This is a genomic window from Oribacterium sinus (genome assembly GCF_963553175.1).
GTDB classification, from domain to species: Bacteria; Bacillota; Clostridia; order Lachnospirales; family Lachnospiraceae; genus Oribacterium; species Oribacterium sinus_B.
In genome coordinates, this window is record NZ_CAUVME010000002.1 from 1 (window position 1) to 115,343 (window position 115,343).

Here is a 115,343-nt window from a genome sequence, read left to right on the forward strand (position 1 = left end):
CTGCACACCTGATAACCTTCAGGAACTCTGATGTAAATTACTTTTTTCTCGTCTATATCAAAGACTTCAGGAAGCAAATAAAGTGGCGGATACATCTTTTGCGGATTATTGATTGCCGTAGTAAATTCCTTAATCACTTTATCAACTTTGTCTTTACTAACACCAACAATCTCTCTTTTATCATTTACACCAAGTAAAATATGTCCGCCATTTCTATTATTGAATGAACATACTGTATCAAAGACATCTTTGGTTAAAGCATTTTTGGATTCTTTAAATTCGACATCTATCTTCTCTCCATTTTGAATTAGCTGCTTTATCTCTTTAGAATCCATATCCACCCTCCCATATACACTAAAAACCGTCTTTAATTATCTTAAAACACTTCAACGCATCTAAAATAGCTTCTTCCTTTTCAATTGAACACTGTGAAACTTTCATCCATATCCTTTGTCGCTGAATATATTGCTGGCCGTCTTCATACTATTAAAAAACAAAGACAGATCATTTTTAAAAAAAGCTGTTAAACCCCTAAAAGCGCTTCCAACAACGCTCTTTTAGAAATGCTCCAATAAGCTCTAGTGGCTCACCTTCATAATACCGAACTAATAATTTTTTAAACTCCAGCACATCCTTTTCCGGTATAACTAATAACCCCATACCTTGTGCAATCAAATAATGATTTGCAAAAATAACGGATGCTCGCTTATTTCCATCTTTGAACACCTGTGTTTTCATACAATACATACATAATTCAATCGCTGTCTCTATTGGATCTTTGTCCCGGCTTCTAATTTCTTCTATTTGCCCGATAACGACAGATTCAACAGGCAACGGTGGCACATAACTTGTTCCTCCAATCTGTACGGGAATACCACGAATACGGCCTCCATCATAGAAGAAACCTTCATTAACCAGCTTTGCAATATGACAGAGCATGTGATAATTACTTTCACTTTGAATAACATCTCTATCCAGAATAAATTCCCAGGCATGTTTCAAGTTAAGAATTTTTTGCACGTCAGTAGCCGATACTCCACTAACCTTTCCGTTCTCTATAATGTCCTCTGTCTGTGGAAATGTGGTTGCAACACCCTCTAAGACTGCCTGATCATAGATATTGGCTTTCATATTGGCTCTGGCAAAATCCAAGTTCTGTAACACTCTAGTCGAAAGTTCCTTATCTTCATAACCAAGCACCGCCAAATCTTTATTGATTTTACGAAGAGCTTTATTTAAATCTTTTCGTTCTTTAGCATTACGCAAAAGCAACTGATACAGTTCATCTGAATACAGATCCACATAGGTAGATGTCAGTTTTCCTGCCACTCGTTTACGCATGTACAAGTATCTTGCATCATTCGATACCTTAATTTCCGGATTTCCATCATATGGCATTAGATTCATTCTAGCCTGTATATCTGCTCTTTGCTGTAATAATTCTTGAATTTCTGAATAATTTGCCCCCATTGCTGTCACCTCTTTCATTTTAGGGAACTTTTTTTATTTGAATAATACAAAAAAGTTCCCTAATTATCAAGAATGATTTAGAGAACTTTTTAATACAAATTTTTCTAATATTTATTCCATGATTTGTATTCGTTCGCGGAAATTGGTCAAAGCGTCACCTTGGCATTTTGGCCCTTTAGCTTGATCTATAAGCGCACTTTGTAGTGTCGTAAAATGCAGATAAATGTATGTTATCTCAATTCTTATCAATAACTTCCCAATAGCCGTTCTGACTTGTCCCGTGGCGTAGGATCACGGAATTCTTCTTTAGCTTATTCATATAATATTTCACAGTATTAACATCCCAGTTTAATGCATTCGCAATCTTTACTTGTGTATAGTCAGGATGCTTCAGTAAGAAATTAACTAACGTCTTATCTCTTTCGCTCAGTTCAGCTTGCATAGTACCTTGGGTAGCCGCTTGGGTAGTACCCTGGGTAGTCGGTCCGACTGTAACAGTTGCCGCCTCGGAAAGGGGAATCACTGTCGTAAAAACATCGGCCTCTGTAAATATAGGCTCTCCGCCAGAATACATCTTCGTGTATTTATAGCTATTTCTCATACCACTTCCAAGCTCATCAGCAAGTCCAATCTCTCGGAAAACCTTTGCTATCGGCGGATTCTTTGCGAATGGCCTAAATGTTTTCAGATTCAGGTTTCCATGCCCGTGCGCAAGGTTGGCATTTTCTGTTGTGAGCTTGTCCCTCTCAATGACAAGCTTCGGTACATATCCGCTAGAAAAATCACGGTGCATGAGCAAGTTGGAGATAATCTCACGCAGGATTTTATCTCTAGCACTTACCCGTTGGATGCCATCCAATGTAAATACATCATTCAGATGCTTTTTCCCAAATTCCATCAGACGGTCATAGCTTTCAATCAAGTTTGTGATTACCACATCTCTATCATCATAACGATCCACATTAAACACTCTGAAAATAGCATCTGTCTTATGCTGAGGCAACACAGACATGATACGGTTATCTGTACCGAAGAGCAGAATTGCCGCAAGTGTGATACCCTCTTTATTCGTTTCCGGATCTTCAAGTATGAGTCCACAGCTTCTGAGCATCTCCTCATCTGTCATGTCAACCCACGGATGATGCTCGGTATTCATTCTCGTCATTCTCCTTGCTCGATCCATCAGATCATGACGAAGGCTTGAAATCGGAATTGCAGGATAGACCTTATTCACAAAATAGGTGCTTTGCTTACGAGCATAAAGATTGAAAACCATGTCCGCATTATCCGTAATATCGATATCAGACTCATTATTGCGGTCAAATATTCTGCCTGCATTGCGGTAAACAGTTTTTCCAACCGGAACATAGACATATAGAACAGTAAGTCCATCAATCTCATATTCCTCCGGAGTCAGATATAGTGGCGGATACATTTTGTTCTCATTATTGATTGTCGTAACAAAGTTTTTCTTCATCTGCTCAATGCAGTCTTTATCGACGCCATGAATCGCGCCGGTATCTTTTACACCAAAGAAAATATGACCGCCCTCCCGATTAGAAAACGAACAAACGGTATCGTAGACATCCTTCGTGATATCTGTTGTCGATTTTTTGAATTCGACCGTCAGGCCTTCACCCTGACGAATCAAGTTCATTAAATTTTCAGGGAGTATCATAGCAATCACCCCTTTCTTATATATTCTTGCACATCTTGCAATGCTTATCCAGAATATGTCATTAAAACAAATCCAATGGAATAAAAGCATTTTTCAAATCAACGATGTAGGACTTTGAGTAACGAGGATGTAAAAAACGAATCATGCTTCCGGTTGCTGTTTTTGATTGTAAGCTTTTTGAAAAATAATTATTTTGATTTACTTTTCTTCCACGCTTCTGCATTTATTCATTTTTTTATAACCATAACCTGCTTTTTTCCATACACTTCCGAAACAATTTCATTGGATTTACCTGCTGATTTCCATCTTCCGGCAATAACTATAATCTTATCTCTATTATTATATATTTCCGTACGAATCTCTTTATAAAGACTTTCATCCAAAAATGTTAATGTTAATACATATTTTTTACTATTTACAGGCGCCGCCAGATAAACTTCCTTTTTCTTATCATTATAAATTTTTCCATTCACGGTCGCTTCAATTATTTTATTTCCAAAACAACCTTTAGAATATCTATATTCGCTTCTGTCATCTAATATCATTGAGCCTATTTCTTTACCAGCATAGGTTCCTCTAATAGGTAGACTTTTACACAAAGAATATATTTGTCTTAATGTTCTTGGTGGATGAATACTCGGCTTACCAGTACCATGCGCAGAAGAAGCAGTTGTTGGCGATGATGTTTTAGTTGTACAAAGAAGATTATTGATGGCATCATCGTATCTAAATTTTGATTCATCGTATTTCTTGGAATCGAATTCTGTATTACTATTCCCAAATGGACAATTTTTGATATGCTTAAATTCAGCTTTTGTCGCCCTGAAATAGGCACTATTACTTCCATCTACAGCACAAATATATAATTTTGCTTCACAATTTGGATTAGGACAAAAAAACGCTTTATTCCTATCTTCTTCTATTGCTGAATTTGAATAAATTATATCTTTTCTTGCTTTATCTCTATATGCATATTTCGCCATATTTTAACCTCTTCAATTTTTCCCAACTTACTGATGATGGTCTCTTTCCTTCAGGTACCTGGTGTAAGCATTGCCCCATTCCCTGGTACTTATCTATTCAATAGTTTTCAGCGCTTGCTAAGCGTTGAGCATCTTTATAATAATTATCGAATACATAAGAAACATCTTCCAAGACAGCAATTATAATTTTTGCTTTCGAATCTTTATTTGTATTTACTAACACTTTAATGTGTGTTCCACCCTCAATCTTATTCTTATGATATTCGGCACGTGTTGGAACCTCTTCACTTTTCCCTACATATTCACATGTTCTATTGCCATCTAATTCTATGAAAATTCCATATACTCCACGCACACATTTAATAATAGACTCATCAATAATAACACCCATACATATATTTCCTTCTAATTATTCTGCTTCGAATACATAACATGAAGTTTCGAGATATAACTTATTTTTTTTGCTTTAAAATATTATCAATGTCCTGTTTTGCCATTCTAATGTTCACTTTTTCGATTCTGTCGTGTCTTCTGCTAATGTATATTTAATTGAGCCAGAGCTGCGATTAGACGTGAACTCTACATTGAATCCATGCTTTTTATAAAAATGCTCCGAGCGATTAAAGTGTCCCTTATCAACCGATGAAAGTTGACCACATATATACTTTGCATCAGTGGTTTTACAATACTTAATAAAGTAAGGCATCAATATAGAGCCGTTTCCCACATCATTATTGACCACCAATATATCATCGATTTTGATATAAGGATCCTCTTCATAACTTGACACATATGATGCCATAATTCTAGGATGGTTATTAATAGCCTTATAGCGTTCACTGTACAACATAAACCAAATATAATTGTCAAAAACCCATTGTACAACTAAAACCTGTTCTTTCATTCTGTTAATGTCTTCTCCAACAATAACATGATTCTTTTCTTTTAAGATGCTGTGCACAAGCTCTATCGTAGTGGTTTTCTTATCCGCATTTATTTCAATATCCTCTACTTTACCTTGATAGTAATATTGCATATCTAATAGCTCTTTTTTAAAAAAAGTGTCAAGTATCCACCATTTCAACATCTCGATTCCTCTTATAGTTTTTAAATATTTAAAGGCAAAATATGCCGTTATTATGTGAAGGGTTCTGGTTCTGCTACAGATATTACTAAAAATACAGAAGCCGTATTATCAATTGTTGTATAACACATTTCATCCATTACATATCTTCCTCCACAGTAAAGGCTCAAGCTTTCATTTCTTGATTTTTCTTACGTATATAATACGATAATAATCTACTAGCTCCTTTAAATACCTTATGGTAAATATCAGTACCATTTTTATTTCCTATAAATTAATCCAATACTACTTTGCTTTATCGACATCTAGTTTGGACAATAACGCTACTGTCTCTATATGCCCCCCCGAGACACCACTATGAATGTGTTCCATTAATGGAAATATATCATTGCTTATACAAGTCCATTTATATCTACTACATCAATAAACCCAAGAATCGTAGATAATTTCAATACAATTCTAGCAGTTACATTATGCCTGTTATCGTCTTGAATCACAACCATCTTCTCGCTACTAGTTGATAAGCGAAGTTTAAATTTTCCATGCGCGAATCCATCCCTAATTCTATAAAACAACTTAAGGTGGTTGTTGGATTCAGATGTTCTAGCTATAACAGCTCGTTCTATATCAACATCCTCAAGCAACCCATCTGGAAAATTGTGGCTTGCAAATTGAGTTGCAAGATCATCTTTATTTGTGAAAATAAAGTTAGCATTTCTATTAAGACTTAGTTCAGTCGTCAACGCATCTCCTATAGCAGTGTTTTTCACACTTTCACTAGTCCATCCATAATCTTTAAAGGTTCGCTTTTTAGCACTTTGGGTTCCACACATCGAATATGTAACATAAAATACGTAGATTCGATAATATTCCTGCTCGGATAAACTGTATTCATCCTGCAAATTTCCCAGAATGGAATCCGCAACTATATATTGATATGTTTGTCCTGTTTTTGCCATAAATCTTATCTCCTCGTACAAAATTACCGAGGGTTCCATTTAAGAGCCCCCGGCTTAAGTTAAAAATTATTTTCTCCAATCTTTATCCTCGTATGGTGTATCCTCTACACCTTCAGCTCGGAGATTCTCAACTATACAATCAAGTTTACCTCTCCACATATTTTTAAACCAGTTGGTGTCACCAAACCATTTAACTAATGTAGGACTAATAGCATAATATGTGCAGATAAATGCTCTACCATACCAGGTAGATGCCAGAGTATTATCACGATAACGTCTCAAAGTCCAAACCTGCGGACAATCGTAGGATCCATAAACGGCTGTTGCTACATAACAACCACTTGTCTGTTTTGGTCTTTCTGGAATTGTATAATTCGGATCAATATCTTTAATCTTATTATGGCATTCCATAATCATATCGATGATTTTTGTCTTTCCTTCAGCTTGATATGAATATTCTTTTACCCAACCGCCATTCATATATGTGTATGATGCAGAGCCTTCAAGTTCCTTTAAGATAAAAATCTTGTTCTCATATAACGTTTTATTTTTCTCTCCATCATCACTTAAGCCTATTGCTAAATTAATCAAATCAATAGCAGCACGACATTGTTCAATATATCTATCCCAAGCAGCTTTTGAAGGATGGCCGGTAGATCCCCAGTAATCTTTTTTAATGTCATTTTTATACGCAATTACAACTGATCCATTAATCTTCAATGCAACCTTTACACTAAGGTCATTTGTCTTAACTCCACACTTTGCCATAAATAATAAACTGTAAAATTTTATCGCTTGCACATTTTTCTTTATTGTACTTGCATTATCGACAGAACCATTTTTTGCATAGTTATCGCAGCATAGGGACACCAATGCAAAAGAAAGACTAGAAACCTCATCCGACGCTTCTTTCATTACCTCTTCCTTTTTATCTTCTGGAGCACTCTCCAATGCTTTTGTAAAGCAATTCACTGCTTCTTCGATTCTGATATTTGCCAATGTGGACTGCCAACCAGCTGTACATCCTTTCAGTAACCACGCCTCATAATTAATTGGATCGATCTCGATAATCTTATTACAATAGGTCTCAGCCTCTTTTTTATTGTCGGCTTCATAAGCATTCTTCGCCATCATTAGGTAATTAGCTACAGAAGCAGTATTATCAACTTTGACTGTACCTGCGACTTCAACAGTTCCTTCAATCATCATTTTCTTTGCTTCTTCAACAGAATACTTAGTACCACAAGTCTGGCACACAAACACTCCGTCCTGTTTTACAAGGTCTGTTCCGCCACACATTTCACACATAAGCTGTTTCATTTGTTAATCCTCCACTTTCTTATAGTTCAACGTGATGTTCTTTTTGCCTAGAATCAATTCTGTTTGCATGATTCTTAGCATTTAGTATGGCAAGAATCAAAACCCACATTAGTGCCATTAAAATTACATTGATTATCAGTAACACCTTTAGTGAAATTCCGTCATTCAAAATTGCAGTCACTACACAAATAATAAACTGAACAATCATATAGATGGTTGAAATCAAGATTGTCGAAGTTGACCAAAATACATCATTTGAATATGTTTTAAGCCGTATCAACCATATAATAAGCTGTGATAAAAATGCTATACAATCAAAAGCCAATGCAACAAAAATACTGATTGAATAGTAATTAGGAATCATGAATAGTAGGAAAACTGATGCCGAGAATAGTATTGCCCACATGATTATTGCGATAAATTTATTCTTACTCATTTCTTATCTCTCCCTCTTTGTTCCACACTTAGGGCAGAACTTTCCAGGACGATCAAAGACATACCCACATTTACTACAATTGTTTGCACGAGATACGGGATAACCACATTCATTACAGAATGCAGAGCCTGGAATCAACTTCGCTCCACATTCTTCGCAGAAATGGTCTTCTTGGGACGTTAGATTACTTTGCATACCGTTAAATGCGTCTGTAAACATTCCACCGACCGTATTTCCGACAGCACCACCGACTCCAGCCATCATTCCGATTCCTATACCAGCACTACTAAAGTTTCCAGCACCTTCATTTTGAGCAAGATGTTCTGCAACGTTAAAACCACGTTCCTGCTGATATGTATATCCCTCAATATTTCGCTTTTGTGCAATACCTTGAGACTCAATCACCATCTTCTGTGCTTCTGTATACTGATTAATCACTCCAACTTGCTGCCTAATTTGAGCCTCTGCTATATCTGCGTATTGTCTAAAGTGTAAATCCTTGAACTTTTCATACTGTAAATCACCTTCCGGCTTTACAATTCTAGTAACAAAGAAACGTTCAAGTGCTATTCCATACTCAGCAAAGTCTGGGAGCAATTTTTCTTTTATAGCATCCGAGAAAGAATTAAGATGTTCGTCGACTTCGAAAATATTAATTTTGCATGCTTTAAATGTCTGTGCAATATAAGTTTTAATTCTGGACATCAAAAACGCTCTAAAGTATGACACGAGCTTTACTCTGCTTAAAACCTTCTCTGTTCCGACGATCTGCATTAAGAGTTTTTGTGAATCCGCAACTCTAAGGCTCATTTCGCCGCCAGCCCCAATTGAAATAGGAAAGCCATATGTCGGTTCAATATACTGGACTTTACTATCAGTTCCCCACTGGATGGCCATCTGTTCGACTTTATTAATGAAATAAACTTCACAATGAAAAGCTGATTCTCCACCTGTCGGGATATTAATAACATGCCTTAATAAAGGTATGTTCTGCGTCTCAAGTGTATATTTGCCTGAGCCAAACAGATCAAGCGGTTGCCCATTTAAAAAAAATATTGCTTCTTGGGATTCATGGACAATTAGCTGAGAATTTGTATTAAAATCCTCCGCCGGATGCTTCCATACGAAGATACTATTATCGCCCTCGTATTTTATGACTTGTTGAATTGGCATCAATTACTACCTCCCTTTTCCAATTATCATTCATATTACAATTTAACACTGTCTTAACTGCATCTAATTCTTGGTCGTCTAAAGAGGAGAGCATATTCGATGCATCATTTAATTGCTTACTCTACGCTATATCTCCTGCTAACAAGAACATGCCATCTCCATTAAACTATCCTATCAGTTCTTGGGGAAATGCATCAATCTTTCTAATCACTTGATATGTCGGATAATTGTAATCGAAAAATAGAATAAGTGAAAGATAAGTACTCCAAGACATATCTTTCTCAATTGATAAATATGTCTGTCTCGACACACCAATAATACCTGTAAAGTCTCCTTGAGAAATCCCTACTTTATCTCTTAACGGTGCAAGTTCTTTAACAAGAGCAACTATATAATATTGCTGTTCTCTTTTGTTACGATTCATTTAAAGGAATTACTCATCAAATGCCTCCTTTCATGCATCATAAATTAACTATCTTAAATTATACATATTGTAAAGTATTTACACAACAAAATACTGCCGAATCATTTTTGGCTGCCTAGTTTGCTTTGATTATACTTCCACTTCGATCTGCAGGCCTGTCTTAAACTCGACTACTAACGTCTTGTCTAAAACCGTAGTCTTCTCGATGAGACCCCCTACCAGCGTTTCACTGTATTCTGTAATCGCCTCCGTCTGCTCATCCAAGAAATTGTCAAGAGCTTCTAGATGCTCCTGGAGTTCCTGCTACTGCTCCTTTATCTTTGCATCAATTTTCGAGATAGCATCCTCAATTCCTCCATCAGCATCTTCTACGAAGACGAAATGCTTGTAAAACTGCCTAAAATGGAGGATTTTCACGATTCCTCTTTTTGTAGTAACGCTATAGTCTCCACATGTCCTGTCCTGGGGAAGTTATCAATTCCCACCCATTTCTCCAGCTTATATCCACCTTCTCTTAGATACTTCATATCTCTTGCCAAACTTCCGGGATCGCAGCTTACATAGACAATGCGCTTGGGGCTAAGTTCCAATACTGCGGAAAGGCAAGCTTCATCACAGCCTTTTCTGGGCGGATCCAAGGAAACCACATCCACCAGATTTCCCACGTCCTTGCCTTCTCTCTTCTGTTCCTCCACCCACTTGGGAAGAACTTCTTCAGCTGCACCCACAAAGAACTCTGCATTATGGAGACCATTCTTTTCCGCATTTTTCTTGGCATTTTCAATGGCTTCCGGAACGATTTCCAGCCCATAAACCTGCTTTGCTTTTTGTGCGAGGAAGAGGGAAATTGTACCGATTCCGCAGTAACAATCCCAAACCGTTTCTTCTCCTGTTAATGCCGCATACTCCAAAGCTTTCCCATAGATCTTCTCGGTCTGCACCGGATTCACCTGATAAAATGAAGGTACGGAAATAGAGAAGCTAAGCTCCCCGATTTTATCCTCTATGCTTTCTTTTCCGTAAAGGCAAAGGGTTTCTCTTCCTAAAATGGCGTTGCCGCTACCTTCGTTGATATTCACGCAAAGACCGACAATGCTTCCTTTAACGATACCATTTTTCCCGAAATACTCATCTGCTTTACTTTGTACATCTATTCCACAATGTACATTCACTCCGTTTTGTATACCATCTTCCTCAACACTAAAAGACAAGTCCTGCATGCGCTCCCACAGCTCTTTTCCATGGGGCAGGCTCTTTCCGTTTAGCACAAGGCAAAGCAGGATTTCTCCGGTAGAAAATCCCTTTCTTAGAAAAATGTGGCGAAGCAGACCCTTCCCTGTTTCTTCCTCATAGCCGGAAATCTTGTATTCCCTTGCCCATTCCTTGATGCACTCTAAAATCAAAGGATTCTCTGCGCTGTTAATCAGGCAGTCCTCCGTTTCGATAATGCGGTGGCTATGGAAGCCGTAAAAGCCCATACTAAGATCAGAAGATTTTTCTTTAGCTTCTATTTTATTCTTTCCAGGCCACTTCCCGTCCACTTTCCAATCCGAAACAGAAGTTGCCCCTCCACTTCTTATTTCCTTCCTACTCTGCACCGGATACTGGGCTTTATTCCGATAGCGAGAAAGCACTCCGCCCAGAATTCCCTCTTTTTTGCTCTCTACTTCCTCCGGAGAAAGTCCGGCAATACGAATCAGACTTTGGGCGATTCTGTCCTCTTTCCAGGAAAGTTCCTTTTCATAGGACAAATGCTGTAGCTGGCAGCCTCCGCATTTTCCCGCTACGGGACAGAGGGGTGTAATACGATAAGGAGATGCTTCCAAAAGCTTCTCCACCTTGGCATAGGCATAGTTCTTTTTCACCTTTAAAATCCTGGCCTCTACCCAGTCTCCCATCACGCTGTCTTTCACGAAAAAAACCAAGCCGTCCTTTTTTCCGACACCCTGGCCTTCCTCTGTTAAGTCTGTGATTTCCAGCATAATCAAGTCATTTTTTTGAAGAGACTGCTCTTCATTCCTCAACTTAGTTTTTTCGGAACTATTTTTTTCTGATTTTCTTTGATTAGACTTATTCTTCTCGGACTTGTTTTCCTCGGTCATATTTTTTCCTAACTTAGTTTTGGCAAACATATTTTTTCCTGACACTATTTTCCCCTGAATATATTTCTCTCGCTTTTAGCTATTTCTTTCCCGATAAACCAACAAAAAGGCTTATCCCTATAGCTATTCCAAAAATCACAAAAATAATCAGCATATTTTTCTCCTATAGGCTAAAACTCTATCCAACTCCCTCTGTGCTAAAGCTCCATCCAATTCTCTCCGTACTAAAAAACTCTGTCCAATTCCCTATGCACTGAAGTTCCATCCAATTCCGTCTTTCTCTACCACTTCAAAATCAAACTTAAGAGACTCAAAAAAGGGAGTGTCCCCTGCTTTAGGAGAATCATCTTATCCGAGCTGATGGCGCCGTATACCGCCACCAAAAACATGATGCTGCATAGCACAAGGCAAAGCTCCACATTGGCACCGGGACTGAATATACCGTAAAGAAGAGCCAGACCCAGCAGACCGTTATAGATTCCCTGATTTTTAAATAGAGTGTTGATATTTTTATTTCTTAGTTCTCGAACCGACATTTTGAAAACTCGAGAAGTGCTGTCGCTGTCGGTCATAAAGGTTTCCAAAAGCATAATGTATAAAAACAATCCTGCCGTAGCGGTCATCAGGATTTTCTGAACTGTGGTGATTTCCATCTTATTTTTCTCCCTATGAAACTGTAAGGTTTCTTCTACTACTCTGGCGTAAAACATATTGCCGTAGAGATAGCGGTAGCCGCCATTTTCCTTTTTGGCAATGGGGTGGCTGTATTTTATCGTCTTCCCTTTCGCCATGTTTTTGGCAAATTCCTCCGCCAATGCATCGGTGTATTTGCCTCCGTTTTTCTCTACATAATACAAAAAGCCGGGGCCGTAATTATAGGCCTGGATTACTGCTTTTTCCTCTAGCCCCAAGGCCCTTGCCTTCTCCTTTAAATCCTTATAATACTTTAGCCCTTGTTCAATGGAAGCGTCCGTATCCAATGTATTTACCGGCAGACCCTTGGACTCGCTGGACTGCATCACATCCTTTAATTTGCCATGGGATTCCACCGTCATAATGGCAAAAAGCACATCCAAATCCTCTTCCAGTCCCTTTTCTTTGGCTACCCGCTCCATGGCGGCCTGGTGCTTTAGGACGGAAGCCGGAAAATACCATTGGGTCTGATGGGCTTTTCGGAATAAAAAAATCCCGAAAAGAAAGAGAAGGAAGAAGGCGGAAAAAAGCTTGATACCTTCCATAAAGGAAGCAGTTCTGCCCTGCTGCCTCTTCGCTTTTTTCCCTTGAAAAAAGGAGAAAACTCCCTTTTTCTTTTTGCCTCTTCCTTTCGCCATTCCGTTTCTTTAATCCTCTATAGCCATGTGAAATAGATCTGTAATTACTGATCCAAAATAATTTTATTTACACTTTTTATAAGCTTGCCACCGCGTCCCGAAGCTGAATCAATCCCTGTTCCAAAAGCTTCCGGGAGCAGGCTACATTCAGACGCATAAATCCGGAAATTTCCTTTCCGAAGGATACGCCGGCATTTAGACCGATTTTTGCCTTATGCACCATAAAATCATTCAGTTCCTTATCATTCATGCCTAAGCCTCGACAATCCAAGAGCATCAGATAGGTGGCATCCGGCACATGCACCTTAAGTTTTGGAATCTCCCGATTAACAAAGTCTTCCACAAAGCTTAGGTTTGCCTCCAAGTACGACAGGAGCTGGGAAAGCCATTCTCCGCCCTCACGATAAGCCGCCTCCATGGCTACGGAAGAAAAGGCATTGTTTCTGTGGATATCCATTCTCGTCCAGAACAGGTCGAAATCCTTCTTCAGTTCTTGATTGGGGAAAATGGTGGTGGAGGCCTGTAAGCCTGCTAAGTTAAAGGTCTTACTTAAGGATACGCAGGTAATCACCGTTTCCTTTGCCAAGGGAGAAACGGTTGCAGCGCGCAAATGCTTCTTCCCATGGAAGATAAGGTCAGAGTGAATTTCATCGGAAACCACCAGCACATGATGCTTGTGGCAGATTTCAATCATTTTCTGAAGCTCTTCTTTTTCCCAAACCAGTCCCAGCGGATTATGGGGATTACAAAGAATGAAAATCTTGGCTTCCTTTGCCTTCTCTTCAAAGTCTGCAAAATCCACCTGCCATCTGTCTTCCTTTTCCACTAAGGCATTGGCCAAAACCTTTCTGCCGGCCATGTCGGGAATGTCCCAGAATTCTGTGTATACCGGGCTTTGAATCAGGATTTTATCATCCACATGGGAAAAGGTACGGACAATGGCGGTAAGGCTTTGTACTACGCCTAAGGACCAGGACATGAGTGCGGTGTCCGGACACCAGTCATAGCGTTCCTTCTCCCAGTTCTGTACTGCTTCAAAATAGGAGTCCGGTCTGGAAGTGTAGCCAAAGATTCCTTCTTCCGCCCGTTTCTTGCAGGCGTCGATAATGGGCTGGGCTGTTTTAAAGTCCATATCCGCAATCCAAAGGGGAATCAAATCCTCTGTACCGAACTTCTTGATTCGTTCGTCATACTTTGCACAGCGAGTTCCCTTTCTATCGATTACTTCATCAAAATTGTATTGCATTGGCTTACTTCCTTTCTTAATGATCCTAGTAGTTTTTTAATAGCTTGTCTTTCAGACTATTCTAATCCTTGATTCAGCAGTTTAGCCTTGTCATCCGGACAATTTATCTTAATTCCTTAGCCTGACTCTTTGTCTTAATCCCTTAAAGCGGTTTTTTACTTTATTTCTTCCGAAAAAGAGCCGCTCTTATCCGAGCTTTCACCCTTTTCCAGACTTTCCTTCAGCCGGCTTCCTCCCGGACTCTGACTTCGCTGAAATATTCTGCCGGCTTCTCTGCTTTTTTCTCTTCTAACTTTTCTGCCGGCTTTTCTTCTGCCTTCTCCGCCGGCTTCTCTGCTGTCTTTTCCGCTACCTTAGAGCTTTCTTTTTTCTCCTGCTGCCCTTCCTGCTTTTCTTTGGAAACTTGAAGATTTTCCTCTTTTGGGGAAGAAAGAGCGTTGGCACAGGAATCCTCGCTTTCCTCCGTAAAGGCAAATAACGCACAGCCGAAGCCCTTTAAGGGGTAGGCAATGTGATAGTCTCTTCCGTCACATTCTCCCTTGACCACGGGGTAGTATTTTTCTTCCTTGCAAAGCCCTTCTTCTGTAAGAATCAGTCTTGCTTCCTTGGCTTTCGGCATACCTACCCAGTATTCTTCATGGTCCATAGGAGTCATATTTACCACGAAGAGAAGACTTTCCCGATGCTCTTTCGAATTTGTAGCAGAAGCGCCCTTGCCGCCCTCTAAATCTATATTGACGTTTTCTACGATATTGCCCTCTTCTGCCACTGCCGCTACGGCACCATTCTGCACTCTCGGCTTTCCGGATAGGGCAAGGTGATTTTTCGGGTTACGGATAAAGCTGTAAATGGATCGGCTGGCATCATCCGCATTGACCCAGGAGAAGCCTTCATACAGATAATCCGCCTCATAAAGGGCAGGATAGCTCTTGTATAGTTGTAAAAGATCTCGCAGGAAGGAATGTAAGGAACGGTTCTCCTGCTCTTCCAACAAATGCCAGTCAATGGAGCAGTCCTCGTTCCACTCCCGGTATTGTCCGAAATCCTGTCCCATAAAGAGCAGCTTCTTTCCGGCATGACCTATCATAAAGAAGTATGCCGCCTTAAGATTCCGAAACTTTTGCTCCCGGCTTCCCGGCATTTTCTCAATCATGGATCGCTTTAGGTGTACTACCTCGTCATGGGAAAGCACCAGGATGAACTTCTCCGAATAGGCATAGCTCATGCCGAAGGTCAGCTGATTATGGTGGTAGTTTCGATACATGGGATCTTCCTTCATGTAGCTTAGGAAGTCATGCATCCACCCCATATTCCATTTGAAGTGGAAGCCTAAGCCTCCCTCGTCCGGAGACTTGGTAATGTCCGGCCAGGCAGTGGACTCCTCCGCAATAATCACGGTGCCGTCCTCTCTCTTTCGGATAATGGAATTTAAATGCTTAAAGAACTCGATGGCTGCCAGATTGCCGTTTCCTCCGTAGATATTGGGAAGCCATTCTCCGTCTTTTCTGCCGTAATCCAGATACAGCATGGAAGCCACCGCATCCACTCGTAAGCCATCAATATGATACATGTCGTACCAGTAGAGGGCATTTCCAATCAGGAAGTTTTGTACCTCTGTTTTCTCATAGTTAAAGACCTTGGTTCCCCAGTCCGGATGCTCTCCCAGACGGCTATCCGGATGTTCGTAGCAGGCGGTTCCGTCAAAGTTGGCTAAGCCGTGGGCATCCTTTGGAAAATGTGCGGGAACCCAGTCTAAAATCACCCCGATTCCGTGCTGATGCAAAATGTTGACCATTTCCATAAACTGTCGGGGATCACCATAACGGGAGGTTGGCGCATAATACCCGGTCACCTGATAGCCCCAGGAGCCGTCAAAGGGATGCTCTGCAATGCCCATTAATTCCACATGGGTATAGCCCATGTAGTTACAGTATTCTGCCAGCTGTTCTCCCGCTTCGATGTAATTGATAAAACCGTTATTTTCCGGACGATTGTGCCGCTTCCAAGAGCCCAAATGCACCTCATACACGGACATGGGGGATTCTTCCGGATTTCTTTTCTTTCGCTCCTCCATCCATTTTCCGTCTGCCCAGGGAAAATCGGAAAGGTCTGCTGTAATAGAGGCGGTTCCCGGTCTGAATTCTGCGGCAAAGGCATAGGGGTCTGCCTTGAAAATCCATTCCCCGGCCTCTGTCAAAATAGCATACTTATAAAGCTCTCCTACCCCCATTCCGGGATAAAATCCTTCATAAATGCCCGTACTCTCTAAGGGAAGCATGGGATTCCTCTCCGGATCCCAGCCGTTTCGATCACAAACGATGGACACTCTCTTGGCATGGGGAGCCCAAACCGCGAAATGGATTCCCTCCTGCCCTTCAAAGCAAGCAGGATGAGCCCCCATCTTCTCATAAATTTTATAATGCCTTCCGTTTCCAAAAAGATACCGGTCTAACTCTGAAAGAAAACCTTCCATAGAACTCTCCTCCTCTTTCCATCAGCAGATGGGAATCATTCTCGTCGTTTATTTTCTTAGTATACCTTATTTTCAGGGCTTTTGTCCTCTTATTTTTAGTGCTTTTCTCCTCTTATTTATAGAACTCTTCTCTCCTTATTTTCAGTTCTTTTGTCCTTTTATTTTTAGAGTTGAAACACCCTATGTTACCGATTGGCAGAAAAAGCTAAAAAGGAAAAGGAGGGCTAAGCTTCCCTCCTTTTCTTTCTGCTTATCTTATTTTAACTTAATGATTCTTCCTCCGTGGGCTTCACAGAAAACCTTGATATTTCCTTCTTCTGTCAGCTCCACCGGCTCTGTGGTCATCAGGTCGAAGGCAATGCTCGCCTTCTTGGGAAGGGTTAAGGTAATATATTGATCCATGCTGTCATTGTTCAACACCGTAAGCACGGCGCTGTTTCCGTCCAGGCGCAGATAGGCATAGAGTCTATGATCCAGATAAACCTCTTTAAATTCTCCGATTTGCAACTCCGAGTTCTTCCCGTGGATCTCCGCAAGCTTTGCAATATAGCTGGTAAAGGCATCCGGCTTATATTGGGACAGAGTGAACTTCGGAGCAAGAATTTCTCCCTCCTTTTCCCCTCTTTTTCCCGCCAAAGCGTACTCTCCTCCATAATACAGAGTCGGTCTTCCCGGCAAAGTGAAAAGCGCCATATAGATTCCCCACAAATTTTTTTCCTCTTCTAAGACCGTGGCGATTCTATGGGTATTGGGACTTTCCAGAAAGAGCTGCATTTGCTTTACAAGCTCTTGGTTTTTTCCGATTCTCTGGGCTAAATCATAGAAATTCTTCTCATTAAAGGCTTGGCAAAGTCCCTGATAAAGCTCCTGATTGGCCAGAGATTGTAAGGTTTCCGTATTGATTGCTCTGGTCAGCTCTCCAATAAATTGCTCTCCCAAAAGGAAAAACTCCGGCTTCATTTGACTGCTGAAGTAGCGGAGGGATTTTTGAAAATGAATATCTACCGCTTCACTGTAGGCCAGACGTAGACCGTCAATATCATAGGAGGAAATCCAGTGCTTTACCTGTTCCACAAGGTAACGCCGAAGCTCCTCATTATCCAGATTGAACAAGGGATGTTCCGGCATATTTCTAAAGGATTGATAGGAAAAGGAATCCCCCATGGGGGAACTCTTTGAAAAGTCTAAATCCAAAAACCAATTACAATACGGGGAGGCTTCTCCCTTTTCCTGCAAATCTTGGAAGGCAAAAAAGCTTCTGTCACAAAAGGGGAAGGCCACATCCAACACCACGCGGATTCCCATCCCATGGGCATCCTCCACAAAGCCTCGAAACTCTTCTTCCGTCCCCAGCCATTCCCGAATCTGACGAAAGTCACCCGTGCCGTACTGCAAGGGATTCTTGGAAAACACCGGTCCCAGGATAATGCCGTCACAGCCTAATACCTTTAAATAGGGGAGGTATTCCTCTAATTCCTTGATATTTCTATTCTCATCCCCGGAAAGGGTGGAAAGCACCGCCCCCGGCAGGATTTGATAAAAAATTGCGCCATCATACCAGGCCATGATTGCTCTCCTGTAATTTCTTCACAAAACGCTCTATTCTTTCCAAAGCCAGCTTTAAATTCTCAATGGAATAGGCGTAGGATATACGAATAAAGCCCTCTCCCGAATCTCCGAAGGCATTTCCCGGCACCACCGCAACCTTTTCTTCTCGAAGCAGCCGTTCCGCAAACTCCTCACTGCTGAGGCCGAACTTCTTGATAGAAGGAAAAACATAGAAGGCTCCAAAGGGTTCAAAGCAGTCCAAGCCCATTTTCTGAAAATGGTACAAGAGGAGTCTTCTTCTTTCATTATAAGCATCCCGCATTTTCAGCACGTCCTCTTCTCCGTTCCGAATGGCTTCCACAGCGGAATACTGGGAGGTGGTGGGAGCGCACATGATGGCATACTGATGAAGCTTCAACATTTGCTTTAAAACGGGTGCCGCGCTGCAGGCATAGCCCAAGCGCCAGCCGGTCATGGCATAAGCTTTGGAAAATCCGTTGATATACACGGTTCTTTCCCGCATTCCCGGAAACTCGATAATGGAATGATGCTCTCCCTTGTAGCAAAGGGCGGAGTAGATTTCATCGGTCAGCACATAGAGATTATGCTTTAAAATCAAGGGCACAATCTCTTCCAAATCCTCCTTCTCCATGATGCCTCCGGTGGGATTGTTGGGGAAGGGGAGTACCAGTATTTTTGTTTTCTCCGTAATAGCCTGCTCCAGCTTTTCCCTGGTCAGGCGGAACTGGTCCTTGGCTTCCAGGGCAATGGGCACCGGTACACCGTAGGCCATTTTTACACAGGGAGTATAGGAAACATAGCAGGGCTCCGGAATCAAAACCTCGTCTCCCGGCTCTAAAATGACACGCATAGCCAGGTCAATGGCCTCCGAACCTCCTACGGTAACCATAACCTCATTTTTCGGGTCATACTGCACCTGATGCTTCTCGGCCACGTAGTCGGAGATGGCTTCTCGAAGCTCCAACAGTCCCGCATTGGAGGAATAAAAGGTTCTTCCCTTCTCTAAAGAATGGATTCCCTCTTCCCGAATATGCCAGGGGGTATCAAAGTCCGGTTCTCCCACACCAAGAGAAATGGCATCCTTCATTTCCGATACGATATCAAAAAACTTCCGGATTCCACTGGGACGTATATTTACAATCGCCGGGTTTAATTCCCTGGGCAGATTTTGTTGCTGTTCCTTGTTTTCGCTCATGCTCACTCTCTTATTTCTTCTTTGGAAAATTCCTTGTCGGCACTCCTACAATGCTATGGGGATACCTGCATTCTTTCATCCTTCTTCGGCGCCACCAGCTTGGTGCCGTGATCCTTATACCGCTTTAATACGAAGTGGGTGGCGGTGGAAAGGACGGACTCCATAGGTCCCAACTTCATGGAAACGAAGTTAGCCACTTCCTTCATGGTTCTTCCCTTTACGATTACGGTGAAGTCAAAGGCTCCACTCATCAGATACAAAGCATCCACCTCTTCATACTGGTAAATACGCTCTGCAATGCTGTCAAAACCCATGCCTCTCTGGGGAGTTACCTTCACCTCAATGAGGGCATCTACCCGTTCATCCTGGGTGCTGTCCCAGTTAATCAGGGTGTGGTAGGCACAAATCACGCCTTCCTCTTCCATAGCTTTAATTTCAGCCCCTACCTGTTCCGGGTCTTCTCCCAAAAGAGCAGCCAAATCCTCCACAGGTAATTTTGCATTCTTCTCTATGATGCTTAGAATTTTTTCTCTCATGCTTCTCCTTTATTTTCCTTCCATAGGACTTGATCTCTGTTTTATAAAAATTCTCAGATTCTTCCCTTGCCAAGCGGGAAAGCTTAGCCTGAAGTTCTTTTCCGAAAATCTATTGTACTCAATTTCCAAAAGCACCGCAAGGGAAAGGCATTCTACTTAAAATACAAAGGCATTCTCCTTAAAATACAAAGGTATTCTTCTTAAAATACAAGGGAATCCTCTTTCCTAAAGAAGGCCGGCAAGCTCTCCTCCAGCTCCTTTTTGGAAAACAGCTCCTCCAAGCTGTCCCTCTCCCGCTTTGTTAAAAAGGACTCTCCCTGAGCGTCCCTTCTCATGCGTTTCTTCCCTTCTTCTGAAATACCGATACAGGAAGCCACAATTCCTCTCTCCCTTGCCAGCTCTGAAAAAGCCTCAGCCTCTTCCAGTCGAAGAAGATAGGCATTTCCCGAATAAAGATAATAGGGGGAAATCTGAAAATGTTCGCAGAGCTCTATCGTCCCCTGTAAGAAGGGGATTTTTTCGTAGGAAAAGGAAAAACCGCCTCCGGAAAGTTGCCAAAGGCCGGATAGAATTCCTCCTCTTCCCAGGGGCAGGATCTCTGAAATCCCGAAGTCGGAAATCCAGTTTGGAAATAGATTTTCCACACTTCCTAAGCTAAGCTCTCCTGCATTCCATTTGGCTTGCAGATCCTCTTCATAAAGAGGAATACTTTGCCCCTTCTTCTCTCCCTCTGTAAACAAAAGGATATTTTCCGCGGAAAGGATGGGTTGCTCCGGGCAGCTTTGTGGCTGTCCGCCTTTTTCCGGCAAGGTCTTAACGGCCTCCCCAGTTCGCTTCCCATGAGCCGTCTCTTTCAAATAAAGTCTTGGCAAGCTTCTCAGTCTTTCCGCTTCTTCCTCTATAAAAGCTTTGGAAAAGGGGCAATCCTGATCCTCTCGTATTTTTTTCCATAAAAACTGGCTACCCCATTGTCCGGGGTAGCCTAAAAGAAGTAATTTCTCTCTTCTCATTTTACATTCTCGAAAGCAATGGCGGTAATACCATGGTAAGTACCATCAATGCAATCAAAATCACAACGATTACTGTAGTAATGGTTTTTTTCTGTTTTGGACTAAACATAGTTTCTCCTTTTCTTTCCTAATCCTTGCCATTGTAATTCCAAATGAAAGGATAAGCAAGAGATTTGAAGAATCTTCTGCCCTATAGGCGGATCTCCTTATAAAAATCCAAGCTACAAAGACAGCATTTTGACAGAATTCCGGCTTTCTACATATAGGTCTTCTTGTAGAATTCCAGTCTTCCCAAGGCTCTGGCCAAAGCCGCCTGAGATTTCTTAAACTCCTGGTAGCTCTGCTTCTGGCGAAGCTCTTCCTCCGCCCTTTCCTTGGCCTCTTCCGCTCTGCGGATATCCATCTCTTCCTTGGTTTCCAGAGTGTCCACCAAAAGAGTAAGACGGTTGTTGGCAAATTGCAGAATACCCTTTCCTACTTCCACATGCTCCCAGGAGCCGTCCGGCTTCTGCATGTCCAATACGCCGATATCCACCGCTACGACAATCGGGGCATGGTGCGCCATAAAACCGATTTGTCCGTCCAGTGTTCGAACGTTCAGATATCGCAAACGGTCATCATAGTACACTTTGTTGGTGGCAATGACCTTTGCGCTAAATAAGTTTCCGTTTCCTCGCATCATAGAAAACTCCTTAGCCCTTTAAGAGCTCTGCCTTCTTCTTTACGTCCTCCAGATTTCCTACATTGAAGAACGCAAGCTCCGGCACCTCATCCATTTCTCCGCTGATAATGGCCTTAAAGCCCTCGATGGTTTCCTTCAAAGGCACGTAGCGTCCTGCTACACCGGTAAACTGTTCTCCCACGAAGAATGGCTGAGAAAGGAAGTTACGAATCTTTCTGGCACGATATACCAAAAGCTTATCCTCCTCGGAAAGCTCTTCCATACCCAGGATGGCGATAATATCCTGTAATTCCTTGTACTTCTGTAAAATCTGTAAAACGCTCTGGGCAGTATCATAGTGCTCTTTTCCTACAATGCTTTCTTCCAAAATACGGGAAGAAGACTCCAAAGGATCCACCGCCGGATAAATACCCTGCTCAACAATCTTTCTGGAAAGTACCGTAGTAGCATCCAAATGAGCAAAGGTGGTTGCCGGTGCCGGGTCGGTTAAGTCATCCGCCGGAACGTATACCGCCTGTACGGAGGTAACGGATCCCTCCTTGGTGGAGGCGATTCTTTCCTGCAGCTGTCCCATTTCGGAAGCCAGGGTAGGCTGATATCCTACCGCGGAAGGCATTCTTCCCAGCAGAGAAGATACCTCGGAACCTGCCTGCACAAAACGGAAGATATTATCAATAAAGAGCAATACATCCTTCTTCTGCACATCACGGAAATACTCCGCCATGGTAAGTCCGGTCTCCGCTACACGCATTCTGGCTCCGGGAGACTCGTTCATCTGTCCGAATACCAGCGCAGTGTTCTTAATAACGCCGGATTCCGTCATTTCCATATAGAGGTCATTACCCTCACGGGAACGCTCTCCTACTCCGGTGAAAATGGAGTATCCGCCGTGCTCTGTTGCGACGTTTCGAATCAACTCCTGAATCAGGACGGTTTTTCCTACTCCGGCTCCACCGAAAAGGCCGACCTTTCCGCCCTTTGCATAGGGAGCAATCAGGTCAATAACCTTGATTCCGGTTTCCAGTACCTCCTGCACCGGGCTTTGATCCACAAAAGCAGGCGGTTTTCTATGAATTTCCCATTCCTCTCCATCGGTAATGGGATCCTTTCCGTCAATGGTTTCTCCCAATACGTTAAAGAGACGACCGAGAGTCTGCTCTCCCACCGGAACGGAAATTCCCTTTCCTGTGGAACGGACCTCCATGTCTCTTTCCAATCCCTCACTGGGGGCCAGCATGATGCAACGGACGGTATTCTCTCCTAAATGCTCAGCTACCTCCATGGTTCCTGTTACGCCGTGGTTGTCTACAACCATGGCCGTCTTAATCTTGGGAAGTGGGGCTTCCATAAACTCCACATCCACAACAGGTCCCATAACCTGGACAATTTTTCCTGTCTGCATTTCCCCCTTCTCCTCTCTTTATCATCAAATCTCTTGTTTATTTTTCTTTTTGGCCGCCTTCTGGGCCTTGGCTCCTGCGGCTATCTCCGTGATTTCCTGGGTAATCTGTGCCTGTCTGGCACGGTTATACTGGATACGGAGCTTTTGCTTCAGCTCATTTCCGTTTCGGTTTGCCGCATCCATGGAGGTCATTCTGGCCTGTTGCTCCGCACAAAAGGCCTCCACCAAAGCACTGTAAATATAACCGTTAATATAATCCGGGATAACATTGTCAATCAAGGCATCCGTGCTGGGGAAAATATTAAAGGCCTCATAGTTTGCGGTAATAGGCAACTTCACAAATACCGGATGAAGCTTATCCAAGGGAAGAAGCTGCTCCTCCTCGCATTCCATTTCCAAAGAATTTTTCATTCTGGTGAAAACGATATGCAGTTCATCAATCTCCTTATCCTCGAAAAATTCCATCATTTTCCGGGTAATCACACGGGCTCTGTGCAGGGTAGGATTCTGGGCGGTGTAATGAAAGGCCTCTTCAATGGGAATGTTTCTGCTGTGAAAATAGCTTCTTCCCATCTCTCCTACCACAAAAAGCCGATAATTTTGATACTTCGCTAAAAGCTCTTCCGTTTTCCGGATGACATTGTGGTTATAAGCTCCTGCCAGTCCCTTATCCGCGGTCACACAGATAATGGCTACCCTTCCCTGACCGTTGGCTACGCCCTCTCGAAGATCCAAATAAGGGTGGGTATAATCCTCCGGCAAATGTCGCATAACTCTGGCCATCATAGACTGCAAGGTATAAAAGTAAGGCTCGGTTTGTATCAAACTCGCTCTGGCCTTACGCATCTTTGTACTGGAAATCAAATACATGGCATTGGTAATCTTCATGGTGTTATCAATGCTGTGGATTCGGTCTCGTAATTCTCTTGTTGTAGGCAAGGTCTGCCTCCTTTATGAAAGCTTTTCCTCTTCCTTCTTCAGAAAATCATGGTAGAGCTGAATAATCCGCTGTTCCATATCTTCCTGCAAAAGGCCGGAAATCTCTATGTTCCTGATTAAATCTCCCTCCTGCTCGTTAAAGAAGGCCAAAACTTTATTCTGTAAGTCCTTCACATCCTTCTTCGCTGTACCCAGGAATTCTTTATGAAGGGCAAGCACCAAAGTTACTACCTGCTCTCCCAAAGAAAGGGGACGGCCAAGGGGCTGCTTCAACAGCTCCATTAAAATCGCTCCCTGTTCCAGCTGAGTCTTGGTACTTTCATCCAAATCCGAAGAGAACTGGGTAAATACCGCCATTTCTCTATACTGTGCCAAGTCGATACGCAGGGAACCTGCCGCCTTCTTCATGGCCTTGGTCTGGGCTGCACCACCCACACGGGATACGGAAAGTCCTACATTTACCGCAGGTCTCTGTCCCTCAAAGAAAAGGTTACTTTCTAAGAAAATCTGTCCGTCGGTAATGGAAATAACGTTGGTAGGAATATAGGCGGAAACGTCTCCGTCCAAAGTCTCGATAATGGGAAGGGCGGTAATGCTACCTCCTCCCAAAGCGTCGGACAAACGGCAGGAACGCTCCAGCAAACGGGAATGGAGATAGAAAACGTCTCCGGGATAAGCCTCACGTCCCGGTGCTCTTCCCAAAAGAAGAGACAGGGCACGGTAGGCTACGGCATGCTTGGAAAGGTCATCATAAACAATCAGTACATCTCTTCCCTGGTACATAAAGTACTCTGCCAAGGAAGTTGCCGCATAGGGGGCAATGTACTGAATCGGTGCCGGATCCGCCGCTGTAGCCGCTACCACACAGGTATAGCTCATGGCCTCATTTTTCTTTAAGTTCTCCACCAAAGAAGCGATGGTGGATTCCTTCTGTCCAATAGCAACATAAATACAGATACAATCCTTTCCCTTTTGGTTCAAGATGGTATCTATGGCAATGGAGGTCTTTCCGGTCTGACGGTCTCCGATGATCAGCTCACGCTGTCCTCTACCGATGGGGAACATGGAGTCAATGGCCAGAATTCCGGTCTGTAAGGGAACATTAACGGACTTTCTGTCAATGATTCCCGGAGCCGGCTCCTCGATGGGGCGATATTCCTTCGTGTTAATCGGACCTTCTCCGTCAATGGGCGCTCCCAAGGCATCTACCACACGGCCAAGATAAGCGTCTCCCACAGGAATTCCCGCCATCTTGTTGCTTCGTACCACTCTGCTTCCCTCGATGATTCCTTCTTCATCACCGAAGAGGATAACACCGATTCGGTTTCTTTCAATGTTCTGTACCATACCCCGAACACCGTTGTCAAAGACAACGATTTCTCCGTACATAGCATGATCCAGTCCGTTGATGATAACGATACCGTCACCTACAGAGCTGACAAAACCGATTTCTTTCTTCTCCGCCTTTAAATCAAAGTCCTCTACGGAGCTTTGTAAAATGCTGATAATATCCTGTTGGCTGTTGGAAAAACGCTTATTCTGCATTTCCTCCAAAAACTGCTCTCGTCTACCCTTTGTACTCCAATCGTACTGGTCGTGACCAACCTCCAGGACAAATCCTCCTCCCAGACTCTCATCCTCTTCCAATACGACTTCAATGTTCCGGGAATGATATTTGTTATAAACAAACTCCCGAATTCTCTTTAATTGTTCTTCCTCCGGCTTGGTTACGTACCGAAGATGTACTTTTAATTTGGTGGATTCTTCATTGGAGATTTTTTCATACTCCTCTGCCACCTCACCCCATGCACTGAGAAGGCCGTCATTGCACAGTACCTTCAAGGTATCCCTAACTTCTGTAGGGAAAATGCTATCGATGATAGACATTCTCTTTTCCAAAGGTATTGTGGCGTCGGAAAGCTGTCCTGCCGTCTCCGGTAAAACTTCAAAAATCCGACTGGTCTCCTCTATAACGCTTTTCGGAACGCGCATTCTGAAAAGCTGTTTTGCATACTCTACCACTTTTTGCAGCATAGTCCTTACTCCTTCTTCTCCGCATCTTCTAGGAAGGTATCATACAGCTTTTGATTGTTTTCCACGGAATCCTTGCTGGCTGCAATCTTATAGGCAGCCTTTGCCACAAGCATAGCCACCTCTTCTTCCATCTCGTGTTGCTTCTGTTCAGCCTGTCTCTGCGCCTCTATCTTGGCTTCCGCAATAATCTTGTCTGCCTTCTCCCTGGCATTTCCGATGATTTCATCGTATTCAGAAGACGCCTGCAAACGAACGGCCTCTAACTTTTCCTGCCGTTCCGTATCAATCTTTGCCATGCTGTCTTCATACTGTTGTTTCAAATCTCTGGCCTTTGTATTGGCCTCTTCCGCTTCTCGATAAGAAGTGTCCAGTTCGTCCTGTCTTGCCTTCAAAGCAGCACGAACCGGTTTAAACAGAAAGCGATGCACAAAATAAACCAGCACCAATAAATTAATGACTGTAAAAATAATACTACTTAGATTGAGACTAAGCATCGTTTTCCCTCCTTCGATTCCAAAACACTGCTCCTTACTTTAAGAAGAGGATAATCATAAGTCCGATAACGAAACCATAGATGGCTGTTGCCTCGGCCAAGGCACAACCCAGTAAGAGGATGGTCATAATCTTTGAACTGGCTTCCGGCTGTCTTGCTACCGCCTCTGTTGCCTTTCCTGTTGCCAAACCGATGCCTAATCCTGCTCCAAGACATGCCAATGCTGCAATTGCTGCTCCTAATGCTACCATAATTTTCTCTCCATTCTGTCGCTAAGCGACCATTTTTACTGCGACCTACACTACTCCACTCTACTCTACCGCTTCCGCAATATAAAGCGATGTTAAAAAGACAAAAACATACGCCTGTACCAGACCGTCAAAGAGGTCAAAGTACAAGGACAGGATTGCCGGAACTCCTACCGGAACCACCAGTTCCACCAGTTCCATAATAACGAAGGCTCCTAATACATTTCCAAAGAGACGCATACACAAGGATAATGGTCTGATAAAGACCTCCAGGATATTAATCGGCGTCATAATGGGAATAGGTTGTGCGAAGCGCTTTACCCAGCCTCCCGTACCGAAGGCACGAATTCCTGCTACTTCCACAAGAATAATGCTCATCAGGGACAGTGCCACAGGAACATTAAAGTCCTTTGTGGGCGGCTTAAAGCCGAAAACACCGAAGAGGTTAGCTATACCGATAAAAATCAGTACCACCGCCAGATACGTACCGTATTGCTTGCCCTCTTCTCCCAGATTGCCTTCCATAAACTTGTCCAGCTTTGTCACAATCAACTCTGCGATCTGCTGTCTCGTCCCCGGTGTACGAACCTTGCAATCTCTACCCAACAGGTAAGCGCCAAATATCATCACCGCCATGATGATCCAAGTCACCACAACAGATTCGGAAACAGGAATTCCTCCAAAAACCGGAATTGTAAAGACAGTCTCCACATTCAGCTCTTCCAGCAGGGATGCTGCAAGCTTTTCCATGGTTTTCCCCCTTTCTTCACTCTCAAGTACCTTTGAGATTATAGGCACTCTTTCCATGATTGCAAGTATTTTTCAAAATTAAGCGAAAAATATTTTCTTTACTATTTTTTTGTCATTTTTCTCCAGCAATCTCAGGTTCACGAAAGCTAATTTTACATTTCTTACAAGCAAAGTGCAAGATGTTTTCATTTTTCTCTTTCATAATGGATACAATACGCAAAGTTTTTTCCTATAGGAATTAGATATTCATATAGAAATACCATAATTTTTTTAAGTAAATCAAATAAAAAATCTCCCATCCCAAAAAGGGGATGAGAGATTCTATCTCTGCATGTGCATCCTTCGCAAAACAAGGGATGCTCATTTATGAATTATGGGGAAACGGTTAATGTGGTAGCACCGCCATTGGCCTGCTGTGCTGTAGTAGCTGCGGCAGCACGGCTCTCCGTAGTGGATTTTGTTGCAGAGTTTGTACTTGTACCGGAAGCATTGACCGCCGTAGTAGCTGTGGTATTGCCTCCTGTTGCGCTTTGTGTAGTACTGATTTCCTCAGAACGTACATACTGCTTGGAAATATAGGCATCCTGTCCGTTATAGGTGATTTCTAACCACTCATCATTATAATCCGCCTTGTATTGCAGCTCTGTTCCTTCATCCAACACGGTGAGTACTTCTGAATCTGTTGTGCTGGGCTTTGTTCTGATTCTTACTCCTGTGGTGGTGAAATAACGCTTCGGCGTAGCCGTAGTCTCCTCCACGGTGGTTTCCTCCGTACTTTCCACTGTTGCAGAGGTCTCTGTTACTGCCGCTGTAGTTTCCACTACGCTATGCTTCTTTGCGGAGAAGAAAAGCACCTTTACCAAAATAATTACGATAATAGCAATAGCCACCGGAAGAGCAATTCGTAAAATGCTGTACAAATCCCATTCTGTTCCCGGATTTCTGTTTGCAGTACTTCTCTGTCTTCTGCCGGCTGTTCCGGCAGTTCTTCCGCTTCTTCTCTTCACAGAGCTGCTTGAGCCTACGCTCTTTTGTAAACGTCTTGCTCTATCGGTTCCTGCTCCGGTTCTTCCCTTTCCGGCTGTGCTTCTTCGAACGGGGATTCCTGCTCCCAGTTCTTCTTCCCGCTCTTCCCTTTCGATTTCTCGAATTCTGGAGGAATATCCTTCGGTGGTAAGTCTGGGCGCCTCCGCTCCGTAATTCTCCGCATCAATACGGGAAGCCAGTCCTGCCTGTCTTGCTGTTTCTCTTCTTAAGCTGGAGCTGGAAATCGTATTCTCCTCTCCCAGCTCATCTCTATAGGCTACGGAAGAAGATGTAGCGGCAAGAGAATCCTCTCCCTGTATTCCTTCATTTCTTCCCGGTCCCTCTTCCACATACTCCGATAAGGCATCTCTTAACATGGAGAAGGAGTCATTGGCATCCTGGGCAGTGGATTCATTACCAAGCTCTGCCAGTTCTCCAAAGGCCCGAATTCCGTGATAGGTATCTCTGGACTTGGCAGAAATAATACCGCCTTCAAAAAGCTGATTAATATCGCTCTCTAAATTACTGGAGACCATCAAAGCCTGATCGATCTGCATCCGCACCAGACTGGACAAAATCTCCTTGTCCATAATTACCGCTTCTTTATATTGTCCGTTCAAGAGGTAGTTCTGCACATCCCCTAATTGTACGCGAATCTTTCCCCAAACACTGTTTTCACGCTCCGCCATATTTCCCTCCTTGCCTCCTGCAATTTTCCTCTGTAGTATACCTAGAAAGACAGCTTTCTTCAAGGAAGAATATCATTTTTCACAAAGAATTCGCGGTTTTTGATACTTCTTTCCTTAAATCGTAAGATTTGCTCTAAAAGCGGCGGAGACAGGCTCTATTTTCAGGGTAAGCAAGCGAAAAGCTTTGGGGAAACGTAAAAAGAGGATAAGCTGTTTACCTTATCCTCCCTCTACTCTATTTTTCGTTTTTTCTCATTAAAAGTCTTTTTATATAATATCCCATCTGCCCTCTGACTTACCGGCAAAAGGCCCGGGAGTCAGTCTGGAATAAATCCGTTCCATTCCCGTATCATCCATCACAGCAACGCAAAAGATATTGACATCCTTTCCCTCATAAATTTTTCCATCTGTCAAACCCTCTGAAAAACTATTTCCCACATACTGCAACTTCATTTCGTCCTCCTTAGGAATGTGGCATGAAAAACATCCCTGTCTCTCTGCACCGCCGGAAGCTCCTTCCTGCGATTCCTGTTCTACTCTATTTTATTAATTTACAATATGTATATCGCAATATTTTCATAAAAAATAAGTTTTTACAGAGCGCTGTTTTGTTTTTTTCTAAGTACATTTTAAGGAGCCGCTCTGAAGCCCTATAGGTCTGTATCAGGGCACGCTCCCGCTAACTTCGCCTTGACTGAGCAGTGGTTTCTGTTAACCACTGCTCACTTTGCTTCGCAAAGCAACTTCCTTCGGAAGTTGGTCTGTATCAGGACGACTTTTCTAATGAAAAGTCTGTCCTTACAGCACTAACTTCAAGCTTCGCTTTGCTCGCTTTCAGTAAGTACTGACGGGCTCAGATTACCCTGATACAGACCTATAGGGCTTCATTCGCTTTACTATTTGTTTTCGGCAGGCCTTCTCTTCGCAAGCTCTAAGTAAGTCTTACGGGCTCAGATACTTTTATAAAAATTAAAAAAGAGAGCCTTTCGAAAAAACGAAACAGCTCTCTAAATTTCTTCTTGCTATGAAGCATTATAAGGAAGATCTTCTCAAAATAGTAATGACCTTGCCCTTGATCTCCTCTTTTTTAACCGGGCCGAAGAGTCGGCTATCCTTCGCTCCGGAACGCATGTCCGACATCATAAAGTATTCTCCCTCCTTCAGCTTAATGGGATATTTCACCGCTTCCGTGTCATAGGGCTGGGTGGAATAGAAAATACCGTCCTCTACCTGCATATTGCCGTTGATTTTCAGACCGCCTTCATCCGGAATTTCAATCTCGTCTCCCGGCATGCCGATGATTCTTCCCACAAACTGCTTCCCGTCTTTATGATATACCAGAACATCAGAGGGGAAAAATTTATTTTCCAGACGGTAGTATAGCATCAGGTCTCCTGCACTGAGCTTTGGCTTCATATCGTCATTTTTCACCGGGGCGATGCCGAAAATGACGAAGAACATCACATAAATCAAAGCACCCATCAAAAGCAGATGAGAGAAGAAGGAACGAATATCTCCCAGCTGTCGGTAATAAGCCCGCTTTTTTCGAATCACATCCAAGGGAAGGGCTGCTTTTTTCTCTACTTCTTTTTTCTTCTTTGCCATATCCTCTATCCCTTTAGCTTTGCCAGCTCTTCTTCCAAAGCGGCGATTTTTTCGTCTCTTTCCTGAATTCTTGCCTGATAACCGATTTCCATTACCTGAATGGCGGAGCGATATTCTCCGTCCAAATCCTCTAATTTCTTCCACACAGAGGCAGGCTTAAAGCCGAAAAAGGCCTTTCGGAATTTCATCTTTTTCAGGTACTGCGCTACTTCTTCTAAATTCTGTGATGCCATACTACTTTCCTTTCCTTTGGGATTTGAAAACAGTATAGCCTTTTCCTCCTGCATTTGCAAAAAGTTCTTAAAATTTTAAGAACTTGTCTTCCGGAAATTTCCCGAAAGCCCTTGCAGGCTTTGCAATGTCTGTTACACTATTCTCATGCCAAAAAAGAATATAAGCTTGCGTTCTGTGCTGAGGGCTTACACAAGGGCTAAACGAAAAATAATTTTTCTTTAAAATAATGAATTGAGTAGAAAGGATATTTATGAAAAAACTGATTTCCTGGAATGTAAATGGGCTTAGAGCCGTTATGGGAAAAAACTTTATGGAGGATTTTAAGCGTTTGGATGCGGACATGTTTTGTTTGCAGGAAACCAAATTGCAGGAGGGACAGATTGACCTGGAGCTGCCGGGTTATTTTCAATACTGGAATTATGCGGTGAAAAAGGGCTACTCCGGTACCGCCATTTTCACCAAGGAAGAACCGCTGTCCGTGCAGTACGGCATAGGTGTCGAAGAGCATGACCAGGAGGGTCGTGTAATCACACTGGAATATCCGGAGTTTTATCTGATTACCGTCTACGTTCCCAACTCTCAGGGAGAGCTGAAGCGTCTTCCCTACAGAATGGAGTTCGAAGATGCCTTCCTGAATTACATCTTAACTTTAGAAAAGAAAAAGCCGGTAATTTATTGCGGTGACTTAAATGTTGCCCATGAGGAAATCGACCTGAAAAATCCGGACACTAACCACATGAGTGCGGGCTTCTCCGACGAGGAAAGAGCGAAGTTTTCCCGGGTTTTAGACTCCGGCTATCTTGACTCCTTCCGCCATTTCTATCCGGACAAGGAAGAGGAATACAGTTGGTGGAGCTACCGTACCAAGGCCAGAGAAAGAAATGTAGGTTGGAGAATCGACTATTTTGTGGTTTCCAAGCAGTTAGAAAAGAAGCTCCTTTCCGCTTCTATTCATCAAGAAGTAATGGGCTCCGACCATTGTCCTGTGGAAATCACTTTGGATCTGTAATGATAGAAAGGGGAAAAGTATTTTATGAAATTGAAATGTGATGTTCATACCCATACTCTTTATTCCCGCCATGCTTACTCCACGATTTTGGAAAATGTTGCCGCGGCGAAGGAAGCGGGATTGGAGCTTCTTGGCTCTACAGATCATTTTTCCGCCATGCTCTATCCGGATTATGAAAATGTCCGTCACTACCAGTATTTGATGGTAAGCCACACCTGGCCCAAGGAAATTCATGGCGTTCGGGTTTTGCAGGGTTGTGAAGTGGATATTGTGGATATGGAAGGAAACCTTTTCGGTTTTGATATTCCTATTTGGAAAAATATTGACGGGGATTTTTATAATGACGGGAAGAAAATGTCTCTCTACGAGCGTGTCTGCAAGAAAATGGACTATTGTATCGCCTCTGTCCACAGAAACAGCTTTGCCAAGGGAGAAATCGCTTCGGCCTGCACCAAGCTCTATCTGGAAGCCATGAAGCATCCTAAGATTTTGATTCTGGGGCATATCGGTCGTTCCGGACTTCCCTTTGAAATCGATCCGGTGCTTCTTGCCGCAAAGGAACAGCATGTGCTGATTGAGATTAATGAGCATTCCATGGATGAGGGAAACGAAACCAAAAAGCGTTGCGAAGCCATTGCTGTACGCTGTGCGGAACTGGGAGTCCCCGTCTCCGTTTCCAGTGATGCCCATATCGCCTTAAGGATTGGAGAATTTCCAAAGGTGGAATCCCTGCTGGAGAGGATTCATTTTCCGGAAGAGCTGATTATGACCAGAGATAAGGAAAGCTTTTTACAGCATATGAAGAAGGTAGGACTGGGGTAAGGCGGGTTTTGCACCACTGTTTCAAGTTAATATATATATATATATATGGTCGATATTACTCATAGAAAATAAAGGAAGAGGTACTATGATGAGTATGACCGTTAGCAATATGGCAAAATACGCCATAGCAAAACAGGATTTTGATCCTCAGTCCAAAAAAAACCAAAATCTATCTCCTGAAGAAAAAGAATGGAGGAGTTCAAGCCAAGAAGAGAGACACTTCCGTAATCTGATTGCCGCAGGAGGCGACCCTTGGATGAGTCCGGACTATCCCGGTGCAGGAAAAGAGTATATTATTCCTGTAAGTAAGGATATTGAAGCCTTGGCAAGAAAAGAAATCCGTGATGCCTTCTTAAAGAATCAAGGATTTGTGAATTCTGCCGACGCTGAAAGCTATAGTAAAAAGTTTAGAGATTATGCTAAGTCACAAAGCGGCCCGGAAAGAAGAGCCATCATGTACACGATAGATCAAATTGGAAAAGATGAAGTTTCCAAAATTGAACAGAAAATAAAGTCTGTTGATACAAGCTGGAGTCCTCGTCAATCCTTTGATCCTAAAATCATTCAGGAATATCTGCAAGAACAGGTGCAAATTGAAGGAATCGATCAAAAAGTATAATAAATAGGATGCAGGATATATAGCTTTTCCTGCAGTATAGGTCTGAAATACGGGGCAATCTGAGCCCGTGGGTTCTTGGCTTTTGTCTTGTAAAAGCTTAGAACCCCTACGAGGCGAAGTTAGCGAGAGCGTGCCCCGGTTTAAGACCTATACTGTAGGAAAAAGAAGCTAAATATACTCCTACATCCTCTTTTTGAAGCCTTCTGCATCCTCTTCGATTTCGGAAATCAGGGCTACTCTATCTGCGTGTCTTCCCCCTTCAAATTCTGCTAAAAGGAAGCTGTCCACAATCATCTTTGCAAGCTCAACACCTACTACTCTGGCGCCAAGGCAAAGTACGTTAGCATTGTTGTGTCTTCTGCCCATGGCTGCGGAATAGGGCTCGGAGCAAGGGAATGCCCGGATGCCGGGAACTTTATTGGCAGCTAAGGAAATGCCCACTCCCGTTCCGCAAATAGCGATGCCGAAGTCCGCCTTTCCCTCCTGAACAAGCTTGGCTACCTGATAGCCTGCCAAGGGATAATCATAGCGTTCCGGAGTATCTGTTCCTACATTGATAATCTCGATTCCCTGCTCCTCCAGATATGCCTTAAGCTCCATTTTCATCTCTACAGCGGCATGATCATTTCCCATTGCAATCTTCATTTTCATTCCTCCCCTTTTGGCATTTCCTTTATCCTACAAAACAGTGACTTAACTTTGCTTTTACTTTCCATGTGATATTTCAGATGTAGATATTGCTATCCCTTAGCTTTCAAAACAAACAGGACTTATATTTGCCTGACTTTCATACTCTTGTAAAATCCTACAGTATTTCAGATACTAGTTTTGAAATACGCTTCTCAGATTTCCAAGCTCTCTTTGGGCTCTTTCCTCTAAAAGATTCTGATAAGCAAAGACTGCATAGCCTTTTACAATGCCTGTCTTTCTGGCTTCTTCCACCTGTCTTTTTAAAATATCACTTTCCGTAAACCACTCCGATACAGGATTTCCGTCCCAAACGGTGCTTCCTGCTCGGTACAGTCCTAAGCCTAGCATGAGTTCCACCTGATTTCCAGTGGAATTTGTTAAGTTCACCCAGTCTCCAAGACTTCGCATATAGGCATGGGGAGCTTCCTGCCCTTTTCCATTTTTCGCCCTGAAGCCGTGATACATCTGGGGCATGATGTAATCAATATAGTCCTTGGAGGCCATGATTTTGTCCACATCCAGGAAATAGGCCACTGAAGAGCGAAGACTTTGCAGATTTGGCACCGGGCTTACACCGAAGAGCACTCCTCTTTCTTTACATAGGCTATGTACCTGCTTTAACAATAAAGAAACCTGATTTCTCCGGTATTCTGTCAAGCTCCCTGTCTCTCCCTGTCTTTTCGCCTCCTCATACTCCGGCTCATCAAAACGTTTGCCCTCTTCTGTCAAGGAAACTCTGGGATAGAAATAATCGTCAAAATGAATGCCGTCCACGGCATAGTTATCCAAAAGCTCTTTAATGGAAGCCAGAAGTGCCTCTCTTCCTGCCGCCCTGGAGGGGTTAATGTAATACTGCCCCTCATGAAGAAGCACATTTCTTTCTTCTCCGGAGGTTCTGCTCCATTTTTTCACAATGCTGTCTTCAGGAATATTTTCCCACTTGGACATGGAACTGCTGACACGGTAGGGATTAAACCAGGCATGGACGGAAATGCCCTTTTTCTTTGCCTCGGAAATCATAATCTCCAAGGGGTCAAAACTGCCATTTCCCGGCATAAATTTAGAATAGGGGAAAACCGTCATTTTCTTCCCGTAGCTGTCGGAATGGCTGTGCACATGGAGGAAGAGGGTCTGAAAACCGTTCTTCTGCAAATTGTCTATGACCTTGGCCGCCTCTGCCCGAAAGGCCTGCTCTTCCTTCGGCATATTCATCCAATCCAGATAAGAAAACCAAACCGCCCTTAACTCTTTTTGAGAGGAAAGGCTTTTCACACCGGGTCCCGCAAGATTTGAAGCATAGGCGGAATTCCCTGCAACAAAGCTCAGGGAAAAAAGAAGTGTAAAAAGCAGAAAAGCCAAGCTTTGCAGTAAGCTTCCTCCCAGGCTATTTCCAATATTTTTATTCTTAATACATATCCCTCGCGGAGCAATCGGTATCAAGTTTATAAAATTTCTCTCCATCGTTTCTCTTCTCCTATTTTTCTTTTTGCCCTTACTATAGCATAATTCGGCATAGAACTTTTTTCTTTTCCCTCCCGGTTTTCCTACAAAACCATTACGGAAGACTTCCTCCGGAAAATAAGCCTTCCAAAGAGAAGTAAATCTTCCGAAGAGAGCTAAATCCTCCGAAAAAGCATAAAAATAACAGGAGGCGGTAAAGACAGAATAGTGTTCATACAGCTTTCTATATCTTTACCGACTCCTGTGATTATGCTTCTCTTCGGAAGGCTTCCACTTCTTCTTCCGTTTTCGCTAAAATGATTTTGGCACCTAAGTTCATCAGCTTCTTTTCGAAGAACTCGTAGCCTCTTCGGATATATCCTATGTCTTCCAGCACAGTGATTCCTTCTGCGGCAAGGCCTGCCAGAACCAGAGCGGCTCCTGCACGTAAATCCAAGGCATGCAGGGTTGCTCCCTGTAATTTTTCCTGCCCCAAAATGGTTGCCACTCTATCTTCTACAGTGATATCCGCCCCCATTTTCTTTAATTCCTCTACATATAAGAAACGATTTTCAAAAATCGACTCGGTAACGGTGGATTTGCCCTCTGCCAATGCCAGAGTAACGGCAATCTGGGGTTGCATATCCGTAGGAAAGCCCGGGTAGGGAAGGGTCTTAATCTTAGTGCCCCTCTGCTTTTCTCCTCCGATGACCTGAATTTCCTCGTCTCCTTCATAGACGGTATTTCCCATATCCCGAAGCTTGGCGGCAATGGATTCCATGTGCTTGGGAATGATATTTTTAATCAAAATATTTCCTCGGGTAACTGCTGCTGCACACATAAAGGTACCGGCTTCAATCTGATCCGGAATTACCCCGTAAGTGGTGCCATGCAAACGCTCCACCCCTCGAATACGGATGGTATCCGTTCCGGCTCCGCGAATATTCGCCCCCATGCTGTTCAAGAAATTGGCTACGTCTACAATATGAGGCTCCTTGGCCACATTTTCAATAATCGTCTGGCCATCCGCCAAAACCGCAGCCAGCATCAGGTTAATGGTTGCCCCTACAGACACCACATCCAGATAGATATGCTGTCCCACAAGCTCCTCCGCCTTCGCTACAAAATAGCCGTCCGAGATTTCCACCTCGGCTCCCAGGGCGGTAAAACCTTTAATATGCTGGTCAATGGGTCTTTCCCCGATGGCACAGCCGCCGGGTAAGGCCACCTTGGCTTGATGGTATTTTCCCAGAAGTGCCCCGATAAAATAATAAGACGCACGAATACGACGAATCGCATCGTCATCTACGCTTTTCATAGACAACTGATCCGCCTGAATAGACACCACATGACTTTCTATGCGGTGCACCTTCGCTCCGATGGCCTTTAAAGCCTCCAGCATAACATTTATATCTCGAACATCGGGAAGATTCTCTATAATTACTTCTTCGTCGGTAAGAAGGGCTCCTGCCACAATACCCAGTGCTGCATTCTTTGCCCCGCTGATGACTACCTCTCCACGAAGGGGATTGCCCCCTTTCATGACGAATACTTCATTCATTTTAAACCTCAAATTTTTTCGTCTCGCTCTAAATTTTTCCACAAAAAAAGCTCCTAATCATAGAGCGTTTCTTGATTATAAAGCTTAAAGGGGAAAAGTGCAAGAAATATACGCAGTTCAACAAAGCTACAAATGCACAGTTCCACATAGCGCAATTTACGTGGAGCTTTCTCCTACCATTTCGAAGATTTCCTCCTACTCCAAAAGGCTTTGGAAATCCTCTTCCTCATTAAATCCGGGGTCCATGTGGGTAAGAAAATGCCAGTCTTCACTCCCTTTTTTTCTATAGAGCACCGCTTCCCCGTCTTCCGAACCGAAGTAGGCTCTCTCCGCCTCATAGCCCTTTGCTTCTAAAAATGCTTTGGCTTTTCGGTACTGACTTTCCCGTCTTGCAATATAGTCCTTCACTTCATCATTGGGAATAAGATAGGCATCCACTCTGGTGGAACCCTCCACCATGCCCTTTCCGGGGGTACTTAAGTCCGGTAGCTCTTTCCAGAAAATGTCTATCTCCCCTTCTCCGGTAAACATAAATTTCGTAAGAGGAACAAGATGTCCGTTGTACTGAAGTTCCAAATACTCCGGAAGCTTCCGAAAGTCTAAAGTTTCATAGACAAATCCCTCTTCTTCCTTATATTGATAGCCTTCCACTTGGGAAATAAAGGCTCTTCCCTCTTTAATCGTTTGAAATAAGCCGATTTCCGTCCCAAGGCCTTCCTGATTTAATTCTAAAATAAACATATCGCCCCCACTATCCCTTTCGAATCCTTGGATTGATTTTCTTCGGCTATCCTTTCCAAATCCATGGATTGATTTTCATCCTTAGGCCTTCGCCTTTACTTCTTCGGGCACATCCACATTTGTGACCCCGCAGGCAATAGCATCCACCGGGCAGGCATTCTTACATTTTCCGCAACGGATACACTCCAAATCATTGCAGTTTTGTACCGGATCACATTGCATCTCGCAAACCGCCTTACATCTTCCGCAGTGGATGCACTTCTGATGATCCAAAGTATAACGGAAAAAAGACACGGAATTAAATAGCGAATAAATCGCGCCCAAGGGACAGATATACTTACAGAAGGGGCGGTAAATGATTATGGAAAGGAGGATAGTAAGAAGCAAAATCAAGCCCTTCCATGCATAGAGAAAGCCTACGGCTCCCCGCATACTAGTGTTCATCCACACCAGAGGAATTCCTCCCTCCAGCATTCCCACAGGACAAATCAGTTTACAAAAATAAGGTGCTCCCTGTCCTATAATATCCACCAAAAACAGAGGAAGGAGAATGACGAAGATAAGTAAGATAAGATATTTTGCTTTTCGTAAAGGCTTGTCCCACTTAAAGGTCTCTATCTTCTTCACAAAGGGAATCTTATGCAGTAAATCCTGCACCAGCCCAAAGGGGCAGAGGTATCCGCAAACGCCTCTTCCTATCAGCGCTCCCACGAAAAAGAGAAAGCCCACCACATAGTAGCTGAACTTGTAATTCGGGCTGCCAATGACCGCCTGGAGGGCACCAATGGGGCAGGAACCCTTGGCCCCCGGACAGGAGTAGCAATTCATTCCGGGAACGCAAAGCTTCTTTAATTCTCCACTATAGATTTTTCCTGTTTTAAATCCCTCAAAGAAGGAGTTGGTCACCAAGAACCAAAAAGATTGGAAGATGTGTCGTACATTGTTTCTTGCTTTATATTTATCTTTTTTTGATTTTCCGTTGATGAATTCTTTTAACTTATCCAATGCCGATACACTCCATACATACTTTGATTGCCTTGTTCATTACCACCAGTGCCTCTCCCCGATGAACGCCAACGTAAATCATGGCAATGCCCATACAAAGGAGAATCAGGGATGTCAACCGGGACTTTAAAATTTTCTGTTTCATATTTCACCTTTACTGTTTTACTTTAGCCAGTTCTTTTTCAATGATTTCCAACCAAGCCTTCTTATTGTGGGAACCGGAATAGGTCTCTCCTACAATCTGTCCCTTCTTATCCACAAAGAAGGTCTCCGGAAAAGCCTGAATCCCGCTGAGTCTGCCGTTGAAATTGCTCTTATCCGGAATTAAGAAGGGATACTCCGCCTTGCTTCTTTCCCGAATCAGCTTTGCTTTCTCCAAAGCCTCCTGATTTTCTCCGGTCTGGTCCACCGTGTCCGTTACCACCCCAACGATATTGACACCCTTGCCCTTCATTTCCTTCTGAATTTCCGCAAGATCCGGAATTTCCTGCACACAGGGACTGCACCAGGTGGCAAAAACATTGACCATGGTGAGATCATAGTCGGAAAAATCCTTTCCGCTGAATTCTTTTCCGTCAATATCCATCGTCTGAAGATTGCTTAAGTCAGTAGCTACATTTTGGGAATCGGTGGAAAAAGCCATGGTATTTTCCAAGTCAGACTTTTCGGACAAAACAAAGCCGTTTTCCGGACGTTCTTTTTTCTCCGTAATCTCTACGGTCGTCTGTTTCAATTCCTCTATCGTCTCTGCATCCGCTGTGCTATTTACACTAAGATAATAGCTGTATTTTCCGTCTTTGGACTCTCCCAGCTTCGTATGGCTGTCGCACTTTGTAATCTTCCCGATTTCTTCCTCGGAAAGACTCTTTTCAAACATGCCGATGGTGCCGATTCTTTCCAGACTTTCCTGCCACTTTTCGTAGCCGTCTCCCATCTTAGCAACTTCCGCATTTTTCTGCTCTTCTGTAAGTTTGCTAAAGCTCAACAATCCGTACTTAAGCTCCTGATCTATGGGGCTTTGATCGTCCAACATCACGATGTCTTTTGCCTTCATAGCTTCCCTAATCTTCTCGGAAAGCTTGAATTTTAAGCCCAGATATTCATAGTTATACTCATCCTTTACCGGCAAAGTATAGTCTGCCGGCTTAAAGCTGTCTCCATTACTGTCCATATTTACGGACACACCGGCATCTTCCGGACTTACCGCAAGACTCTGGGCATCTGCATTTTCACTAACTGCCATGGAAGACTTCTGCTCTGTAGCTGCTTTATTCTGACAGCCTGCAAGTCCAAGTCCTAAACAGAGTGTCGTTACAAGACAAGCTCCTGTGAATTGATTTTTTCTCATAATATTTTCCTCCTCAAAGCTACTTTATCAGTATACCCTTTCGTGCCACGGGAAAAAACTTAAAAAAGAAAAAACTTTTTCTGAAAATATGAATTTTGAAAATGCCGTTTCTATGAGTATGCTACAAGGGATATAAAATGGATATAAAATGAATATGAAATGGAAGACGAGCAGGAGTATATTGTATATTCTCATCGCTCTAAAAGTATAAGCATAGATTTACCGGAATTTTTATAGATTTCTAATCTATTTCTTTGACCTTATTCTCTAAACTCTTAATTCCTGTATTGTTCAACTTTTCAATTGACATCAGCTGAGTTCTTGCAAGCTTCCTTAGCTCTATCATTCTTTCTTTTTGATCCATGCCTTTTCCGATAAGAATTGCATTGTAGCTTTCCATATTGGCAAGTACCAATAATTCATTTAAACTCGCATAGTCTCTCATATTTCCTTTTAGGTCCGGATTCTCTTCACGCCACTGTTTTGCTCTTCTGTTAAATAAGGCAACATTTAGCATATCTGCTTCACTTGCGTATTTATAAGATAACTGCTCGTTGGTAAGATCCTTTAAGAGATAATCTTTGATTGCATCTGTATGAATTTTATAGTTAATCTTAGAAATTTCTCGATTAAGATTCCAAGCTAAGGATAGCTTAGAATTTTCATCTGACTTAAGCCTTTTATAGTCTTGGATAATGTAAAGCTTAAATTCTGGTGAAATCCATGAAGCGAACTCCATCGCAAGATCATAATGTGCATATGTTCCGCCATATCTTCCGGACTTTGAAATTATGCCAATAGCATTTGTAGAATCAATCCATTTTTGTGGTGTCATTGTAAATCTATTCAGTCCTGCCTCATTTCTAAACGTGTCGAATTGCACACGGTTAAAATTTTCATTGTTCAGAACTTCCCATAGCCCAATAAATTCCAACGTATTTCTGTTTCTCATCCAATTCTGAATAACAAACCTCGGATCATCAGTATTTTTATACTTAGCAATATCCGTTAGACTTATATAGTCGTTTTTAAAGTCTTCAGTATAAATTTGAATAGCAAAACCTTTTGCTTCGATTGTGTCTTTTTTCACCTTAGACATGTGAATTCCTCCTTTGCTAAAGATGGCTCCATAGTATCATATTGCCAAATATTATTCCATTATTCCGAGTCTGTCGTTTCATAATATTCCTCTTTTTTATCAAGCTTTTCTGCACCTGACCTAGTCCTCAATCTTATCCATCTTTCAGCCCTTGACCTACTCCCTAATCTTATCCATAATACTACTGTTTCTACGACATATTCTTTGGCTTGAAATCCTTAGATTCATGCTTAGAATATGGATTCTTTTAATTCCATGGGAGGAAAATGATGAAAAAACAACTATCTTTATTACTCGGCGGCCTTCTTCTGGCTTCTTCTCTGGTAGCCTGCGGTGCAAAGGGAAGCACGGCTTCCACCACTGCGGCAGCAAGTGACAAGGAAACTGCGGCAGAAAGCACTACTGCAAAAGAGGGAGAAAGCAAGGCAGAAGGAGCTTCTTCCGACAGTTCCGATTTTAAGGCACAGATTTTATTCTGTGGTTCCACCTCTTTGTACCCCATTATGTCCTCTTTAGCTTCTTCCTTTACCGAGAAGTATGAGACCTGGGACAAGGTAGATGCTTCTTTCCCGAAGGAAAACATCTCCATCTATGTGGCTCCGGGCGGATCCGGCGTTGGAGTAAAGGCTGCTGTTGACGGCACCGCCGACTTCGGTATGCTGGCTAGAGACATTAAGGATAAAGAAGTAGAGAGCCTTGGCAAGGATTATAAGAGCTTTGAAGTGGCAAAGGATGCTTTAACCGTATCGGTCAGCAGCAAGAATCCCAATGCGGATAAGCTGGAAAATCTGGATACGGCAACCTTACAGAAGATTTTCGACGGAGAATATACCAAATGGAGTCAGGTGGATTCCTCTCTCTCCGATGACGAGATTCATGTGTACATCCGTGACCTTTCCGGCGGCGCTTATGAAGTTTTCCAGAAGGCCGTGATGGGCGACAAGGAAATCACCCCTGCCGCTACCCAGTCCGCTTCCATGACAGAGCTGGCAACAAATGTAGCAAACGATCCGAACGGTATCGGCTATGTAGGATTCGGTGCATTTAACAAAGCAAACAAAGAAAGCACTGTTTTGAAAGAAATCAAGGTTGACGGTGTAGAAGCTTCCGAAGAGAAGATCTTAAGCGGTGACTACAAGATTCAAAGACCGGTTATGTTCGTTACCGGAAAGACAATCACAAAAAATGAACAGGCCTTTATTGATTACGTTTTCTCCGAGACAGGGTATGATGCGGTTGTGGCAAACGGTTACATTCCTGCATTTTCCAAGTAAGATTGTCGTAAAGATGAGGCTGTAAACATTTCAGTCTTTATGCAGCATAGCTTTGAAAATAGGGTTCATTTAGATTGCGCCTCTTTTCAAAGCTATGCTGCATTAAAGTTCTCCTATGATTTTGATTTGACGCCCCATCTTTATTCTTTAGAATCAAATGCCGGACTGAGTTATTCTTTGTCCCCTTCAGGTAGAAAGGAAAGAAAAAATGCGGAATCTTAAAAGCAGAAAGCTGGAAAACTCTCTCTTTCTTTTTTTCGTTTACGCTTTTTTGTTTCTCTCCATCGGTATTCTGAGTTTTTTCTTTCTTTTTCTGGCAAAGGAATCCCTGCCCCTCTTTGAAAGTGTTTCTCTGCCCTCTTTTTTGTTCAGTTCCAAATGGAACCCCATGGCATTCACCGGAACGGCCTCCTTCGGCATTTTCCACTTTCTGATGGGCTCTATTTTCGTTTCCTTCCTGGCCCTATTGTTCTCCACCCTTTTGTCTCTGGGTTGCAGCATCTTTTTTGCTTTTTACTTTTGGGAGAGGGGAAGACGCATCCTCTACCCTCTTTTGGACTTGCTTTCCGGCATTCCTTCCGTGGTTTACGGCTTTATCGGTTTAACGGTAGGAAAACCTCTCTTTTTGAAAATGGGTGTGAGTACAGGCTCCTGTGTCTTACTGGCTGCTGTCCTGCTTTCCATTTTGATTTTCCCCTTTATGGTGGATTCCATCACGGACAGTATGGTGAAATTAAAGGCGAAATACTTTTTAGAGGCAAGGGCTCTGGGACTTTCTCCCGCCTACATTATCCTGAGACTAATTCTACCCTCTTCCCTTCGAAGCATTTTTATGGCCTTCCTGCTTGGTAGCGGAAGAGCCTTAGGAGAGACCATGGCGGTGATGATGGTGGTAGGCAATGCCAATCTTTTCCCGAAGCTCCTCTCCAAGGGTGAAACCATTGCTTCACTCATTGCGCTGGAAATGGGCAGTGCGGAGTATCATTCGCTCCACTACCATGCCCTCTATGCCTCGGGGCTGGTGCTTTTACTGCTGGTCGCGCTGATTCATTTGCTGGTGAAAATGGGAGAAAGACCGCGCACTTCGAAATTTACATCTCGAGCAGGTAGTCCTGATCCGATTACTGCAAAATTTACATCTCGAACAGGTAATCCTGATCCGATCACTTCGGAGTCTCCTTCTATGCATTCCGCGGAAAATAGGGAAGAAGTAGCGCCTCGGCTCCTGATTACAGGGAAGAGGGCAAAGGCGTCCCGGTCTTTTTCCGCTGTCCTCCTCTTCCTGTACAGTTTCCTTTCCTTCCTGCTGATTTTTTCCGCCCTGCTGTTTTTCTTTCTTTATATCTTTTACAAGGGATACAAAGTCATCTCTCCAAGTTTTCTTTTGGAAGCGCCAAAGGGAATGGTCTTGGGAGAAGAGGGCGGAATATTCCCCGCTATCACCGGTTCTTTGGCCTTTTCCCTTACAGCTTTAGTGCTTTCGGGACTGCCAAGCCTTTTTACCGCCATTTTCATGGTCTTTTATGCAAAGGAAGGCAGAAAAAAAGAGAGCCTGCATTTCTTCATTCACCTGCTCTCCGGCGTTCCTTCCATTGTGTTAGGACTCTTTTCCTACAGCTTATTTGTATACCAGCTAAAGCTGGGACGCTCGGTGCTCTCCGGCGCCATCGCTTTGGCCATTATGATTTTCCCCTTCATGGAAATTCGTATGGAAAAGATATTTGAAGAAGTTCCTAAAAGTTACCTCCAGTCTTCCGAAAGTCTGGGCTGCTCCAAAGGCTATACCTTGAGAAAGCTTGTGCTTCCCTATACTTTACCGGAGCTGCTTTCTACCATGCTTCTGGCCTTTTGCTTTGCTCTCGGTGCCACACCGCCGATTTTATTTACCGGAGGAGTCGCCTTTGCGAAAAGTCCCACTTCCTTACTGTCCCCGGCTATGGCGCTTCCCCTGCATCTTTATCTGCTGCTGGTACAAGGTGGATCCTCCTTATCCAGAGCATACGGAACCGCTTTGGTGATGCTCTTCCTTCTGCTCATTGGAAACGGAATAGCCAGCCTTCTGACCGCTTACTGCCACAGGAAATGGCAAAAATAAAGAACTATTGGCATAGCTTTTCCCGGTTCAAAAAGTTAATTTTAAAAGAAGTATACACAGATATCAAATAACATCTTAGGAGAAAAAAATGCCTACCGAATCTACGAATCCCATTTTATTTGCAAATCCCATTTTGGAAGTGAAAAATCTGAGCCTTTCCTATGGTGAAAGACAAATACTCCGAAATCTGCATTTTCAAATTCCGGAGAAGAGTATCACGGTTTTTCTGGGAAGCTCCGGCTGCGGGAAATCTACTCTCTTAAAGAGCCTGAACGGTCTGCTTTTGGAAAATAAAGAGGCTTCTATGGAAGGGGAAATCTTTCTTTCCGGGGAAAATCTGATAAAGCAAAAAGAAAAGCGACTGGAGCAGATTGCCATGGTCTTTCAAAACCCCAGTCCTTTTCCTTTTTCCATTTATAAAAATATGAGCTATGCCTTAGAGTATTACGGTATCAAAAACAAAGCCGAGCAGAAGGAATTAATCCTGCAAAAGCTTAAAGACGTAGGACTTTGGGAGGAAATTTCCGGAGAACTCCATCGCTCCGCTCTAAGCCTTTCCGGAGGGCAGGCCCAAAGGCTCTGTATTGCCCGTGCCCTTTGCATTGAACCGAAAATTCTCCTTCTGGATGAGCCCTGTTCTTCTTTAGACCGACTTTCCACCCTGAAAATAGAAGAGCTCCTACAGGAACTGAAAAACAGATACAGCATTATTATCGTGACCCACAACCTCTCGGAAGCAAAGCGTATCGGCGACCAAATTCTCTTCTTCCATGAAGGAGAACTTTGGGAAAGTGGCACAAAGGAGGAGTTTTTCAATCATCCTGAGAGACCCGAAACCAAAGAATTTTTAGAGGGAGAATGGTAGGGCATGCTTTAGAGGGAACTTGATAGAACGTAGTTTAGAAGGGGCATAATAGAACGTAATTTAGAGGGAAAATGGTAATACGTGAATCAGCTCCGATAGGTCGGATATGCTTCTCTCCGCTCCCTCCACCTGTCCAAAGCCATAGGAAGCATGGATAAAAGCAATTCCTGCCTCTGTTGCAGAGCTAAAGTCTAAGGCGGTGTCTCCAAGATACACGCAATCCTCCGGTTTTAAGTGGTTTCTCTCCATCAAAATCCGGATATTCTCCGCCTTCTTTTTCCCGTTACTGCCGTAACATTCCATATCCAAAAAGTCCCCGGTCTTTCCCAGGCTGAACTTCTCTCCATACAAAACTGCATCAATATAACCCAGCTGGCAATTGGAAACGATATAGCGTCCAATCTCTGCCGCTTTCAATGCAGCAATACACTCTTCAAGATGGGGATAGAATTGTACCTTATTCTCACTCAAATATAAATTTTCAAATTGCATGCAGTGGGCAAGAATCTCTTCTCCCCTCTTCCCTTCTACCTGCGGAATCAGGCTTTTTGCAAACTGATCCATGGTTTTTCCCATTAAAGGCAGAAGATCCTCTCGAGAAATCCTGATTCCCTTCGTCTCCGGAAAATCCTGTAATTTTATGCTAAAAGCCTTTGCCACCAGATCCACACTATCCCATAGTGTTCCATCCGCATCGAATATTACAGCCTTCTTGATCATTGCTTTTCTCCTTTAATTCCCCGGCATCTTCTGTTCCCAGTTTTGCTAAGCATTATTCTCCGCCATCTTCTGCCCCTACTTTTGCCAGGCTTTATTCTCCGCCATCTTCTGCTCCTACTTTTTCTAGGCTTTATTCTCCGCCATCAGGGTATCCCAATAGCTTCTGCCCTGATAAATCATTTCCTCATAGGCCTTCACCACCGCATTTCTAAGGGGTACCGCCCGCTCCTCAAGCCCCAAAGCTCTGGGGATGAAGACACAGACATCCCCGATTTCCTGGGCCAGCTTTTTGGCCAAGGTCTCATCCTTCATTCGCACGAGGCCGAAAACCGTGGAGGAATAGCTCTTGTCCTTGATACAGGTTTCCATCCAAAACTTGGCAAAGGCCTTCCATTCCAGTTTAAGCAACATCTGTTCCAAAGCCAGAGTCTCCGGACTTTTGGCAAAGGCCAGCATAGTGCTTTCCAGGCTTTGTCCCTCCGGTATCTCCGGAATATCCAGATTCTGCAGAGTAAGATTTACGATAGCCGCATCACTTAAGGGAATATCCTCTCTCTTCCGTTCTTCCCCGGTCTTCTTTTCGGACAAATGAAAGTTGTCCAACTGCTGAGACACCCATTTCTGCATTTTCTTTTTATTCCAAAAGGAAATACCGGTTCGTCCGGAAATTAAGATTTCCATCCATGCTGCCATAAAGTTGTCTTTAATCTGCAAAGGCTTTCCCCTTTGTGTTTCTACAAACTTGTCCAAATTTTCCTTTTGCAAAATAGGATAACGAAAGCGAAGGGTTTCCAGGCGTTTTCCTTCTACAAGCTTTTCCTCCATATCCTCTGTCCTTTTGATTTTTTCAATCACCAGGGCAAAGCGCTTGACCACATCCCTTTCCTCGTAAAAGCTTTTGGGCCAATCCGAAAAAGGGTTCCTTTCTTCCTTCACTTCACTTTGTAATAACATTTCTTCTCCTCATTCATGCTTCGTTCATATTTTGTTAGCACAATGTTTACAGCATAAACATAGTTTATTCACTCTTGACTTCTATACTGCATTACAGATAACGAAGTGCTCGTTATCCACTAAATAAGATTTTTTTCATAATACTCGGCCGGAGCTTCCGTAAGGACGCTCCGGCCTCCTCCCTTTTATAGGAGAAATAAGAGAAGTCCTTCTTATTTTTTCTGCTTCTTTAGCAGATTCTTTTTATTCTTCCGCTTCTTTAGCAGATTCTGTTTCTTTTCCCCTCTTTCCGTAAACTTTCTCTTCAAAGGGATCTCTCACTTCCATCTTCTTTTCATAAAGTCGGAAAATCCGTTTGAAAAAGGCGGAATTCATCCAGGCAATCAAAGGGTAGCCTAAAACAAAAAATACCGGCGTAAACATAGGCATAAATAAAATCAAAAAATAGCTTCCCACAACCAGCAATACATCCGCAGCAATCATGCCAAGGGTATAGGGGAGATGGCGGATGGACATGAGTAAGGCATGAATCATGGTTCTTTGCCAGGTATTATCAAAGCGGGAAAGCAGGGGCCAGATATAGAGAAAAACAAATAGCCACAATAAAAGCAACGCATCCGTAATCCCCCGGAAAAGGAAGCGTAATGCCGTATTATCAGCAAAAATCATGGAGAAGAAGCGATGATCCAAGAGAAGAATCACCAAAATCGGCAGTAAAATCATCCAGAGAATAATGCCCTCCTTTAAATTTTGTTTAAAGGAATGCATAAACATCCTGAAATTGCCCCGATCCTCCTCATGCACAATCTTAATGGTGCAGTAATATAAAGCCGTTGTAGACGCCCCTAGTGTCACAATGGGCAAAGAAAATAGAATCCATAAAAGATTCAAAACCATCATGTCCGCCAATCGGCCTACAAATCGCCACACATCATTATCATAATTAAAAAAGCCTTGAAACATCTAGCGCTATTCCTTCCTAACTCCTTTAAATATTTCCCTCTTCTCCCTCTTGCCTTGCTCTTCCACTTCCAAAAGGTAAGCCTTTGCATCCTTTAAAAAGCTGAGACTAATCAGTAAAATCACCAATCCTATGGGAAAAGCCGCAATAATGGAGACAGACTGCAAGTTTACCATAGAACTTTCGGAAAAGACTAGTGCCAAAGGCAGTAAAATCAATAAAATCGCCCAAAAGCCCTGTACCTTTCTGGATGGCTCCTGCCCCTCCGGAAGGCTTTTATAGCTATACTGTGCCGCAACTAATGCGATGGAATCAAAGGATGTGGCATAAAAGGCAATCATGGTCAAAAGAAGCAGGATAAATACCAATCCCGGAAGAGGCAGGGTTTCCAACATTTTCACCACCGTAAGATAGAGGGAACCATTCTCCTGATAGAGCTGTAACACCGGCAATTTATGGAAAACCTCCAGGGACAAGGTAAAATTCCCTAAAACAATGAAGCTTACATAGGTACTGCCGATTCCGAAAATGTATCCTCCCATAATGGTTTGTCGTATGGTTCTTCCCCTGCTGATGCTTCCGATAAAGAAGGGGGAAGCCACGCACCACACCATCCAATAGGCCCAGTAGAAAATCGTCCAGTTTTCCGGAAAATGATTTTCCCCTAAAGGATCCGTATAAGTTGCCATGGAGAAAAAGTGCTCTATCATCTTGCCCAGAGCATTCATTCCATTTTTTACAATAAAGGAGCCTACACCGCTTCCGAAGAAAATGTAGAGAAGAAGGGCATAAAACAGCCAGGTACAAAGTTTTGCCAAAAAGGAAACGCCGTCCATCCCCTTTAATACCGCAAAGGTATAAACCACACAGGTGGCAATCAATATGATTAAGGTAAGCTCTCTGGTGGACAACCCATTAGGGAGAAGCTTTTTAATGATTTCCGACATCAGGGGAGTTGCCACCGAAAAAGTGGTGGCTGTTCCTGCAAGAAGGGCAAAAACCGCCAGTAAGTCAATTCCCCTTCCCGCAAGACCGTCGGTGTGTTTTCCCAAAATAGCTCTGCAGGCTTCCGAATATTTTTGCCGGCTTCTTTTCCGTACATGAAGCATAAAGCCGAAGGCCGCCGCCAGCACCAGATAAAATCCCCAGGGAATGGGTCCCCAGTGGAAAAGGGTGTAAATACTGCTCCAATCCGATAACTTTCCCAGGGACTGGACATAGGGATCATTGGCATAAAGAATCCATTCTCCGAAGGAATAAAAGAGAATATCCGCTGCAAGTCCTGCAGTAAACATCATACTTCCCCAGGTAAAAAAGGAGTACTTCGGCTTTTCGTCGGGCTCTCCCAAAACAATATTTCCTAAGGGTGAAAAGGCGATATAAAAGGAGAGTAAGAAAATGAAAAGGCCTATTCCCAGGTAGTAAACGGAAAATTCCCGCCCCAAAAAGCCTCGAATGGAGGATAAAATCTGATTGGAATGCTCCGGAAACAGAAAAAATGCAAAGCACAAAAGAAGCAGAATGCATAGGGGAATTCCGCTAATCCCGTAGTCTATGGAATTCTTCGTATTTTCTCTTCCGGGCTTATTCTCCGAAGCAACTTTCTTAATTTCCATCTCTCTTTCCTCCCTACATTCTTCCCTTGTTTCTTTATCAGCTTCCTCTATAAATTCTTCCTTTGTTCCTTTTTCGATTTCTTCCATGAGTGCTTCCTCCATTTACTTCTTCTCCTTCTCCTCTAACAATCGCTGGCTGTCTTCTCTGCGTACTTTTTGATAAGGTAAGCGAATAATCTTTTTATTTTCCCCCTCGTCTTCCGGACCTTTTTTTCCGGTACCAAGACGATAGGCCAGCTGAAACAGGGCCTTGGCCTGACCTTGTTCATCATTATACACCGTTCCCATCAAATTTCCCTTTTTTACCGCCTCTAATCCCACGGTAGTACCGTCTATTCCGTAAATAAAAGGTCTTTTATCCTTAGGCAAACCGATTTTGTCATAGGCATCCAAAACCCCTAAGGCCATATCGTCATTGTTGGAAAGAATCAATTCAATCCGATCTTGAAACTCCGGATAAAATTGCATCATCTTACTCTGGGCTTCTGCCCTGCTCCAGTTGGCAATGGCGTAGGACAGCTTTTCCATGGGAATGCCCTGCTGCATCAAGGTATTTACAGAATACTCTGTCCGGACGATGGCATCCTGATGGCCGGCTTCTCCCTCAAACATCAAATATTGAATCACTCCGTCTCCGTTTTTATCCACTCGGGGGGACAGAATCAGGGCTTTCTTCTCCGTTCCTTCCTCTGTGCTTGTCTGCGTGTCTTCCATAGACGCCTCTCGTTCCAGGATATCCAAATCCTCCCGACTTTTTTGCAGAACAAAGTCTTGGATTTCCTCGGCATTTCCGGCCTTATCTTGGATCTTTTCGGAAGACTCCTCCGAAACCGCTTCTTGCTTTTCTTCCGAAACGGACTCTCTACTTTCTCCTAATACAGCTTCTCCGCTTTCCTTCGTTACAGGCTCTCTGCTTTCTCCCAGCACAGCAGCTCCGGTAATCTGCTTTCGGCTTGCCGCCATTCTCCTTTCTTCTTCCTCCGCATCTTCCGGTGAGGCAAGAGGCACCTCCGGCGTAGGTTTCACAGGTTCTTCGGAAAGAATATCCTCCGCCGCCATTTCCCCTTGCAAAACGCCGGATTGCTTGGCATCCGCACCGACGTAATACAACTGATTCCATTGGGCCAGATCCTCATCCACCAATTCTCTGTTGAAGAAAATGATGGGAACATTCTTCTTTTTCGCCATATCGATAATTTCCGAAGGAGCGGTTCTATCCACCAGATTTACACAAAGAACGTCACAGTCCTTCTCCAGCATTTCCTCTACCTGTTCATTTTGCAGAGCCTGGCTCCCCGCTGCATTGTAACGAAACAGACCTATTTCTACCCCTTCCGCTCTTTTCTTACTGATTTCCTTCTCAAAGGCCGTCATATATCCGGATAGAAAGGTATCGTAGTTGTCATAAATCGTAACGCCGATTTGAAGTTTCTTCTTTTCCTTTCTTTCTTCCTTCCTTTGACAGGCGGAAAGAAGAGGAAGCAAGCATAAAGACAGGGAAAGGCAGACCGCTATGCCTTTCCTTAAGCTGTTTCCCTGAAAGCTTCCCAAGATTGTCAACTGTTCTTTTTCTTTCCTGCTGTAATCCGCTTTGTCCGCCAATTTCATGCTTTTCTTCTACCCCTACAGAGAGTTTTCCTTCAGGGGCACTCCTTCTCCATTTTTATGCCTTACTGCTTTAGATATTTCTTCAGATATTTCTTCAGATATTTCTTCAGATATTTCTTCAGATATTTCCTTGGATATTTCTTTAGATATTTCTTTTAGTCCCCGGTGGGGAAGAGGATTCGTTCTATTTCCTCACTGTACATATTTTCACCGGTAACCATATAAAAATTCACTACCCTATCCTCTGTTGTATTTCGCTTTTTAGAAAGCTTATACCACAGATCCTCCATGGCATAATAAGCCATGGTGTACTGGTCAATAACCGCCAGACAACGGATGACCCCCGCATCCAAGGCATAAACCACCTCCCGGGAATTTCCCACGCCGTAAAGCTCCACGTAACGTCTGCCGGTTTCCTTTAAATAGCGGGATGCCATCTCCAGACTGTCATTTTCCAAAGCCACAATCAAATCCACACTTCTCTTGTGATTGGCCTTTACCATATCCTCCTGAATTTTTCCCCTATCCGGAAGCACCCAGGCAATTTCCTGTCCCCCTGCCTCCAAAACCGAGAGGAGACTATGTAGTCTTCTTTGCATATTGCCCTTATTCTGGTTTCCCGCCAGAATACCGATGCGTTTTTTCTCCTTGTGCAGGGTGGAGTGTAAAACCTGTTCCGCCAAAGCCTTCCCCAGTGCTTCCTCCTCCACATTGACAGAAGAAATATTTAAGCCCGGTTCCGTCGTTTCCTTCTGGGAATCCACCAACATAATCTCCGCATTTTTCCCCAAAGCATTTAAAAGGAGGCCGGTTCCCTCCGTAGCTCTAAGCTCCGCGATGATGCCGTCCGCTCCGCTTTGAATCTCCCTTTGCATACTGATATTTTCCTGCTGAATGGAAACCAGACGATCGGTGGAAACAAAGTTGTATTCCATGTTGTAAGCTCGTCCTGCTGCAGTAAGTCCCATTTTAAAACTGGACCATACATCGGAATTGCTATGGTCCACTACTACGGAAACCTTGAAACGCTCCGGATCATTTTCCCCTAACAGCCTTCCCACGGACAAAAACAGGAGAAGCAGGGCTACCACAAAAAGACCTGTGGTAAATATGCTGTTTTCTTTCATTCCTTCTCCCCCTCTTGTGAGCCGCTGTGAAAATGCTCTGTGCTATGATGCATATTTCCATGCTCTAAACTCTTTTGATTTTCTTCCGTAAAGGGAATAGCGGGCAAGAGCACCTGCACATCCGTTCCCTCATCCGGGGCACTAATCACTCTCAGACCGTAAACAGATCCGAAACGAAGCTGGATGCGGCGATGTACATTAATCACTCCTACACCGGAGCCTCGTTTTTTCTGACTGGAGAAGCTGGAATAATCACTTTCCGTCTTTTCCAGCAGGGCTCTGGCCTTATCCTCGGTCATCCCGAAGCCGTTGTCCTTCACGGAAAGCAGTACGGTACGTCTGCCGTCCTCTTCTTCCAGAATCCTTCCGCTGACCAGGATTTCTCCGTCCTCATCCATTCCCTCCATGCCGTGGTAGATGGCATTTTCCAGAATGGGCTGTAAAATCAATTTTACGGTAAGACAGGACAGCACCTCTTCCTCCACATCAAAATCCACCGTAAACTTATTCTTAAAACGGATTTTTTGAATATTCATATAGTTTTTCGCGTGCTGAATCTCCTGGGAGAGCGGAATAATGTTCTTTCCGGCGGAGAGGGAAATTCGGAAAAAGCTGGCCAGCTGAGTCACCATAAACACAGCATCTTCCCGTTTTCCGCTTTCAATCATCCACACCACGGATTCCAAGGTATTGTAGAGGAAATGGGGGTTAATCTGGGATTGCAAAGCATCCATCTCACTCTGTCTTTTTTCCTCCTGCTGCCGGATTCGCTCTTCCGTCAGTTCATCGATTCTTTGCAGGGATTGCAAAAGGCTTTCTCCCAGATGGACAATTTCCGTGCTTCCATAGGAGGAAATCTCCTCCATAGTGGGGCGCTTTACCCCCATATTGCCTAAATCTTCATTTAACTTACGGATAGGGTAGGAAAGTCTCAGGGAAATAACCTGATTCATGACAAGGGCAATCAGGAGGGTTACGGAAATAACAATGAAAACGTAATACAGCATTCCTCCGGTAGCAAAAACATTGCTTCCCTCTTCCAAAACGGACACCAGCTTCCAGCCGGTATAACCGATGGTGTCCACCACAATGGTTTTTTCCTTCCCGTCACTTTTCAGACGATGGATACCGTCCTCCTGGGCAACGGCCAGCTCCGTATCCTCCTTGGCGTGGCCTCGGTAGATTTCTCGAATCTTGGGATGATAAATCAGTTTTCCCCTCTTATCACAAAGATAAAAATACCGTTTTCCGTTAACCTGATTCAGCTTTTCCATCATTCGCTCAATCATGTTGTAATCCATGTCTACCAGAAGCACACCGCTGTCGCTTCTGCCGTCAAAGTTAAGTTCCACCACCCGACTCAAAGAAATGACCCAGTGGGTACGGTAGGAAGGGTCGTCAAAAAGGTTCTGCACATGGGGCAGAGAAAAATGCAGGTTTTCCACCTGCTGTACCGCCTCCCGATACCAATCCTGTTCCGTTACCTTTCGATTTTTCTTCTCTGCGGAAATGGGTACCGCCGCAATGTATTTTCCCTGGGCGGAAAAAAGGGCAACGGAAACCAGACTGTCCCTATGGGCTTCATACAGAAGATTCATTTCCTGATTCAGCTTAGTATAATCCACATCCGTACCCTTAACCACATTGTAATAAAGGGCATCGGAAATTCTGCGCATGCTAAGAAGATATTCCTCCAATTGAATACTTCCCTGCTTTAAAAGCTGCTCGGATTGATTCTCCTGATTAATACGGAAACGTATAGAAAACTGCGTATAAAGTACGATAGACAGAAAAAGAATCAGAAAGATGGAGAAAATCATAAAGCTCATTAAGAGCATATTATGAAAGGAACGAAGGGGTGAAGTAATAGAAAAGGGGACGGAGACTCCCTTTTGCAAAAAAACATCAGACAATAGATTTTTTTTGAGACGTTTTTTCTCCAAGGAAATCCACCTCCCCTATACTTAGAAGGATTCTACAGTCCTTCTTTCCCCTTACTGTTGGATTTATATTTTGACGGAGACATCCCGAACTTCTTCTTAAAGGCATAGCTGAAGTAATTCGGATCCGAGTACCCTACCGCCTCGGCAATAATATAGGTCTTCTCCTCCTCTTCCATCAAAAGGCGGAGAGCCTTTTCCATACGATAATCCGTAAGGTAGTTGATAAAGCTTTTTCCGGTTTCCCGTTTAAAGACTGTGGAAAAATAAGCTGCCGATACATGAAGCTCCTGAGATAGAGCCTCCACCGTCAAGTCCTTATCCATGTAATGACTGTGCACGTGCTCCACCGCCTTCTTGACAAAGGACTTGGTCTTATCGCTTCGCATCTCCTGGATGATAATCTGCATTTTCTTGCAAATCTCCTTCATCCACTGGGAAAGCTCTGCCAGACTGAACTGTTGTACCTTCTGGTAAACATCCTCTTCCTTCGGAAAGATTAATCCGGTATCCACCTGATTGGCCAAAAGGAACTTATGCATATTGGTCACCAAATCCATTAAGAAGAAATGGTATTCCTGCAAAGAAGGAGAATCCAAACGACTGTTCTCGATATAGAGGTCAATGCATTTGTTCAGCTCTTCCTCAGAGGACATACGGATGCTTCGATAAATATCCAAAAGCCGTTCCTCATCAATAATTTCTTTATTGACCTTATGTTCTTCTTTTCCTTCTAAGCCGATTTCACTGATGGCAATAGCCTTTCCTCTACCGTAAAGCACGCGGTATGCTACCGCATCTCTGGCACCAAGATAGGAAAGAGGCAGATCCATCAAATTGTCTACGGGTTTTCCGATTCCGGCAGTCACTGTTGCTTTACAAATATGTCTGGCCATTCGACAGAGGATTTCACAATCATCCGTAAGCTTCAAGCTGTCCGATTCCTTATCCATCTGGGCAATGAAAAGCGTATTTCCCAAATAGGTAAAAAAGCAAGGACGCCAGTGCTTTTGCAGTCGTTCCTCCGCCAGCTTCCTAATGGACATGGTAATCAACAGAGGATTAATTCCCTCCGGAGACAGGCTCAGGCTGTTATGCAGGATAACCACCGCAAAATATTTTCCGGGAAGGGAAATCTGATAATCCAACAGTGTGCTTTCCAGATCCTGCTGGGGCAGGGTTCCCTCGATTAAAGAGGTATATAAGCTTTCCTGCAAAATAGGAAGGCTCTCTAAATAATAGTTTTTCAAGCGATGAATGCTTTGCTTTTCATCAAATTCTTGATCCAGAGCCTCATGCACCTTCTGGAATACTCTGGACAGTTCTCCCGCGTCCACCGGCTTTAACATATATTCCTCAGCCTCCAAACGGATGGCTTCCTTGGCATACTCGAACTCGTCAAATCCGGAAAAAATGATAATCTTAATAGAGGGATACAACTCCTTCAGACGATGGGAAAGAGTTAATCCGTCCATATAGGGCATCTTGATATCGGTAAGTACCACATCGATTTGCTTTTCTTCCGCTATTTCCAAAGCTTCCAAACCGTTTTTGGCATAACCGGCCAGAGAATAGCCGAGGCGGTCCCAGTCAATCTTTTGGACTATGGCCTCCACTACATCCTCTTCATCATCTACTAATAACACGGAATATTTTTTCATTAGTGTTTGTCTCCAACATATTTCTCTTCTAAGGTTCTAAATCGTACAGCCATCACCAGGGTGCCCAAAACAATCAGTCCGATACCTAAAAGAGGATGAACAATCATCAATATGGAAGACAACAGAGAAATACCTGCGAAAATCAGAATCAAAACTCCCGCCTCTTTACTATAAGCTTCCCGATCCCGTACAGGAGGACGTCCCTTGGGACGAATACTCTCCACATCTTTAAAAACCAACAGTTTGACGGCGTAATACAATAAAATCGCAGTAAACAAAAGGGGCAAGCCCATTTCCTGTCCTATTCTTTCCAACATTCCTGCTTTTCTTCTCCTTTAATTGCTATTTCTTTTCCAACTCCGGCAGAAAAAAGCGTAGAATTGGGCACTATATCTTCTTCTCTTATCCCCAATATAGCCTATACTCTTGTTTTTCACCAGTGCGGAGAACGCATTGTAAGAAAATCTTTCGCGGGGCAATCTTGGAAATATTAGAAATATTCTGTAAAAACTTAAAAAATAGTTCTTTCTCAAAAGTATTAAATAATTAATTCATTTAACAAAGTTCTTTCTTATTTTACAAAATCCATGCTTGTATTGCAATACATAGCCCCGGAGACTTTTAATTTTCTTGAAATTTTTCGCTATTCATGCCATAATTTCCCCGGTTTTTATTATATGGAAAGGAGCTTTCATGAAAAATCAAAATTTTGTGCGAAACCTTGTTGGAACGGCTATTCTTGCCGCTTTGGTTTTGGCCCTACAGTTATTGCTGGGAAGTCTTAAGCTGGGCCCCTTTAACATAACCTTAACTTTGGTTCCCATTATTTTGGGAGCTGTGCTTTACGGACCACTAAGTGCCGCCTTTTTGGGGGGACTCTTCGGCTTTTTGGTTTGCATTTCCGTAATTTCCGGAAATGACGCGGGGGGCTTTATGCTCTTCTCCCAAAAGCCCGTCATTACCCTGGCTCTTTGTATGATTAAAAGTACTGCGGCCGGCTATCTGTCCGGACTGGTGGCCAGAAGTCTTGCCAAAAAGAATGCTACTCTGTCACTATTTTTAGCCGCAGGAATCGCTCCTGTGGTGAACACCGGCATTTTCATCTTGGGACTTCTTCTCTTCTTCCAAGATACCCTGGTGCTTTGGGCCAATGGGCAGGATAAGGTATTAGACTTCCTTCTTTTCAGTATTCTGGGAATTAATTTTACCACGGAATTCTTGGTGAATCTGGTGCTGGTTCCCGTTTTAGCCCGCATTTTGCGAAACCTTCGTTTTGTAAAGCAAGAGCTTGCCGTATAAGGAGAGAAAATGATTTTAGCCATTGATTGCGGAAATACCCATACTGTTTTCGGAACAATTACGGAAGAGGGAGAAATTCAGAAAATTTTCCGTATGGAGAGTAGCCGGAGAAAAACCAGCTATGAATATGCCGCAGATATTGCCCAAATCTGTCAGCTTTTAGAGATTGATTTGCAGGGCTTGGAGGGTTCCATCCTTTCCTCCGTTGTACCGGAACTCACCACCTCTTATCAGAAGGCTATGGAGCTTCTCTGCAAGGGAAAATGTGTAGTGGTCAACAGCAGTAGTCCCATGAATATGAGCTTTGCCATGGCAGATCCCAGCGGTGTAGCTCCGGATTTGATTATCTCCGCCGTAGGGGCGAAAAACAACTATCCTCTCCCCGCCATTATTATCGATATGGGCACCGCCACCACTATTACGGTGGTGAACAAAGAGGGCGTCTTTATGGGAGGTGTAATTATTCCCGGCGTGGGCATCTCCATGAATGCCCTGGCCAAGGAAACCTCTTTGCTCCCCAGTATCGATGTGGCACCTGCCAAGACCTTGATTTCCACTGACACGGTGGATGCTATGCGTGCAGGCATCATTTACGGCACCGCCGGCTCCTTAGACGGTATCGTGGAGCATTTCCAGGAAGAATTGCAGGAAGAGGGTAGCGTGATTGCCACAGGGGGCTTAGCCCACCTGATCTGCCCGTATTGTAAGCATAAGATGATTGTAGATGATAACCTGCTGCTGAAGGGGCTGTGGAAGATTTGGCAGCTGGAGCAGGGGAAATAGGGATGAAACAGGGCACGCTCTCGCTAGCTTAATCCTGTGTATTGAAGGACTGTTTTATTATAAAGATGCGCTCTAATGCAGTATGGGTCTATAATTGGGGCACGCTCCCGCTAACTTCGCCTTCGTAACAGTACTAACTTCAAGCTTCGCTTGCTCGCTTTCAGTAAGTACTGACGGGCTCAGATTGCCCCTATTATAGACCCATACTGCATTATTCGCTTTAATTATTGGTTTTTACAGTTCTTCACTTCGCCGGATTTCGCAAATACCGAGCTCAGACTACCCCGATTCAGACCTATTCTGTTTAGTCTGTTATGAATCAATCCCCTCTATTTCAGGCCTATTCTGCTTCAGGCTGTTATGACTCAGATTCCCCATGTTTCAGACTTATTCTACTTCACTGTTATGACTTAAACTCCCTCTGTTTCAGAACTATTCTGCTTCAGGTTGTTTGACTCACACTCCCCCTATTTCAGGCCTATTCTGCTTCAGGCTGTTTGACTCAGACTACCCCTATTCAGACCTATTCCACTTCAGGCTGTTATGACTCAAACTCCCTCTGTTTCAGCTCTATTCTGCTTCAGGCTGTTATGACGCGGATTACCCATGTTTCAGACTTATTACGCTTCAGATCGGATGGATGGGGCTGTGAAAAGTAAAGCAATTTTCATCAATATAGGTCTGAATGCGGGGTGGTCTGAGCTTGATACTTGCGAAAGACCGGTGAAGTGAAGGACTGTAAAATTCAATAATTGAAGCGATTGATGCAGTATGAGTCTGTAAGAGGGGCAATCTGAGCCCGTCGAAACTTACCGAAAGCCGATGAAGTGAAGGACTGTAAAATTCAATAATTGAAGCGATTGATGCAGTATGGGTCTGTAAGAGGGGCAAGCTGAGCCCATCGAAGCTTACCGAAAGCCGGTGGAGTGAAAGACTGTAAAATTCAATAATTAAAGCGATTGATGCAGTATGGGTCTGTAAGAGGGGCAATCTGAGCCCGTCAGTACTTACTGAAAGCGAGCTAAAGCGAAGCTTGAAGTTAGTACTGTTACGAAGGCGAGGTTAGCGGGAGCGTGCCCCGATTACAGACCCATACTGCATCAGAGCGCATCGTTACAAAAAATACAGTCCTTCACTACAAAGGGCGAGCTTAGCAAGAGCGTGACCCGAGTACAGACCCATACTGCATCAGAGCGCATCGTTACAAAGAGTACAGTCCTTCACTACAAAGGGCGGGCTTAGCGAGAGCGCAACCCGAATTCAGACCTATGTTACTTAGAGAATTTTTTGATTTTGTACCGACCCTTTTATAAGAGTAAGATACCTAATATTACAAGCATTCCTATCGGGAGGGGCTGTCCTTCCATTCCCATTTGATAGATCCCTATGGGGGAGAGGTAGGGAATAAAGCTTGGGATATTACTTAAGGAGGAAAAGTCTACAAAGCTTCCGCCCAGGAAGCTGAATAGAAGGCCAAGGCTTAAGGACAGGCCTCCTGCCATTTCTGCTCCGAAAAGGGAATAAGAAAGTCTTCTGGCAAAGCTGTAAAGGAAGAAGGAAAATCCCAGGGTACAAAGTAGCGGAAGGAGCAAATTCTTGTAGAGTACTGCAAGGCGGAGACCTCCTTCATTTTCTATTCCCAAAATAGTTCTGCCTTCCAGCACAAGGAAAAATCCCAAGCTTAAAAGGCCGAAGAGCAGAATGCCGCTGAGATGGTATCGTATTCTTCCGACGGGATAGGTTCTGCTTCTTTGGAAGACCCTTTTTTCTTCTTCTCTTCCCAATGCCGTTCCTAAGGAAAAAAGGAAGAAGTACAGCACAAAGCCTAATACGGCTTCCCTCTTGGGCTGGAACAGGCTTCTGCCCCTTTCTCCCTTCAGCTCTTGAATCTGATACAGGGGTTCTGTTCTCTTACTCTTGGCAATGGACTCTTCTATAGCTTCTTTTTCCGTTTCGTTAAGGCTTCTTCCTAAAAGACTTTCCCCATAGGCAAGAGCACCCTTCTCCATACGAAGGGTACTGCTGAGAGCAGCTACAATTTCCCGAAATCCCATTTCTGCCAGAGAATCCGCACTGCTTTCGTAATGTAGGCTTCCTCTTCCCTCCGTATCTCCGGTAAAGCCCTCTTTAATCCAAAGTACCCCCTCTACACTGCCCTCCAAAAGAGCCTTTTTCGCTTCCTGATTTTCCACGACTTCCACTTGAAGCCCCTTTTCCTGCTGCAGCTCCTGAATTAATTCTTCACTCCAGGCTCCCTGGTCTTCCCGTACCAGCATAAGCGAAAGCTTCTCTTTTCCCCCAACCCGGGAATAGGCAAAAAGAGAAAGAAGGAAAAGAACAAGCAAAAGGAAGCCCCTGCCGCCACCTAATAGAAGGGAAAATCGAAGGGAAAGTAAAGAGCAGGGAAAAGGCAGGGCAGACTTTTCGTATGATTTGTATTGTCCGCCGGGTCTATATTGTCCATGTTGTCCGTGTTGTCCGTCCGGTCTATCTTGTCCGAATTGTCCGTGTTGTCCGTCCGGTCTCTTGGATTCTCTCCGGAGCTTTCGGGAAATTGTTCTTCGCTTAGAAAATGTTTTAAGCTTAAAATATATTCCTGAAAGTATTCCTAATGCAAGGGCCAGGACAGCCCATAAAAGCAGGGGCAGGGCGGTAGACAGTAATGTAGAGAAGGAAAGCCCTCTCCGGACTCCCTCCAAGACCATTCGATTCACGGTAATAGGAGAAAGACGCTTCACAAGCTCCGGTGCATTGCTCTCTCCGAACAGCTTTCCGGTATAAAGAATTCCCAAAAAGAGTAGGGAAAAGGATAGTAATTTTGCTGTACTTTCCTCTCCCATAATTCGAAACAATTGATAAAAGAAAAAGAAGAAGCTCAAGAGCTCAACACAAAAAATTAAAGCAATCGGTATCAGTTGTTCTAGGGAAAGGTCTAAGGACTTTTTCAGCGCAAATAAGCATAGAAGCAAAAGGGGCAGTGCAGAAAGAAATAAAAAGAAGAGCTTAGAAAGGAAAAAGCCTCTTCCTCCCAGCAGGGCAAATCGCTGGGGAATCCCCTTCTTTTCCTCTTCCGGCACTGAGAAAACGGAAGACAAGGCACAAAAGGACAATAGGAAGAAAAAAATAAAGGAAAAGATGCGAAGGGAAAGTGCCTTCTCCACTTGGCTACTCTGCCCCTCCTCGTCAAAGACAAGCTGTCGCTTTAAAACTGCCGTAAGCAATCTTTCCGAAGCATGCTCATAGAGGCTTTCTTCCTCTTGTTTGGAAAGACTTTCTCCATATAGGGCATGAAAAACCCCTTTACTGATTTCCTGTTCCTTCTCCATAATTTCCATAATGGAGGTGAAAATACTTTGAAACAGGAGACTTTCCGTCGGCCGATTGGTATTTAAGCTTAAGTCTACCGGCTCCCCCTCAAAGCGATAGGCGGTATAAAAGAAATCCTTGGGGATTCGTAAAATGCCTACTACTCCCTCTTGGAAGGCCCTTTCCCTACCTTCCTGTCCGATTTCTCCCTCTTCCTTGATAACGGTAGAAAACAGCTCCACCTTCTCCATTTCCCGAATCAGGGTTTTGGACATAATGGTTTGATCTTCATCAATCACCATCACCGGAAAGGCCTGCATTTGACCGCTTTGTCCTTGAAAGAAAAAGGCAAAAAGGGGAAACAGGAGCAGGGGAAAGAGCAAAATAAACAGTCCTCCTTTTCGGAGAAATAACCTTCCGTCCTTCCAAATGGCCGCAAAAAATCCCTTCATTCTCTTCTCCCCTTAGTCCTTTTCTATCTTCACCCCTTAGTCTTGGGATGACTTCAATCCGATGATATACACTTCTCCCTTAGCTTTCCCTGTTCCAGAGTTAAAATTCTATCTGCCAGATCCTCCAGCTCTCCTCTTCCGTGGCTGATGAGCAACATCCCCGTGCCCTGCTTCTTCATTTTTAAAAGCAGGTCTCGAATCCTGTGATAGGATTCCTCATCACAGCCTACGGTGGGCTCATCCAAAAGCAAAATGCTTGGACGAAGCATGAGAGCCGATGCCAAATGCACCCGGCGCTTCATTCCCCCGGACAGGGCGGACAGCTTTTCCCGGCTTTTTTGAGAAAGTCCCAACTCCTCCAGAAGCCAGTTCCCTCTGGTTTTTAAAAGCCTCCCCGGTATTCCCTGAATTTTTCCGTAAAAAATCAGATTTTCCAATGCCGTCAGGCTGTCATAGAGGGACAGGTCCTGGGGCAGATAGGAAAGACCCTTTCGAACCTCCTTAGGCATCCGGATTTCTCCCTCCTGATAAGGAAGCAGACCGGCAATAGCCTTTAAAAGGCTGCTTTTTCCGGCACCATTTTCTCCGCGAATCCCTACGATTTCTCCTTTGAATAGGGAAAGAGAGAGCCCCTGTAATATGGCGCTCTCTCCTCTATGATACCTAAGGCCTAAGTTGTTTATCTCACAAAGGCTCTCCTTCATCATCCTGCAAGTTCTCCCTGTAAAGTAGATGCTACCTTCGCTAAGCCATTTCCAATAGTCTCGCTCAACTTATCGAAATCCTCCTGGCTGTAGTTGGAAATATCCACTTCCTCTTCCTTCGGAAGGGTAGCTGTACCGGTCTTGGTGGTGTTCAGATTAATCTTCGCACTGCTAAATGGCATATAGTAGTTCTGTAAGCCCTCTACTACAATCTCATGATCGCTGCTGCCCTTCTCTCCATCAGAAACTGTAAGGGTAAGCTTTGCTCCCATTCCTGTAGGATCCTCTACAATATAGGTTCCATAAGGCATTAAAGCAGAATGCTTGGTTGTATCAATCTTATATTCCAAAGCCTTAACATCCAGAACACCGTTACCGCCGGAAATGCTTCCCTCCAGCATCTTATCCTTTACGCTGTAGCTGTTCTTTAAGTACATATTCTCGGAGCTGGAGCTTACAACATTGATCTGCTCGGTAACCTCTTTGCCCTTCTTGGCAATCTCCAGAGAGAAGGAATCGTCCTTTGTAGAAAGCAGAACCTGTCTTAAATCTCCGTCAACAACCGCAATCTGCCACTGGAATTCATTGTCCGCCATCTCCTTTGCGGTATCCGCAGCATTATCACGAATCTCCTTTGCCAGCTCACTAAGTTGATCCTTCGGCGTTTTTGCATCTCCCATGCCTAAAGCGCTGTCCCAGGTGCTGGTCGCATAAACATCCTCTAAAAGAGACTCTAAATCACTGTCCTTTTCTACCGTATCTGCCAGCTTCTCATAGAAATTCTTTAAATCTTCCTCTGTGGGCTTAAATACGTAAACCTCTCCGGTATACTTCTCCTTCAGATTCTCTAAGGTGAATTCCTTCTTTTCTACCGTTAAGTTATCCTTATTCATGCTACCGACAAGGAGTTCTCCGTACTTCTTGGAAATCTCTGCCAGACGCTTTCTGTTCTCTGCAGACTTCTTTAAATCCGGAGCCACAATATCCTGCTCGGTGAGATTCTTCATAATGGTCTTTAAATCTCCCCGATAGTAGTGCTCATCCGCTACAGGAATCGCAAAGCCGATTTTTCCGTCACGATAATCCGCAAAGCCTTCCAGTAAATCTGTACCCATGATCTTGGCACTTAAATTCACGATAAAGGAATTCTTCTCCGCATCCATGTCATACTTTAACTGAATCTGAGAATCCTTCAGATACTTATTCATTTCGTCACTGCCTTCGATTTCTCCGGTAAGGGTCATATCGGAAGACTGCTTTAAATCCTCGTTAATAAAGCCTAAGGCCACCATGGCATCCATCTTATCCTGGAGATACTTCTCCTGATAATGAAGGAACTTCTGCTCTGTGCTTAAAGCCACGCCACCGGAAAGTAACTTCTTTCCAAAGGCAAAAAAGCCTGCGCAAAGAAGAATAATTACGGCAACGACAGGGATTAAAAGCTTCATGCCCTTCTTTCCCGCAGGAGCCTCCTCTAAAGTCTGTGCATAGGAATAGCTTGCCTGGGGCTCTACAGGAGCAGCTTCTGTAGCTGTTGCAGCACTTACTGCATGATCAGCATTCGCTCCAAGCTCACTGCTTTCTGCTGCAGCGCTTGTTTCAGCACCGGTAGCACCTGCCTCAGCGCTTACAGTTTCTGCGCCTTCCAGCTTTTCTCCGCAGTGCTCACAAAACTTCTCCTCGTCTTGGACTTCCTGTCCACAATTCGGACAATTTTTCATTCTGTTTCCTCCCTTTGTCTTCAATTGTCGATTGAACAGACTTATTTTAACATATTTACAGAAATAAATCTTTTAAAATATATTAAATTTTTAAGGGAGTAGTCTGAAAGTTTGCATTCTAAAATCATAGTAAGGGTGCAATCAATCTTAGAACACCTTGCCTCATTCTGGTGAAGAGGCTTCGATTATGTCCCTTTTCCGGACTGACTTCCGTAGCAGTGCGGAAAAGCTCATAAAAGTCATCTGCAATATCAAAAATACAGGGGCTCTCATACAATAGAACGCCATTTTCAAAATGGTGGTAGAGGGAACGGTAATCCATATTAATGGTTCCCACCGCCGCCAAAACATGGTCTACCAGCAGTTGCTTGGAATGTATAAAGCCCGGAGTATATTCATAAATTCTTACCCCTGCTCGAAGGAGCTGGGGATAGTAAGATCGACTGATGGCAAAAACAAAGCCTTTATCCGGAATTCCCGGTAGCACAATTCTCACATCCACCCCACGCTTTGCCGCAAGACACAAGGCTCTACTCATCTCGTCGGTAATGATGAGATAAGGAGTGGTAATGTACACGCTCTCTGTAGCAGAATGAATCATATTCAGATACACATCCTCTGCCAAGGGCATCTCATCCGTGGGAGCATAGGCGTAAGGCAGGCAATATCCCTGTCCGTTATATCTCTCCCATTGTCTTGGTAAATAATTATAAAGCCCCCGGACCGGACTATCGTCCATGGCATGCCACATTTCCAGGAACAGAAGGGTCAAGGTTCCAACCGCCTCGCCTCTAAGACGAATTCCCGTATCCTTCCAGTAGCCATAAGGAGAGTGAATATTAAAATACTCATCCGCTAAATTATAGCCTCCGGTAAAACCTACCTGACCGTCCACAACGGTAATCTTCCTATGGTCTCTATTATTCATAAACAGGTTTACCATGGGGACAATGGGGTTAAAGATACGACACTGAATCCCCCACTCCTCCATCTCCTGTACAAATTTCGGATCAATAAAGCCTAAGGAGCCTACATCATCATAGAAAAGGCGTACTTCCACCCCTTCCTCCGCCTTCTTTCGAAGAATGGCTTTAATCTCTCCAAAGGACTGCCGATCCTCTATGGCATGATATTCCATAAAAATGAACTTCTTCGCTTCAGAAAGAGCCTCCAGCTGAGCCTCTAAGCCTATGGAAGCTTCCTTATAAAACACCACCTCGGTGTTACGATACACCGGGAACTTTCCTGTATTTTCCAAGTAGGAAAACTGATTTCCCACTACCTTATTTTCTTTCTTCAACTGGTCCAAAATCAAATGGGACTGATCCAGGTAAGGAAAGAGCATGGCATCCGCCGCTTCTATTCTCTTCCGCATGGTTTTGGTAAATCCTGAACCGTACACCAAGAGATACAGAAGCATTCCCAAAATAGGAAATGCCATGATAATAAAAATCCAAGTCATCTTAATAGAGGCATTGCTGCGCTTGGAAAAAACGCCCAAAACCATAACTGCGGCAAGCACTTTGGCAAAAATGGATGCCCAAAGATAACTTTCCGTTAAATAGTACAGAAAGAACCAAAACCATGTAATTTGTATAATTACTGCCAATATAACGAAAAGCAGACGGCCAACACTATTTTTTCTATCCTCCTTATGAAGGACCTTTCCCCGCTTGGGCATTTTTATTCTCCTTGTATCAAGAAAAGCAGTTTTCCTTAAAAACTGCCATCAGTATTTTTTTCCGTTCCTTCGCTTCTTCTCCTGACTTTTTAATTCTAATAAAAAAAAAGAGGAAAGTCCAGCTTTCTCTCTTTTCTTTCTAAAAATTTATAGATTTTTTGTTTTTTCCAAATAAACACAGCATGCATTTAAGAATTAAAGAAGTACCCCGGGATTTATCCTACTACTTCCCGAATGGCCTCTTCCTCTTCCGTAGTAAAACAGGTATTCTCCAAAGCTCTCACATTCTCCCAAAGCTGTTCCTTCTTACTCACCCCCACAAGTACGGAAGTGGTAGCTTCGTCTCGAAGCACCCAGGAAAGGGCCATTTCCGAAAGACTCTGCCCTCTTTTCTTAGCAATCTGAGCAAGCCTTAAAAGCATTTGCCGTTTTTCCTCGCTAAAGTCTTCTTGATGCAGATATCTTCCGTCCTTCATCATACGAGAGTCCTCGGGGATTCCCTCTAGATAACGGTCGGATAAGAGTCCCTGAGCCAAAGGACTGAAGCAAATAAGTCCCATGCCTTCTTCTTTAGCAGCAGTCTTTAAGCCATTTTCCTCCACCTTCCTATCCAAGATGGAATAACGGTTTTGGTTAATGACCAAGGGAAGCCGTATTTCCTTCGCAATCTCCACAGCCTTCTTCATGGTTTCACCGTCATAGTTGGAGATTCCTGCATAGATGGCCTTGCCGGACTGTACAATCTGAAGCAGAGCCAGCATAGTCTCCATCAAAGGGGTATCCGGATCCATACGATGATGATAGAAAATATCCACATAATCCAGCTGCATACGCTTTAAGGAAGCATCACAGCTGGTAAGCAAATACTTTCGGGAGCCACCATTTCCATAGGGTCCTTCCCACATATCATAGCCCGCCTTGGTACTGATTAAGAGCTCCTCCCGATAAGGGCGAAAATCTCTTTGATACAGAATCCCGAAATTTCGCTCCGCCTCTCCATAGGGAGGACCGTAATTGTTGGCTAAATCAAAATGGGTGATGCCTAAGTCGAAGGCCTCCCTAAGAATATCCTGCATCTGCTCCTGAGAATTCCGTTCCCCGAAGTTATGCCAAAGTCCCAGAGAAATAGCCGGAAGATACAAACCGGATTCCCCCGCCTTTCGATATTCCATACTATCATAACGATTTTTATTGGCTACATAAGCTTTTCTAATATCCATCTCATACCTCCCGAGGAATGTTTAAATTGCTTCTCCCTTTAAAGAATATTTTCCCTTTATGAAAAAGTTTCAATTGCCTGTCTCTTATGGATTACTCCCGGAATACAGGGAAAAATTTATTTTCCGGACTTCTCAAAAAAAGAAATATATTGGGGAAGCCCATCCACGAAATCACAGCTGTATTCTCCTAAAATCAAGGGACGAAGATAGGCTAAGGCCTCCTCTTCCAGACTGTGTCCGTCCTTTCCGATCCAAGATAAAGGAATTTTTTTCTCCTGATTGGCCACCTCGGAAAGAGGAACTGCGGAATACTCTACAGCATATCCGATTCCCGCTTTAGGGGATTTCCCGGTATTGGAATTCTCCGAATCCTTCTGTCCGGGAGACTTCTCAGAAGAGTTCTGTTCGGAGGATATTCTCCGAAGAGACGACATTTTCCCGTTTTCTCCCAATACTGCCAGTTCCACTGCCTGTGCTCCCAGTAAAAAGGACTCTTCCACATCGGTTTTCGAAAGCAAATGTCCTGCACAGCGCTGTAAGAGATTAAACTCGATGCTTCTGGTTTTCACCGACATTTTCTCTAAAATCATCTGCTCCAGTACCGCTCCCGCTCCTCCGGCAATGCTGTGTCCAAAGGCATCTTTGTTCCCTTCCTCTCGACCGTAAGTATAAAGGAATTTTCCGTTACTGTCCTTAATGCCCTCCGAAACCGCTACCATCACCTGGTCGGACTTTTCCAGAGCTTTCTCCACGTCCTTTTGGAACTGCTCCTTGGAAAAGCTCTGCTCCTCCAGATAAATAAGGTAAGGAATACTTCCTTTTTCTGCGGAAAGAGCTGCGGCGGCGGTAAGCCAGCCTGCATTTCTTCCCATCATTTCCACAATCATTACATATTTGGTGTCATAAACCAGACACTCCCGCTCCAGCTCCAAAAGAGAGGCTGCAATATACTTGGCGGAGGAACCGAAGCCGGGACAATGATCGATTCCTTCCAAGTCGTTATCTATGGTTTTGGGTACCCCCACCACCACGATGTCCTCCCCCTGTTCCTTGCAGTAGGCGGACAGCTTCCAGGCGGTATCCATGGAATCATTTCCCCCGATATAGAGAAAATAACCGATATTCCACGCTTTAAAAACAGCTAAGAGCTCCTTAAACTCCCTTGGGTCTTCCTGAGGATTTTTTAATTTTAGACGACAGGAACCAAGAGCCGCCGCAGGGGTCTGAGCCAGTCTGGAAAAAAACGCCGCCTCCTGCCTTGTGCTTCCTTTTTCCAAAAGAAAGTCTCCAAAAGGAGAAAGGAGGATACTTTCTTCCTCTTTTTTCGGAAAACGCTCTTCCATCTGCTTTTCGGCGCAGGCCTTCAGCTCCACAAATTCCTCTGAAAACACGCCGGCAATGCCATGCTGTGCCCCATAGATTTTATCGATCTTTTCCTCCTGCATAGCCTTCCAGATTACCCCGGAAAGACTGGCATTGATTACCGCAGTAGGTCCGCCGGACTGAGCCACCAAAAGATTCTTTTTCATACTACTCCTATTCTACTTTAAGCCTCATCTCACTATACCGCTTTTGGCTATACCACGCTTTACTACACTGCTCTTTACTACACTACTCTTTACTGCACTACTCTTTATGCTACTTCTCTTTATGCTACTTCTCTTTGCTTTACTTCTCTTTGCTTTACTACACTTATCTTTACTACTCTATTCTGCTTCTCTTTACTTTCTTGCTCTCTGTTAAGCTTTACCGGCCTTAGCCTTACTTTCCCTTTTCTTCCAAAAAGTAAGACAGGAAGGACATGGGAAAGGGGGGAGAAGACAGGGGCTTCACCGCAAGCTGCATCAAAAGAAGAGGGTTATCATCCGCCAAAGCCCGGTTTAAAGAGAGCTTTCCGCAGGACTTACAAAGGTGTAGAATGCTCCAATCCCCGTCTCCTTTGGAAATCACCCCGATGGGCTCCATTTGCCCACGACAGCCGGCTTTCCGATCTCCCGGCTCCTCATCCACATGGAGGCTGTACAGGCAGTGGGGACAATGATTTCTATGCTGAGAACCTGCTCCCTCAGGATGAATTTCCTTTCCGCAGTGGGCACAACGAAAGCTTTCCAGGCAAGGAGTGAAACGATAATCGATGGAGCTTGACTTCCCATCCTTCCCTAAGCCGATTTCCTTCCCTGCTCCGCCATCCCTCTGCTCTTCCGCATCCTTCCTCTGTTCTTCCCCCGGATTTCTTCGGGAAGCCACCGACTTCTTTTTCTTCTTTAATGGCATATCTCCGTTTTGCATGACTCCTACTTTCTTTTTCTCTTCTTTTCTATTTTTCTCTTCTTAGCTATTTTCTTTTCGTTTTCCCCTTCATAGCTTTTGTATTTCAGGGAATGTCTCTGTGTTGGTTTTTCTTATAGCATTAGCTTTTAGGCTCCATAGCGTTTTCAAAAATACTCCAGGGCTCTCCCTCAGGATTTTTTATCTCATACCGTCTTTCCTCTCTCGTCTTTACATCCAAAAAAGAGAGTTGATAGCAGTGTAAGCCCACTGTCCCTTTCTGCCGGGAACCGTATTTTCCGTCTCCGTATAGAGGAAAGCCCCGACTTGCAAACTGGGCACGAATCTGATGAAAGCGTCCGGTTTCCAGCTCCACATCCAGAAGCATCCACTCCCCATTTTCCTCCACAATCTTATAGCGGAGAATCGCTTCCTTTACGCCCTTTCTAAGGCTTTTCACCGGAAAACACTTCTGCTTTTTGCTGTCCTTATAGAGATAGTCCTGAAAGCATCCCTCCTCCGGTAAAGCTTTTCCCTCTTCTCCCTTGGGTACCACGATATGATAACGTTTTTTGATTTTTTTCTCTGTCAGCTGCCTGGACAAAGCCGCCGTAGCCTCCTTATTTTTTCCGTACAATAAAAGACCGGAAGCCACCTTATCCAGGCGGTGGATGGGAAGGCAGTCCTTAGGAGCATCCTTTTCACTATCCAGCCCTGCTTCCTTATAAAACACCAGGTAGTCTTTTGTTTCTTCGATAATCAAGCTTCCTCCTCGGGAATTTTCCCTATCCGGTCTGTATCGTCCCCTATTTTAACATAAATTTTCTATCCGAAAAGGGCGGTCTTGGGATTCTTTTCTTTTTCCCGCATTTCTTGTCATTTTCCTAAAAGAATGCTAGGATAAATGCCAGTTTGTCGGGCTTTTAAGGAGGAAAAATGTTTCTAGCAAAGAATTGGGTGGATTATGCCGTTTTGGACAGCTCTTCCGGAGAAAAATTAGAGCGTTGGGGAAAGTATATTTTGCGTAGACCGGACCCCCAGGTCATTTGGCAAAATCCGAAGAAAAATCCTCTGTGGAAAAAATGTAACGGTCACTACCACCGTTCCAAGGCCGGGGGAGGAGACTGGGAATTTTTCGACCTGCCCAAGCAGTGGAAGATTTCCTATGGGCTGAACGGAAATCCGGAGCAGAGCCTTGCCTTCCATTTAAAGCCCTTTGCTTTTAAGCACACCGGACTGTTCCCGGAGCAGGCAGCCAACTGGGATTGGTTTTCCGAAAAGATTGCGGAAGAAAAAAAGAGAAGACTGAAAAAGGGAGATAAGACGCCCATCAAGGTTTTAAATCTTTTTGCCTATACCGGAGGAGCTACCTTGGCCGCAGCAAAGGCCGGTGCGGAGCTGACCCATGTGGATGCCTCCAAAGGCATGGTGCAATGGGCCAAGGAAAATGCCGAGCTTTCCGGTCTTGCTTCCGCCCCCATCCGCTATCTGGTGGATGACTGTGTGAAATTTGTGGAGCGGGAAATTCGAAGAGGCAATCAGTACGACGGCATCATCATGGATCCCCCTTCCTACGGCAGAGGTCCCAAAGGAGAAATTTGGAAAATCGAAGACAGCATCTATCCCTTTTTACAGCTGAGCGAAAAGATTTTGAAAAAGGACGCCCTCTTTTTCCTCTTAAATTCCTACACCACCGGATTACAGCCGGGAGTTATGGCCTATATGCTGAAGGATTTGATTCAAAAAAGCCGTGGAGGCATCGTGGATTCCCAGGAAGTGGGCTTGCCCATTGCAGAAAGCAATCAGGTACTGCCCTGCGGTTGTTCCGCCAGATGGTTTCAAGGGGAAGAACGTTCTTAAACCGTAAGCTTTTTGTCCTTTTCGTTAGGAAAAATTCGTTGTTTTTCCTATGAGAAAAAGATAGTATTATAAAGAGAAGCTGAAATAATATATTTTTACCATCCTTTAAGGATTGCCTATAGAGATTTGGAGGACAAAATGAAGAAGAGAACCCTACCCTTCCTGCTGGTTGCAGGAATCGGCCTTTTTTCCGGCACCGCTTTCGCAGCCGGCTGGAATGTAAACAGCAGAGGACAGCAGGTTTATCAAAATGATAACGGTTCTGTGGTGCAAAACTCCTGGATTAAAATCAATCAGAACGGCCAGACCATTTGGTATTATGCCACAGAAGACGGAAGCCTTAAGCAGGACGGCTGGCTGAAATTACAGGATTCCTTCTACTATTTTGACGGAAACGGCATTATGCAGACCGGTTGGGTAAATGATGATAATTATTACTGCGACCCGAGTACCGGAAAGATGATTACCGGCTGGAAACAGCTTCCCCTTCCCTCCGGCGTTACCGCCGACGAAAATCGAAAGGGAAATAACGGAAACTACTGGTTCTATTTTAATCAAAGTACCGGAGAAAAGCTTCGCTCCAAGGACGGTCATGTTGCGGTAAAGACCTTGGACAATGCCTCCTACGGATTTGATGAAAACGGTATCATGGTTACCGGTTGGGCAGAGGTAAATGATGCCAATCCGGAAATTGCCGGCTATGTATTTTTCGCAGAGAAAAACGATAATAAATTCAAGATGGGACAGCGTTTAAGCGGCACCTGGTACTCCACCGTAGGCCCTGAGGGAAACAGCAGTAAGCTTTCCACAGGAGATGTGGAATGGTTCTATTTTAAAAATAACGGCCATCCCGCAGCAGGTAACGAAGGGGTGTACGAAGTCCAGAGAATCAACGATAAGCGCTACCTTTTCAATGAAAAGGGCAATCCCGTTTACGGCATTCAGAAGGGACGCACCGCTTCCAATGCTCCGGAGGGCTACTACTATTGCGGAGCCAACAAGGCGGACTGTTCCGTAAAAACCGGAAGAATGAATCTGGTGGACGGAGACGGAGACAACATCACCTGTTTCTTTGATCAAAACGGTCGAGGAGTCACCGGTATCAAACAGGATTACCTGTATTTTAACGGACGTCTCCAAAAGGCGGATCAGGGCTCCCGTTATCAGAAGGTTACCCTTCCCGGACAAAACAGAAGCTACGTGGTGAACGAATCCGGCAAAGTCATGAAGAATAAGACCAAATACCGTGACGGAAACGGCAATAAGTGGTCTGTCAATGCCAGCGGTGTGATTACCTTGGATGAGGGACTGGACAGCGTAGAGCTTCAATCCCCGAAGGTTACCGATCTGGATTAAAAGAAAAAGGAACTGTAAAATCAAAAGAGATTTCTAAGCAATACAGGTCTGAAATTGGGGCAAGCTCTCGCTAGCTTCGCCCTGCGCAGTGAAGGACTGCACTCATTATTAGAAGGCGCTCTGATGCAGTGTGGGTCTATAATCGGGGCACGCTCTCGCTAACCTCGCCTTCGTAACAGTACTAACTTCAAGCTTCGCTTTGCTTGCTTTCAGTAAGTACTGACGGGCTCAGATTGCCCCTATTATAGACCCACACTGCATCAATCGCTTCAATTATTGATTTTTTTCAGTCCTTCACTTCGCCGGTCTTTCGCAAGTATCAAGCTCAGACTACCCCTTATTCAGACCTATATTGCCGAAAATCTCTTTTATTTTGATTTTACAGTTCCTTTTATAAGTTTTAATTCAGACTCGTAAGCTATCGGGCATAAGCTCCTTCGGAAAGAAGCTGTCCCTTCATCCGATACAGGCCTTTGTGTACCGCAGGGACCAAAAGTACCCCAAGGGTAAGAACCATTTCCACGGAAATATAGCTGATATTGTAGCTGAAGGAATACCAAACGGGATTCATGCCTTCCGGAGCATAGGAAGCGAAAAACAGTACGCCGGATAAGAAGGCGAAGAAAAAGCGTCCTAGACAAGCCACAATATAGCCGATAAAGAGGCCGTGCTTCTTTTGGGAAAATAAGCCGGATAAACCTAGGGCGGTAAAGGCTAAAACATAATCCGTAATAAACTGGGCAGGGCTATAAAAATAGGGCTTCAAAATGAAGCTCAGAGCGCCATAGGCCAAACCGGACAGGAATCCGTAGGTTCCGCCGAAGAAAAATCCCGGTAAAGTGGCAAAAAGCATGGAGCAGGCGGTAACCGATCCTCCCATCGGCAGGGAAAAGAGATTAATCATTCCCAGTACCAAAGACATGGCTACGCAAACTCCGGACAAAGCAATCTTTTTGGTGTTATTATGCATAAAAAAAATCCTCCTATGCTGTCCAAAGGACAATGGAGGGCTCACTATAGCTTCCCTACGCTGGCATTATCCAGGTCAGGTTAAAGGGTTGGTTTTCACCTCTCAGCATACAGCGCCCCTAGCAACAGTATCAGTTTAGTCCGAATAGGATGGTTCGTCAAGTTAAAGGATTTTTGCTAATTCATAAAAAATTCTAAAAGCTTCTTTTTCCTATAGGTCCAAAGCATCCCTTTCCTATAGAGCCAAAACAGCTCTATTCTTTAAATATTTCGGCTCTCGAAATACTACGAAGCTCTTCCTCCATTTAAAATTCTCCATAAAGGATTCGCATACTTTTTTAGAAGATAAGCCGTGACTTGGGATAAAAACAGACAGTACACGGGACTCAAAGTGTAAAAGCAAAAGAGCAAAGCCTCTCCCGCTTCCGGAAAAAAATGCTTTTGCAGCATAAACCAAAGTCGCAAAAAAAGATAATGCACTGCATACAGATAAAAATTATGGTCCGCATACTTTTTTCCAAAGGCAAAAAAGCCCCTTTGGCAAAGAAGAAGCAAGAAAACTGCCGTACTGATACGGTAGAAAACCGTAGCCAAAAGCAAAAGCCCGATGGTCTTTCCCAAGATTGTATAGCCATAGCAAAGAAGGGCTGAGAGCAGGAGGAGAGACGGGGAAAATGCAGATTTCTTCTTCGTATTTTCATAAGAGAAACTCTTCCCCTCCTCGGAAATGCCAAAACCAAGCAATGCCAAATAAGCACCAAAGCTATAGTAAAAAGCCGCATCCTCATTGAGATAAGGTATATCCAGACGAAAATACACCAAGCCAAGAAAGAAGAGGGGAAAAACGCCAAAAAGCAGGTTCCCCAGCTTCGGAGAAAAGCATTTTCGGAACAGAGAAAGACCTAAGGCAAAGAATGGACAGGCGTAGGTCAGAAGAATCAGCTGAAAAAAATACCAAAATACCGGCTGATAGCGATAAAGAAATATCCCCTCAAAAATCCCGTGAATACTAAAGTCTGCCTTTTGAAACAAAAGATAAAGGACAGTCATTCCGGTATTCCAGAAAAGATAGGGGAGGACATAGGAAAAAAAGCGTTTTCCAAGCTTCTCTCTCCATTGGGAAAGGCTCTGCAAATTTCGGAAAAACAGGTAGCCACTGACAAAGAAAAATCCGGGAACCGCTACCTGGCCTAAGAATTCCGAAAAGAAAAACTCCCATTTTTCCAAAAAAGAGCTCTCAAAAAAGGGTAGCCTTGCTACGCTCTGCAACTCTTCCACGGAAAAATGGGTGCTATGAACAAAAACCACCAAAAGGGATAATAAAAAACTATATTGGGGAAATATAGAAAGAAGGCTTGTTTCCAAGCCTCTCTTTTCTTTACATATCATCTTCCAACTCTAAGCTAAACTGCTCTGTCTGGGAAGCTCTGGCTTCCTTATATTCAGAAACTCTCTTATTGATTCTGCCCACCGGATCCAAGATAGAGGAAATGGAAATATCATGGTTCATATTATCAATGAGCAGAGCAATGTACTTCGCCATGCTTACATTGATATACCATTCTCTCTTTAGCAGCTCTTCCGGCTGATAAATCAGGTCTGTGGTCAAAACTCCCGCCAGAATTCCGGCTGCATAGGCTTCATCGAACTTGTTAAGACCGTTGGTAAATAAGCCGAAGGTACAGCAAGCATAAACTCGCTTTGCCTTTCTGTCCTTTAATGCCTTGGCTGTATCGATTAAAGACTCTCCGGAGGAAATCATATCATCGATGATGATAACATCCTTTCCTTCCACATCCGTTCCCAAGAATTCATGAGCCACGATAGGGTTCCGTCCGTTCACCACCTGGGTGTAGTCTCTTCTCTTATAGAACATACCCATATCTAAGCCTAAGACATTGGCATAATAAATGGCACGATTCATTCCGCCCTCATCCGGGGAAATAATCATCATATGATCCTTATCAATGTCCAAATCATTTACATTCATCAGAAGTGCCTTAACGAACTGGTAGGTGCAGGAAACATTGTCAAAGGAGTCTCTGGGAATGGCATTCATGACTCTGGGATCATGAGCATCGAAGGTTAAGAAATTCTCCACGCCCATTTCATGAAGCTCCTGCAGCATCATAGCGCAGTCTAAGGACTCTCTTCCGGATCTCTTATGCTGTCTGGACTCATACATGAAGGGCATAATGACGTTAATTCGCTTAGCCTTTCCTGTGGTTGCCGCAATCAGTCTCTTTAAATCCGCATAGTGGTCATCCGGAGACATGTGGTTCACATGGCCGAAAATGGAATAGGTCATGGAGTAGTTCATCACATCCACCATCAAGTAAATGTCCACGCCTCGTACGGACTCCAGGATTTCTCCCTTTGCCTCTCCTGTTCCGAATCGGGAAATTCTTGTGGGAACAATGTAATCCGATTTCTGATACCCTGAAAAAGCAAGAGTTTCCTTATGCTCACTTTCTCTCTTGGTTCTCCAGGTAACCAAGTAATCGTTTACCTTCTTTCCCAAGGGCTCAATGGACTTCAGCGGCATCAAAGCCAAAGGTCCTACCGGAATACGCTCAATGAACTGTGAAGTTCTGGAATCAGCCATGACTATTCTCCTTCCAAACATATAGACACTTACGGATTAAAAATACAGGAAAGCAAAGAAAAAGTCTATGCTCTTTTTTGCTTTTAGGAAAAAACTTTTGTCGAAGAGATTTTTGGAGTGTTCTTCGTAAAAGGGTTAACGCTTTTGCTCTTATGGCTTCGGAACAGGGGCACGCTCCCGCTAACCTCGCCTCGCAACGGATACTAAGCGAAAAACTGCAGTTCCCTTGTTTTTCGCTAGTACCGACGGGCTCAGATTGCCCCTTATTCGAAGCCATAAGGCAAAAGCTACTGCTACTTTTACTTCGCCTCTCCACAAAATATCTCTTCGATGGAAAGTTAAGGGTGTGATGGAAAGAAGGGGCTGTAAAAATCAAAGTACTAAAGAGATTTTCGGCAATATAGGTCTGAACTTGGGGTAGTCTGAGCCCGATACTTGCGAAATCCGGCGAAGTGAAGATCTGTAAAAATCAATAAGTGAAGCGAATAATGCAGTATGGGGCTACAATAGGGGCAATCTGAGCCCGTCAGTACTTACTGAAAGCAAGCAAAGCGAAGCTTGAAGTTAGTACTGTACCCGTTGGGCGAGCTTAGCGGGAGCGTGCCCCGATTGTAGACCCATACTGCATTTGAGCGCATCTTTATGATAAATACAGTCTTTCAATACACAGGATTAAGCTAGTGAGAGCTTGCCCCAAGTTTAAACCTATATTGCTTAGAAAATTTTTTTAATTTTTTACAGCCCCTTCTTCTCTCTTACAGTCTCTGATCTTTCCCATATAAGGGGATGATCTCGTAGTCAGACATGAAGCGGGACACCACTCTGTCGGAGTAAGTCTCTCGTAATTCTTTAAAATTCAAATTTGTAGATATCAGCATGGTTTTTCGGTCCAATATCCGTTGATTCAGCAGGGCGAAAAAGCGGGAGGTGGTGAAGCTGTTGGAAAATTCCGTTCCCAAGTCATCTATCAGAATCACATCCACCTCTTCGATATAGTCTTCCGTATCTTCTTCTCGCATCCTTTTGGAAAAATACTCAAAGAGTCCTGTGGCGGTAAAGTACAATACACTTACGCCTCTATCCAACAGGGCCTTGGCTATGGAATGGAGAAAATAGGTTTTTCCGGTTCCAGTACTGCCGGTAAAGAGGATGCTGCGGTTATTTTTCGGGTATTCTTCGCAGTAGTTTGTCAGATAGTCCCGAATCTCCTTAATATATTCCCGCAGGGTTTTGTTTCCGCACTGGCCCAGCTTCTCTATATTATCGAAGCGCTCCAACTGGAACTTGGAGAAGTTTTCCCGTTCCAGCACCGCTCCCATACGGGACTGTCGGTACAGAAGCTCTCCTTGTAGCTTTAAAAAGCATTGGCATTTCTTCCCGTCCACATATCCGGTATCCTGACAAAGGGGGCAAAAATGCTCTTCTTCCTCTAAATCCTGTATCTTATATCCCGCGCCTTCCAAAAGAGCTTTCTTTTCTTTATGCAGCTTTCCGATTTCTTCCTTTAGTCGAAGGAGTCCCTCACGATTTCCCTGCTGCATTTCTCCGGCAACGGATAAAGAGAAGGCTCTAACCTTCTCCTCCAGCTCTTCCAGTTCCGGAAGCTTACGGAATATCTCTTCCCTTTTCTCTAAATATCTTCTATGGGCTTCCAGCTGTCTTTCTGAAAGAATCCTTTGTATCTCCTGAACCTGTCCGTTACTCAGTGCCATGCTTTGCCTCTTCTCTACTTAGCGGTATGAAACTGTCCAAGTCGTTCTAAGGCCTTCTGCTTAGCCAAAGAATCATAGTCTACCTCTTCCTGACTGAAGTTCAGGAAACGATTGCTCTTCTTCTCTCCGGAAGTGCCTCCGCTCTTTCCTTTCGAAGAAAATGTATTTCCGCCGGATTTACCTTCTCCGCTTCCTGCCTTCATGCCCTTCGCCATATCAAAGTTCTTCACATGCTCTCTGGCAGCCCGTACATCTCGAATGCCCAATTCGTGCCAGTCCACCGCCACCTTCTGCATATAACGACAGTTGGTCTTTTGCAGACTGCAACAGTAGTCTAAGAAAAATTCAATCAGCTCCGCATCCATTTCCAGAGACTGATACATATATTCAAAAAGCTGGACATGGGAAGGGGTTACCACAGGCATCAAATGCTTGGCTACAAACAAAATACCGCCAAATTCTTCCTCATCGATTTCCCGCTTTTTCCCGTCCATTTCCTGTTTTTGCTCATCAAAAAAAGAAGTCCTTTCCATACGGCTCAGCCTCTCTTTCTGAGACAGCTTTTCCTCGGAAAGAAGAGCCGCCTCTTCCGACTGCAATTCCCGCTCCAAAGCTCTGGCCGTTCCCTCTTTTAATACCCCCTTTTTCTCCCAAAAAAGGATGGCTCTTTTCACGTCCTGGTCAGTTAAACAAAGGGCCTCACCGATTTCCTTGCCCTTTAGCTTTTCTTTTTGATGGCGAAGCAAATACAGATACACCTTCACATAATCTCCATTGGCTTCGGCTACATATTCGTCTATAAATGCATTCGGAACACAAGTAATCTCCGCCTGGATTCCCTCTTGAAACTGTATCTCCATCTCTTCCCTTTCTCCCCTAAGTCGTCGGTGAGCAAATCATAACATAGGAGCTTTTTCAGTTCAAGAAGACTACTCCACAAGTTTATCCACAGGACTTATCCACAGCAATGTGGATAATGTGGGTTTCTTTTTTTATTTTCTTTAAAAGCTTGATTTTACCGGGTTTATCTATCCTTTTTTGAAGGATTTTCCCTCCGGTTATCCACAATTCTTAGGTGGATTTCCGGAAAATCAGGAAAGAAGAAAATAATTTTCTTTCCCCAAACTCCCCCGGCTTGAAAAAGATAAAAAAGAAGGTTTCCACCATTTGGAAAAGAAAAAATTCCTTTTCTTCCACGATGAAAAACCTTCTTCAAAAAATTCTATTCTTCTCTCTCCGCACCTTCCAAAGAAAGTAAATCCTCTCCCACGTCTACGATATTTCCCGCACCCATGGTGATTAAAAGGTCTCCCTCCTTCACATGCTCTAAAATATACTTCTCAATGGAAGGAAAATCCGGAATATAGTACACGTTGGTGTTTTGAGAAAGCATTAGCTTCCGCAAATCATCCGAACTGATGCCTACGGTATTTTTCTCTCTGGCGGCGTAAATGTCTGCCAGAATAATCTCATCCGCCTGGGCCAAAGCTCCTGCAAAGTCCTCCATTAAGGCCTTTGTTCTGGAATAGGTATGGGGCTGGAAAACAATCCAGAGCTTTCTATGAGGATATTTCTGAGCCGCCGCAATGGTTGCCGCAATCTCCTGGGGATGGTGGGCATAGTCATCAATAATGGTAAAGCCGTTAATTTTTCCCTTTCGCTGGAAACGACGATCCGTTCCGGAAAAACGATGCAGAGCCTCCTTGATATCCTCAAAGGAAATCCCCAAATATCTTGCCACCGCAATGGCAGACAGGGAATTGTAGATATTGTGCTCTCCGGTAACGGAAAGTGTCACCTTGCCTCTATCCTCTCCGTGCTCAAAGAGGGTAAAACTGGGTCTTGCATAATGGTCATAAGAAATAAAATTCGCCGTATAATCCGCGTCCCCATGACCGAAGGTAATTATCTTCCGTCCGCCCAAATCCTCTAAGAAATACTCATAATGAGGAATATCCTTGTTGATGACCACAAGGCCATCCTCCGGCAATCTTTCGATAAAGGTCTTGAAGGAATCCCGAATCTCATTAATATCCTTGAAAAAGTCCAGATGGTCCGCTTCCACATTTAAAATCACCGCAATGCTGGGGAAGAAGGAGTGGAAGGAGTTGGTGTACTCACAGGCCTCTGCCAGGAAAATGTCGGATTGTCCTACCCGAAGATTTCCCCCGATATCCTTCATCATCCCCCCCACCGTAATAGTAGGATCCTTTGCCGCCTCCATAAGAATCTCGCCAATCATGGAGGTGGTGGTGGTTTTTCCGTGGGTACCGGCCACATTGATTGCCGTAGCATAATTTTGCATGATGCGTCCCAGAAGATCTGCACGAGTCATCATGGGGATGCCTCTGCGCTTTACCTCCTGAAACTCCTCATTGTCCTCGGAGATGGCGGCGGTATACACACAAAGCTCCACCCCATCCTGAATATTTTGACGGCTTTGGGGAACAAAGACCTTGATTCCCAAGCTTTCCAGGTGCTCTGTCAGAGGAGAAGTTTTAGCATCCGATCCGGTTACGGTAAAATGACGATCCAGCAGAATTTCCGCCAGGCCGCTCATGGAGATACCCCCTATTCCGATAAAGTGCACCCAAAGTGGTTTGTCAAAATGAATATCGTACATATTTCCTCCTAAAGCATTTCCTTACTACTGCTTAGTTGTTGAGCTCTCTACTTCCGTCCTATACCATAACTTCTCTATCCTGCCAAGGAGAAGCTTTTCCTCCGGCAAAATACCGGCTTTTCTGTTAAACTCCTGCGCCGAAAAGCACTTCCTTCCTACCTTCTAAAGCTAAAAGCAATACATTTCCCAAAACACCTACCGCAATGACCTCTCCCAGTCCCACGGTAGCAAAGAGGAAGGGATAGCTGTCCGGTACCCCGTAAGCGTACTGTAAAACGAAGGGCACGATGATGGCATTGGCCAGGATGGGCGGAACGCATACCAGGAACTTATTCTTGTTCCGAAGCTGATAGCTTAAGATTGCAGCAATCAGGGTAGCCAAGGTTCCGAAGATAACATCCGGCATGGCCGCTCCGGAAAAGAAGTTTCCTAAAAGACAGCCCACTGCCAAGCCCGGAACAGCCGCAAAGCTGAAAAAGGGCAAAATACAAAGGGCTTCCGCAATACGAAACTGAATTGCTCCGAAGCTGATTGGCTTAAAAATCAGCACCAACGCCACATACACAGCAGCAATCAACGCCGCCTGAGTCATCATCTTAGTTTTTTGATCTTGAAAATGCATAAATTCTCCTTTAGTTTTTTTTAGCGTGTGGAAGGTCTCGAACACACGGGTGAATAGTTACAATCCGTGAGATTTTAGCATAAAATCGACATTCTTCATAGTTTTTATTTTCGTGATAGAAAAAAAGTACAAAAATAGGAGCTGTAAAAAATCAAAATAGTTTTCTATTTCTTATTTTGTTTTTTTACAGCCCCTATTTAAATAGACTCTCTTAAAGAAAAGCTCTCTCCAATAGAATTCGGCTCAAATGAATTCGGCTGAAATAGAGTTCACTTTCCAAAGAATCTCACTTTATACAGAAGTCTTTTTCAAAAAATTTCACCTATATAGAATCCGAAGAGTAGTTCGGTGCTTCTTTTGTGATATGAATGTCATGGGGATGAGATTCCTTTAAGGATGCAGGAGAAATCTTCACAAACTCGGAAGTTTCCTGCAAGGTGGGAATGTCCTTTGCTCCGCAGTAGCCCATGCCGGCACGAAGGCCGCCGATAAACTGGAAGATGGTATCTTCCACCTTACCTTTGTAAGCCACTCTTCCTTCCACACCCTCAGGCACCAGCTTCTTGGCCCCTGCCTGGAAGTAACGGTCGGAGGAACCGTTCTTCTCCTTCATGGCACCGATAGAGCCCATGCCGCGATAAACCTTATATTTTCTTCCCTGATAAAGCTCAAACTCACCGGGAGCTTCATCACAACCCGCAAATACGGAGCCCATCATTACGGTGGAGCCGCCGGCAGCCAGTGCCTTCGCCACGTCTCCGGAATACTGAATTCCGCCGTCTGCAATAATTGGAATGCCGTATTCCCTGGCTACGGAATAGGCATCCATAATGGCGGAAATCTGGGGTACACCGATTCCGGCAACCACTCTTGTGGTACAGATGGAGCCGGGGCCGATACCAATCTTCACACAATCCGCTCCCGCCTCAATCAGCGCTTTCGTAGCCTCTTTGGTGGCAACATTTCCGGCGATAAGGGGAAGGTCGGGATACTTGTCCTTCAGTAAACGAATACAGGAAATAACGTTTTGGGAATGTCCATGGGCGGAATCCAAAACAATAACATCCACATGGGCCTTTAAAAGTTCTGCCGCCTGATCCAATACATCCGTGGTAATGCCCAGAGCCGCACCGCAAAGCAGTCTGCCCTGCTTATCCTTTGCCGCATTGGGATATTTGATTTGTTTCTCAATATCTTTGATGGTAATTAAGCCCTTTAAATTCCCCTCATCATCCACAATGGGGAGCTTTTCCACCTTGGCCCGGGCCAAAATGGACTTGGCCTCCTCCAAAGTTGTCCCTTCCTTTGCGGTAACCAGATTCTCAGAGGTCATGCAGGCGGAAATCGGACGATCAAAGTCCTCTTCAAAAACAAGATCACGGTTGGTAATGATGCCGATAAGCTTCTTTCCTTCCGTAATCGGCACACCGGAAATCTTAAACTTCGCCATCAAATCATTGGCATCCTTCAGGCTATGATCCTTGGTAAGGGAAAAGGGATCGGTGATAACACCATTTTCCGAACGCTTCACCATGTCTACTTCTTCCGCCTGGGCAGAAATCGACATATTCTTATGGATAATGCCGATTCCTCCGCATCTTGCCATGCCGATGGCCATCTGATGCTCTGTAACGGTATCCATTCCCGCAGAAATAAAAGGAATGTTCAAACGAATCGTCTTCGTCAAATACGTGCTTAAATCCACCTCATTCGGTACAAGGTCTGAATAATGCGGAACCAGTAAAACATCATCAAACGTAATTCCTTCCCCTATGATTTTCGCCATATTTCCCTCTTTTCTTACAATCGGACAAATGTATCGAAAGATATTTTTTCAGTACTATAACATGGGCGATTTTGAAAAACAATATTCTTAAAACCCGGAAAGACCGGAAGGTGAAATTTTCTTCAGCATTCACGTTCTGCGACATCCTAGTACTCTTGACTAAGCAGAAAATCCGCCATGTGCACAAGCTTTACCCCATTCACATTTCCCCCTGCCAAGTCATCCAATGTTACCACGTACTTCGGGTAATGGTCCTTGATTTCCAAAAGATTAGCCAGCTCCCGATCCGAATCCTCCGGAAGATTCCGGCAGACCTGTACATAGATTCGCTCATCCCGCCGAACCGCCACAAAATCAATCTCCTTCGTCTCATTTTTCCCGATATAAACCTCATAGCCTCTTCTTTTCAACTCAAAGTACACCAGGTTTTCCGGCATGGAAGCAACGGACTTGGGATTAAAGCCCATCATACAATACTTTAAGGAAGAGTCTGCCAGATAAAATTTTTCCTGCGTTTTCAGGACAGACTTCCCCTGTAAATCATATCGGGGGCAACGATAAATCACGAAGGCTTTTTCCAGATAGCTTAAGTAGTTGTATATGGATTCAATGGAAAGGGAACGCCCCTCACTTTTCAGAAACTTGGCGATGGCATTGGCGGAAAAGGTTTTTCCTACATTTTCCACCACAAATTTAACCACACGCTGAAACAAATCCAGGTTTACAATCTTGTACCGCCCGGTAATGTCACTGTTAATGACGAAATTATAGATTCCTTCCACAATCTGATAGGCGGAGCGTTCATCAAAATTGCTGCGGGCCACGATGGGAAAGCCCCCCATACGAATATATTCCTGCAAGAGCTCCTTTTTAGAGCGGGAATCTCCTTCCTTAAAACGTAAATACTCGGAAAAAGACAGGGTGTAAACAGGAATAGAAATATATCGCCCCGTTAAATAGTCGGAAATCTCTCCGGACATCAGCTTGGAATTGGAGCCCGTCACATAAATGTCGGTGTTTGCGTCCTCTAAAAGACTGTTTATCGCCTTTTCCCAGCCAGTCACTTCCTGCACCTCATCCAGCAGAAGATAATAGCGGTCTTTGCCCCGCATTAACCGCTTTATCCCCTGATACATTTCCTTACTGCTCATGCCCTCTTCCAACTCTTCCGAGGTATAACGCAGGCTAATGATATGATCCTCAGAAATTCCGCTCCGAATCAGCTCATCTTTTAACATTTCCAAAATGGTGGATTTTCCGCATCGCCGAATTCCCGCCAAAATCTTCACCAAAGGAGTATCTCGATATTTGCCCAGCTCCTGTAAGTATTGAGGACGCTCAATTCTATTTTGTTTTTCCATACTATCCTTAACTCCTTTGTTTGCTTTATTTACCCATACTTTTTCTAAACTATCTCTATGCAATTCTCTCAACTTGGGTTGTTCTATCATTTTACTTTGTTCTATCATTTCGTATTATATCACAAGCATACAGAAAAACTTCTATATATTATATATTTTTTACTTCTCTATACTAAAAAACTATATTATTTATAAAAGTTTATCTCTGTGTAGCAAAAAGAGACAGCCTAAACTGTCTCTTTTCCATACACTTAGCTTTCGCTATTAATCATAGGTTCCAGCATTTTCCATTTATCCATAGATAGATTTTTTATCTTCTATCATGGTTTATAGGATTCTTTAGATACTTTTTCTCACCTAAACATACATCCAAAGTACAAGCCATTACAATACAGACTCTAACTTCTGTGGGTGAATCCCGTGCTTCTCCGCATATCCGGTAAGAATCAATGCCAATGCACCGTCTCCGGTTACGTTACAAGCGGTTCCGAAGGAATCCTGTAATGCGAAGATGGTCAGCATCAAAGCAGTTCCTGTCTCATCAAAGCCAAGGACACCGGTGATCAGCCCCAAGGAGGCCATAACGGTTCCACCGGGAACACCGGGAGCGCCGATTGCGAATACACCCAGTAAGAGGCAGAAGAGAATCATTTTCTCTATGGAAGGGAACTCATTGTAGAGCATCTTGGATACCGCCATAACGAAGAAGGTCTCGGTCATAACGGAGCCGCAAAGGTGAATGTTGGCAAAAAGAGGGATTCCGAAGTCCACCATATCTTCCCGGATAGTAGGCTCGGACTTTTTTGCACACTCCAAAGCTACGGAAAGGGTTGCTGCGGAGGACATGGTTCCTACTGCTGTCATGTAAGCAGGACCATAATGCTTTAAAACATTCATCGGGTTCTTCTTCGCATAAGCTCCTGCAAGGGAGTAAAGAAGAGTCAGCCAAATGTAATGTCCGATCATTACGATAATGATGATAATCAAGAAAATCGGCAGCTGCTTGGTAATGGTTCCTTCGTAAGCCAAGGTGCAGAAGGTGGTACCGATTAAAAGAGGCAGTACCGGAATAACGAACTTGGTTACGATGGATAAAACGATGTTCTGGAACTCTTCCAATGCCTGGGTAATAATCTTGGAATTGTTCCAAGCTGCCGCAAGTCCCACCAATACGGAGAAGAAAAGAGCAGACATTACCGGCATAATCTGAGGAATGGACAGCTGGAAGACTACCTCAGGAAGCTCCTTTAAACCATCCACATCCGGGTTGATGTTTAAGTGGGGTAAGATGGTGTATCCGGAAAATGTGGCAAAAAATGCCGCTCCGATAGAGGATACATAGGCAATGAATAAAGCCACTATCAGCATACGAGAAGCATTGTTTCCCAGTCTTGTGATGGAGGGAGCAATAAATCCGATGATAATCAGCGGTACACAGAAGCTGATAAACTGTGCCGCGATATACTTCACGGTTACCACAATGTTCAAAATGGCATGGGATACACCATTATCCATTCCGCTTAAACCTAGTCCTAAGCAAATGCCCACAGCCAATGCCACCAAAAGCTTAAAGGGCAGACTATGAATAAATCCTTGTTTTTCCATACTTTTTCTCCTTCTTATTTTGTTGTAAATTTTCAAGCCCAATCTCAAGACATTTCTCAGTCTATTCTCCGACTATTTCTTAAGCCATGTCTCGAGACATATTTCAATCTATTTCTTAAGCTTTGCCGGTTTACGCAGTTCCGTCCCCCCGGTCAGGACGCCGCAGGCTCCTACACACAGGAATTCACATCCACCTGATCGGTCATTACCTTCAAAATCTCTCTGTCGGTGGATTGCATACCCACCTTTCCGATATAGCCCATATTGCGGATGGTCTTCTCCACATCCTCTTCCACAATGCCTTCTCCCCCATGGAAGCCCTGATCCTTCATACTCATGTGGTGAGCCAAAATAGCAGCATGAACGGAAGATGCAATCTTCGCCGCACAACTGGGCTTGGCACCGTCACAGACAATGCCCCCCACATTGCCTAAGGTGTTGCTGATGGTACGGCCGATCTTCTGATAATTTCCTCCGCAAAGGTAGGTAATACCGGCACCTGCACCGCAGGAGGCACTAACCGCTCCGCAGAAGGCGGAAAGAGCACCGATGTAGTGCTTGATGTAAACGGACACCAGATTGCTGACAATCAAGGCTCTGTACATCTTCTCTTCGGAAATGGAAAGGGCTTTCGCATATTCCACCACCGGCATACTTACGGTAATGCCCTGATTGCCGGAGCCGGAGTTAATCACCACCGGAAGGGGACAGCCGCTCATTCTGGCATCAGATCCTGCTGCCGCTCTGGCGCATGCACAAGCCCGTACATCGGAGCCCCAGGTCTCCAAAATCGTCTTTCCCACACTGGCCCCCCAGGGATTGTCCAAGCCCTCTTGGGAAATCGCCAGGTTCATCTCCACCTGTCTCTGTAAAGACGGTCTTACCAAGGATAAATCCACTGCATTGGCATAGTCCAAAATACCCTGAAGAGACATCAGACTCCGGTCTCCTCCTGTGGAAATCACATCCTGCTTATCCTCTTCTCCCTCTTTGTAAAGAACTTCTCCGTCCTTTTCCATGTAAATGATGTTACTGTGCTGGTTTGCAATCTCCAGTTTTACCTTATGGTTTTCGGACAGAAGCTCTACCGCAATGTAAAGCTTTGGACCTTCCTCCTGAAAGCTGACCTTGCAAAAACCGGTATCCACCAGCTTTCTGCACTGTTCCCGATCCTCATCCGTAACGGTAGACAGAACCTCCAGCTTTAAATCGGAGTCACCGCCAAGTACGCCTAAGATGGCCGCTACCTGCATACCCTTCTGGCCGCCGGAATTGGGGACGGTAACCGCCTTTACATTCTTAATAATGTTCCCGGAGCAGCAAAGCTTTATCTCCTTGACCTCTTCTCCCAGAAGCTTTCTTGCTGCCGCTGCGGCATAGGCAATGGCAATGGGTTCCGTACAGCCCATGGCCGGCACCAGCTCATTCTGTAAAATCTCCGTATAATTGTTCATCAAGCTCTCTTCCACCAATAGCACCTCCTAAAATATGTCTGACAGGACTTTTTAACTAAACATCCCCTCCCATAGTAAGCGCGAAGATTGTCTTTCAAAGTAAAACCCCGAAATCTTCCTATTCTTATTTAGATTTACTCTAATCATATCAGTAATGCGATTAAAAAGCACTAGGCGGATTTTGACGATTTTTTAACATAATTTTTGTATGATTTATATAGTGATTCTATAAATATTACAAGATTTTTATGCAATATATAGGTGCATAGAAGTACGCCCTCACAAACATCACCAGTGAGAGCCATATTCAATATGAGAAAGCCGCTCTGATGCAACATAGGCCTGTAATAGGGGGCAATCTAAGCCCGCCGGTACTCACAGAGCTCCGGCGAAGCGAAGGACTATAGAAATCAAATAGCTGAAGCGAATGATGCAGTATAGGCATGAAAGAGAGCAATCTGAGCCCGTCAGTACCTACAGAGCCCCTGCAAAGCGAAGGACTGTAGAAATAAAATAGCTGAAGCGAATGATGCAGTATGGGCATGAAAGAGAGCAATCTGAGCCCGCCGGTACCTACAGAGCCCCGGCGAAGCGAAGGACTATAGAAAATCAAATAGCTGAAGCGATTGCAGTATAGACATGAAAGAGAGCAATCTGAGCCCGCCGGTACTTACAGAGCCCCGGCAAAGCGAAGGACTGTAGAACTCAAATAGCTGAAGCGAATGATGCAGTATAGGCATGAAAGAGAGCAATCTGAGCCCGCCGGTACTTGCGAAAAACTAAGGTACTGTAGTTTTTCGCTTAGTACCGCTGCAGGGCGAGGTTAGCGGGAGCGTGCTCGTTTTCATGCCTATACTGCATCGGAGCGTATATATTTTTAAATTGCTTCACTTTGCAAGGGCGAGCATAGCGGAAGCGTGCTCGATTTCAAGCCTATACTGCATCAGCGCCCCCTACCCCGCCATGCGCTCATACATACCGTAATAGCTTCTATCCTCCAGCATATCCTTTCGAAGCTTAAACACATCCTCAGGATCGTCCGTAATCATGCCGTCCACCGGACTTTGCAGGTATTTGATGATTTTGTCTTCTTCATTGATGGTCCAAACATACATTTCCTTCCCCATATCCTGCACCTCTCCCATCAGGTAGCCGTTATAGGAGGAATCTTCAATCGCATAAAAGTCCACATTTTCCGTAGCAAAATCTCCGAATTGCACCGGAATCACCACCCCGGTCTTCCATTCCGGAGCAGTCTCTTCTATCCCCTCCATCAGGGAAATGTCTAAAGACATCAGGGGGTTCGTCTTCTCCACCCCGTATTCTTCCAGCTTCTCCAGAAGAATTTCCGAAAAATTCTCCGGTTCCTTCCCATGAGGTTTAATCTCTATCAGAAGGGGCATATTCAGTGCCTTTGCCCGCTGTACAAATTTCCGAAGGCTTGGAATTTTTCCGCTAAACTCCCCCTGATGCACCGTCATAGCGGTGAGCTCCGAAAGGGTACAGTCGTAGACCTTTTTTTCCACTCCAACAAGCCGAGAAAGTTCCAAATCATGCATTACCACAAATTCCCGGTCCTTAGTCAGCTGAATATCCAGCTCCACCATATCCGCCCCTGCTGCCTTTGCCCCCTCTAAAGACTCTATGGTATTTTCTACTCCGGTAGAAACCAGCCCTCTATGGGCAATGATTTTCGCATCCGTATTAACCTCCCGTCCCATATAATCCATAAGTGCTATGGTGCTGTGAAAAACAAATAAAGCCAGTAGGAGAAAAACGGTGGTTTTGCTATACTTTTGTTCCTCGGCAAGAAAAGCATTTTCCCCCTCGGAGCCTTCCACCGGAAGAGTATTTACCAAGAGGGAAAGAAAGCCGATTTTTGACAAAATTCCAAAGAAAAATCGGGTAAAACGAAAGAGCAGGAAGAAAAGAAAATGAAAGATTCCCAGTTCACCCTTTGGATCCAGGCGGGTAAAGAGAAAAGCCGCCAGATAGAGCAAAAGAGCGGCCAACAAACTCAACAAAAACTCATATAAAAAGAGAGTCAGAAACAATTTGATTCCGCCTTTTTTCGTATAGGCAAAGCTTTCCCGCACAGATTTGTTAAACTTCTGCGCCTTTAAGCCCATTAAAGGCACAGTATAAACCAGACGCATATTTAAGTACATGAAAAAGAGAAACAGAAGAAAAAGAGCAATATGCCCTCCCACAGTTTTGCCCACTTCTTCCGTTATAAAATCCGGAATGTGGAAGGAATCTGTCAGGGAAGAGCTAAGAATAAAGCCCGCCACCGGCACGGTGCAGAGAATATAAAGAAGGAACAGCAGCACATTGCCATAGCTGAAATCCCGCAGTCGGATTAGAGAGGTGCGAAGAATTTTTCGATAAGAAATCCGAACCCCTTCCTTGGCCGCCAAAATCACCTGTACCAGGGTGAAGACCTCCACATAAAAAAAGAAGGCCAGAAGAAAAGCAAAAAGCAAAACCATAAAGAGGCTTCTGGGGCTGGTAAAGAAGTAGCGAATATTGTACTGATCCACATTGGGCAAGTCTACCAGCACCAAAGCCAGACGGAAAAGCATTTGCAAAAGCTCCTTCCCCACGAAGCTTGCAATCTGCAAAAAAATGGCGGTAGACAAAAAGAGGAACTTATGGCGATTGCAAAATGTCAAAGTCCCAAAAACCTGTTTCCACATGCCCTCTTTTTTTTCCATAAGTTCCTTTCTAAAATTTGCTTGGTAAATGCTTTAAATGAATTTTTTTACAATATATCTCCTTTTCGTTAAAGAAACCGCAAATTTCTTTCCGATATCGATTTAAGAAAAATGGAGCTTTAAACGATAGGCGGAGTACTCTCCGAAGTCCTGAATATCCTCCTCCAAATAGCGAATGGCCTTCTCCACATCCTTATTTCGTAGCGCCGACACAATGTCCACATGGTGCTCCGTATCCATGGAAAAAAGAATTTCCTTGTCCTTCTTCCAATAGTACTGGGAGTAGGCTCGCTTCAGTCTAGTCATGCATTTTTCCAGCTGCTCCGTAATATAGTCATTTTGGGCACAGGCAATCAAACGAAGGTGAAATTCCATGTTGTGCTTCCAGTGCGTCATGGCGTCCGTATTATTTTCACTGCACTGACTGTTGATCTGCTCCAAGTCCCGAAAGTCTTCCTCCCTAAGCTCCGCTCCGCACTCCAAAAGCACTCCCCGCTCCAAGACAAAGCGGAAAGCCAGCATATCGTAGATATCTTCCTTACTGAGGCGCACCACCTCATAGCCGTAGCGGGGGATATTTTTTAAAATGCCGTCCGCACAAAGTGCCATCAGCGCCTCTCGAACCGGAGACTTGCTACAGTGGTATTTTTCCAGTAGTGCCTTCTCATTCAAAATATCTCCCGGAGAAACATTGCCCTGGAAGATATCCTCCAGAATAGATTCATATACTTGGTCTTTCAGACTTTTTTCCATAGTTCTCCCTTCATTTCTTTGAACTGTCCTAGTATAGCGTAAAAAAGGAGGCTAAAAAAGCCTCCGAAGTGATTTTCTCTGATGAGAAGAAAATATTTTTTATCTTAAAACTTGCCATAAAAAACTATACATACAGACTTTCTAAGGAAATCAAAAGCAAATCATCCCGAGAAATTGCTTCAAATCCGCTTTTGGAAAGGAAGCCGTAACGATAGCATTGCAGGCCGCATTCCTTTACCTGCGCTATCTCCTTTTCTATTTCCGCCTTGCTAAGAGGCTTATCTTGAAACTTTACTTCATAAAAAATATAGCCCTTGGGATCGTAGGTGACAATATCGAACTCTCCGTTTCGTCGTTCTTTCGGAATGTCGTAGTAGTACCTGCCTATTTTCTCAAAGGGCTCCTCCATAAGTCCTGCCCGATTCTGCCGAATCAAATATTGTTTTCCTATCGTCTCAAAACGCTTCGGAACATAGGCATTTTCAAAGTCCTCCTGAATATATCGCTGATAGAAAATATCCGAATTCATCACGTTTAGCTGGGAGCTGTAGCGGAAAATATATCGGTAATAAAACAAGGACATGGGGTCACTGATATAATATCCGGACTTCTTTCGGTTATTTTCATCATTAATGGGTGCCGCCTTCTCCACCAGCTCCATACGAATCAGCTTGTCCAACACATCCACTAAGCTGGGGCCACTGGAAACATGGGACTGAGACAGGATATCGTTAAAGCGGGAAAATCCCTTTGCCATAGCCTCAAAGACTTCATTGGCATTCACAATTTTCGCAATTTCCGACTTAAGGTACATCAGTACTTCATTTTCCAGTCTTGCGCCGGGAGAAGCAATCAACTCTATAATATTCTCCTTTACAGACCTGTCTTCCCTAATCAAACGATTATAATAGGGAATTCCGCCAAAAACACTGTAAAGCCTCACCTTATCTTCGTCGGAAAAATGGGAATAAAACTGTGCCGAATCATAGTAATCCATGGGCTTCAGCTTTAAAACCAAATCAAAACGGCCAAATAAGGGATTCTCTTTTTCTATCAGTTTCTGCATGGTATCCACAAAGGAACCGCACAAGGCCAATTTCAATTTACTCCGGTTTCGATATTTATCAATCAGTGCCTGCAAAACACTGTCCATGCCCTTCAGCACATCACTAAGATAAGAATATTCATCCAAAATCAAGAGAATATTCTCCTCCGTCGCCTTTTTAAAAAGAAAATCCAGCACTTCCTCCAGACCGGAAAAGGAAATCTTTGGGTAGCCAAACTCTTCCGAAAGTAAAGTCGCCAGACTTTCTACATTATTCATTTCAGAAGTCTGTTTGCACTCGTAATAAATCCTCTTCCCCTCAAAGAACTGCATGGAATGTTTCATCAGCTCACTTTTTCCAATTCGCCTTCTTCCGTATAATAGAAGCACTTCCATGCCGGGAGACTGATACAAGCCTTTGATTTTCCGTACTTCTTCCTCTCTTCCGATAAATTTCATTTTATTCGGTCACCTCCGATTCGGTTTTGTCCGAATAAAAATTATCATATCTGTTCTAAGATGTAAAGTCTAAGAGTAAAACAACAGAATAAAGAGCAAAACAGCAAAAATAGGAATAAAGCAACTATATAAAAGGTAAAATAAAGAATTGATTACAACGTTCTACCGCATTTCCTCAATATGATAAATGTAGTCAATAGTGGACAGGGCTTCGATAATCTCCTTGTGAGTTTTGAACTTCTTCAGCTCCTTGCTGTCTATAGTAAAGGTTACGGAATAGACGCTAAGGCCGGAACCATGGTAGGCGGTATTTAATTCAATATCATCAATCCGGAGTCCCAGTCTTCGGATAGTCGTTACAAAGTCCTGTAAATACTGCCGACTCTTTAACTCCAAATGAATTTCAAAGTGGTTAGAGCGATTTTTCAAATACATTTCCAAGCCCGGTAAAGAAGACAGAATCCAATAAAGCATAAAGCAGGCTACTACACTGATCAAGTATAGTCCCGCTCCTGCACTGAGGCCGATGAGAATACAGGACCATAGGGCAATGGCAGTAGTTAATCCCTTCACCTGATTTCGGGAGCTGTAAAGAATCGCCTTTCGGCTGATGCTTGCAATACTGATCATGGCAAAGGCGGAGAGCATAGGAAAACGAAGATTTCCCTCGTTCATAAACAGCAGATCCAAAATCATGGCCAAACAGCTGGATAAAGAGGCCAAAATAAAGGTACGAAGACCTGCGGAATGCCTTTTGTTGGCTCGCTCGCAGCCAATGATGGAGGAGAGAAGAACCGCAAGTAAGATTCTAAGCAAGGCGGAAGAAAGACTTATGTTATTTTCTATTGTCAATGTCTGAAATGCTTCCTGTAGTATCCATTCTGACATGGCTTTTCCTCCTGTTCTATTGAAATACTCTGTAATCAATGCTAATAAAACTCATCCATTTTATCTTATCAAAACCCTCTTTAAGACGCTTAACGCTAGTACTGCTCCTCCGCCGCCTCGGTAAAGGCTTCTTCCTCTTCCGCCAGTCTCTTAGCATGAGAAGGAAGTTCCTTCTGAATGGCCTGGATTCGCTCAATCAAAAGCTCCACCTCATTTTTCTTCTTCTCCGGTTCCATGGTGACGGATTCCGTTAAATCCTCCAGACTTACCGCATAGGAATGGGAAAGATAGAGTCCCAGTTTAGCACAACCCGGTCCTATAAGTTCGTAGAGAATACTGGAGGCAAGAATCACCGTTTCCAAGGCTCTTCCCAACTCTCCTCCCAGGATTCTTGCCCCCAAGGCGGAAAGGCCGATGGCCACCCCTGCCTGAGGCACAAGGGCAAGTCCTAAATATTTCCGAACTTCCTTCTTTTCTCCCACCAAAGTTGGGCCCAAAATAGCCCCCAGGTATTTTCCCAAAATACGCACCAAGAAATAACTGATTCCCACCAAGAGTAAAGGAACATTTTCCCCTATTCCCCCCGAATGTAAGAGCACATCCAGCTTAAAGTTCATGCCGGAGCGCACGAAAAACAGAAGTAAAATAGGAGGATTAAAGTAATTTAATTGCTTGAAAATCTTGTCGTCTTCCGTGATATTGATGTAAATCATCCCCATAGACATACAACCCAAAAGCGGAGAAACATCCAAAAGGGCGCAGATGCCGCAAAAGCTGAACAGTACAGCAATAGTGATAATCAAACGATTGTCCGTAGAACGCTGTTTCGGCATCAAAAGCTTTAAAAAAAGCCCAAACAGTCCTCCCAGAAGAAGTACCGCCAGATTTAAAGCAATAGGCATCAGAATACTACTTGCCTTGAAAGAACCGGATTGCAAAGCCACCGCCACGGAAATGGCCATGCTGTACGCCACAAGGCCAAAGACATTGTCCAATGCCACCACCTGCAAAAGGGTGTTCACAAAGTCTCCCTTAGCATTAAACTGCCGGATGGTCATAATCGTGGAAGCTGAGGCTGTGGTTGCAGCCAAGGCTCCTAAAACCAAAGATAGACTTAAATTCAATTTCAAAATAAAAAAGCAAAGCACAAAAACGAAGAGGGAAGCCAGAGTCGCTTCAAAAAGCGTAATAATACAAACCTTAATCCCATTCTGCTTTAGAGTAGAAAAGGTAAAAAATTCTCCGGTACCAAAGGCAATAAAGGCTAGAGCAATATCCGCAATAAAGCTTGTGCCTTCAATAATGTCCGGATTCACCAGATTCAAGCAATAGGGTCCAATCAGGATTCCCGCCAAAATGTAGGCGGTTACATTGGGAAGCTTCAGGCGCTTGGTGACTCTTGTTAAGGCAAAGCCGGAAAATAGCATTAAAGCTATGGGGATAATCACCCCGGACACAGAGGAGCCCCCCTGAAATATTTGCATAATGGATTGTCCTTCCATGGGATTGTCCTCCTTCCTGGAAAATATTCTAAATCTATAGTAAATAATCGACATGAAAAAGGGAAGTGCTAAACTTGCCCAAAACACATCGTTTAGTACTTCCCCTATTTTTTTATTCTTCTAAAACTCATTCCGCCGCTTTAGTGAATTATTTTCTAGCCTGATCAATGACTACTGCAATCAGAATAATAACGCCCATTGCCACCGTCTGCCAATATGCCGAAACCCCAAGTAAACTTAACGCATTATTAATAATTCCGATAACGATAAGACCAATAACTGTCTGAGGAATTCCTCCTCGTCCACCGGACATGCTAGTACCACCCATTGCTACTGCTGCAATGGCATTTAACTCATAGCCTACTGCTGCCGTGGCCTGTCCATTCTGTAACTTGGAGGCTAACACCAGCCCTGCTAATGCTGAAAGAATTCCGGAAATCACATAGACCGAAAAACGGACTTGATCTACATTAATTCCCGTCAGCTTAGCTACCTCTTTATTACTACCTACAGCATAAATATATCTTCCATAGCAAGTCTTTGTTAAAATAATATAACTTAGAAAAATAATAAAAACCATTAAAATAACTGATACAGGAATAATACCAAGTTCTCTTAAACCGATAAATCCAAAACTTTCCGGCAAGCCAAAAACCGGCTTTGCATCTGTAAAAACATAGGCTAAACCTCTTGCTACATTCATCATCGCCATAGTTGCAATAAAGGGAGGAACATTCAACTTTGCAATACAAAATCCATTAAGAGCACCACACACAGTACCTATTACTAAGGAAGTTAGTAATATAATCAGAATGGACATCGGAACAGATGCATTTGGCATAGTTTTGATTAAAGACGCTCCTGCTACCCCTGCTATAGCCGCTACCGAACCAACAGAAAGGTCAATACCATCTGAAAGTATAGTAAAGGTCATGCCACAGGCAATAAGTGCATTGATTGAAATCTGAATCAAGATATTCTTGATATTTCCCCCTGTCGCAAATCGAGGGACAAAAAGAAGACACACTGCAAACAGCGCTACCGCAAAAAGGAGCATGGTATTTTCTCCTTTTAGGACTTTTGATATACCACCATTTTTCTTATTCATAAACAACCTCCTCATTTCCTTTGCTGGCAAAAAGCATGACATTTTCTTCTGTCGCTTCTGCACTATCCAGAAAACCGGTTACATATCCCTCTCGCATTACCATAATGCGATTAGAACATCCTAATACCTCTGGTAATTCTGAAGAAACGAGGATAATGCTGCCACCTTCCTCGACAAAATTCTTCATAAGCTCATATATTTCCGCTTTAGCATTAACGTCTATTCCCCTGGTAGGCTCATCCATAATAAGAATCTTAGACTTTGCTAAAAGCCACTTTGCTATTACTACCTTCTGTTGATTTCCTCCTGAAAGATTTTTAATGATTGCTGAATCTGAAGGAGTCTTAATCCGTAACTTGTCTATGTAGGAAATTGCTTCTCGCTTTTCCCACGAAAAATCAATAAAACCACTATGACTATTCTCTTTTAAAGATGCCAAACTGGTATTTTCCCGAACTGTCTTTTCCAGTAAAAGTCCCTGGCCTCTTCTATCTTCGGGAATTAATCCCATACCTTTTTTAATAATTTCCTTAGGCTGTAATCCCTTTAAACTTTCTCCATACAAAAATACCTCTCCACTATCATAGGAATCAGCTCCAAAAATCGCCCTCATTAATTCAGTTCTTCCTGCACCGATAAGTCCGGCTACCCCAAGAACTTCTCCTTTATATAGTTGAAATGAAACATTTTTAAAATGATTTTTAGAGCATAGGTTCTTCACCTCCAAAACCAATTCTTTATTTTCCGGAGCTTTGGCTTTGTAATAAAATTGGGAAATTTCTCTTCCCACCATCATTTCTACCATCTTCTGTTCAGTTACTGTTGAAACCGGTACTGTAGCAATCTTCATACCATCTCGAAGTACGGTAAGCATATCTCCCATCTCCAGAATTTCCTTTAGACGATGAGAAATATAAATTACTGCAACATTATCTTTCTTTAATTGACGTATAACTCGAAAAAGAGACTGTACCTCGTGGTCAGAAAGCGAACTGGTAGGCTCATCCATAATTACTAACTTACTATTCTGAGAAACAGCTCTGGCAATCTCTACCATTTGCTTTTCTCCATTACTAAGCTTATATACCGGTGAGCGTGGATCAATCGCCACATCCATTTCATCCAAAATCCTTTTACATTCCGCAATCATTTTTTCTTTGTTTAAAAATCCGGATTTTTTCTCTTCTCTTCCCAGAAAAACATTTTCATAAACTTTTAAATCCTCAATAACGCTAAGCTCTTGATGAATAACACTGATTCCTCTCTGCTGCGCTTCTCGAATATTTTTTGCCCCGGGCTGTCCCTCTATCAAAACTTCCCCTTTATCAGGTTGATAAATACCGGAAATGATTTTAATAATTGTGGATTTTCCTGCACCATTTTCTCCCAAAAGAACATGTACTTCCCCAGGATAAAAAGCAACAGAAATATCCTCTAAGACTTTCACGCCGGGAAATTCCTTATGAATATGCTTTAATTCTACTAAAGTCTCTTTTCTTTCTTCCATCATAATATGCTCCATATTATAGAAAAAGGCGTCCAAAAAGTGGGACGCCTTCCTCTTAACCTATCTTTTTATTACTTTGCATTCTTTGCATCAATAATATAAGGCGCAATCAAAATCTCGGAATCTACCTTCTCACCCTCTAAATGCTTCTTAATAGCCTCAAGAGTGGTCTTACCAATTCCTGCAGGGTCCTGTGCAACATCTGCACCCCAGTTTCCACCCTTCTTGATTTCTGCAACACCTTCTGGATTTCCGTCATAACCGATAATCTTGGTTGCTGCATTGGCTGCTGTGATAGAGGAAAGAGCACCAATAGCTGCAGGATCTCCTACACAGAAAACAACATCGATATTATCATTCTTTAAAAGCATGTTCTGCATTACATCTGCAGCCTTCTGCTGGTCACCGGAATAGTTCTGCACATCAACTACTTTGATATCCGGAGCATTCTCCTTTAAATAATCTGTAAATCCGGTCTCTCTATCTACACAGCTTTCGATTTCAGAATAAGTAATTACTGCTGCATTACCCTTTTTTTCGGTAAGGATATTATTTACCACATACTCAGCAGCAAGCTGTCCACCCTTCTTGTTATCTGTAGCAACGTGAGTAACCGGCTTTCCATCAGAAGCGATATCCATAGTAAATACCGGAATTCCAGCCTTTTCAGCAAGCTCAATCATAGACTTGGATCCTGCAGAGTTAGTTGGTGCAATAACAATAGCATCTACTTTCTTGGTAATAAAATCCTGTACCTGACCAAGCTGCTTATTTGCATCTCCTGCAGCATCTTGTACATCTAAAGTCCATCCATATTCCTTTGCTTGCTCTTCCATAGCAGTCTGGATACTATTATAGAACACGTGGGTACTGTTCAGTAAGCTTACACCGATGGTCTTTGCTTCTCCTTTAGTCTCTTCCTTCTTAGCCTCCGTCTCTCCGGCTTTCTCTGTCTGTTTTTCTGTTTGCTCTGATGCTGCAGCAGTTGTGCTCTTTGCAGCACTGCCACCTCCACAAGCCACAAGAGATACAGCCATTAAAGCTGCGAGTACCAATGAAATACCTTTTTTCATCACTTTTTCCTCCTTTAAAGATAAGTAAGTAAATATTCAGAACGAGGTCTGCGTGATTGCTTACCCGTTTTGATTCGAGTTAAAATTTGTCCATTATTGAGAAAAATAAAACATTGTTTCACGTATTCCAAATTCTTATCTAAGTTTTTATGCCTTATGGACACTATTCAATACATGCATCTTATGCTTAATAAGTTCCTTAACTTTTTCTCTACCTGCTCCATTATATTTCTTTGGATCAAATACTTCCGGATTCTTCTCAAGGTACTCTTTTACCCCCTTGGTAAAGGCATCTCTTAATTCGGTTGCAAAGTTCACTTTGCAAATACCAAGGCCTGTTGATTTCTTTACATCTTCATCAGGAATTCCTGACGCACCATGTAGAACAATAGGAATACTTACCAGACTTTTGGTTTTTTCCAAAATATCAAATCGTAACTTTGGTACTCCTTTATAAAATCCATGAGCATTTCCAATACCAACTGCAAGGAAATCCACACCTGTTTGCTCTGCAAATTCCTTTGCTTCTTCAGGATCGGTATAGGACTTTTCACTGTCTTTTACTTCATGTGTGTCTTCTTTTCCTCCTACCGTTCCTAATTCTCCTTCAACCGGCACTCCCATAGCATGTGCAAACTCAACCACTTTCTTCGTAAGAGCTACATTTTCAGAAAAAGCCAGCTTAGAACCATCAATCATGATAGAGGTGTAACCGGATAAAATCGCTTTCGCACAAAGCTCTGCACTGTTTCCATGATCCAGATGTAAAGCCACCGGCACTTTCGCCTTTTTTGCTTCTGCGTTTACCATTCCAAAAAACATATCTGTATCTGCATATTGCAAGCTTCCCGGAGTTGTCTGAATAATTACCGGAGAAGATAATTCCTCTGCCGCTGCTACAATTGCCTGAACCATCTCCATGTTCTCCGCATTAAAAGCACCGACTGCATAGCCCTCTTGCTGCGCTTTCATCAAAATTTCCTTAGAACTTACCAAAGCCATATTTTTCCCCTTTCTATTCTTCTAAATTGATAATTTCAACCTTTTGTAACATTGCTTCCAAATCTTCTTTTTCGCACAACTGAGTACCCGGATGTAGTAAAGATCCTGTTGCACAAGCTACCGCATATCTAAAAATATCTTCATCCGAAAGGCCTTTCTTCATCGCCAAACAAGCTCCTGCCACCATGGAATCCCCAGCCCCCTGCACTCCCTGTACAAGAATCTTTACCGGTTTTGCCTGATAGCACTTTTCTGCTGTGAGAAATAAAGCTCCCTCCTCTCCCAATGAAATACAAAGATAATGTATGCCTTTCTGTAGTAAGCTCTTGCCAAAGCTAATCATTTCTTTGGTATCTTTAAATGCCTTTCCATAAAAAGCTTCCAACTCTTCCCGATTCGGTTTCACAAAATACGGCTGTGCCTCTAATGCCAAAACTAGTAAATCTCCAGTAGCATCTAAGACTGTTTTTATCCCTTTTTCCTTTGCTAAAAGTATTAATTCCTTATAAATACTCCTTGGAACCCCTGGTGGTACGGAGCCATCCACAACTAAGATATCCGTCCCTTCCCACTCTTTTTCCATCAAAGAGAAGAAAGCAGACACATCGGCTTCAGTAACTTCTTGTCCCTTATCATTAAACTCACTCATTACACGCTTTTCTGTGTCGAAAATCTTTACATTTACACGAAGACTTCCTTGAACTGTGTGAAAGTGATAAGGACAATGAATACGTTCAAAAAAGCGTCTCAATCTGGCCTCATCTTCCGAAAAAGAAAAACCGGTCGCTTTATTGCTAACACCAAGATTTTGTAACGCTATACTGACATTAATTCCTTTTCCCGAAATATCTTCCCTTGTTTTCAAAACCTTATTTGTTCCTCCATAAAGGAACTTCTCAATCTCTATTGTTCTATCAATACAAGGGTTTAAACTAACTGTAAGAATCAATTTTTCTCCCCCTTTAAAAAATCAGACATAGCTTGGAAAATAATGTACACTGATGTAGCTCCTGCATCCTGCAGCCCGATGGCCTTATCTCCAAAATACTTTGCTCTTCCAAAACGTGCTTTTATCGTTTTCGTGTACTCCATCCCTTTTTCTGCAGCTAAAGCAGCTCTTTGAAAGCCCTCTATAAGATCCAATCCTTCCTTTGCCCCCTCTTCCAGAGCAAGAACTGCCGGTTCCAAAGCATCCACCATTGTCTTATCTCCTACTTTAGCCTTCCCTCTCTTTTTTAGTGAAGTTAATGAAGTAGAAAAAATCTCTGCAAAATCACTTAATTTGAAACTGTTTCGTTCCTCTCTTTTTACAATTCCCGATATAAAAACCGTTCCAAATAAAACGCCTGAAGCTCCGCCCATAGTGTCTAAAAGGCAAGTACCCACTGCTCGAAAAACCCCTTCACAGGAATCAACTTTCAAATCAAGCAACATTTTCTGAACAGCCAAAAAGCCTCTTTTCATACCTGTTCCATGGTCTCCATCACCTATTTTCAAGTCAATCTCTGTAAGGTACGGCTCTGACTCCACCACTTTCTGAGCAACCCTCTCCATCATTCTTTTTACTTGATCAGCACTAACTTCCTTCATACTGTCTTCACCTTCTACATCTTTTCTTCCACATTAAGTTTGAACACCCTGAACTCTGTATATGATGCTCACCAAGTTCATTCCATTTCTCTTTTGTAAAACAACGGCGAATACGCTTCTTTTTTATAAAATCCTCTATATTCCTCTTGCATTTTCAAAAAGCTAAGAGAGAGTCCCCCTGCTCCTTGTGTGGGGAAAAGTGATTGCGCAAAAGTATCAAATACTTTTATTTTCTTCCTCTTCAAAGCATTCTGGAGACTATATAAGAGGATGCATTCTTCCAAGGTAGTTGTTGCCTGAAATACATTCAGAAAAACAGCAATCTCATCTCCTTCTTTTAGCTGCAAATCAATCAGTAAAGGTTCAATGAGCTTCTCTATTAAAGAATCCGCACTTGGCAAATTTGTTCTTTCTTTTCCTAATTCTCCGTTAAATCCCATACCGTACTCTACAAAACCATCCGGTAAATCATAAGCTTGTTTTCCATTTTCGAAAACAAAAGCCGGAGAAGTGGTTACACTTGCCGTGGAAAGATTATCATTTATTCTCTCTCCCAAAGACACTAGTTCTTCTAAACTAAGTCCCGCATTTCTGGCCGCAGAGAGTATTTTCAATACCAATGTAACACCGGCAATACCTCTTCTCTCCTCTCTTTCTTCTGATGAATCCACATCATCCGAAACATAAATCTGTCGTGTCTTAATTCCCTCCAACTCTGCAAGCTCACTTACCAACTCAAAATTTAGAACATCCCCTGCATGATTTGTTGCAATGCACAGTACTCCTTCATCATGAGAAAGCGCACGAATCGTTTTAAGAATACTGCCTGCTGCCGGTGCAGTAAAAATATCCCCTAAAACGCAAGCATCAGCCAGTCCTTTTCCCACATATCCAATCGGCCAAGGCTCATTACCTGCCCCTGCTCCAATTAAAATAGATACACCATTCTTTCTATCTTTATACAATAGAACTTTTTGTCCTTCTATCCGTTCAAAAAGATTGGGGTAGGTTTCTACATATCCATCAATCATTTCTTCTACCGCTTTTTCCAGCGTATTATGTAAACGATTCATTTTTTCCTCCTACTCTTTTTCCTCTAAACATTTCATTAATTATTTAATATGCTCTGTATGAATCTCATTCGAAAATGTCTTAAAGTAAGTGATATTTTTTCTTTTATTCTTATGAGCAATGAGCATATAAAGGCAATCCACAATAACAAGCTGTGCCAAATTTTCACTGGACGGATCAAATAGGTTCCCATCCTGCGCATTATTATAATCATATGCACTAAATAAGGTGTAATCCGAAATTTTCGCTAGTGGAGACTCTTTAATACTACTGATTCCCACCACTTGAATACCTCTTTTTTTCGCTCTTCTTGCTCCCTCAACCACTGATTTACTCTGCCCAAAATTACTCACGCATATCAAAATATCTTTTTTTTCCATAATGGATGTAATATTTACAATCTCGTGGGCATCACTAAACATCATAATCGGGTATCCAATGCGATAAAGCCTAGAGTACAGTGCCTCCATAGTGACTTTTGATCGACCCACGCCGATGACTACAATTCTTCTTGCCTCATGAATCAAATCTGCCACTGTCTGCATAGTATCAAAGTCCAGAATTCCCCAAGTCTCTTCCAGTTCTCTAACACTTTTTGAGAAAATAGTTTTACAGATAGAATGAGCATCTCCAGTAATAGGCTCACCATTATAATTTAGTTCATTTTCCTCCTGCCTATTCTCCTCTTGCTTTTCCATCACAATCTTTAGACGAAAGTCACGGAATTCTTTGTACCCCATCATTTTTACAAATCTACTGACAGAAGCTGTACTGACTCCACTCCTACGAGCTAATTCACTAGCTCTCTCCACACACTTCTTATCTTCTGTATCAATGAGATAATCTGCTATTTTTTGCATTGCTTCATTCATCTGAGGATATAATGATTTAATCTCCGGAATAACAGATTGTTGCACGAAGCGCTCACTTCCTTTCGTATGTACTTTTGTTTCATATATCTGTAATAAACTAATTTTTTGTTTCACAGTAACTTTATTCTACTCCACAAAGAATGTCAATCTTACATATATTTTTCAGGAATTCAGACAATTTTTTAGCAAAAACTTATACATAATCAACTAATATAAAAGCGATTATAAAATTCTCTTATAGCATAAACAGTAATTACAAAGCCTGTGTTTGAATCCTTAGAAATAGTTCCCCTCTTATTTGCCTTTCCTATGAATCTCTGCTATGATATAAAATAATAAAATTTATCATTTTAGAAAGGAGACCTATGTATAAGCAGGAGCGGTATCTTTTTCGGGCGGCTACTGAAGAGGATATCCGAGAATTAGCAGCGATAGAAAAGATATGTTTTTCGGAAAATGAAGCCTGTAGCTATGAAGAGGTCAAAGACCGTGTTGAGAAAATACCGGAAGATTTTTTGATTGCCTTTGATCAAGTGAATAAAAAGATTGCTGGTTATATGAGCGGTATTCACTCCGGTTCTGAAGTCTTTTTAGATGAATTTTTTCAAAATGCCTCCTTACAGGAAAAAGGAGCAAAGCATTGCTTTCTTTTAGGTCTGGAGGTTCGACCGGAATATCAAGGAAAAGGGCTCGCCAGCCAGATTATGAACCGCTATATCGACATGGAGGAAGAGCGGGGTACAGAGAAGATTTTTCTCACCTGCCATACCCACTTTGTTCCTTTCTACAGCGGTTTCGGCTATGAGCATTTGGGTAAATCCCCCTCCACCTGGGGCGGAGAGAGCTGGGAGGATATGGTTTATATCCTTGCGTAATAAGATAAAATTTTAGACAAGAAAAAAGAGGCTGTTAAAATCAAAAAGATTTCCTATGCAATATAGGGCTGAAATGGGGCATAAACTCAGATTACTCCTATTTCAGACCTATACTACATAAAGAGTATTTATATTTTGATTTTTACAGCCTCTATTTGCTAAACTACAGCTTTTTCAGCTTGGCGAAGCCTGCCAGCATCTTCTTCTGTCCTGCGGTGTCAAAAAGCACCGTTACCAGCTTGTCCTTCTTATCCTCTTCTATGGCCAAAACTTCACCCTCTCCGAATTTCGTATGGCTGACCCGGTCTCCTACCTGATAATCCAGGCTTCCGGAGCTCATGCCGGAAATGCCCTTTTGGATAATGCCGGCCTGCTGATAGGCTTGAAGATCCAAAGGCTTTTTGGAAGAAGAATATCCTGCGCTGCCATATAGATTAGAGGATGAACGCCCTGATGAACCATAGGCACCGGTAGAGCCGTAGGAACCGGAAGAACCATAGGAACCGGATGAGCCGTAGGAATCTGACTGTCCCATATAAGCTTTGATAGACTGATTCGCCTGCTGTAAGTAAGAGCTATAGCCGGAACGGCCTGTTTTTTCCATGAAAATATCTTCCTCACTGGGCTTTTTCCGATAGAGATACTTCTTCTCCAAATGCTCTTCCGGCACATCATCCACAAAGGAACTGACCAGCATGGACTGATACTGTCCATGGACCACCCGGTCTCTTCCTGCGGTTAAATACAGTTCCTTTTCCGCCCTGGTGATTCCCACGTAAAAGAGTCTTCGCTCTTCCTCCCGTTCCTCGGGAGTAAACATGGACTGGGCACTGGGGAAGAGGCCTTCATTTAAGCCTACCAGATAGACCACCGGAAACTCCAGACCTTTGGCTCCATGTAAGGTCATCAGGGTGATTTTGTCTTCCGTTAAGTCACTTCTATCCAAGTCGGAAAGGAGAGACACCTCTTCCAAAAAGGCGGAAAGACTGCCCTCATCCCCATTTTCCTCGATATAGGACTGAAGCTTTCCCTGTAACTCCTGAATGTTTTCCATACGGCTTTCTGCCTCTATGGCCCCCTCTGCCTGAAGGTCTTTTTCGTATTCCGTGTCCTGTAAAATGCGGTCAATAAGGGCGCTTAATTCCACATCCTTCCAACCCTCCAGCATTTCCTGGAAGCTTCCCACCATGCTTAAGGCTTTTCCGGATAGTCCCGCCGCCTTGGCAAAGGGAAGGGATTCCACCAAAGAAAAGCCTCCAAGACTTTCCCCGTACTGTTGTAGCTTTAAAAGGCTGGCTTCTCCGATGCCTCGTTTGGGCACGTTGATAATTCTCCGAAGAGCCACATCATCCTTTTTATTCACCAAAATCTTCATATAGGAAAGGATGTCCTTGATTTCCTTTCTTTGGTAGAAGTTCACGCCCCCCACAATCTGGTAGGGAATATTCCAATGAATACACTGCTCCTCCAGTAGACGGGACTGGGCGTTGGTGCGGTACAGTACCGCCTGGTCCTTATAGCTCCAGCCGGCATCCCGAATGCCTCGGATAACAGCCGCCGCCTCTTCCTTGGCACTTTCATATTCCTGAAAGCTGACCTTCAAGCCCTCCTTCTCCGCAGTCCAAAGCTTCTTTTGCTTTCTGTGCTGATTTTCCGCAATGACCACATTTGCCAAGTCCAGAATAGGAGCGGTGGAGCGGTAGTTTTGTTCCAGTTTCACCACCTTGCAGTTTGGAAAATGAGATTCAAAGGAGAGGATGTTTTCCACATTGGCACCCCGGAAACGGTAAATACTCTGGTCATCGTCTCCCACCACGCAGATATTTTGATACTTCTTAGCAAGGAGATAAACCAAATGGAACTGCACATCATTGGTATCCTGATACTCGTCCACCAGAATATAACGAAAACGCTCCTGATACTTCTCTAAAACTGCCGGAAACTTCTCAAAAAGCTCCTTACAGCGTAAAAGCAGGTCGTCAAAGTCCAAGGCATTGTTTTGCTTTAGCTTTTCTTCGTACAGTCGGATGCAGGCACGAATCTTCCCATCCAGAAAATCCTCCGGATCCTCCAAAAGATAGTCGGATACGGTTCGCCCCTGATTCTTCACCTGGGACAGGGCGGAAAGCACCAATCTTTCCTTCAGCATCTTGCTATCTATCTGCAATTCCTTAAAGACCTGCCGCATCACGGTTTTCTGATCATCCGTGTCATAGATGGAAAAGTCGGAGTCATAGCCCAGATTTCCGATTTCTCTTCGTAAAATCCGAAGACACATGCTGTGGAAGGTGGAAACCCAGATTTCTCCCTGCCGCTCCGGCAGAAGCTGATTGACCCTGTCCCGCATTTCCTGGGCCGCCTTATTGGTGAAGGTAATCGCTAGAATCTGATAGGGAGATACCCCTTTTTCCAAAATCAGGTAGGCGATTCTGTGGGTCAGCACTCTGGTTTTTCCCGAGCCTGCCCCCGCCAAAATTAAGAGAGGCCCCTCTCCATGGGTGGCGGCCTCATACTGTTCTTTATTTAATATATTTTTCAGCTCCATGGCTTTCCTTTCTTTTCCTTAGGTCATATATACCCTATACCCTCTTATTTTTTCCTTTGCAGCTTTAGCGCTACCTTGCTTAAGGATAGTACCATTTTCCCCTTATAGCCACTGCTAAATTCTTGTAATTCTACTTCGCTATGCTATACTTGTTTTTATGGACGAACAATATTTAAATGAATTAACCGAATATCTTAAAAGTTTACATCATGTGCATGCGGGAAGCCTGCCCTCTCTGGAGCTATACATGGATCAGGTGACCGGATTTATGGAGGAACATCTGGCCTCCATGAAGCGTCATCCGGAGGACAAAGCGCTTACCAAAACCATGATTAATAATTATGCCAAAAATAAGATTCTGCCTCCTCCTGTTGGAAAGCGCTACAACAAAAATCACATGCTGATTCTGCTTTTAATCTACTATTATAAGAGTATGTTGAGTCTTTCCGACATCCGTACCGTGGTGGATCCCTTAGCGGAAAATTATTTTTCTCTCCATAGTAAACCCAGGCTCACCGATATTTACGAAGAAATCTTCTCCTTTGCCAATGGAGAAATGCAAAGCTTAGTGGAGGATTTAGAGAAAAAGTTTCAAACCGCCAACAGCTCCTTTTCTGAACAGGATCCCGCCTTTGCTGACTTGGAGGAACAGGAACGGGAACAGCTCCAAAGCTTTTCCTTCCTAAGTCTCCTGGCCTTTGATGTCTACCTCAAGAAACAATTAATGGAGAAGATTGTAGACCGCATGGAGGAGAGCCAAAAGAAAAGGAAGAGGAAAAAGAAATAAAAGATACAAGACGCTAAATGCTTTGCCGTCCTATAACATTGCAACCGGGGCACGCTCCCGCTAGCCTCGCCTTGACTGAGCAGTGGTTTCTGTTAACCACTGCTCACTTTGCTTCGCAAAGCAAATTCCTTCGGAAGTTGGTCTAAGTACAGGAGGTGCTATTCTTATAAATAGCACCTCCTTAGCGGTTCTAAGCTTTTTTAAAAACAAAAGCCAAGAACCGACGGGCTCAGACTACCCCGTGTTCCAATGTTATAGCCGGCAAAGCTATTTTTATGGCCTTCTTTGCTATATCGTCGAGAAGCTTTTTGATTGTTTAAAGCTGTTCCTTTTATTTTTCCTCTTCCTTTTTGGCTATCCTCTCAAAGGCTACCGCGTAGCCGTCTTCTCCATAATGTAAAGAACGGTTGACTCTGGAAATGGTTGCGGTGGAGGCTCCGGTAGCCTTCGCAATGTCGATATAGGTCTTCCCCTCTTGCAAGAGCTTGGCCACTTCATAACGCTGGGCCATGGCCAAAAGCTCATTGATGGTACAGAGGTCTTCGAAAAAACGAAAATACTCTTCCGTGGTTTCCAGCTGCTGCATTCCCTCAAATAAATGTCGTACCTCTTCGGTGTCTAGTTTCCGGTTCATTTTCTTCCTCTCCAAATGCTTCTTTATTCCCAGGTTACAGGGGTAGGTCTTCTGGTATCAAAGACCTTCTTCACGTCAATCAAGTCGGAAAGTCTATCCGCCGCGCCGCTGTAGGATTCATACAGGCGATAGCCGTCCAGATTTCTTCTTCCCTGCCGGACAAAATCATCTCCGTACTGCATCCAAACCTTTGCGGAATCCACGTTACAGAAATAATGAAAGCCTGCCGCCTCCAGCAAATCATATTTTCCGTCTTCCTTTCCCTTCTGATAGGGATGCCAGTCCCCGATATCATCTCCAAAGGGGTAAAGCAGAATCTCACAGGGATCCGGCAGAAGAGGCTCCACGTTTCTCTCCCAACGATCCGTATCCTTGGAAATGGAAGCCAGATCTCTGGTACCGAAATTGATATGTCCCCAGGAGTGGGAGGCAAATTCATAACCGTCTTCTTTCATGGCCTTGGTAATCTTCTTAACAGTTTCCTTATCCTCTTCAATATTGGGGTTTGCCCTGTTCTTCGGGTCTAATGCCGGAGAATTGGGATCAAAGGTCTCATCGGTTCTATAGCCAAGGACGCCGTTATAGCCGGTAAAAGCAATCACCGCCTTATGGCCATGGTAGGCAAAATCCGGATGCTCCTCCACGAACTTATCCAAAATCGGCACCAGGTCATAATCCCCAATGGTAACATTTCCGTCCTTATCGGTATACTGGTTTTTAGGCTTTCCATTTTCATCCAAAACCATCTTGTCCGCAAAGCCGTGTCCTTCCATGTAAACATAGTAGTTCACATCGTCCTGGGACATGACAAAGGGCTTCTTGCCCTCCGGAAGCATAATCTGCTTCTTCACCATTTTCTTCGTTCCGTCCGGCTGTTCCTGCATTTCCGCCAAATCATGCATATGCACCATCACGTAACCTCGATCGTACATTTCCTTGATGATTTCCTCAAACTCCGGAATGGTGGTCATTACGGAATTGAACTGCTTTCCCTGATGGGTGTCCGTCAGAGCTCTGGTCGGGTCCACAATCAGGATATGGAAGAAAATGTGGGTGATATCATCCATATTGGCGGGAACCAGCTTGCCCTTCTCCTCTTCATACTGAGAAATCTTCGCGGAAATCTCCGTATCGGAAGACAGGTTCAAAGCATTTAAGGTGGCGATGGCACTGTCATAATCATACTGCTTCGCCTGAAGCTCCGCCGTCTTTAAGGCCTCATCCTTTTCCGAAAGAGCCGGAGTTTCACTTGCCTCTACTACATCGCCCTTCTCTTCCGTTTCCCCTTCCCCAAGCTTTACCACCGGGCGATTCTTGGCAATCGTGCTTTCAGAGACCTTCTTCCCAAAGGAAATACCTCCCTGCTGTTGCACATAGGGCAGGGCATAACGCACCCCGATAAAAGCCAGGAACAACAAAAGAAGCAGAAGAAAAAAGAGCAGGATATGCAGGCGCTTCTCCTTCTTTCTTTTCTCTCTCCGCTTCTCCATCCGAATACGGTGTTCCATCATTTTCTGCTGGTAATACTCGTCATCAAATTCTTCTCTGTTCATCCGACACCTCTCTCTGTCTCCCTCTTATTGTACAAAATATTGCCTTGAACGCAAGGGGGAAATGGCGAGGACTTCAGGAAGTACAGGGGGAAGAAGGACTCCCGGATTATCCCTCTCCATTTAACTTATGCAGGAAAGGAGATACTCCTTTATACAGTAGAAGGCAAAGAGCTACATCAATCATGCCTTTCACAAAGGTAAAGGGCACGTTAAAGATAAGCAAAGCCTTTTCAATGCTGCCAATGGAGGGAAGAATCAACTCATAAGCAGAAAGCACTACCTCTTTCGGCATAAAATTGTAGTAGAAGGGATAAACCACCAAAAGGTTGGAGGGGTAGGAAATAGCCGCCATAACCACTGCACCAACAACGGAGGCAATAATTGCACCCTTCTTCGTCTTATTTCTCTGATAAATAAATCCTGCGGTACCCGCAAAGCTTGCCCCAAGGATAAAGTTGGAAAGTTCTCCCACGCCGAAGGAACCGGAGCTAAAGCTGTGAAGAATATTTTTGATAAGCTCCACCAAAATGCCGGAAACAGGCCCCAAGGCAAAGGCTGCAATCAAAGCCGGGAAATCCGAAAAATCAAACTTGATAAAGGGAGGCATTAAAAAAGGAATAGGAAACTCAATCCACATCAAAATATACGCTATAGCGGATAATATTCCTGTTACCGCCAAAAATCCCACACTACTCTTCTTCACACTGCTCACCATTCTTCCCTGACTTTCTGCTTTCATTGCTGTCCTCTCTTTCTTTGCATTTTCTGCAAACTGCATTCTTCCGGTGGTTCTTTTCGAAAGGCTTTAGGACCGGGCATTTTCCTTCTTTTTTGTATTTTCAAAGGAATCCTCTTGGAAAGCACCTTTGAAAATAGAAAAAGCCCTGTACAAAAAGTACAGGGCAGAAAGCACAACGCTCGTCTTCTTCCATCCAGACTATACTGTTGGTACCGGAGTTTCACCGGTTCAACTGCTTTCGCAGGTCGCGGACTGTACCGCCAGTGGGGACTTACACCCCGCCCTGAAGAACATTCATTTTTACGATACTAAGAATACTCCTCTGCCGAAAACTTTGCAAGGAATATTTTTTACGCTTTTAGAGCATGTTTCGACGCATTGTTTCGACACTTTAGTTCGATACTTTGCTTCGATACTTTGCTTCGATACTTTTAGAACTTAATCCATCCCAGTACACCGGCTACAGAACTGAACAGAATAATCGCCACAAAGAAGGGGCAAAGGTATTTGATCATGAAATTAAATACCGTCTTTCTTTTAAAGGGAGCATCCTTTCGCATAACTTCCGCCGCAATACCCTCTACACCGATTACCCGCACCACCAAAAGACAGGTAGCCATAGCCGCAATGGGCATCATCACGGAGTTGGTCAGGAAGTCAAAGAAATCCAGGAAGGGCATATTTTTCAAAATGGTCACAAAAGATAAAGGCCCATAGCTTAAAGCACTGAGGGTTCCTAAAGCCACCATAATCAGCAGTAAAACCACTGTGGATCTTCTTCTACTCCACTTCAGTTCATCCTGGAAGGTGGAAACCGCACTTTCCGCCAAAGCGATAGCGGAGGTCAGTGCCGCAAAGAAAACTAAGGCAAAAAAGAGAATCCCCACTACTCGACCAAAGCCCATGCTGGCAAAGATTTTCGGCATAGTAATAAACATAAGAGAAGGGCCTGCCTTTAATACGGAGGGGTCTCCGTTGGAAAAGGCGAAAACCGCAGGAATAATCATCAGTCCTGCCAAAACCGCAATGGCCGTGTCAAAAATCTCCACATGGCTGGTGGATTCTTCAATAGACAAGTCGGACTTCATATAGGAGCCGAAGGTAATCAGGATTCCCATGGCAATGGAGAGAGAGTAGAACATCTGTCCCATGGCGGAAACCACCGTCATCCAGGAAAAGTTCTTGATATTGGGAACTAAGAAGTATTTTACTCCGGCAAATGCGCCCTTTCTGGTGATGGCATAAATAGAAAGCAGAATTGCCAGAATCACCAGAATCGGCATCATAAAGGTGGACACCTTTTCGATTCCATTTTCCACACCCATAAAGATAACCCAAAGTACCAGCAAGGTGAAAATCAAAAACCAAAACTCCGTCTTTACTCCATTTCCGATAAATGCCGTAAAGTACTCGGCCGTGGCCATGGCTTCCGTTTCTCCCTGGATATAGCCGAAGAGATATTTGCATACCCAACCGCCGATGACGGAATAATAGGGTACAATCAGGATGGGGATAATAGCATTAATCCAGCCTCCCGCCTTGAACATCCAGTCCTTTCCAAAGTGGGCATAAGCTCCCACGGGGCTCTTTCTGGTCATTCTTCCGATGGCGCTTTCCGCAATAATCATGGTGTAACCAAAGGTAAGCATCAGAAGAAGGTAAACCAAAAGGAAGATTCCCCCTCCGTATTTCGCCGCCAAATAAGGGAATCTCCAAATATTTCCCAAGCCCACCGCAGAGCCTGCGGCGGATAAGACAAAGCCCAGGCGGGAGCTGAACTTACTTCGTTTTTGCTTTTCACTACTCATTTTCTAGTTCCTTTCTACTGCTACGCATTTCTTTTTATTCTCTCGAAAGCCTTCTCCTTAGCTTCCGAAAAGAACACATTTTCCTGAAATCTTTTGTCCTTCCATTCCGGGGGGCTCCTGTCTACAGAAGCTTCAGCCAAAATTTTCCCTTACAGTGCCTCTCCTTCCGCTCCTAAAAACTTCAAGGCCTGATAGAGTCTGGCAAGGGGCAGGCCCATCACATTGTAATAGTCCCCTGTAATGCCCTTTACAAAGGGGGCAAAACGCCCCTGAATCCCGTAAGCTCCCGCCTTATCCATAGGCTCTTTGCTTTCGATATAATCCCAAATTTCCCGCTCCGTAAGTCTTGCGAACTGCACCTCTGTCTTTTCGTAAAAGCCCATTTTCTTCCCCTGAAAATGAAGGCTGACCCCGGTATAGACCTGATGGGCTCTTCCGGAAAGGGTGGAAAGCATCCTGTAGGCATCCTCCTCACTTTTCGGTTTTCCCAAAATCCGATCCTCGAAAAATACCACTGTGTCCGCCCCAATCACAAGATGGTCCTTCGGATACTGCTTTGCCACATCCTCCGCCTTCTGAAAGGCCAGCTTCTGCACCAAAAGACTGGGATCCGCCTCCGTTACATCCTCCGCTATTCCGCTGGGATGAATCTCTGCCTTAAGTCCCAGAAGCTGAATCAGCTCCTGTCTTCTTGGAGATGCGGAAGCCAAAACCACCTTGGGAAATAGCACCGTGATGGGCTTTTCCTTTTTTTCCGCTTCCTTCCTTCTTTCCTCCCGCTCTTTTAATTTATGTTCCAAAAGGTCTACCTCTTCTTTGGAAAGCCCCAGCTTCTCCAAGAAGTCCTCGTCTTTATTTATATCCTCTCCCATTTTTCTTCCTTTCTTTTTTTGCAATTACTACTCTGTTTTCGCAGTCGCCTTTCTATTCTAACGATTTTTCCCCGTTTGCACAGTAATTTTTTTTACATTTTGCCATAAAAATGATTTTCTTTCCCTCTTTTGTGAAATCCGACATTTTCCCGGAAATTAAGTGAAGAAAACAGCAAAGAAATTTCCTCTTTTCTCCAAAAGATTTCTTCTTGCATTTTTCCCGGCTTTATACTAAGGTGAAACCATCGCATTACGCGCAGTACATGTCTTAGAGAAAGGGAATTCTATGAAAATCGAAAACGTAAACAACGTGGAAGGCTTATTTAAGCTCTTGAATGACTTACATGGAAAGGTAGAGTTGGTTTCTCCGGAAGGAGACCGAATTAACTTGAAGTCCAAGCTCTCCCAGATGCTGATGATGTCCCAGATGTTGGACAAGGCTTATATCAAGGAGCTGGAACTGATTGTCCATGAGCCGGAGGACATGAAGAAGGTTGTTGAATTCATGATGGGAGATGCCCACAATTGATTTTCCGCACTTCCGAAAGCTTGACTCTTCCCAAAGCGGAAGAGTCTTTTTTTTCTGATTTGCTGGTGGTGGGAGGCGGCTGTTCCGGCTTAGCCGCCATTTCTGCCGCAGCGGATCTTGGGATTGAAAACAGTCTTTTATTGGAAAAGGAAGAAAGACTTGGAGGCCGTTTAGGAAAAAGCACGGAAGGAATCAGCGGGCTCTTTTCAAAGGCCGTTCAGCCTAAAGAGCTTCTGTCCCATTTTTCCCTTTTTCTGGAAAATTATGAGGTTCCCCACAGAGTAGGAGTAGAGGTGGAAGAAATTTATCTTCTTTCAGGGAAAGAAGCACTGTCCATAGCACATACCCAAGACGAAGCTTCCGCTTACCGCTATCTCTTAAAGGCCAAAACAAAAGAAGGCTCTTGCTTCTTTATCGGTAAAGCTTTAGTCTTAGCTGTAGGAGCACTTACTCCGGAGGAAAATGCTGCTGTTTCCGCTCTTATAGAAGAAGAAAAGAACACCGGCTCTCCCCGACTTTTCCCGGCAGGACAAAGCCTTGCCCCCTCCCAAAGCATTGCCGAAGCAGTGCAATCCGGAGGCGCTGCGGGTAGAATGGTAGGGGAAATGCTATTAAAAGAAAAGCATAAACAGGGATTTTAAAACAAGTGGCTGTAAAAAAATCAAAATAAGAAATAGAAAACTATTTTGATTTTTACAGCCCCTTTTTTGTTATGAAAATACTTTCATGCTTTTTCTATTATAGCTTGATTAACCGATTCCACCGTAGAATGCACCTGCTATAAGTGCAAGTAAGGCAAGCCCTGTATAAACATACTTACCCAAGAAGAACCAGGTATCTCCTTTAGGCTTCTTTGCACCTGTATTTACCGCTTCCATTGTATACTGCTTTCCAAATATGAAGAACAGCATTACTGAAGCAAGTACCGCACCAATAGGGCAAATATAGATAGATACCGCATCCATCCAACTGCCTACAATTCCCTGTATCAATACTGCAACAACGACGCCGAGTACACCAATTATTCCTACTGACTGTATTCTACTCAGTCTAAACTGCTGCTGCAATGTAGCTACAGGCGCCTCATACAGATTCACAAGTGAACTGAGTCCTGCAAAGGTAACACATACGAAGAATATAATTCCTACAATCATACCACCGGGCATCTGATTCATGATATTTACCAGGTAGATAAACATAAGTCCCGGGCCACCTTCACTAAGCTCTGCACCGGATGTGGCCATAGCCGGGATAATAACGAGTGCTGCAAGCAGTGCCGCACATGTATCAAATATAGCTATGTTCATTGCAGAGAAAGGTATATCTTCTTTCTTGCTGAGATAGGAGCCGTAAATCACTGTACCATTACCTGCAATAGATAGTGAAAAAAATGCCTGTCCGAATGCAAATATCCAAAGTCTTACATCCTTTAATCCCTCCGGATTTACAGTAAAGATATACTTGTATCCGTTCACTGCCCCCGGCTGTATGCCTATATAAAAAGCAAGTCCGATCATCATGACAAAAAGTAGTGGCATCATAAACTTGTTTGCTTTTTCTATACCATCCGCAACCCCAAATGCCATAATGGCGAAATTTACAATAAGCGCTATAATAATCCACATATTGTTTCCGAAAGCCGTAGCGGTAGATCCAAAAGTTCCTCCTATGACTTCCATATTTGTGCCCATGCCAAAGAGCTTACCTGTAAATGCCATGACAACATATTTAAAAATCCAGCCCACTACACAGGAATATCCTATAGCAAGAGCCAAAGAACCGAT

General features: G+C 43.7%; 100 protein-coding genes and 2 riboswitches (1 of these 102 running past the window's edge). Of the genes, 14 read left to right on the plus strand and 86 right to left on the minus strand.

Annotated features, from left to right (window positions below):
• The 30 genes from RYO92_RS00540 to RYO92_RS00685 form a co-directional block, all read right to left on the minus strand.
• On the minus strand, positions 1–335 hold a 335-nt coding region (locus tag RYO92_RS00540; RefSeq protein ID WP_315369131.1), incomplete at its 3' end, for an AlbA family DNA-binding domain-containing protein.
• Positions 336–531: 196 nt separating this feature from the next.
• On the minus strand, positions 532–1,488 hold the full coding sequence (locus RYO92_RS00545; RefSeq protein WP_315369132.1) for a Fic family protein: 957 nt from the start codon (positions 1,486–1,488) through the stop codon (positions 532–534).
• Positions 1,489–1,705: 217 nt separating this feature from the next.
• Positions 1,706–3,148 (minus strand): RNA-binding domain-containing protein, encoded by a 1,443-nt coding sequence (locus RYO92_RS00550; protein ID WP_315369133.1) that lies wholly within the window; start codon positions 3,146–3,148, stop codon positions 1,706–1,708.
• 227 nt (positions 3,149–3,375) lie between these two features.
• Positions 3,376–4,131, minus strand: coding sequence for a hypothetical protein (locus tag RYO92_RS00555; protein ID WP_007157377.1), 756 nt, complete (start codon positions 4,129–4,131; stop codon positions 3,376–3,378).
• 97 nt (positions 4,132–4,228) lie between these two features.
• A complete protein-coding gene (locus tag RYO92_RS00560) occupies positions 4,229–4,522 on the minus strand; it encodes a GIY-YIG nuclease family protein (protein WP_007157378.1) in 294 nt (97 codons plus the stop codon).
• A gap of 114 nt (positions 4,523–4,636) precedes the next feature.
• On the minus strand, positions 4,637–5,218 hold the full coding sequence (locus RYO92_RS00565) for a hypothetical protein (protein ID WP_007157379.1): 582 nt from the start codon (positions 5,216–5,218) through the stop codon (positions 4,637–4,639).
• A 389-nt stretch (positions 5,219–5,607) separates the two neighbouring features.
• Positions 5,608–6,174, minus strand: a complete 567-nt coding sequence (locus RYO92_RS00570; RefSeq protein WP_040648855.1) for a hypothetical protein — start codon at positions 6,172–6,174, stop codon at positions 5,608–5,610.
• 66 nt (positions 6,175–6,240) lie between these two features.
• Complete coding sequence (locus tag RYO92_RS00575) at positions 6,241–7,494, minus strand: tetratricopeptide repeat protein (RefSeq protein WP_007157381.1); 1,254 nt, start codon at positions 7,492–7,494, stop codon at positions 6,241–6,243.
• 19 nt (positions 7,495–7,513) lie between these two features.
• A complete protein-coding gene (locus RYO92_RS00580) occupies positions 7,514–7,930 on the minus strand; it encodes a hypothetical protein (protein ID WP_007157382.1) in 417 nt (138 codons plus the stop codon).
• Positions 7,931–7,933: 3 nt separating this feature from the next.
• Entirely contained in the window at positions 7,934–9,103 is a 1,170-nt protein-coding gene (locus RYO92_RS00585) for an SPFH domain-containing protein (protein ID WP_007157383.1), read from the minus strand.
• Between the two features lie 166 nt (positions 9,104–9,269).
• On the minus strand, positions 9,270–9,527 hold the full coding sequence (locus RYO92_RS00590) for a hypothetical protein (protein ID WP_007157384.1): 258 nt from the start codon (positions 9,525–9,527) through the stop codon (positions 9,270–9,272).
• Positions 9,528–9,940: 413 nt separating this feature from the next.
• Positions 9,941–11,509, minus strand: a complete 1,569-nt coding sequence (gene rlmD, locus RYO92_RS00595; protein WP_442945600.1) for a 23S rRNA (uracil(1939)-C(5))-methyltransferase RlmD — start codon at positions 11,507–11,509, stop codon at positions 9,941–9,943.
• A gap of 401 nt (positions 11,510–11,910) precedes the next feature.
• Positions 11,911–12,960 carry a DUF1304 family protein gene (locus tag RYO92_RS00600; RefSeq protein ID WP_315369135.1) on the minus strand — a complete coding sequence of 350 codons (1,050 nt, stop codon included), beginning with the start codon at positions 12,958–12,960 and terminating at the stop codon, positions 11,911–11,913.
• Positions 12,961–13,036: 76 nt separating this feature from the next.
• Positions 13,037–14,206, minus strand: coding sequence for a MalY/PatB family protein (locus RYO92_RS00605; RefSeq protein ID WP_315369136.1), 1,170 nt, complete (start codon positions 14,204–14,206; stop codon positions 13,037–13,039).
• A 220-nt stretch (positions 14,207–14,426) separates the two neighbouring features.
• Positions 14,427–16,679, minus strand: coding sequence for a 1,4-alpha-glucan branching protein GlgB (gene glgB, locus RYO92_RS00610; RefSeq protein WP_315369137.1), 2,253 nt, complete (start codon positions 16,677–16,679; stop codon positions 14,427–14,429).
• 255 nt (positions 16,680–16,934) lie between these two features.
• Positions 16,935–18,245, minus strand: coding sequence for an alpha-amylase family glycosyl hydrolase (locus tag RYO92_RS00615; RefSeq protein ID WP_315369139.1), 1,311 nt, complete (start codon positions 18,243–18,245; stop codon positions 16,935–16,937).
• Positions 18,232–19,443 (minus strand): aminotransferase class I/II-fold pyridoxal phosphate-dependent enzyme, encoded by a 1,212-nt coding sequence (locus tag RYO92_RS00620; RefSeq protein ID WP_315369140.1) that lies wholly within the window; start codon positions 19,441–19,443, stop codon positions 18,232–18,234. Before RYO92_RS00620 ends, RYO92_RS00615 begins: the two co-directional genes overlap by 14 nt.
• Before the next feature lie 53 nt (positions 19,444–19,496).
• A complete protein-coding gene (locus tag RYO92_RS00625) occupies positions 19,497–19,979 on the minus strand; it encodes an Lrp/AsnC family transcriptional regulator (protein ID WP_007157393.1) in 483 nt (160 codons plus the stop codon).
• A 200-nt stretch (positions 19,980–20,179) separates the two neighbouring features.
• Positions 20,180–20,989, minus strand: coding sequence for a hypothetical protein (locus RYO92_RS00630; protein ID WP_315369141.1), 810 nt, complete (start codon positions 20,987–20,989; stop codon positions 20,180–20,182).
• Positions 20,990–21,245: 256 nt separating this feature from the next.
• Positions 21,246–21,671: an ATP synthase F1 subunit epsilon gene (atpC, locus tag RYO92_RS00635; RefSeq protein WP_007157396.1), complete on the minus strand. Its 426-nt coding sequence runs from the start codon at positions 21,669–21,671 to the stop codon at positions 21,246–21,248.
• 10 nt (positions 21,672–21,681) lie between these two features.
• A complete protein-coding gene (atpD, locus tag RYO92_RS00640; RefSeq protein WP_314833826.1) occupies positions 21,682–23,073 on the minus strand; it encodes a F0F1 ATP synthase subunit beta in 1,392 nt (463 codons plus the stop codon).
• 24 nt (positions 23,074–23,097) lie between these two features.
• Positions 23,098–24,012 (minus strand): ATP synthase F1 subunit gamma, encoded by a 915-nt coding sequence (gene atpG, locus RYO92_RS00645; protein WP_315369142.1) that lies wholly within the window; start codon positions 24,010–24,012, stop codon positions 23,098–23,100.
• Positions 24,013–24,024: 12 nt separating this feature from the next.
• Complete coding sequence (atpA, locus tag RYO92_RS00650) at positions 24,025–26,046, minus strand: F0F1 ATP synthase subunit alpha (protein ID WP_308579703.1); 2,022 nt, start codon at positions 26,044–26,046, stop codon at positions 24,025–24,027.
• Between the two features lie 5 nt (positions 26,047–26,051).
• Entirely contained in the window at positions 26,052–26,540 is a 489-nt protein-coding gene (locus RYO92_RS00655; protein WP_007157400.1) for an ATP synthase F0 subunit B, read from the minus strand.
• Positions 26,541–26,574: 34 nt separating this feature from the next.
• Positions 26,575–26,790 carry an ATP synthase F0 subunit C gene (gene atpE, locus RYO92_RS00660; protein WP_007157401.1) on the minus strand — a complete coding sequence of 72 codons (216 nt, stop codon included), beginning with the start codon at positions 26,788–26,790 and terminating at the stop codon, positions 26,575–26,577.
• 60 nt (positions 26,791–26,850) lie between these two features.
• Positions 26,851–27,537: a F0F1 ATP synthase subunit A gene (locus RYO92_RS00665; protein WP_315364661.1), complete on the minus strand. Its 687-nt coding sequence runs from the start codon at positions 27,535–27,537 to the stop codon at positions 26,851–26,853.
• 371 nt (positions 27,538–27,908) lie between these two features.
• The gene (locus tag RYO92_RS00670) at positions 27,909–29,252 is read right to left on the minus strand and encodes an SH3 domain-containing protein (RefSeq protein WP_315369143.1); all 1,344 of its coding nucleotides are present in this window, start codon (positions 29,250–29,252) and stop codon (positions 27,909–27,911) included.
• A 267-nt stretch (positions 29,253–29,519) separates the two neighbouring features.
• Positions 29,520–29,705, minus strand: a complete 186-nt coding sequence (locus tag RYO92_RS00675) for a hypothetical protein (protein WP_183684653.1) — start codon at positions 29,703–29,705, stop codon at positions 29,520–29,522.
• A 579-nt stretch (positions 29,706–30,284) separates the two neighbouring features.
• Positions 30,285–30,857, minus strand: a complete 573-nt coding sequence (gene lepB, locus RYO92_RS00680; RefSeq protein WP_315369144.1) for a signal peptidase I — start codon at positions 30,855–30,857, stop codon at positions 30,285–30,287.
• Between the two features lie 5 nt (positions 30,858–30,862).
• On the minus strand, positions 30,863–31,090 hold the full coding sequence (locus RYO92_RS00685; RefSeq protein ID WP_243155918.1) for a hypothetical protein: 228 nt from the start codon (positions 31,088–31,090) through the stop codon (positions 30,863–30,865).
• A 251-nt stretch (positions 31,091–31,341) separates the two neighbouring features.
• On the opposite strand from RYO92_RS00685, the gene RYO92_RS00690 reads away from it, so the two are divergent.
• From RYO92_RS00690 to RYO92_RS00700, 3 genes are all read left to right on the plus strand, one after another.
• A complete protein-coding gene (locus tag RYO92_RS00690) occupies positions 31,342–32,100 on the plus strand; it encodes an exodeoxyribonuclease III (RefSeq protein ID WP_315369145.1) in 759 nt (252 codons plus the stop codon).
• A gap of 24 nt (positions 32,101–32,124) precedes the next feature.
• A complete protein-coding gene (locus RYO92_RS00695) occupies positions 32,125–32,922 on the plus strand; it encodes a phosphatase (protein WP_315369146.1) in 798 nt (265 codons plus the stop codon).
• A 109-nt stretch (positions 32,923–33,031) separates the two neighbouring features.
• Positions 33,032–33,541, plus strand: coding sequence for a hypothetical protein (locus RYO92_RS00700; protein WP_315369147.1), 510 nt, complete (start codon positions 33,032–33,034; stop codon positions 33,539–33,541).
• A gap of 180 nt (positions 33,542–33,721) precedes the next feature.
• Here RYO92_RS00700 and rpiB read toward each other — a convergent pair whose 3' ends face one another.
• The 8 genes from rpiB to RYO92_RS00740 all read right to left on the minus strand — a co-directional run bounded on the left by rpiB (position 33,722) and on the right by RYO92_RS00740 (position 41,425).
• Positions 33,722–34,186, minus strand: a complete 465-nt coding sequence (rpiB, locus tag RYO92_RS00705; RefSeq protein ID WP_315001051.1) for a ribose 5-phosphate isomerase B — start codon at positions 34,184–34,186, stop codon at positions 33,722–33,724.
• Positions 34,187–34,363: 177 nt separating this feature from the next.
• Complete coding sequence (locus RYO92_RS00710) at positions 34,364–35,692, minus strand: glycoside hydrolase family 10 protein (RefSeq protein WP_315369148.1); 1,329 nt, start codon at positions 35,690–35,692, stop codon at positions 34,364–34,366.
• A gap of 247 nt (positions 35,693–35,939) precedes the next feature.
• The gene (locus RYO92_RS00715) at positions 35,940–37,232 is read right to left on the minus strand and encodes a UDP-N-acetylglucosamine 1-carboxyvinyltransferase (RefSeq protein WP_315369149.1); all 1,293 of its coding nucleotides are present in this window, start codon (positions 37,230–37,232) and stop codon (positions 35,940–35,942) included.
• 195 nt (positions 37,233–37,427) lie between these two features.
• Positions 37,428–37,973 (minus strand): hypothetical protein, encoded by a 546-nt coding sequence (locus tag RYO92_RS00720; protein WP_314637781.1) that lies wholly within the window; start codon positions 37,971–37,973, stop codon positions 37,428–37,430.
• An 81-nt stretch (positions 37,974–38,054) separates the two neighbouring features.
• The gene (locus RYO92_RS00725; RefSeq protein ID WP_314667659.1) at positions 38,055–38,978 is read right to left on the minus strand and encodes a 4Fe-4S binding protein; all 924 of its coding nucleotides are present in this window, start codon (positions 38,976–38,978) and stop codon (positions 38,055–38,057) included.
• Positions 38,971–39,123 carry a CD1871A family CXXC motif-containing protein gene (locus tag RYO92_RS00730; RefSeq protein WP_304073219.1) on the minus strand — a complete coding sequence of 51 codons (153 nt, stop codon included), beginning with the start codon at positions 39,121–39,123 and terminating at the stop codon, positions 38,971–38,973. Before RYO92_RS00730 ends, RYO92_RS00725 begins: the two co-directional genes overlap by 8 nt.
• A 9-nt stretch (positions 39,124–39,132) precedes the next feature.
• On the minus strand, positions 39,133–40,326 hold the full coding sequence (locus RYO92_RS00735; RefSeq protein ID WP_315369150.1) for a TlpA family protein disulfide reductase: 1,194 nt from the start codon (positions 40,324–40,326) through the stop codon (positions 39,133–39,135).
• Positions 40,327–40,567: 241 nt separating this feature from the next.
• Positions 40,568–41,425, minus strand: a complete 858-nt coding sequence (locus RYO92_RS00740) for a KilA-N domain-containing protein (RefSeq protein ID WP_315369151.1) — start codon at positions 41,423–41,425, stop codon at positions 40,568–40,570.
• Between the two features lie 269 nt (positions 41,426–41,694).
• Between RYO92_RS00740 and RYO92_RS00745 the strand changes: the two genes are divergently transcribed.
• From RYO92_RS00745 to RYO92_RS00755, 3 genes are all read left to right on the plus strand, one after another.
• Entirely contained in the window at positions 41,695–42,699 is a 1,005-nt protein-coding gene (locus tag RYO92_RS00745) for a phosphate ABC transporter substrate-binding protein (RefSeq protein ID WP_315369191.1), read from the plus strand.
• A 208-nt stretch (positions 42,700–42,907) separates the two neighbouring features.
• Complete coding sequence (pstC, locus tag RYO92_RS00750) at positions 42,908–44,794, plus strand: phosphate ABC transporter permease subunit PstC (RefSeq protein WP_315369152.1); 1,887 nt, start codon at positions 42,908–42,910, stop codon at positions 44,792–44,794.
• 88 nt (positions 44,795–44,882) lie between these two features.
• Positions 44,883–45,659 carry a phosphate ABC transporter ATP-binding protein gene (locus RYO92_RS00755; protein ID WP_315369153.1) on the plus strand — a complete coding sequence of 259 codons (777 nt, stop codon included), beginning with the start codon at positions 44,883–44,885 and terminating at the stop codon, positions 45,657–45,659.
• A gap of 60 nt (positions 45,660–45,719) precedes the next feature.
• On the opposite strand, the gene RYO92_RS00760 is transcribed toward RYO92_RS00755, so the two are convergent.
• The 9 genes from RYO92_RS00760 to RYO92_RS00800 form a co-directional block, all read right to left on the minus strand.
• A complete protein-coding gene (locus tag RYO92_RS00760) occupies positions 45,720–46,379 on the minus strand; it encodes an HAD family hydrolase (protein ID WP_314667670.1) in 660 nt (219 codons plus the stop codon).
• Positions 46,380–46,502: 123 nt separating this feature from the next.
• The gene (locus RYO92_RS00765; RefSeq protein ID WP_314635068.1) at positions 46,503–47,333 is read right to left on the minus strand and encodes a DUF6553 family protein; all 831 of its coding nucleotides are present in this window, start codon (positions 47,331–47,333) and stop codon (positions 46,503–46,505) included.
• A 243-nt stretch (positions 47,334–47,576) separates the two neighbouring features.
• Entirely contained in the window at positions 47,577–48,296 is a 720-nt protein-coding gene (locus tag RYO92_RS00770; RefSeq protein ID WP_315369154.1) for a YesL family protein, read from the minus strand.
• Positions 48,297–48,302: 6 nt separating this feature from the next.
• Positions 48,303–50,012 carry a BCCT family transporter gene (locus RYO92_RS00775; RefSeq protein ID WP_315369155.1) on the minus strand — a complete coding sequence of 570 codons (1,710 nt, stop codon included), beginning with the start codon at positions 50,010–50,012 and terminating at the stop codon, positions 48,303–48,305.
• Positions 50,013–51,518: a galactose ABC transporter substrate-binding protein gene (locus RYO92_RS00780; RefSeq protein WP_315369156.1), complete on the minus strand. Its 1,506-nt coding sequence runs from the start codon at positions 51,516–51,518 to the stop codon at positions 50,013–50,015.
• A gap of 155 nt (positions 51,519–51,673) precedes the next feature.
• On the minus strand, positions 51,674–52,645 hold the full coding sequence (locus RYO92_RS00785; RefSeq protein ID WP_315369157.1) for a substrate-binding domain-containing protein: 972 nt from the start codon (positions 52,643–52,645) through the stop codon (positions 51,674–51,676).
• On the minus strand, positions 52,642–54,588 hold the full coding sequence (locus tag RYO92_RS00790; protein ID WP_315369158.1) for a cache domain-containing sensor histidine kinase: 1,947 nt from the start codon (positions 54,586–54,588) through the stop codon (positions 52,642–52,644). Before RYO92_RS00790 ends, RYO92_RS00785 begins: the two co-directional genes overlap by 4 nt.
• Positions 54,589–54,620: 32 nt before the next feature.
• Positions 54,621–56,246 carry a response regulator gene (locus RYO92_RS00795; RefSeq protein WP_314833464.1) on the minus strand — a complete coding sequence of 542 codons (1,626 nt, stop codon included), beginning with the start codon at positions 56,244–56,246 and terminating at the stop codon, positions 54,621–54,623.
• Positions 56,246–56,563, minus strand: coding sequence for a hypothetical protein (locus RYO92_RS00800; RefSeq protein ID WP_314329617.1), 318 nt, complete (start codon positions 56,561–56,563; stop codon positions 56,246–56,248). The genes RYO92_RS00795 and RYO92_RS00800 overlap by 1 nt, the downstream gene beginning before the upstream one ends.
• 376 nt (positions 56,564–56,939) lie before the next feature.
• On the opposite strand from RYO92_RS00800, the gene RYO92_RS00805 reads away from it, so the two are divergent.
• The gene (locus RYO92_RS00805; RefSeq protein WP_315369159.1) at positions 56,940–57,545 is read left to right on the plus strand and encodes an ECF transporter S component; all 606 of its coding nucleotides are present in this window, start codon (positions 56,940–56,942) and stop codon (positions 57,543–57,545) included.
• A gap of 9 nt (positions 57,546–57,554) precedes the next feature.
• Positions 57,555–58,328 (plus strand): type III pantothenate kinase, encoded by a 774-nt coding sequence (locus RYO92_RS00810; protein WP_315369160.1) that lies wholly within the window; start codon positions 57,555–57,557, stop codon positions 58,326–58,328.
• A 1,307-nt stretch (positions 58,329–59,635) separates the two neighbouring features.
• Here RYO92_RS00810 and RYO92_RS00815 read toward each other — a convergent pair.
• From RYO92_RS00815 to RYO92_RS00850, 8 genes are all read right to left on the minus strand, one after another.
• On the minus strand, positions 59,636–62,086 hold the full coding sequence (locus tag RYO92_RS00815; RefSeq protein ID WP_315369161.1) for an ABC transporter permease: 2,451 nt from the start codon (positions 62,084–62,086) through the stop codon (positions 59,636–59,638).
• A gap of 53 nt (positions 62,087–62,139) precedes the next feature.
• The gene (locus tag RYO92_RS00820; protein WP_315369162.1) at positions 62,140–62,793 is read right to left on the minus strand and encodes an ABC transporter ATP-binding protein; all 654 of its coding nucleotides are present in this window, start codon (positions 62,791–62,793) and stop codon (positions 62,140–62,142) included.
• A complete protein-coding gene (locus RYO92_RS00825; protein WP_315364634.1) occupies positions 62,790–64,511 on the minus strand; it encodes a zinc ribbon domain-containing protein in 1,722 nt (573 codons plus the stop codon). Before RYO92_RS00825 ends, RYO92_RS00820 begins: the two co-directional genes overlap by 4 nt.
• Positions 64,512–64,635: 124 nt before the next feature.
• Positions 64,636–66,192, minus strand: a complete 1,557-nt coding sequence (gene cls / locus RYO92_RS00830; protein WP_315369163.1) for a cardiolipin synthase — start codon at positions 66,190–66,192, stop codon at positions 64,636–64,638.
• 215 nt (positions 66,193–66,407) lie between these two features.
• A complete protein-coding gene (locus RYO92_RS00835; RefSeq protein ID WP_315369164.1) occupies positions 66,408–67,412 on the minus strand; it encodes an aldo/keto reductase in 1,005 nt (334 codons plus the stop codon).
• Positions 67,413–67,528: 116 nt separating this feature from the next.
• Positions 67,529–68,941, minus strand: coding sequence for a 6-phosphofructokinase (locus tag RYO92_RS00840; protein WP_315369165.1), 1,413 nt, complete (start codon positions 68,939–68,941; stop codon positions 67,529–67,531).
• A gap of 232 nt (positions 68,942–69,173) precedes the next feature.
• Complete coding sequence (locus RYO92_RS00845; protein WP_315369166.1) at positions 69,174–69,701, minus strand: RNHCP domain-containing protein; 528 nt, start codon at positions 69,699–69,701, stop codon at positions 69,174–69,176.
• Between the two features lie 121 nt (positions 69,702–69,822).
• Positions 69,823–70,443 carry an RluA family pseudouridine synthase gene (locus RYO92_RS00850; RefSeq protein ID WP_315369167.1) on the minus strand — a complete coding sequence of 207 codons (621 nt, stop codon included), beginning with the start codon at positions 70,441–70,443 and terminating at the stop codon, positions 69,823–69,825.
• Between the two features lie 173 nt (positions 70,444–70,616).
• On the opposite strand from RYO92_RS00850, the gene RYO92_RS00855 reads away from it, so the two are divergent.
• The gene (locus tag RYO92_RS00855) at positions 70,617–71,540 is read left to right on the plus strand and encodes a class I SAM-dependent methyltransferase (protein WP_315369168.1); all 924 of its coding nucleotides are present in this window, start codon (positions 70,617–70,619) and stop codon (positions 71,538–71,540) included.
• A gap of 138 nt (positions 71,541–71,678) precedes the next feature.
• Positions 71,679–72,896, plus strand: coding sequence for a cell wall-binding protein (locus tag RYO92_RS00860; protein ID WP_315369169.1), 1,218 nt, complete (start codon positions 71,679–71,681; stop codon positions 72,894–72,896).
• Between the two features lie 418 nt (positions 72,897–73,314).
• On the opposite strand, the gene thiT is transcribed toward RYO92_RS00860, so the two are convergent.
• From thiT to RYO92_RS00980, 24 genes are all read right to left on the minus strand, one after another.
• Positions 73,315–73,866, minus strand: coding sequence for an energy-coupled thiamine transporter ThiT (thiT, locus tag RYO92_RS00865; protein WP_007157448.1), 552 nt, complete (start codon positions 73,864–73,866; stop codon positions 73,315–73,317).
• A 35-nt stretch (positions 73,867–73,901) separates the two neighbouring features.
• A riboswitch (TPP riboswitch) is annotated at positions 73,902–73,996 on the minus strand.
• A 154-nt stretch (positions 73,997–74,150) separates the two neighbouring features.
• The gene (locus tag RYO92_RS00870; protein WP_315369170.1) at positions 74,151–75,254 is read right to left on the minus strand and encodes an acyltransferase; all 1,104 of its coding nucleotides are present in this window, start codon (positions 75,252–75,254) and stop codon (positions 74,151–74,153) included.
• Positions 75,244–76,470, minus strand: coding sequence for a ribose-phosphate pyrophosphokinase (locus RYO92_RS00875; protein ID WP_183684731.1), 1,227 nt, complete (start codon positions 76,468–76,470; stop codon positions 75,244–75,246). Before RYO92_RS00875 ends, RYO92_RS00870 begins: the two co-directional genes overlap by 11 nt.
• Before the next feature lie 755 nt (positions 76,471–77,225).
• Entirely contained in the window at positions 77,226–78,182 is a 957-nt protein-coding gene (locus RYO92_RS00880; protein ID WP_315369171.1) for an ATP-binding protein, read from the minus strand.
• A 14-nt stretch (positions 78,183–78,196) separates the two neighbouring features.
• On the minus strand, positions 78,197–79,042 hold the full coding sequence (locus RYO92_RS00885) for a DnaD domain-containing protein (protein WP_315369172.1): 846 nt from the start codon (positions 79,040–79,042) through the stop codon (positions 78,197–78,199).
• Between the two features lie 362 nt (positions 79,043–79,404).
• Positions 79,405–80,805 (minus strand): UDP-N-acetylmuramate--L-alanine ligase, encoded by a 1,401-nt coding sequence (murC, locus tag RYO92_RS00890; RefSeq protein WP_007157456.1) that lies wholly within the window; start codon positions 80,803–80,805, stop codon positions 79,405–79,407.
• Between the two features lie 124 nt (positions 80,806–80,929).
• The gene (locus RYO92_RS00895) at positions 80,930–81,427 is read right to left on the minus strand and encodes a QueT transporter family protein (protein ID WP_315369173.1); all 498 of its coding nucleotides are present in this window, start codon (positions 81,425–81,427) and stop codon (positions 80,930–80,932) included.
• 322 nt (positions 81,428–81,749) lie between these two features.
• Positions 81,750–83,213 carry an IMP dehydrogenase gene (guaB, locus tag RYO92_RS00900; RefSeq protein WP_315369174.1) on the minus strand — a complete coding sequence of 488 codons (1,464 nt, stop codon included), beginning with the start codon at positions 83,211–83,213 and terminating at the stop codon, positions 81,750–81,752.
• Positions 83,214–83,359: 146 nt separating this feature from the next.
• A complete protein-coding gene (locus RYO92_RS00905; RefSeq protein ID WP_315365150.1) occupies positions 83,360–84,574 on the minus strand; it encodes an ATP-binding protein in 1,215 nt (404 codons plus the stop codon).
• 384 nt (positions 84,575–84,958) lie between these two features.
• Complete coding sequence (locus tag RYO92_RS00910; RefSeq protein WP_315369175.1) at positions 84,959–86,179, minus strand: dicarboxylate/amino acid:cation symporter; 1,221 nt, start codon at positions 86,177–86,179, stop codon at positions 84,959–84,961.
• 170 nt (positions 86,180–86,349) lie between these two features.
• Positions 86,350–87,648: an L-cysteine desulfidase family protein gene (locus RYO92_RS00915; RefSeq protein ID WP_040649180.1), complete on the minus strand. Its 1,299-nt coding sequence runs from the start codon at positions 87,646–87,648 to the stop codon at positions 86,350–86,352.
• A 938-nt stretch (positions 87,649–88,586) separates the two neighbouring features.
• Positions 88,587–90,347 (minus strand): glycerophosphodiester phosphodiesterase, encoded by a 1,761-nt coding sequence (locus RYO92_RS00920; RefSeq protein ID WP_315369176.1) that lies wholly within the window; start codon positions 90,345–90,347, stop codon positions 88,587–88,589.
• Between the two features lie 102 nt (positions 90,348–90,449).
• Positions 90,450–91,100 carry a GntR family transcriptional regulator gene (locus RYO92_RS00925; protein ID WP_007157467.1) on the minus strand — a complete coding sequence of 217 codons (651 nt, stop codon included), beginning with the start codon at positions 91,098–91,100 and terminating at the stop codon, positions 90,450–90,452.
• 124 nt (positions 91,101–91,224) lie between these two features.
• Entirely contained in the window at positions 91,225–92,604 is a 1,380-nt protein-coding gene (locus tag RYO92_RS00930; RefSeq protein WP_315369177.1) for an ATP-binding protein, read from the minus strand.
• Positions 92,605–92,766: 162 nt separating this feature from the next.
• Positions 92,767–93,492 carry an MgtC/SapB family protein gene (locus tag RYO92_RS00935; protein ID WP_315369178.1) on the minus strand — a complete coding sequence of 242 codons (726 nt, stop codon included), beginning with the start codon at positions 93,490–93,492 and terminating at the stop codon, positions 92,767–92,769.
• Positions 93,493–93,587: 95 nt separating this feature from the next.
• Complete coding sequence (locus RYO92_RS00940; protein ID WP_315369179.1) at positions 93,588–94,994, minus strand: cation:proton antiporter; 1,407 nt, start codon at positions 94,992–94,994, stop codon at positions 93,588–93,590.
• A 148-nt stretch (positions 94,995–95,142) separates the two neighbouring features.
• The gene (locus tag RYO92_RS00945) at positions 95,143–96,102 is read right to left on the minus strand and encodes an ABC transporter permease (protein WP_007157473.1); all 960 of its coding nucleotides are present in this window, start codon (positions 96,100–96,102) and stop codon (positions 95,143–95,145) included.
• Positions 96,095–97,612: a sugar ABC transporter ATP-binding protein gene (locus RYO92_RS00950; RefSeq protein WP_183684720.1), complete on the minus strand. Its 1,518-nt coding sequence runs from the start codon at positions 97,610–97,612 to the stop codon at positions 96,095–96,097. The genes RYO92_RS00945 and RYO92_RS00950 overlap by 8 nt, the downstream gene beginning before the upstream one ends.
• Positions 97,613–97,680: 68 nt before the next feature.
• Complete coding sequence (locus tag RYO92_RS00955) at positions 97,681–98,682, minus strand: substrate-binding domain-containing protein (protein ID WP_315369180.1); 1,002 nt, start codon at positions 98,680–98,682, stop codon at positions 97,681–97,683.
• Positions 98,683–98,829: 147 nt separating this feature from the next.
• Positions 98,830–99,684, minus strand: coding sequence for a class II fructose-1,6-bisphosphate aldolase (gene fba, locus RYO92_RS00960; protein ID WP_183684718.1), 855 nt, complete (start codon positions 99,682–99,684; stop codon positions 98,830–98,832).
• A gap of 13 nt (positions 99,685–99,697) precedes the next feature.
• Entirely contained in the window at positions 99,698–100,633 is a 936-nt protein-coding gene (gene pfkB / locus RYO92_RS00965; RefSeq protein ID WP_308579005.1) for a 1-phosphofructokinase, read from the minus strand.
• Positions 100,630–101,274, minus strand: coding sequence for a dihydroxyacetone kinase subunit DhaL (gene dhaL / locus RYO92_RS00970; protein WP_007157478.1), 645 nt, complete (start codon positions 101,272–101,274; stop codon positions 100,630–100,632). The genes pfkB and dhaL overlap by 4 nt, the downstream gene beginning before the upstream one ends.
• Before the next feature lie 77 nt (positions 101,275–101,351).
• Positions 101,352–102,347: a dihydroxyacetone kinase subunit DhaK gene (locus RYO92_RS00975; protein ID WP_308579006.1), complete on the minus strand. Its 996-nt coding sequence runs from the start codon at positions 102,345–102,347 to the stop codon at positions 101,352–101,354.
• 39 nt (positions 102,348–102,386) lie between these two features.
• Positions 102,387–103,331, minus strand: coding sequence for a MurR/RpiR family transcriptional regulator (locus RYO92_RS00980; RefSeq protein ID WP_315369181.1), 945 nt, complete (start codon positions 103,329–103,331; stop codon positions 102,387–102,389).
• Positions 103,332–103,582: 251 nt separating this feature from the next.
• On the opposite strand from RYO92_RS00980, the gene RYO92_RS00985 reads away from it, so the two are divergent.
• Complete coding sequence (locus RYO92_RS00985; RefSeq protein ID WP_007157481.1) at positions 103,583–104,092, plus strand: GNAT family N-acetyltransferase; 510 nt, start codon at positions 103,583–103,585, stop codon at positions 104,090–104,092.
• A gap of 163 nt (positions 104,093–104,255) precedes the next feature.
• Here the strand turns inward: RYO92_RS00985 and RYO92_RS00990 are convergent, their stop codons facing one another.
• Complete coding sequence (locus RYO92_RS00990) at positions 104,256–106,637, minus strand: ATP-dependent helicase (protein ID WP_315369182.1); 2,382 nt, start codon at positions 106,635–106,637, stop codon at positions 104,256–104,258.
• A 157-nt stretch (positions 106,638–106,794) separates the two neighbouring features.
• On the opposite strand from RYO92_RS00990, the gene RYO92_RS00995 reads away from it, so the two are divergent.
• Entirely contained in the window at positions 106,795–107,424 is a 630-nt protein-coding gene (locus RYO92_RS00995) for a DUF1836 domain-containing protein (protein ID WP_315369183.1), read from the plus strand.
• Positions 107,425–107,755: 331 nt separating this feature from the next.
• Here RYO92_RS00995 and RYO92_RS01000 read toward each other — a convergent pair whose 3' ends face one another.
• The 5 genes from RYO92_RS01000 to RYO92_RS01020 form a co-directional block, all read right to left on the minus strand.
• Complete coding sequence (locus RYO92_RS01000) at positions 107,756–108,058, minus strand: YerC/YecD family TrpR-related protein (protein ID WP_007157484.1); 303 nt, start codon at positions 108,056–108,058, stop codon at positions 107,756–107,758.
• A gap of 23 nt (positions 108,059–108,081) precedes the next feature.
• On the minus strand, positions 108,082–109,611 hold the full coding sequence (locus RYO92_RS01005; RefSeq protein WP_315369184.1) for a polysaccharide deacetylase family protein: 1,530 nt from the start codon (positions 109,609–109,611) through the stop codon (positions 108,082–108,084).
• Between the two features lie 106 nt (positions 109,612–109,717).
• Positions 109,718–110,350 carry a Gx transporter family protein gene (locus RYO92_RS01010; RefSeq protein WP_315369185.1) on the minus strand — a complete coding sequence of 211 codons (633 nt, stop codon included), beginning with the start codon at positions 110,348–110,350 and terminating at the stop codon, positions 109,718–109,720.
• A 177-nt stretch (positions 110,351–110,527) separates the two neighbouring features.
• A riboswitch (FMN riboswitch) is annotated at positions 110,528–110,645 on the minus strand.
• A gap of 136 nt (positions 110,646–110,781) precedes the next feature.
• Positions 110,782–112,158, minus strand: coding sequence for a sodium-dependent transporter (locus RYO92_RS01015; RefSeq protein ID WP_315369186.1), 1,377 nt, complete (start codon positions 112,156–112,158; stop codon positions 110,782–110,784).
• A gap of 149 nt (positions 112,159–112,307) precedes the next feature.
• On the minus strand, positions 112,308–113,030 hold the full coding sequence (locus RYO92_RS01020; protein ID WP_315369187.1) for a Maf family protein: 723 nt from the start codon (positions 113,028–113,030) through the stop codon (positions 112,308–112,310).
• A gap of 286 nt (positions 113,031–113,316) precedes the next feature.
• Here RYO92_RS01020 and RYO92_RS01025 point away from each other — a divergent pair, with 286 nt between their 5' ends.
• Complete coding sequence (locus RYO92_RS01025) at positions 113,317–113,559, plus strand: hypothetical protein (RefSeq protein WP_007157491.1); 243 nt, start codon at positions 113,317–113,319, stop codon at positions 113,557–113,559.
• Positions 113,556–114,200, plus strand: a complete 645-nt coding sequence (locus RYO92_RS01030; RefSeq protein WP_315369188.1) for an NAD(P)-binding protein — start codon at positions 113,556–113,558, stop codon at positions 114,198–114,200. Before RYO92_RS01025 ends, RYO92_RS01030 begins: the two co-directional genes overlap by 4 nt.
• A gap of 108 nt (positions 114,201–114,308) precedes the next feature.
• On the opposite strand, the gene RYO92_RS01035 is transcribed toward RYO92_RS01030, so the two are convergent.
• Positions 114,309–115,343 carry the 3' portion of a sodium-dependent transporter gene (locus tag RYO92_RS01035; RefSeq protein WP_315369189.1) on the minus strand. 312 nt of this gene lie beyond the right edge of the window, so 1,035 of the gene's 1,347 nt are visible here — the last part of the coding sequence; its start codon lies beyond the right edge, outside the window; the stop codon is at positions 114,309–114,311.

Excerpts from the sequence above, each read along its gene's own strand:
- RYO92_RS00545 (WP_315369132.1), bottom strand. The coding sequence starts at position 1,488 with ATGAAAGAGGTGACAGCAATGGGGGCAAATTATTCAGAAATTCAAGAA.
- RYO92_RS00550 (WP_315369133.1), bottom strand. The coding sequence starts at position 3,148 with ATGATACTCCCTGAAAATTTAATGAACTTGATTCGTCAGGGTGAAGGC.
- RYO92_RS00555 (WP_007157377.1), bottom strand. The coding sequence starts at position 4,131 with ATGGCGAAATATGCATATAGAGATAAAGCAAGAAAAGATATAATTTAT.
- RYO92_RS00560 (WP_007157378.1), bottom strand. The coding sequence starts at position 4,522 with ATGGGTGTTATTATTGATGAGTCTATTATTAAATGTGTGCGTGGAGTA.
- RYO92_RS00565 (WP_007157379.1), bottom strand. The coding sequence starts at position 5,218 with ATGTTGAAATGGTGGATACTTGACACTTTTTTTAAAAAAGAGCTATTA.
- RYO92_RS00570 (WP_040648855.1), bottom strand. The coding sequence starts at position 6,174 with ATGGCAAAAACAGGACAAACATATCAATATATAGTTGCGGATTCCATT.
- RYO92_RS00575 (WP_007157381.1), bottom strand. The coding sequence starts at position 7,494 with ATGAAACAGCTTATGTGTGAAATGTGTGGCGGAACAGACCTTGTAAAA.
- RYO92_RS00580 (WP_007157382.1), bottom strand. The coding sequence starts at position 7,930 with ATGAGTAAGAATAAATTTATCGCAATAATCATGTGGGCAATACTATTC.
- RYO92_RS00585 (WP_007157383.1), bottom strand. The coding sequence starts at position 9,103 with ATGCCAATTCAACAAGTCATAAAATACGAGGGCGATAATAGTATCTTC.
- RYO92_RS00590 (WP_007157384.1), bottom strand. The coding sequence starts at position 9,527 with ATGAATCGTAACAAAAGAGAACAGCAATATTATATAGTTGCTCTTGTT.
- rlmD (WP_442945600.1), bottom strand. The coding sequence starts at position 11,509 with ATGCTGGAAATCACAGACTTAACAGAGGAAGGCCAGGGTGTCGGAAAA.
- RYO92_RS00600 (WP_315369135.1), bottom strand. The coding sequence starts at position 12,960 with ATGGCGAAAGGAAGAGGCAAAAAGAAAAAGGGAGTTTTCTCCTTTTTT.
- RYO92_RS00605 (WP_315369136.1), bottom strand. The coding sequence starts at position 14,206 with ATGCAATACAATTTTGATGAAGTAATCGATAGAAAGGGAACTCGCTGT.
- glgB (WP_315369137.1), bottom strand. The coding sequence starts at position 16,679 with ATGGAAGGTTTTCTTTCAGAGTTAGACCGGTATCTTTTTGGAAACGGA.
- RYO92_RS00615 (WP_315369139.1), bottom strand. The coding sequence starts at position 18,245 with ATGGCCTGGTATGATGGCGCAATTTTTTATCAAATCCTGCCGGGGGCG.
- RYO92_RS00620 (WP_315369140.1), bottom strand. The coding sequence starts at position 19,443 with ATGAGCGAAAACAAGGAACAGCAACAAAATCTGCCCAGGGAATTAAAC.
- RYO92_RS00625 (WP_007157393.1), bottom strand. The coding sequence starts at position 19,979 with ATGAGAGAAAAAATTCTAAGCATCATAGAGAAGAATGCAAAATTACCT.
- RYO92_RS00630 (WP_315369141.1), bottom strand. The coding sequence starts at position 20,989 with ATGAGAAGAGAGAAATTACTTCTTTTAGGCTACCCCGGACAATGGGGT.
- atpC (WP_007157396.1), bottom strand. The coding sequence starts at position 21,671 with ATGATGCGAGGAAACGGAAACTTATTTAGCGCAAAGGTCATTGCCACC.
- atpD (WP_314833826.1), bottom strand. The coding sequence starts at position 23,073 with ATGCAGACAGGAAAAATTGTCCAGGTTATGGGACCTGTTGTGGATGTG.
- atpA (WP_308579703.1), bottom strand. The coding sequence starts at position 26,046 with ATGCTGCAAAAAGTGGTAGAGTATGCAAAACAGCTTTTCAGAATGCGC.
- RYO92_RS00655 (WP_007157400.1), bottom strand. The coding sequence starts at position 26,540 with ATGCTTAGTCTCAATCTAAGTAGTATTATTTTTACAGTCATTAATTTA.
- atpE (WP_007157401.1), bottom strand. The coding sequence starts at position 26,790 with ATGGTAGCATTAGGAGCAGCAATTGCAGCATTGGCATGTCTTGGAGCA.
- RYO92_RS00665 (WP_315364661.1), bottom strand. The coding sequence starts at position 27,537 with ATGGAAAAGCTTGCAGCATCCCTGCTGGAAGAGCTGAATGTGGAGACT.
- RYO92_RS00670 (WP_315369143.1), bottom strand. The coding sequence starts at position 29,252 with ATGGCGGAGCGTGAAAACAGTGTTTGGGGAAAGATTCGCGTACAATTA.
- RYO92_RS00675 (WP_183684653.1), bottom strand. The coding sequence starts at position 29,705 with ATGAAGTTGCAGTATGTGGGAAATAGTTTTTCAGAGGGTTTGACAGAT.
- lepB (WP_315369144.1), bottom strand. The coding sequence starts at position 30,857 with ATGGCAAAGAAGAAAAAAGAAGTAGAGAAAAAAGCAGCCCTTCCCTTG.
- RYO92_RS00685 (WP_243155918.1), bottom strand. The coding sequence starts at position 31,090 with ATGGCATCACAGAATTTAGAAGAAGTAGCGCAGTACCTGAAAAAGATG.
- RYO92_RS00690 (WP_315369145.1), top strand. The coding sequence starts at position 31,342 with ATGAAAAAACTGATTTCCTGGAATGTAAATGGGCTTAGAGCCGTTATG.
- RYO92_RS00695 (WP_315369146.1), top strand. The coding sequence starts at position 32,125 with ATGAAATTGAAATGTGATGTTCATACCCATACTCTTTATTCCCGCCAT.
- RYO92_RS00700 (WP_315369147.1), top strand. The coding sequence starts at position 33,032 with ATGGCAAAATACGCCATAGCAAAACAGGATTTTGATCCTCAGTCCAAA.
- rpiB (WP_315001051.1), bottom strand. The coding sequence starts at position 34,186 with ATGAAGATTGCAATGGGAAATGATCATGCCGCTGTAGAGATGAAAATG.
- RYO92_RS00710 (WP_315369148.1), bottom strand. The coding sequence starts at position 35,692 with ATGGAGAGAAATTTTATAAACTTGATACCGATTGCTCCGCGAGGGATA.
- RYO92_RS00715 (WP_315369149.1), bottom strand. The coding sequence starts at position 37,232 with ATGAATGAAGTATTCGTCATGAAAGGGGGCAATCCCCTTCGTGGAGAG.
- RYO92_RS00720 (WP_314637781.1), bottom strand. The coding sequence starts at position 37,973 with ATGTTTATTTTAGAATTAAATCAGGAAGGCCTTGGGACGGAAATCGGC.
- RYO92_RS00730 (WP_304073219.1), bottom strand. The coding sequence starts at position 39,123 with ATGAAACAGAAAATTTTAAAGTCCCGGTTGACATCCCTGATTCTCCTT.
- RYO92_RS00735 (WP_315369150.1), bottom strand. The coding sequence starts at position 40,326 with ATGAGAAAAAATCAATTCACAGGAGCTTGTCTTGTAACGACACTCTGT.
- RYO92_RS00740 (WP_315369151.1), bottom strand. The coding sequence starts at position 41,425 with ATGTCTAAGGTGAAAAAAGACACAATCGAAGCAAAAGGTTTTGCTATT.
- RYO92_RS00745 (WP_315369191.1), top strand. The coding sequence starts at position 41,695 with ATGAAAAAACAACTATCTTTATTACTCGGCGGCCTTCTTCTGGCTTCT.
- pstC (WP_315369152.1), top strand. The coding sequence starts at position 42,908 with ATGCGGAATCTTAAAAGCAGAAAGCTGGAAAACTCTCTCTTTCTTTTT.
- RYO92_RS00755 (WP_315369153.1), top strand. The coding sequence starts at position 44,883 with ATGCCTACCGAATCTACGAATCCCATTTTATTTGCAAATCCCATTTTG.
- RYO92_RS00760 (WP_314667670.1), bottom strand. The coding sequence starts at position 46,379 with ATGATCAAGAAGGCTGTAATATTCGATGCGGATGGAACACTATGGGAT.
- RYO92_RS00765 (WP_314635068.1), bottom strand. The coding sequence starts at position 47,333 with ATGTTATTACAAAGTGAAGTGAAGGAAGAAAGGAACCCTTTTTCGGAT.
- RYO92_RS00770 (WP_315369154.1), bottom strand. The coding sequence starts at position 48,296 with ATGTTTCAAGGCTTTTTTAATTATGATAATGATGTGTGGCGATTTGTA.
- RYO92_RS00775 (WP_315369155.1), bottom strand. The coding sequence starts at position 50,012 with ATGGAGGAAGCACTCATGGAAGAAATCGAAAAAGGAACAAAGGAAGAA.
- RYO92_RS00780 (WP_315369156.1), bottom strand. The coding sequence starts at position 51,518 with ATGAAATTGGCGGACAAAGCGGATTACAGCAGGAAAGAAAAAGAACAG.
- RYO92_RS00785 (WP_315369157.1), bottom strand. The coding sequence starts at position 52,645 with ATGAAAGAAAACAGCATATTTACCACAGGTCTTTTTGTGGTAGCCCTG.
- RYO92_RS00795 (WP_314833464.1), bottom strand. The coding sequence starts at position 56,246 with ATGAAAAAATATTCCGTGTTATTAGTAGATGATGAAGAGGATGTAGTG.
- RYO92_RS00800 (WP_314329617.1), bottom strand. The coding sequence starts at position 56,563 with ATGTTGGAAAGAATAGGACAGGAAATGGGCTTGCCCCTTTTGTTTACT.
- RYO92_RS00805 (WP_315369159.1), top strand. The coding sequence starts at position 56,940 with ATGAAAAATCAAAATTTTGTGCGAAACCTTGTTGGAACGGCTATTCTT.
- RYO92_RS00810 (WP_315369160.1), top strand. The coding sequence starts at position 57,555 with ATGATTTTAGCCATTGATTGCGGAAATACCCATACTGTTTTCGGAACA.
- RYO92_RS00815 (WP_315369161.1), bottom strand. The coding sequence starts at position 62,086 with ATGAAGGGATTTTTTGCGGCCATTTGGAAGGACGGAAGGTTATTTCTC.
- RYO92_RS00820 (WP_315369162.1), bottom strand. The coding sequence starts at position 62,793 with ATGATGAAGGAGAGCCTTTGTGAGATAAACAACTTAGGCCTTAGGTAT.
- RYO92_RS00825 (WP_315364634.1), bottom strand. The coding sequence starts at position 64,511 with ATGAAAAATTGTCCGAATTGTGGACAGGAAGTCCAAGACGAGGAGAAG.
- cls (WP_315369163.1), bottom strand. The coding sequence starts at position 66,192 with ATGCCCAAGCGGGGAAAGGTCCTTCATAAGGAGGATAGAAAAAATAGT.
- RYO92_RS00835 (WP_315369164.1), bottom strand. The coding sequence starts at position 67,412 with ATGGATATTAGAAAAGCTTATGTAGCCAATAAAAATCGTTATGATAGT.
- RYO92_RS00840 (WP_315369165.1), bottom strand. The coding sequence starts at position 68,941 with ATGAAAAAGAATCTTTTGGTGGCTCAGTCCGGCGGACCTACTGCGGTA.
- RYO92_RS00845 (WP_315369166.1), bottom strand. The coding sequence starts at position 69,701 with ATGCAAAACGGAGATATGCCATTAAAGAAGAAAAAGAAGTCGGTGGCT.
- RYO92_RS00855 (WP_315369168.1), top strand. The coding sequence starts at position 70,617 with ATGTTTCTAGCAAAGAATTGGGTGGATTATGCCGTTTTGGACAGCTCT.
- RYO92_RS00860 (WP_315369169.1), top strand. The coding sequence starts at position 71,679 with ATGAAGAAGAGAACCCTACCCTTCCTGCTGGTTGCAGGAATCGGCCTT.
- thiT (WP_007157448.1), bottom strand. The coding sequence starts at position 73,866 with ATGCATAATAACACCAAAAAGATTGCTTTGTCCGGAGTTTGCGTAGCC.
- RYO92_RS00870 (WP_315369170.1), bottom strand. The coding sequence starts at position 75,254 with ATGATATGTAAAGAAAAGAGAGGCTTGGAAACAAGCCTTCTTTCTATA.
- RYO92_RS00875 (WP_183684731.1), bottom strand. The coding sequence starts at position 76,470 with ATGGCTGATTCCAGAACTTCACAGTTCATTGAGCGTATTCCGGTAGGA.
- RYO92_RS00880 (WP_315369171.1), bottom strand. The coding sequence starts at position 78,182 with ATGGCACTGAGTAACGGACAGGTTCAGGAGATACAAAGGATTCTTTCA.
- RYO92_RS00885 (WP_315369172.1), bottom strand. The coding sequence starts at position 79,042 with ATGGAGATACAGTTTCAAGAGGGAATCCAGGCGGAGATTACTTGTGTT.
- murC (WP_007157456.1), bottom strand. The coding sequence starts at position 80,805 with ATGTACGATATTCATTTTGACAAACCACTTTGGGTGCACTTTATCGGA.
- RYO92_RS00895 (WP_315369173.1), bottom strand. The coding sequence starts at position 81,427 with ATGCATTTTCAAGATCAAAAAACTAAGATGATGACTCAGGCGGCGTTG.
- guaB (WP_315369174.1), bottom strand. The coding sequence starts at position 83,213 with ATGGCGAAAATCATAGGGGAAGGAATTACGTTTGATGATGTTTTACTG.
- RYO92_RS00905 (WP_315365150.1), bottom strand. The coding sequence starts at position 84,574 with ATGGAAAAACAAAATAGAATTGAGCGTCCTCAATACTTACAGGAGCTG.
- RYO92_RS00910 (WP_315369175.1), bottom strand. The coding sequence starts at position 86,179 with ATGGAAAAACAAGGATTTATTCATAGTCTGCCCTTTAAGCTTTTGGTG.
- RYO92_RS00920 (WP_315369176.1), bottom strand. The coding sequence starts at position 90,347 with ATGGAAAAAAAAGAGGGCATGTGGAAACAGGTTTTTGGGACTTTGACA.
- RYO92_RS00925 (WP_007157467.1), bottom strand. The coding sequence starts at position 91,100 with ATGGAAAAAAGTCTGAAAGACCAAGTATATGAATCTATTCTGGAGGAT.
- RYO92_RS00930 (WP_315369177.1), bottom strand. The coding sequence starts at position 92,604 with ATGAAATTTATCGGAAGAGAGGAAGAAGTACGGAAAATCAAAGGCTTG.
- RYO92_RS00935 (WP_315369178.1), bottom strand. The coding sequence starts at position 93,492 with ATGTCAGAATGGATACTACAGGAAGCATTTCAGACATTGACAATAGAA.
- RYO92_RS00940 (WP_315369179.1), bottom strand. The coding sequence starts at position 94,994 with ATGGAAGGACAATCCATTATGCAAATATTTCAGGGGGGCTCCTCTGTG.
- RYO92_RS00945 (WP_007157473.1), bottom strand. The coding sequence starts at position 96,102 with ATGAATAAGAAAAATGGTGGTATATCAAAAGTCCTAAAAGGAGAAAAT.
- RYO92_RS00950 (WP_183684720.1), bottom strand. The coding sequence starts at position 97,612 with ATGATGGAAGAAAGAAAAGAGACTTTAGTAGAATTAAAGCATATTCAT.
- RYO92_RS00955 (WP_315369180.1), bottom strand. The coding sequence starts at position 98,682 with ATGAAAAAAGGTATTTCATTGGTACTCGCAGCTTTAATGGCTGTATCT.
- fba (WP_183684718.1), bottom strand. The coding sequence starts at position 99,684 with ATGGCTTTGGTAAGTTCTAAGGAAATTTTGATGAAAGCGCAGCAAGAG.
- dhaL (WP_007157478.1), bottom strand. The coding sequence starts at position 101,274 with ATGAAGGAAGTTAGTGCTGATCAAGTAAAAAGAATGATGGAGAGGGTT.
- RYO92_RS00975 (WP_308579006.1), bottom strand. The coding sequence starts at position 102,347 with ATGAATCGTTTACATAATACGCTGGAAAAAGCGGTAGAAGAAATGATT.
- RYO92_RS00985 (WP_007157481.1), top strand. The coding sequence starts at position 103,583 with ATGTATAAGCAGGAGCGGTATCTTTTTCGGGCGGCTACTGAAGAGGAT.
- RYO92_RS00990 (WP_315369182.1), bottom strand. The coding sequence starts at position 106,637 with ATGGAGCTGAAAAATATATTAAATAAAGAACAGTATGAGGCCGCCACC.
- RYO92_RS00995 (WP_315369183.1), top strand. The coding sequence starts at position 106,795 with ATGGACGAACAATATTTAAATGAATTAACCGAATATCTTAAAAGTTTA.
- RYO92_RS01000 (WP_007157484.1), bottom strand. The coding sequence starts at position 108,058 with ATGAACCGGAAACTAGACACCGAAGAGGTACGACATTTATTTGAGGGA.
- RYO92_RS01005 (WP_315369184.1), bottom strand. The coding sequence starts at position 109,611 with ATGAACAGAGAAGAATTTGATGACGAGTATTACCAGCAGAAAATGATG.
- RYO92_RS01010 (WP_315369185.1), bottom strand. The coding sequence starts at position 110,350 with ATGAAAGCAGAAAGTCAGGGAAGAATGGTGAGCAGTGTGAAGAAGAGT.
- RYO92_RS01015 (WP_315369186.1), bottom strand. The coding sequence starts at position 112,158 with ATGAGTAGTGAAAAGCAAAAACGAAGTAAGTTCAGCTCCCGCCTGGGC.
- RYO92_RS01020 (WP_315369187.1), bottom strand. The coding sequence starts at position 113,030 with ATGGGAGAGGATATAAATAAAGACGAGGACTTCTTGGAGAAGCTGGGG.
- RYO92_RS01025 (WP_007157491.1), top strand. The coding sequence starts at position 113,317 with ATGAAAATCGAAAACGTAAACAACGTGGAAGGCTTATTTAAGCTCTTG.